Source organism: Autumnicola musiva (assembly GCF_031846585.1).
Classification (GTDB): domain Bacteria; phylum Bacteroidota; class Bacteroidia; order Flavobacteriales; family Flavobacteriaceae; genus Autumnicola; species Autumnicola musiva.
In genome coordinates, this window is record NZ_JAVRHK010000003.1 from 1 (window position 1) to 115343 (window position 115343).

Consider the following 115343-nt stretch of genomic DNA (forward strand, 5'->3'; position numbering starts at 1 on the left):
AATTCTGCACATTCGTAATTCTCTTTTGAAGTTCACAATGATCCATAGTTAAGTTTTATTCATTTGGCGACGGTTTGTACTTTTTCTTCTTCTCTTTTTCACAGGAATATACAGTAGTTTTTAGTAATAAATTTTTCTAAAGCTGGAGCAAGTTTGAGACCTAGTTTAGAGTATAAACATTTCCTAACAACTTGTAAAATTTGTCTTGCACTAAGTATGTCTTCAATCTTAAAAAGCGAAAATTTCTTCAGAAGTATAGGATAAGAAGCTTTATTTAGAAAAATATTAACGCCAATTCCGCAATATAATTTGGATATTACCTGATATACTAATTAGAAAAATTATTTGTAATGGATAAGCAAGACTTAAAGAAGACAACTAAAAATGCCGGAAAGTTATGGCTCACTAAAAAGGGCTTTCAATGGACAGGAGGACTAATTAAAGTCGGGGTAATAGCCGGGCTGGGTTACCTGGGTTATAAGTATTACAGGGATAATCAGGAAGAGATAGAAGACAAGGTTTCGTCTCTTTTTTAACTGATGTATAGAATTAATAATTAGACCTAGAGAATTATAGAACAGGTTGCTTGATGTTCATTTTTTCCATTGATTCCAGAGTTAGAAGGAATGTTCAAGCAAGCTGTTCTAATTTTGTGATTTCTTCGGAAAATCATTATGCAGACCTGCCAGGGTTTCAAAGTATCTGAAATGTTTTTTATCCTGTAAATGAACTATTGATAAAACAGAGAGTGTAAAATTGCCGGTCTCAGTTCTGATTTTAGCGTATTCTTTTTACCCTTTCGTCTTCATCAGTTGTGCTGAATCCATTTACCCTTAAAAAGGAAAGAAGCATCTTATTATTATATTTGAATTGATTTGAAAATTTCAGCTCCTGGTTTGTAAGGCTTTTAGATCGTGCTAAGTTTTAAGGAGTAAACAAAAATTTGTAGTTAATCTATATGGAAAAATTTAATATTTTCAATCTTTCGATAGCAATAGGAAGGCGCCATCATGGCCTTTTTAATGCTGTTTACAATGGCAATTTCTAATAAAGCGCACATAGATACGTTAAAAAATGCTAGCTCTAAATGGCAAATCCTGCCAGTTGTATTTTATCAAAGTGAGGTTATGGTTTCATTTTAATTCCCTATCCTTCAATACTTAATTTCCTGTTAGAGTTCGTATTAATCTTTCTTTTTTTCTTACAGCTACAGGTACAGTAGAACCATCTTTGAGTTCTATATAACCGCCTTTTCCTTTATAGTATCGTGAAGCATATTGAAGGTTTATAAGAAAAGACTGATGCACTCTAAAGAAGAAAGGCTGATCTGTTAATAACTTTTCTATATGCTTCAACGTCTTTGTTGTTATAATTTTATATCCATTGGAAAAGTAGATGTGGGTATAGTTGGAATCGGATTCGCATTTAGTTATTTCATTGATTTCGGCTAATAGGAAACCGTCTGTAGTTGGTACTGCCAATTTTTGACGGATCAGGTTTTCACCAAAAAAGTTTGTTTTAAGTGTATTGAGTTTCTGTAAAAAGAACTTAAGGCTGTCTTGATGGCGGCTGGTCCTTGAAAATGATTCACTTAATTGTTCCCTGTCTATTGGCTTCAGGAGGTAATCTATAGCGTTATAGCGAAAGGCTTTCACGGCATGCTCTGAATGTTTATGATAGCCTGTCGTAAATATGATGTCGAAATTAATTTCCTTAATTCGGTCTAGCAATTCAAAGCTACTTTGCTCATTTAGTTGAACATCCAGAAGAACTATATCGGGTTGATGTTCTTTTATTGCTATAAAAGCTTCATCTAAGGTCTGGGCTGTGGCGCAAACCTTAAAACCTTTGTACTCTTTAAGAAGGTTTTGCAGGACCCCGATTGATTGCATTTCATCGTCAATAAGAATAATCTTTTTCATACACCTTGAATTAAGCTGTTCTTATCCTCAATATTAGACATCCCCGTCTATCTATTTATGGTTCATTTTAATTTCTCATTTTTTTTATAGCAGTTGCTTCACGCTTAGTTGTTGAATAACCACGGAATCCGGGGATAGGACCACACTTACTCAATCATCTTATGATGATTGTTTCTTTGGAGTTAACTTGTTGATATGCAAGGTATAGTTAAATGTACAAAAGAAATTTAAGCAAAGTTTAAAAATTTCAAATTTTTCGTGATAGGAAATTTTGGGTGATGCGGAGTGTAGCAATATTAACTTATCAAATATAATTTTATGAAACTATTTAAATTATTAGTCCTCTTTTCGGTGTTATGTCTTAGTGTTCAGCTTAATGCTCAAAAGGAGCCAAAGGTTACCATGGAAGAGATTGAAGAACAATGCCAGGGAATAGATTTAGGTCAGAAGATTACACTTAGCGTTTCCAGTTTTAATGTGGCCACACCAACAGCATATGCTAAATTTGGAGATGAATTATCACAAATGCTTACAAGCGCACTTCAAAATGTAAATTGTTTTAATGTCTTATTGAGTGTAAAGGATAAAGATGAAATTTTGGACGAAATTGCCTTTGGTGAAAGCGGGAATGTGAAAGCAGGAAGTGCCGTGGCACGCGGAAGCATGAAGGGTGCACAGGTTGTAGTGATGGGAAAGGTTACTGAGTATGCAGCCGGAGAGAGTAGTGGAGGAGCATTTGGTATAAAAATGAGTTCTAACAAAGCACACATAGGATTCATTATTCAACTTATAAACCCGACCACCCGCGAAATTATTGATTCAGAATCTTTTAATGTGGACGGGAGAGCCGGAGGCTTTAAAGGTTTAAGTGTTCTTGGTATCCAGACGGTCGGGGGCACCGCAAATAACAAAGCCCTGGCAGATGCCTGCGAAAAAGGGATTATACAGGCCGTGGAGTACATTGTTTCAGAACGGGATAAAATGCCTTTGCCTGATCTTAACCCTGTAAATGCGGCTAATGGGACTTATATCACAATCCTTAACAGCGATTATGGAAAGTTTAAAACCATAACCGATGCACTTGCAGTAAAAGGTGATATACTGGAAAAGAATATTACAGATGGCACAGGTTCTTGTTTTGTGGCTCATGCACAATCTTCTTATGATATAGCTGATTATTTAAGCACCACGTTAGGAAGCACATGTAGTATTCAATCGGTTTCCGAGGATGAAATAACTATTGATGCCAGTCCTGAAAGGTGATAGGGGTGAAATAATAGTAGTACTCTTGCGCTGATTAATCCACTTTCCCTTGAAAAAAGGAGTAGTCTGTTGTAGTTCAGTTTAAGTTGGAATAGGCAAACTCCCGCATGAGGGATAGGAGGCGGCTACCCTGGCTTACCGGCACGCAGCCATGTAGCGCGAATAGCCCAACCCGAAGGGTACGCCATAAAAATTAATTGATAAGGCTACCCAAACAGTGCTTTTATAAGTGTCATTATCCCCTTGAAAATAAAGAAAATTGCGGCAATAGAAATAATAATTCCACCAGCCAGAACTGGAATATAAAACGGGTTGTCCTGGTTGTTAAATGCACTGAAGATTACCGAAGGGCCAACAACAATTAGTGGCATAGCAATAAGTAAAAACTTTATTCCTTTTCCCAGCTTGTCTCTGTTGGTGTGCATTTTTTGAAAACTTTTTCAGGTTTTAATCTACTGTAAAATCTGCCTCTACCACCTGCGAGAGGCGAAAATAACCCAAAGCATAATTGTTCCTGTTAGTTTGATTAATAATATTCCCTTTAACGGTGGCAGGTTTTGTTTCAAAGGGACCACCGGCATTAGTTCCTATCTGGGAACGCAGGATAAATAAATAATCATAATAAGAGCGGGAAATCCCTGCCAACTCTATATATAACTCGTCACCAGTTTCAATATCTTCATTTGAAAAGTAACCAAAAATTTGGTTACCATCGGTAAATTCATCTTCATAAATTTCAAATGTTGCTCTTTCATTTCGGAAGGTAAACATATAGTAATTAGGTTCATTTGCCGGATCGGTATAGTAGGCTTTAATTTCAATTTCGTCACCTTCTAATCCGCCACCGTTTGTTTGTTCTATATAATCCAGATCTACAACAGGAATAAAGGTTTCATTGGCAGTATAGAACTCCTCCTGGTATTCTATCTGCAATTGATACTCCATGTTCAAATGCGGGCGGAAATAGCTATTACGATAAATCCCCTCACTTATATGATCAAAAATAAAAACATTTCCTTCGGTATCAACAATCCTTACCCGGGCATTGGTAATCACAGGGGCATCTTCTTCATAATAACCGCTGGTGGAACTCAATTTAATGGACTGAAAGTTACCCTCTGTATCTTTGAGCCATTCAATGGAAGCTTCTACAACCAGGCGGGGTTCACTTTCTTCCAGTTCAATTTCTACAACATCTTCACAGCCTGTTATAAGAACAGATACTATAAAAATCAGTAAGATGTTCGTTAGTTTTCTCATATTAAAAGCTGAAGTTGTAAGTAATTGAAGGTATAATCCCAAATAGGGAAAGCCTGGTGGCTTCATTTCTTTGCTCATCTATGTTTTGCCTAAAGGTAATGGAATAGGCATTTTTACGATTATACAGATTATAAATACCAAAATTCCATGAGGACTTTAATTTCCTGTCACCTTTGGGGTGCGGAGTATAAGTGGCAGCCATATCCAGGCGGTGATAAGCAGGTAACCGGTTGCTGTTTCGCGATGAATATACGGGAATACTGATATTGGCATATTGATACTGACCAACAGGATAAGTTGTGGCTAATCCGGATTGATAAATAAAATTCGCATTTAATTGCCATTTTTCATTTAACTGGTAAGAAGAAGTGAGGCTGAAATCATGTGTTCTGTCAAAATTTGCATTATACCAGGCTCCATTGTTGATTCCACTTTCTGTAGCAGTCCGTCCAGGAGTTTGTTGCTCAGAACGGGAGAGGGTGTAGGAGAGCCAACCGGTTAATCTTCCTTCATTTTTTTTTAGCAGGAGTTCCAGTCCATAAGCTCTTGCCCTGCCATTTAAAATTGCTGTTTCAATGGCATTGTTTGCGATAAGATTTGCACCATCTACATAATCTATCCTGTTTTGTATCTTTTTATAAAAAGCCTCCGTTTCAAGTGAAAAATCACCATCTCTGAGATTTCGGAAATATCCCACAGCCACCTGATCCAGAAGTTGGGGTTTAATATAAGGGCCACTTGGTGCCCAAACATCAATTGGAGTAGGGGAGCTTGTGTTTGAAATTAGATGCAGGTATTGCGTCATCCGGTTATAACTGGCTTTAAAGGACTGATCTTCATTTAGGGTATAAGCCACTGCCAGACGTGGTTCTATATTAAAAAAAGATTTTATTACTTTGCTGCGATTGCCGGTTTCAGTATTTACCGGCGTGGCTTCCTGGTAAATATCCCTTTCCTCATTATAAATAACCGGCTGATCGTTGTTATAAAAATTCATATTTTCCTGTCCAAGCCTAAAGAAGCCACTCACCCTCGCCCCATATTCTACGGAAAAATTTTCTGAAATTTCCTGTTCTGCAGAAATATAAGCTGCACTTTCAACGGCGTATTTATTATCCAGTTTGTAATAATTTATACCTGAAGTTTCCGTAGTTGGAGTGATTTCTCCCGGGGCGAACCTATAATAGGTATTTTGAAGGCCATATTCTAATTTGAACCGATCGCTTAGGTAGTGGTTAAAATCATACTTAATGTTGAAATTTTTAATCCCGCTATCCCAGTTAAACTCCACAAAATCTAATGTAAGGCCGTAATAATAGTCACTGTAAATAAGAGAAAGATTACTAAAAATGTTATCGGAAAATATATGATTCCATCTAAAGTTAAAAACTGAATTACCATAGATATTTTTAAAATTTTCATTGATATTGAATACATCCCTCCCAAAATATCCGGAAAAAAGAATTTTATTGTTACTGTCTATTTTATGGTTCAATTTGGTATTCAAGTCATAGAAGTAAGCTGAATTTGGATTATCGGTGAGTTTTAAAAATAAATGGGCATAAGAACTTCTGCCACCAACGAGAAAAGAGCTTTTATCTTTTACAATAGGACCTTCGGCAAGTAAGCGGCTTGAAATTATCCCTATTCCACCCTGGGCTTTAAACTCCCGGCTATTCCCATCCCGCTGGTAAATATCCAATACAGAAGAGACCCTTCCTCCAAATTTAGCAGGGATTCCGCCTTTATAAAGTGTAAGATCTTTTATAGCATCAGGATTAAAAATAGAAAAGAGGCCAAATAAGTGAGAAGCATTAAAAATAGTTGCTTCATCCAATAGGATTAAGTTCTGATCTACCGCCCCACCCCGTACATTAAATCCTGAGGAACCTTCTCCCGCATTAGATACTCCAGGGAGCAGCAGTAAAGAGCGCACCACATCTACCTCTCCAAATACGGCGGGCAGCTTTTGTATAGTATTAATGGAAAGTTTGTTAACACTCATCTCGGGGCTACGAATATCAATTTGTTCTATGTCTTCAGTAATAACCACTTCATCAAGGTTTTCTGAAGATTCTGCCAGTTGTAGATTCAATTTTGTGTCCTCATGAATATCCAGTTGCCTTGAAATTGTTTTGTATCCCAGGTAGGAAACCTGAAGCAGGTAAGAGCCTTCAGGAAGTTTTAAAGAAAAAAATCCGTATTCATTGGTTACCACACCAGTATTTTCTTCAGGAATAAGAATATTTACCCCAATTAAAGTTTCGTTGCTGGCTTCAGCGGTTACTGTTCCGCTTAATGTAAACGTTTCCTGGGCAGTAATGGGGAGCGTTAGGGAAAGGCATAACCAACAAATTAGTAACTGGTGGATAGTCAATGTTTTTTGTGTAAATATAAGGTACTCAGGTAAAACTAAAAAGTGTTTAGGATTTGTTGAACTATACTTCTCCCAATGCCAGTTTTCTTTTTTCTTTACCGGAGAAGCGTAGTAATAGAACAGAGCTTACTATAAGGCAGGCTAGCAGGATAACTGCCAACGGAATAATCCCACCGCTATGGAACAGGCTTATAACAAAAGAAGCCAATGCCCCAAGCACCATTTTAAGGCTGCCTATAAGGGCGGAGGCTCTTCCTGCCTTTGTGGCAAATGGTTCCAGGGAAAGAGCTGTTGTATTTGGATTCTGAAATCCCAGTAAAAAAAGAATACAAAAAAGGAGTCCAACAGTAAGATAAAAATCAGGTCCTGCCAATGCGTTAATTAAAAAAACTGAAGCTAAAACCACTAAAGCAATGCTGTTGAAAAGTGTAATCTGAAAGGTGGTGAATTTCTTAAGGAAAAGTCTGTTAACCTGGCTTCCCAATATCAATCCCGCAGCATTCATCCCAAAGAGAATACCAAATTCTTTTTGGGTTAGGTTGAAATTATCCATAAAAAGACGGGGAGCATCAGAGATGTAAGCAAACATTGCACCTATAGTAAAACTTCCTGCCATAGAAAAACTCCAGAACTTTTCATGAGTAAGTATTCCAAAATATTTTTTCATCACAATATTTGGTTTTAGATCCACTTTTTTATCCGGAATAACACTTTCTGGTAGGAAACGATAAACGCTCAGGATCATTAGGAAAGAGAAGCTGGCGAGAAATAAGAATATGCTTTTCCAGCCAAGGCTTTCAATTATGAAACTTCCCACGGTAGGTGCAATTATTGGTGCTCCTCCCATAATTAACATTAAGACTGAAATGGCTCCGGCAACTTCATTAACCGGAAAAATATCCCGTACTACCGCTTTTGCTGCCACCATTCCTGCTGCAGCACCTACAGCGAGAAAAAATCGGCTAATGATGAGCCAGGTGAGATTAGGGGAGTAATAGCAACTAAGGGCTGCCACCAAATAGATTACTAAACCAATAAGTAAAGGTTTTTTTCTGCCGAATTTGTCCATTATCGGCCCATAAGCCAATTGCCCCAGGGAAATTCCAATAAAATAACTGGTGAGGGTAAGTCCAACCTGTGCAATGGAAATATTAAAGTCCTGTGCAATTCTTTGAAAGCCGGGAAGATAAGCGTCTATGGAAAACGGTCCAAGAGCGATAAGGGTTCCGAGTACAAACAGAATGATAGCTTCCCTTTTTTTATTTCTTTCGTTTTTCACTTCAGTCATTTTGCAAATTTCGTGAAAAACCCTACTGCGTGGAAAGCATGTAATATGTTTAACGTTATCTTAGTATGGAAATATGATTTTCGCTGATATTGGAATGAATCCTTTTCATAATGAAAAATGCGAAGTGAAAAATTTAAACATTTCACATATTACTTTTTGCTGCTGAATTTTGAAAATAAAAAAACCGTCCTGAATATTAATTAATCTCACATTAATAGCAAGAATTAAAGAATATTCTGAACGGCTTCCTTTTTGTCTGATTTTTATTTCTATCCCAGAATAGAATTCAGGATCTCACTAGGACGCATTGCGCTGGTTACCTTATTTTCTTCCGGTTTGTAATAGCCTCCAATATCAACAGGTGAACCCTGTGCACCATTTAGTTCTTTCAAAATTTGATCTTCTTTGGTCTCCATTGCTTTGGCAACTTTGCTGAAGTATTCCTTCATTTCAGCATCTTTATCCTGGTTAGCCAATGCCTGTGCCCAATATAAACCGAGGTAAAAATGACTTCCCCTGTTATCCAGCTCATTTACTTTTCTGGAAGGTGATTTTCCGTTATCAAGGAATTTACCTGTTGCTTCATCCAAAGCTTCAGCCAATATCAGGGCTTTTTCATTGTTGTATTTTTGTCCTGCATGTTCCAAAGAGACTGCAAGGGCCAGGAATTCTCCTAAAGAATCCCACCTTAAATGTCCTTCTTTTACAAATTGCTGTACGTGCTTTGGAGCTGAGCCTCCGGCACCGGTTTCGAATAATCCCCCACCATTCATTAGAGGAACAATGGATAGCATTTTAGCACTTGTACCGAGTTCCAGGATAGGAAAAAGATCGGTTAAGTAATCCCTTAAGACATTACCGGTTACCGAAATTGTATCTTTTCCTTCTTTAACCCTGCGAAGCGTATATTCTGTAGCTTCTACGGGGGACATAATTTTTATATCAAGTCCTTCAGTATCATGTTCAGGTAAATATTTTTGAACTTTCTCTATTAGTTGTGCATCGTGTGCTCTTTCGTTGTCCAGCCAGAATACAGCAGGGCTTCCTGTAGCACGGGCACGGCCTACAGCCAGTTTAATCCAGTCTTTCACCGGAGCGTCTTTTACCTGGCACATTCTCCAGATATCTCCCTCTTCTACAGCATGTTCAATAAGTACTTCTCCTGCGGTGTTTATAACCTGGACAGTACCATCAGCCGGAATTTCGAAAGTTTTGTCATGGGAGCCATATTCTTCTGCTTTTTGAGCCATTAATCCAACATTAGGCACAGTACCCATTGTAGTAGGATCAAATGCTCCGTTTTTCTTACAGAAATCTATTGTAGCCTGATATAAACCCGCATAGCTGCTATCTGGAATTATGGCTTTAGCGTCTTGTTGTTTTCCTTCAGCATTCCACATTTGGCCGGAAGTTCTTATCATTGCCGGCATAGAAGCATCAATAATTACATCACTGGGTACATGAAGGTTTGTAATCCCGTTGTCTGAATTAACCATAGCCAGATCTGGACCTTCTTTTAAATCAGCCTTAATAGCTTTGTCTATTTCTTTTGCTTTATCTTCAGGTAATTTGTCCAGAGCACTTAATATGTCTCCAAGGCCACTATTGGGATTGGCTCCTACCTGTTTCAGGTCATTGCCGTATTTATCAAAAACATCCTGAAAAAATACCTTTACCGCATGGCCAAATATGATAGGGTCTGAAACCTTCATCATAGTTGCCTTCATATGGAGGGAAAAGAGAATGTTTTTCTCTCTGGCGTCTTTCACCTGTTCTTTTAAAAATTCAACAAGAGCTCTTTTATTCATTACCGCTCCGTCTATTATTTCTCCGGTTAGCAGATGAATATCATTTTTTAGATTTTTCTTATCTCCGGAAGCAGATGTAAACTCTATACTTACGTCTCCTTCTTTTGAAATGGTAACCGATTTTTCCGTATGTCTGAAATCACCGTTATCCATAGTTGCCACATGGGTTTTGGAATCAGCACTCCATTCCCCCATGCTGTGCGGATTTTTTTTAGCAAAATTCTTTACTGCCCTGGGAGCACGCCTGTCTGAATTTCCTTCGCGCAGCACCGGGTTTACGGCACTACCTTTAACTTTATCATATTTGGCCTTTATTTGCTTTTCTTTATCTGAAGAAGCTTCGTCCGGATAATCTGGAATATTAAATCCTTTTTCCTGAAGTTCCTTTACTGCCGCCTTCAACTGGGGAATAGAAGCACTGATATTTGGTAACTTAATAATATTCGCTTCAGGTTTCTTAGCCAGCTCACCAAGTTCAGCCAGGGCATCGCTTACTTTTTGATCTTCATTAAGTATTTCAGGAAACTGGGACAGAATTCTTCCTGCAAGGGAAATATCTTTGGTTTCCAGATCAATATTTGCAGTTTTTGTAAAATTTTGCACTATAGGTAAGAAAGAATAAGTGGCCAGTGCAGGGGCCTCATCAGTTTTTGTATAGACAATCCTTGATTTCTGTGTCATTTTTTATAATTTTTTGATTGCAATAGGATTCAATAAGCGCCCTAGTATTTTCTAGAGCGCACGGACCCCTGCAATATAACATTTTTCAGTCTTTTATCATAGCTGAAAAGCTTTAAAAGCTATTGATTTGGAAAGAGAAATAAAAAAAGCCATTTCATTTTATTATCTAAAATGAAATGGCTTCTGCTGAAATAATACGTTATCACCGGATTTTTTTATTTCCTTAAAAGCAGATGTTGCTTAAGGTGTGTATTATTTCATATGAAATATTTCTAATCGGTGAGATAGGAAATACTTCAAAAAGGTTTTTACCTTTCAAACTGTTTTTGCCAGCGCAAAAAATGAGCGTTATATAGAAGATAAAAACCGTATGTAAAGAGCTTTATTCTTTACGCAAATGCAATTCGGCAGAAATCCTTGTGTCAAACTTTCGAAATAGCATTTTGCTTACTATAAAGCTACTTAAATTTCCCGGTAGCTTAAAATATTTTATATTTTATTTAACTAATTTACGTTCAGCTGTTTTATAAATAATATCTTTATACTTTCTTCATAAAAAAAAGCCTTCGAAACTCGAAGGCTTATATACGTAGATAAGAGAAAAATGTTTATCTCTTTGCTTCTTTAATACGGGCTTTCTTACCGGTAAGACCTCTAAAATAGTAGATTCTGGCTCTTCTTACTTTACCTCTCTTATTAATTTCTATTTTTTGAATAGCAGGGAGATTTATCGGGAAAATACGTTCCACACCCACAGTACCACTCATCTTTCTAATTGTAAAAGTTTGAGATGCTCCGGTTCCTCTTTTCTGGATTACAACCCCTCTAAAGAACTGGGTACGGGTTTTTTGACCTTCCGTAATTTCGTAATAAACAGTGATAGTATCTCCAGCTGAAAATTCCGGTGTTTCCTTTTTACTAACGAATTCGTCCTGAACGTATTTAATTAACGATTCCATAATATTTTATTTTTAGATAAATTCTGAAACAACATTCACGGATCTCGCCAGAGGTTATTTTAGAACGCGTGCAAAATTAAAAATTAAAAATTAATTACAAGTACTTGTAGCCTTTTATTTTTCATCTTCCTTCAGCAGGTCGGGTCGAAGGTTTCTGGTACGTAAGTATGCCTGTTCTTCCCGCCATTCTTCTATTTTTGGAAAATTTCCTGAAGTAAGTATCCCGGGGACTTCCCAGCCATTATATTCGGCAGGGCGGGTATATACCGGAGGAGCAAGCAGGTTGTCCTGAAATGAATCTGTTAAGGCTGAAGTTTCGTTTCCTAAAACTCCGGGAATAAGCCTAATAACCGCATCGCATAGTACAGCTGCCCCCAATTCCCCTCCTGAAAGCACGTAATCTCCTATGGAAATTTCCCTGGTGATAAAATGATCCCTAGCCCTTTGGTCAACACCTTTATAATGACCGCAAAGAATAATAATATTTTCATACATGGAGATTTGATTGGCCATTTTTTGCTGTAGCCGTTCTCCATCTGGCGTCATATAAATTACCTCATCATAATCCCGTTCAGCTTTTAGGCGGGAAATACATTTGTCTATAGGTTCTACCATCATCACCATACCTGCCCCGCCACCAAACTGATAATCATCAATTTGCTTATAATTATCTGTAACATAATCCCGAAGATTATGAAGATGTATTTCAACATGTCCTTTCTCAATGGCGCGTTTTAATATAGAAGCTTCAAACGGACTCTTAAGTAGATCTGGAACCACGGTAATAATGTCTATACGCATAGCTTTAATTTTCAGAAGTCAAACGCTGTTTGTGGGTATAACTTCACCTATGTATTTGAAGATTTATTACGTTCGTCCTGCAATAGTCTTCCCAGTCTTTGTTCTTTTTCCAATGATTTTGCCCGAAATATATCAAATTCTTTTTCGGTTTCATCAAGCCTTTTTCTTGCTTCCCTGGTTGTAGCGTGTGAACTTCTGTATTTATAAATAAAGAAAAGCAGGGCCAGCACCAATAACCCAACCAGACCCCACATAATTGCTTTATAGGTGCCTTTGCTAAAGGGCATGCCTAAAAAGGTAATAGCATCCTTTTCATTATTCACCCGTTCCAGTTCTGCTTCTGTATTTGCTAACCTGGATTCAAGATCTTCAATTTCCTGGTTTTGACGATCCATGGTGTTTTCCTGGGTAGTGATTTCATTTCTTAGTTCTTCAATGTGAGCTGAAGTGGTATTCCGCAGTTCAATTATACGGTCATAATCTATTACCTTATATCCCTGGTAATCATTGGAAGTTTCAATAAGCTCATCAAATTCTGAGCGTACAGGTTGATTATTTTTCAGGCTATCCTGAGCTTTTGCCTGCGTAAATACAGCAGCAAAAAGCAGTAATGTAAATAATGTCTTGTTCATTCCTTGCTTAGTTTCTTTTTCTGATTTATCACACAACGGCTCTTCAAAAAAGATATTGCCGTAGCTGAAATTTTTGGCTGCAAATGTCAGCAAAAAATGGGATTAAGCAATGACATGCCACCTTCAGTTTAAATTATTCTTTATTACGCGCGGCATCTTCAAAATTAATGTTTTCATCCACACTTCCCGAAAAGGCATTTATCCATGCGTTTTCGAAGATATTTATAATGGTAGTGAGAATTCCCGTTTTTACCTGGTTAAGGTCTCCTTCCAAAGGAACTCTGGTGGCAAGGGTGTCAGTTCCCTGGTTTTTTAAAATGAATTTAAATATCCCCACAAATCCTTCCCAAATTTTATTGAAAAACCCTCCATCTTCTTCTTTTCCCAGCAGTCTTGTATTAATAAACATAGGTTTAATGTATCCTTTAAGATAGGCATCGGCAATGGCAACCTCACTGTAAAGTTCAAAAATCCCTTTTTCAAAATCAACTCCGGCATATCGGTTTGCAAGATCATTTAGTGCTGTGACATCAGCCTGTTTTAAGGAAAATTCCAAATCTACATCCGGAATTTCTTTCAGTACATTAAGATTCCCCTCCAGGAGAACTTCACCTCCTCCAAAAGAAATAGCGGTTGCTCTCAGGTTGGAGGGCAGGGTCTCTTTTTCATTTACCACATTTCCAAGATTAGTGGCCTGCAGGTTAATTTGCTGCAGAAAAATTGTAATTTCAGGGTTTGAAGATAATTGGGCAAAATTGGCTTCCCCATTATGAACGTTAAGATGGTTAATACTTATTGGAACAAGTTTTTTGAGGGCATCAGTCCAATCTCCTGCATCTGGTTCCCTGCCGGTTGTTTCCTGTTTTTGTACTTCAAATATATAGTTGAAGCCAGGACTATGCATCTCAATTTCACTTACTATTTTACCATTTAAGAGCGACCTCCAATCAATAGAAATGTCAGTTTCAGGAAAATCAAGTAATGGTGGCTGATTATCAGCAGCTTCTTTCCTTAAGATTAAACCTTCAATTACATAAGCTCCGCGCCATAAAGCAACATCAATATCTTCTACATGTCCTTCATACCCGGGTATATTATTCAGAGTTTTATTTACCGAACGTTTTAGAAAATAGGGAAGTAAAATGCGGCCTAATACTAGCAGGCCAATTATGATAAGGGGCAGGAGGTAGCGTTTCCTTCGGAAACCATTTCTCTTCTTTGATGTGCGCATAACCAGGAGTTTAGACAAAAATGCTTCTTCCTGCTCTCTTTTGAAGTTAACATATAGCCAAAATTATACTGCCCTTTCTTTTGATTAAAGATTGAAAAATTGTAGATCAATAGTAAGTATATCTCCTTACTTTGGCGATATATTTTGCCAGCCTTATTACCTGCTGACTATAACCAAACTCATTGTCATACCAGACGTACAGAATGACATTTTTTCCATCTTCAGAAACAATTGTGGCTTTACTGTCATAAATTGCGGGTGCTGAAGACCCGATGATATCAGTAGAAACAAGTTCATTATCAATAGAATATTTAATTTGTTCAACCAGGTCTCCTTCGAGGGCATATTTTTTTAGAATAGAATTAACGCCATTTACCGAAGTTTCATTCTGCACTTCAAGATTTAGAATGGCAAGAGAACCATTAGGAACCGGAACACGTATGGCGTTTGAGGTAATTTTTCCTTCAAGTACTGGTAAAGCCCTGGCAACGGCTTTTCCGGCACCGGTTTCAGTTATTACCATATTTAAGCCTGCAGCACGGCCCCTTCTATACTTACTGTGCATGTTGTCTACTAAATTCTGGTCATTGGTATAAGCATGGATAGTTTCCAGATGGCCGTGCACCACTCCCAGAGAGTCTTCAATGGCTTTAAGCACAGGTGTAATGGCATTTGTAGTACAGGAAGCAGCGGAAAAAATGGAAATTTCATCAGGATTATATTCTTTATGATTTACTCCGTGTACAATGTTAGGAATGCCTTTGCCGGGCGCTGTTAGCAAAACTTTCGCGGCTCCTTTTGCGTGCAAATGCCTTTCCAAAGATTCTTTATCACGAAAAGCGCCCGTATTGTCTATTATGAGTGCCTTATTAATTCCATAGCTTGTATAGTCTATGTCTTCAGGTTGTTCTGCTGAAATCATATGAACGGTGGTGCCATTTATAACCAAAGCTGAATTTTCTACATCTGCTCTTACGGTTCCTGAAAAATCTCCATGTATGGAATCATTTTTTAAGAGGGAAGCTCTTTTTTCCAGTATATCTGCTGTTATAGTACCCCGTGTAACAATTGCCCTTAATCTTAGCTGATTGCCTTTTCCTGTTCTGGCCATTAATTCCCTGGCAAGCAGGCGGCCAATCCTTCCGAAGCCATAAAGCACCACATCTTTGGGTACCACTGCTTCAACATCTTTTAAAACTTTTAGTTGCCTGGAGACAAATGCCATTGCATTGGTATATTCTTCTCCTTCCAAATGATACTCATAAGTTAATTTTCCAATATCCAGCTTGGCCGGCGGAAGATTCAAATCTTGTATGGTTTTCGCAATTTCAACAGAATCAAAAATGGATATTGGTTTCTCAACAAATTTGCCCGCATATTCATGAAGATTTAAAATATCACTAACATTCCTGTTGATGAGTTGATTTCTGAAGAGCACGAGCTCAATAGCCCGGTCGTACCATAAGTCGCTAATAATGTTAATAAATTGTACAGTTGCTTTCCGGCGATCTGCCTGGAAAGCAAGCTCTTTTTCGTAGACTTTGTTAAAGCTCATGTGTGGTGTGGTTGTTTTCAAGCTGCAAAAATATATATTTCAATCGTTTTCGTAAAACCTATTTGAATAAAAAAAGGCTGCCTTTTTAGACAGCCTTAATCCTTTTCCTGGATGCATTATCTCCATACAACCCTTTGTTTTTCGCCTTTTTTATCAATGAAGGATACTACAATAGGATCTGAATCCCTCTTGTTTTCAATTACTCTTTCCACTTCATTAATATCTGAAACTTTTTGATTATTTATTTCAGTAATAATGGCACCTACAAATTCTTCAGCAGGAAGGTCATTTCTTAGTATGCGGTTAATTTTTACTCCGTAATCTGTATTGTACTTACGTAATTCCTGTTTTGTAGCATTGGCCACTTCAAGTCCTATGGGACTTATACTATATGCTTCATATTTTGTAAGAGTAACTTTTACTTCGCGCTCTTTGCCGTCTCTTAATATTGTTACCATCACAACATCATCGGGTCGTTTGGAATTTATATATCCTGTAAGGTCAGAAAATTTGTTAATCCTGATGTTATCAATTTGTTTGATAATATCATTTTTTTCAATACCTGCGTTTTCAGCTCCGCTCCCGGGGCTAACGCTGGCCACATAAACACCCTGGGTTGTGCTAAGGCCTAAATCTTCAACTGCGGTGGGATTAATGCTTCCGCCCCGTATTCCTAAAATTCCCTGTTGTACATCACCATATTCCATTATGTCTTCCACAATTTTTCTGGCATTGTTAGAAGGTACGGCAAAAGCATATCCTATATAGCTTCCGGTCCTGGAAGTAATGGCAGTGTTAATGCCAATAAGTTCACCATTAATATTTACAAGGGCTCCCCCGCTGTTACCGGGATTAATGGCCGCATCTGTCTGGATAAAGGACTGCGGCATGGCATCGGAGGTGTTTAAATCTCTTGCTTTGGCACTAACTATCCCTGCGGTAACAGTAGACTTAAGGTTAAATGGGTTACCTACGGCTAATACCCATTCGCCCAGTTTTATATTATTAGAATTTCCGAAAGGAATATAATCAAGTTCTTCCGCATCAATTTTTAAAAGGGCGATATCAGATTTTTTATCGCTTCCTATTACTTCGGCAGTATAGGTTTGATTATTATTAAGAGTAACTTCCAGTTCACTTGCTCCTTCAATCACGTGATTATTGGTTACAATATAGCCATCGGGAGTAATAATAACGCCGGAACCTGCACCCTGAACAGCTTTCCCTTCGCTGCGGTTTCCGTAGTAAAATTCAAAAGGATTGCGCGGGCCGTTAAATACAGCCACATTTTTTACGTGCACAACGGCATGAACCGTATTTTCGGCAGCTTCTGTAAAATCGGCATTTGTTCCATATATCCTATTGGTATAGCTGGCAGGAATAAATGAATTATTTTCCTGTGCTGAAGAAGCTACTGGAAGCGAACTTCCGGATTCTTCTTCTAAAAACAGCTTGTAGCCTCCAAGGGAAAGTACGCCTCCCAAAATAGCTACAATGAGTAAGCTTGCTAGTTTTTTCATATTATTAATTTGTTTTTAGAATTAAACTTTAAGTAATCTCTTTTAGTATTATGTTCCTGAATTTTAACGACCATTTAATCATCTCTCAAATCTTATGCTTTATTGTATATTTGTGCCTTCTAAAATACGAATTATGAAGATTCCGTTTTTTAAATATCAGGGCACAGGCAATGATTTTGTGATGCTTGATAATCGTCAACATTTATTATCCAAAAACGATACCAAAATAATAAAGAAACTTTGTGATCGCAAATTTGGCATAGGGGCAGATGGATTAATTTTACTGGAAGAGCCTGAGGTTAATGGCGATGATTTTAAGATGATATATTTCAATGCAGACGGTAATGAGAGCAGCATGTGCGGCAATGGTGGCCGTTGCCTGGTGGCTTTTGCAAAATATCTTAATATTATTGAAGATAAAGCAGCTTTTACTGCTGTAGACGGCCCTCATAAAGCAAGCATAAAAGAAGGACTGATTAGCCTGCAAATGCAGAATGTGAATAAAATCAGCCAGAAAGGGAATATTTCTTTTCTTGATACCGGTTCTCCTCATCACATTGTTTTTACCAGCAATGTAAAAGATATAAATATAAAGGAAGAAGGGGCTGCTATCAGGTATTCTGAGCCTTATGTGGAGAGGGGAGGAGCAAATGTGAATTTTGTGGAGGCTGAAGGTGAAAATACTTTTCTTGTGCGTACCTATGAGCGGGGAGTAGAAGACGAAACCCTTTCCTGCGGAACCGGAGTTACTGCCGTGGCTATAGCTGCAAATGCTTCGGAAAGGGCTAACGCAAATAAAATAAAATTAAAAGTGCCGGGAGGTGAACTCTCTGTATCCTTCAGCAAAAAAGGCGCGGAAAATTATACCGATATATGGCTAACAGGACCGGCAGAGCAGGTTTTTAAAGGTGAAATAACATGCTAACGCTCAAGGGCGAAAAAGTGAAACTAAGGGCCCTGGAGCCAGAAGATCTGGATTTTGTACATCAATTGGAGAATACAGAGGATTTTTGGGAGGTAAGCGCAACGCAGGTGCCTTACTCCAGGTTTATGATAAGGAAATATCTGGAAAATGCCCATCGCGATATTTATGATTACAAGCAATTGCGGCTCGTAATTTGCAATAATGAGGACAAAAATATTGGCCTGATAGATATTTTTGATCTTGAACCTAAAAATCGCCGGGCTGCTTTGGGAATTTTAATTTCAGAGGCCGGTGAACGTAGAAAAGGTTACGGTGCAGAAAGTCTTTCCCTAATATGCAATTATTGCTTTAAACATCTTGCGCTGCATCAGGTTTATGCAAATGTAACTGAAGGCAATACAGCAAGTATTAAACTTTTTGAAGGGAAAGGTTTTAGGAAATCAGGAATAAAAAAAGAATGGAATTTCATGAACGGATCTTTTAGAGATGAAATCCTATATCAACTTATAAACGATGTACATTAAAAAAATTATAGCCGTGGTTGCTATTCTGGGTGTTATTGCGCTTTCCATTTTCAGTTATCACATTTATAACAGTATATTTTCTCCAAATACAGGATTTGCCGAAGAAAAAGCCGTGGTTTATATTCCTACGGGGGCAAATTACAATATGGTATTGGATTCCCTCAGGACAGTACTCAAAGATGTTAATTCTTTTGATCTTGTTGCAGGAAAAAAAGGATACAAAAATAATATTAGTCCCGGGAGGTATGTGTTGAATAAAGACATGAATAATAATGAAATTGTAAATGTTCTCCGCAGTAGCAATAATCCGGTAAACGTTAGTTTTAATAATCAGGAGCGGCTGGAAAATTTAGCAGGCAGGATTGCCGAGCAAATTGAAGCCGATAGTGTAAGCCTGCTCAAAATTTTTAGAGATAGTACATTTTTAGCTGAAAATGATTTTTCTGAAGAAGAGGCGCTTTCTTTGTATATCCCCAATAAATATGAATTTTACTGGAATACTTCCGCTGAGGAATTTCGTGAAAGAATGCAGAAGGAGTATAACAGGTTCTGGACCGAAGATCGCCTGAACAAAGCTGAAGAAATTGGCCTGAAACCCATTGAAGTTATTGTACTGGCTTCTATTGTTCAAAAAGAAACGGCCAAAGTAGACGAGCGTCCCAAAGTTGCCGGAGTTTATATGAACAGGTACAAAAACGGATGGAAACTTGATGCCGATCCAACCGTAATTTATGCTATTAAAGAAAGTACAAAGAATTTTGATACAATCATAAAAAGGGTTCTTTATAAAGATCTTACCTTAGATTCCCCATATAATACCTATTTATATAAGGAACTTCCTCCGGGGCCTATTACCATGCCCGACATTTCTTCCATAGATGCAGTACTTAATTATCAGGATCATGATTTCTTCTATTTTGTAGCCGATGTGGAGAATTTTGGCTATCACAAATTTGCAGAAAATCTCTCACAGCACAATCGTAATAAGCAGGAGTATGTTCGCTGGATAAATAAACAGGGGATTAAAAGATAAAAATTGTTTTTCCTGTCTTCCTTTAACGCTGTTATAAGACTTTGAACCGCTGATTCTTATGGAAATGTTAAGCCCTTAACAAGGAATGCACTTTAATTAACATGCTGTGTATCAAATTATTAAAATTTATTGTATCTTTGCCCGGCAAAATTGAAGGGGGATTTTTATTCTTTTTTGAATAGAATCCGTTAACTCTTCAAAAACAAAATGTAATGCAAAAAAGAAAGAAAATTGCAAAATTCTCTATTTTACCGGCCATTGCAGGTACGATGTTTTTCAGTTTTTCTACTAAAGATGCTGCAAAAGTGGATCTGGAAAGCTTTTCAACCGCAAACCTGGATCTGGATTACACCGTGGAACCCCTTTTAGAAGAGGATATAGTTAAAGAGGTTCATCTAAGCAATTTACCCAAGCTTGGGAAATCTTATCTTGGATTTAAAGAGGCTGTAGGCTTTAAGGAATCCCGCGGAAACTATAAAACAGTGAATGAGTATGGCTATATGGGCAAATACCAGTTTGGAAAAGGTACGCTTGCTCTTATAGGTATTTACAACACTCAGGAATTTATTAATTCTCCTGCGTTACAGGAAGCTGCTTTTTATGCAAATTCGTCCCGTAATAAGTGGATTCTTATACGTGATATTAAACGTTTTGTGGGTAAAACAATAAATGGGGTGGAAGTAACTGAATCTGGTATTCTGGCTGCCGCTCATCTTGCAGGACCGGGAAGTGTAAAAAAATATCTTAGAAGCTGGGGAGCACAGGCATTTAGCGATGCTTTTGGAACCAGTATCAAAAATTACATGCAAAAATTTTCCGGTTATGATACTTCTTTTATTCAGCCGGAAAAAAGAGCAAAGGCAGTTTTGCCAAATGCTTAAAAATCTTTTTGAAGAATAAAAATTGTGGGCCTTTTATGAAGGTCCACTTTTGTTTTAGACCAATCTTCAACAGTTTTGGTAAGAATCATCTCGGTATTAAGGGTGAGATCGCAGGCAACGCAAAGATTAGTGCCGGAATGGAGATTCTGCAGTATATCTTCCAGTAATTTATTATTGCGATATGGAGTTTCTATGAAAATCTGCGCCTGATTTCTTTCCGAAGAAATCCGCTCCAGGTTTTTTAATTCGCGCTTGCGTTCTTTTTTGTCTATAGGAAGGTAGCCGTGAAATGTAAAGCCCTGGCCGTTCATTCCGCTGCCCATCATAGCAAGTAAAATAGAAGAAGGTCCTACCAGCGGTACTACCTGTATGTTGTCCTGATGAGCAAGTTGTACAATTTCAGCCCCGGGATCGGCAACTCCGGGACATCCTGCCTCACTCATTAAACCTACGTTTTTCCCTTCTTTACAGGCTTTTAAATAGGAGGGAAGTTCTCCTGCTTGCGTAAATTTATTCAGCAAATGCAGTTTTAGCGATTGCTGAGGTTTTTCCGGAAAAATTTTCTTAATTGCTTTTCGGGCTGTTTTTTCATTTTCAACAATATATTCGTCTGTTTCTTCAATGATCTTTTTAATATGCACTGGAAGCACCTCCATGGGATCGGAATCTCCAAGGGTTGTGGGAATCATAAAAAGCTTTCCCTGATATTTAAAAGAAGAATCAGCCATAATTATTTCAGGTGAAGCCGTTGCGCAATTTTTTCACAGGCTTCCTCCAGCATCTGGTAAACATTTTCAAAGCCTTGTTCTCCCCCGTGATATGGATCGGGAACATCTACATTTTCTTTCGGAAAAATCTCGTTCAGGATTAAGTTAACTTTTTTCTTATCATCTTCATTTTCAGTAAGAGATAGGATATCACGATAATTAGAATTATCCATAACGAAAATGTGGTCAAATTCTTCAAAATTTGATACATCAAACTGCCGGCATTGCTGCGTGCTAATATCAAGGTTATTCCTTCTTGCAACGGCAATAGATCTTTCATCAGGAGCACAACCCGCATGATAGCCACCTGTTCCCGCAGAATCTATATATACCTTTTCCGGATTTACTTTAGATTTCAGAATTCCTTCAGCAAGTGGTGATCTGCAAATGTTGCCAAGGCAAACCATTAGAATTTTGGTTTTCATCTAAAATATTTTTTAAGCCTTTTCTATGTACGATAGAAGGCAGTTAGAATTATTTTCTTTTTTCCGAGAATACAGGCTCTCTTGCAGAAGTTAAATAGTAAGTTTCTTATTAAGATCTTCCACAAACTTTTTAAACTGCTTATCTGTAGCAGCCAGATTATCTACCGTTTTACAGGCATGAAGTACAGTAGCGTGATCCCTGCTTCCAATTTGGGAGCCAATGCTTGCAAGCGAGGCTTTCGTGAATTTTTTGGCAAAAAACATGGCCAGCTGTCTTGCCTGTACAATATGCCTTTTCCTGGTTTTAGACTTTAAAGTATCCACGTCCATCTGGAAATAATCACTTACTACCTTTTGTATATAATCTATACTGACTTCCCGTTTGGTATTCTTAACGTAATTGTCAACAATTTTTTTGGCCAGTTCAAGAGTAATATCCTTTTTATTAAAAGAAGAATGGGCAATAAGGGAAATAATGGCACCTTCCAGTTCACGAATATTGGATTTAATATTGTTTGCCAGAAATTCCACAATATCTTCAGGCATTTCCACACCGTCGCGATATAGTTTATTTTTTATAATAGATATACGGGTTTCAAAATCTGGATGTTGCAGCTCTGCTGACAGTCCCCATTTAAATCGCGATAGTAATCTTTGCTCAATATCCTGCATATCTACAGGAGCCTTATCACTGGTTAAAATCACCTGTTTCCCATTTTGGTGCAAGTGGTTGAAAATGTGAAAAAATACATCCTGGGTTCCTGCTTTTCCAGATAACAGCTGAATATCATCTACAATCAATACATCAATAATCTGGTAGAAGTGAATAAAGTCATTCCTGTTATTCTTCTTAACAGATTCAATATATTGTTGTGTAAATTTTTCTGCAGAAATATATAAAACTGTCTTTTCGGGATACTTATCTTTTATTTCAACTCCTATGGCATGTGCCAGGTGTGTCTTTCCAAGGCCAACCCCGCCAAAAATAAGCAAAGGATTGAATGATGTGCCGCCGGGCTTGTTGGCAACCGCCATTCCTGCAGAACGTGCCAGCCTGTTGGAATCTCCTTCCAGAAAATTTTCGAAGCTGTAACTTGGGTTAAGCTGAGATTCAATTTTTACATTTCTAATCCCGGGTATAATGAAAGGATTTTTTAGTTCAGGGTTTTTGTTCTTAATGGGAACGTCTACTTCCTGGGAAGAAACATTGCTGCGCTGGCTGCTGGGGATTTTCTCGGTAAACGGAAGCTTATTGCCGTACGTGTTCTCCATTTTGATCACATACACCAATTTCGCTTTCTCTCCAAGTTCACGAGTAAGGGAAACCTTTAGTAGCTTTACATAATGCTCTTCAAGCCATTCATAAAAAAACTTGGAAGGTACCTGGATGCTCAGTGCACAGTCTGTAAGTTTTACTGCCTGAATCGGTTCAAACCACGTTTTATAGGCTTGAGGTGTAATATTATCCTTGATAAAAGCTAGACAGCTATTCCAAACTGATTGCGCAGTTTCCGACATGCTTAATTCGACTTATTAATAGGTTAGTAGAAAGTTCAAATTTGCGTATAGAAAAGAATTATTTTCTGTACTTAGGCAGAACAAATATGTGAACAAATTATCTGAAAAAAAAACGCAATTGCTGTTGAATTTTAATAAAAATTTACGCATACTTAATTCCGCCTTTGAAATTACAAAACCTCTCTTAATTAAACTATTTATAAGCGTATGAAAACCCATACAAGCCATGTTAAAGTTCGTTATGCCGAGACCGACCAGATGGGGGTTGTGTACCACGGGAATTATGCACAATACCTCGAAATAGCCCGTATAGACTGGCTTGAAGCTTTAGGAGTTTCTTATAAGGAAATGGAAAAGAATGGCATTATGCTACCTGTTTTTGAACTGAATTGTAAATTTTTAAAGCCGGCCACTTTTGATGATATTCTCAAAATTGAAGTAGTACTAAAAGATAAACCGGGCGTGAAAATCGCTTTTGATTATTCTATTTTTAATGCCGCGGAAGACTTGCTAACAACAGCAAGAACAGTGCTTGTTTTTATGGATGCAAAGACCAAAAGACCCATTAGATGTCCGCAAATTATTCTTGAAAAACTCGGCTTTTAAATATCCAGTTCATTTATATCTATTTTATAGATAGAATTGAATTTTTTTAGAATTTCATCAGCATCTGCTTTTCTAACTGAAAGAAAAACCCTACAATCTAATTCCAATTTCTGCTCGATCACGTTTAGGTTGTTTTCCTTAATCATGCGCATTACCGTATTCATTTCTGGATAATTAAATTTAACCACAAAAACACGGTCAATGCTGCGGGTGATCATTTTTGAATTTTCAAGGGCCATTTGTGCCGCCGTCTTGTACGCATTAATCAGTCCGCCTACACCAAGTTTTACTCCGCCAAAATACCGTACTACAACAATGAGGATGTTTGTAACTTCAAAAGACTGAATTTGACCATAGATTGGCATTCCGGCAGAATTTGAGGGTTCGCCATCATCATTGGCCCTGTACTTAAATTCTTCTTTGCCTAACTGCCACGCATAGCACCAATGGCTGGCTTTGTGATGCCTACTGCGTAATTCTTCAAGGTGGGTATTAATTTCTTCTTCGGTTTTCACCGGGAACGCATAGCCATAGAATTTTGAATTCCTGTCTTTATAAAGCACTTCTTCTGAAGCTGACGTTATACTTTTATAGGTGTCTTTCATTCGGTTAAAATTAATGCTGAAAGCGTTAAAAATTAAACTGTTCTCTTAGCCTAACTTCTCGCAACAAGTAAAATACTTATAATTGCCAACAAAATACCAATCCAGTTTTTGCGGAGGAGACGTTCTCCAAAAAAGGAAATTCCCAGCAGAGTAGAAATAGTAACAATTCCAACATGATTAATGGTGAATATCGCTGAACTTTCAAAACCAGGACTGCGTAGCGCCATTACAAGGAAATATATCGAAAAATAGTTTGGTATACCCAGCGCAATACCTCCTATGATATTTTTCCAGGTAATTTTTAATTTTCCTCTGATAGCCTGTAATATCAGGATCAAGGCCAATGCTTCCCGCAATAGCAAAAATTGTAGAAGAGAATAGGCCAACATCTGCCTGAGCAACATAAGAATTTTCGAGAAAATTAATCGTGGTATCTATTATTCCGCTGCCGAGAAATACCAGTAACGGGAAGATGAGATTCTTCTTTTGAATATGAATTCTGTTTTTTGTTTTTATGGAGGTGAGGTAAACTGCAGCCAGGGCCAGCAAAATGCCGAGGAGTTTTAAAATTCCTGTACTTTCATTATAAAGAATAATTCCGGCAAAAACGGGAATGGCAACCGACATTTTAGTGGCTACGGAAACTACCGATAATCCGCTTTTTTGTGTAGTGATGGCGGCGAGATAAAATACGCTAATAAATAATGCCCCCAAAGTAAGCGTACCGGGAAACCACTCCTTTGAAGGAATTCCTGAAACATCAAAATTTTCAATATATCCACAAAAGCCTACCGTACAGGCGATATAATAATTTATAATAATTGCCTGCAGTGTGTTCACTCCAAATTTGTTGTAGAGTTTAAAAACAACAAATATGATACTTGAGGAAAGGATGCTAAGCACGAGGTAAATCAAAATAAATCCTGTTTGGCAATAAACAAATCAATAATATCTTCACGGGTAGGCTCAATATTCCAGGTATGTATGCCCAACGTGGCCGCGGCATTGGTGTTTTCTTTAGTGTCGTCTATAAAAAGGCACTCATCCGGCTTAAGCTGATGTTTTTCCAGGACAAACTTATAAATCTCAGTATCAGGCTTCCGGAAATTGATTTCATGTGACAAATAAAAAGCATCGAAACACTTCTGGAAATCTTCAAAAAACGGTACGTTTTCCTTTACCCAGTCAATATGAATTTCATTGGTATTGCTTAGAAGGATTAGCTTGTAATCTTTTTCTTCGGAGAGCTTTTTCAGAAATTCATAGCGGTACTTCGGAAAATCTACCAGGATTGCGTTCCATGATTTGAGCACCTGTTCTTTCTCCAGATGCTCAAATTCTGAACAATAAGCGCCTACAAATTCTTCTGAAGAGATCAGGCCTTTTTCATATTGAAGATTTTTATCTAGAAGCCCCGTCGTTAATTCCGGAACTCGGCAGTTATTAAACTCCCTGGACGTAGCGGCTTTATCCAGATTGATAAAAACGTCACCAAAGTCAAAAATTATTGTTTTAATCATTCATAAATATTTTCAAATTATCACCTGTAAAGGCAGTTTCTTCCTTTAACCTTCCGAAAAATTGTGGTGCTTTTATGCCTGTTCCAAATTCCCTTTTTCCGGTAAATATCCTGGCTTCATCCCATAGGTCGGCATCGATAAATGTTTGCAGGGTTTGCGTTCCGCCTTCAATTATCACCGATTGAAGTTCGTGTTTGAAGAGAATTTTACAAATCTGTAGAGCTAAATCTTCTTCAAAGTCCAGGGGTTCAAAAAATAAATTTTCAGCAGATTTTTTTCCGGCAGACTCAGCCCTGTCAGGATCTGTTAAAACAACCGTTTTGATGCTTCGGTCCAGTACAAAAGATTTCTGCGGAATACGCAAATTTCTGTCAATAATAATCCGAACGGGATTGGGCCCGCTCCACAGCCTTGTGTTCAGTTTTGGATTATCGGCAACAACAGTATTGGTGCCTGCTAAAATTGCCTGCTCTTCTGCGCGCCATTTGTGCACCAGTTGTTTTGAAACCTGATTAGTAATCCAAACCGGTTCCCTTTTGATTTTATCAGCAGGAGCAATAAAACAATCTGCAGTTTGTGCCCACTTCAGGATAATATATGGCCGTTGTTTTTGATGAAAAGTGAAAAAGCGCCTGTTAAGTTCCTGGCATTCCTGCTCCAGGATTCCAACCAGAACTTCGCAACCGGCATCCATCAGCTTTTTAATACCTCTCCCGGCAACTTCAGCAAAGGGATCAACACTGCCAATCACTACTTTTTTAATGCCTTTGGCGATTATGAGATCACTGCAGGGAGGAGTTTTCCCATAATGGCTGCAAGGCTCAAGACTAACGTAAATAGTTGAGGCAGATAAAAGTGCCGGATCTTTAACCGAATTTATGGCATTTACCTCGGCGTGGGGTAAGCCTGCTTTTTGATGCCAGCCTTCACCAATAATCTTGTTTTTATGAACAACCACGCTGCCTACCATGGGATTGGGATAGGTTCTGCCAAGCCCGTTTCGGGCCAGGCTGATACATCTTTTTATATATTTTTCGTGTATCTTCACGCCTCAAAAATAAGATTAATTAACAAGAATGAGTAGTTACAAAATTCGCAAAATTCAACCGGAAGATAATCAGCAGGTTGCTGAGGTGGTAAGAACAGTTTTAGTGGAAATGGGCGTGCCGAAAGTAGGAACGGCCTATGAAGATAAAGCTTTGGACGATATGCATGCGACTTACGATTTCCCCCGGATGGAATATTTTGTAGTGGAAAATGAAGAAAAGGTGATTGGTTGCGCTGGAATAGCTCCGCTGAAGGGTTTAGATGAAGAAATCTGTGAACTACAAAAAATGTATTTTCTTCCGGAAGCCCGGGGCAAAGGTATGGGAACGCAAATGATGGATACCTGTTTAAAATTCGCAAAAGCTGAAGGTTTCAAAAAATGCTATATAGAAACCTTACCTTATATGCAGGATGCCAGGAAATTATATGTAAAAACAGGTTTTGAAAGCCTGGAAAAACCTTTAGGTGATACAGGACACTACAATTGTACAGTTTGGATGATAAAGGATATTTGAGGTACGAAGTTAGAAGTGAGAATTTATGAAATGACACCCGGGACTCACAACATTAGACTTACGAATTTAAAATTTCACATTTAAAATAGATAAAAAGGTCCCATCCATTTTTAAAGAGGGGTGGCCGCAGGCCGGGGTGGTTTCAGACAACGGAAAACAAAATATCTCATTCAAAAATAACCAAAAGAATTGCTACTAAAAGATTTAAAAATAAAATTTCAGCAAGAGCTAAAGGGGGAATATCCGCAGGAGGAAACAGGATCATTTTTTAATCTTCTTGCGGAAAAATACTTCGGAATGAACAGACTGCAAATGGCGCTTGAACCGGAAAGGAAAATTTCTGCAGCTGAGATTGAAAATTTTGAAACTGCTCTCCAAAAACTTAAAAATCATCATCCCGTTCAATATATTATTGGAGAGACAGAATTCTTCGGCTTAAGTTTTAAAGTCAATGAGGCAGTTCTTATTCCGCGGCCGGAAACTGAAGAACTGGTACAATGGATTTTGAATAATATTTCTTCCGAAGAAAATTTAAAGATTCTGGATATTGGTACGGGCAGCGGTTGTATTGGGATTAGCCTGGCTAAAAATTTACCTCAGGCTGAAGTTTTGGCAATGGATGTTTCAGAAAAAGCTTTAGAAACAGCCAAATTTAATGCTGCTTTTAATGAAGTAAAGGTGAATTTTATGGAACAGAATATTCTGGAATTGGATAAATTAGATGAGCAATTTGATGTTATCGTATCCAATCCGCCGTATGTGCGGGAACTGGAAAAAAATGGGATGCAGCGCAATGTTCTGGATTATGAGCCGGAACTGGCCCTTTATGTAGAAGATAAAAATCCGCTGATTTTTTATAAAAAAATTACAAAACTGGCAAAAGAAAGCCTGCGTCAAAATGGAAAATTGTATTTTGAAATCAATCAGTATTTAGCCAAAGAAACTGAAATTTTACTGAAGGATTGCGGTTATAAAGCCTGTCTGAAAAAAGATATATTTGGCAATTACAGAATGCTGAGAGGAACTTTCTAAAAATTAAAAATGAATAGTATAGCGGTTTTTTGTGGCAGTAGTGAGGGGAATGATGAGATGATTTTAAAGGATTCCTATAATCTTGGAAAAATTCTGGCAGAGAGAAATATAAATCTGGTTTATGGTGGCAGCAAACTGGGCCTAATGGGACAAGTCGCCAGAGGTGCATTGGACCACGGTGGTAAAGTAACCGGTGTGATTCCTGATTTTTTAAAGACAAAAGAAGTAGTGCATCCAGGTTTAACCGGCCTCATCACTACAAAAGACATGCATGAGCGCAAGATGAAAATGCATGAACTTAGTGAAGGTTTTATCGCGTTGCCGGGTGGTTTTGGAACTTTAGAGGAACTTTTTGAAATTGTTACCTGGGGACAGCTGGGTCTTCATGCAAATCCCATTGGCCTGCTGAACAGCAACGGCTATTATGATGAACTTATCGCCATGCTAAAAACTATGGTTCGTAAGGGGCTGCTTAAAAAAGCAAATTTTGACTTGCTGCTTATCGCTGAAAATATTGAGGAATTACTGGAGAAAATGGCCAATTTTAAACCTATGCCAACTCCAAAGTGGATGAATAAAGATCAGACTTAATTTTTGCTGAACATGAAGATAGAGGAACTACAGGTATTTACATCTAATTTAGAGGAGCAAAAAATATTCTATCGTGAAACGCTGGGATTAAAGATTGAAGCTGAAGGAGAGGATAGCTTTAAACTTCAGCTGGGTTATTCTGTATTAAGGTTTGTGAAAAAACCGGGAGCCACACCATATCATATTGCATTTCATATCCAGGATAAGCAGGAAAATGAGGCGTTGGAATGGTTGAGGGAAAGAGTGGAAATTCAGAAAAGCGGGGAGGATGAAATTGTAGATTTTAGCAACTGGGATGCAAAATCAGTTTATTTCTATGATAAAGATTCTAACATCCTGGAATTTATTTCAAGAAGAAGCCTGAATTCTTCCATAGACGCTCCATTTTCCGCTGAAAAAATCACAGGAATAAGCGAAATAGGGCTGGCGACTACAAACATTAAAGAAAAATACCATTTTCTTCAGCGCAACTGCGGACTTGAAATTTTTGACGGGAGCCTGGAAAAGTTTTGTGCCATTGGTGAGCCACAAGGGTTAATCATTACTATAGATGAAAATCAAAAAGACTGGTTTCCGGTAGATGATAAGGCCTACAGCTCCAATTTCCGCATTAAATTCACTCATCAAAACCAGCAATTTCATCTGGAATATCAGAATGATAACCTGAAAATTTTAAAATAAAATGTTTCTATAAATATGGATGTAGAAAAGAAAATAAACCGGCTCCGCCAGGAACTGCAAGAGCACAATTATAATTATTACGTGCTTGATAAGCCTGAAATCAGCGATTATATTTTTGATATGAAGCTGAAAGAGTTGCAGGAGCTGGAAGAAAAACATCCGGAATTTTATGATGAAAATTCGCCCACGCAGCGGGTTGGTGGTGCCGTAACCAAAAGTTTTGCAACTGTGGAGCTCGACTACCGAATGTATTCGCTTTCAAATTCCTATTCAAAAGAGGAGCTGGAAGATTGGGAAAAACGGGTAAAAAAATTGGTGGACGGTAAGGTGGAGTACGTATGTGAGCTTAAATATGACGGGGCGTCCATCAGTTTAACTTATGAAAATGGAGAACTGGTACGTGCGGTAACCCGTGGGGATGGTTTCCAGGGTGATGATGTTACCAATAATGTGCGAACTATACGTTCAGTCCCATTGAAACTGAAGGGGGATTATCCTGAGAAGTTTGATATTCGGGGAGAGATTGTGCTGCCTTATGAAGGATTTGCCAAGATGAATGCAGAAAGAGTGGAAGCAGGGGAAGAACCTTATGCCAATCCGCGCAACACAGCTTCGGGAAGTTTAAAGCTTCAGGATAGTGCTGAAGTTGCCAAACGTCCGCTGGATTGTTTACTTTACAATATAATCGGTAAGAATTTAAATATTAGGTCCCAGTTTGAAAGTCTGCAAAAAGCAAGGGAATGGGGATTTAAAGTTCCCGATGAGTCGGAATTAAAAGCCAGTACTTCCGCGGTGATGGATTATGTAAATTACTGGGATATACATCGCCATGATTTACCTTATGAAACCGATGGAGTGGTAGTAAAAGTCAATGCTTTCCATCAGCAGGATGAACTCGGCTATACGGCTAAATCTCCGCGCTGGGCAATGGCATATAAGTTTAAAGCAGAACAGGAAAGTACACAACTAAATAAAATAACTTATCAGGTAGGACGTACCGGGGCGATTACTCCCGTGGCTAATCTGGAGCCTGTAAAACTGGCGGGAACAGTGGTGAAAAGAGCTTCTTTGCATAATGCCGATCAAATTGAGAAGCTGGATGTAAGAGAAGGAGATACTGTTTTTGTGGAAAAGGGAGGTGAGATTATACCAAAAATTGTGGGTGTGGATTTTACTAAAAGAGATCCAAATTCCAAACCTACTCAATACACCCAAAAATGTCCTGAATGTGATGCTGAATTGATACGCAATGAAGGAGAAGCGCTGCATTACTGCCCTAATACCAATGGCTGCGCACCACAAATAATTGGTCGCATCCAACATTTTATTTCTAGGAAAGCCATGGATATTGAAGGCCTTGGCGGGGAAACAGTTACCTTGTTTGTTAACAATGGCCTTATAGGGACTTATGCCGATTTATATGAATTGAAAAAAGAACAAATTCTGCCTTTGGAGCGTATGGCAGAAAAATCGGCAGATAATCTTATTAACGGAATAGAAAGATCGAAAGAAATACCATTTGAGCGGGTACTTTTCGCACTGGGGATTCGCTATGTGGGTGAAACTGTAGCAAAAAAACTGGCCCGTCATTATAAAAGCATAGATGCGCTGGAGGAGGCTTCCGAAGAAGATCTGGTGGCTGTAGAGGAAATTGGTGAACGAATAGCCTGGAGCGTGGCCGATTTCTTTTCTAATGAAGAAAACAAGGAAATTGTGGAACGTTTAAAGAATTACGGTGTCCAAATGGAAATTTCTGCCGAAAAACTGGCGAACCAGACCAATAAATTAGAAGGCAATACTTTTGTTATTTCCGGTACGTTTGAACTTTCCCGCACCGAATTAAAGAAATTAATTGAAGATAACGGCGGCAAAGTTTCCAGCTCCATTTCCTCAAAAACCAACTTTTTGGTTGCAGGAGAAAGTATGGGGCCGAGTAAACTTGCCAAAGCAGAAAAACTCGGCACAACCATGTTGAGTGAAGAGGAGTTTTTAAAGATGGTGCAATAATTCGATTATTTTTTAAAGTTATGGGATAAACTGCTAAATGAAATTTCTTAGAATACTCCTGCTACTTCCAAAAGGAATTTTAGAATAGCGAAAACAATAAAAAAAAGGTCAGACTTATAACAATCTGACCTTTTGATAAATCCAATTAGAGGATTCGTTTTAACTGGAGAAAATTACTTCACCATATCAAAACTTCTATTTATAAATGCAGTGAGTTCTTCTCCTTTCAAAAGGTTTTGAGACAGTCTTGCCAAATCCAGCGATTGCTTAATAAGGCGTTCCTGTTTTTTCTCAGTTTTGGTGTTTAAAATTTCGGAAACCAGTGGATGGTTTGTATTCACCACCAGGTTATACATTTCCGGCATATTGCCCATTCCAAACATTCCACCGCCACCGGTTTGCTGCATTTCCTTCATTCGGCGCATAAATTCCGGCTGGGTGATAATCAGCGGTGCGGCATCACTGTCCATAGCCTCAAGCTGTACAGTATATTTTTCCTTCGGAACAACTTTTTCAAAATCAGCTTTCAGCTTTTCTTTTTCTTCATCTGAAAGTTTAGAGATATTTTCATCGTCTTTTTTGATGAGGTTATTTACATGATCTGAATCTACCCTTACAAAAGAAAGTTTTTCCTTAGAAGTTTCAAGTTTCTGCAGTAAATGGGAAACAATTGGTGAATCCAGAAGCAATACCTGGTAACCTTTATCTTTGGCTGCTTTAATGTAACTATGCTGCTCGTTTTGATTGGAAGCATAAAGCACCACCACATTTCCTTCCTTATCTGTCTGGTTCTCCTTAATTTTTGCCTCTAGTTCTTCAAAAGTATAATAATCACCATCTACAGTTGGATAAAGGGCGAATTTCTGTGCCTTTTCAAAGAATTTTTCTTCGGAAAGCATTCCGTATTCAATAACGATTTTTATATCGTTCCATTTCTTCTCGAAATCTTCCCGATTGTTATTGAAAAGAGTTTTCAGCTTATCGGCTACTTTTCTGGTAATGTAGCTGGCAATTTTCTTCACTGAAGAATCTGCCTGAAGGTAAGAACGGGAAACGTTCAGCGGAATATCGGGTGAATCAATAACTCCGCGAAGCATAGTCAAAAATTCAGGTACAATTCCTTCCACATTATCGGTTACAAAAACCTGATTTTGGTAAAGCTGAATTTTATCTTTCTGGATGTTCATATCCTGATTCATCTTAGGGAAATAAAGGATCCCGGTAAGATTAAATGGATAATCCACATTAAGATGGATATGAAACAAAGGTTCCTCGAACTGCATGGGATATAGTTCGCGGTAAAATTCGTTATAATCTTTCTCCTCAAGATCGGTTGGTTGCTTTGTCCAGGCCGGCTCCGGATTATTGATAATATTATCAACTGTTTTCTTTTCCGGCTCGGCATCTTCCGGTGCATCTTCAGGAAGGGGAAGTGATTCTTCTTTAGTACCGAATTTAATTGGGATAGGCATAAATTTGTTATACTTCACCAATAACTCTTCAATTCTGTTTTCTTCAAGGAATTCTTCGTCATCCTCATTTATATGAAGAATAATTTCTGTGCCACGCTCCTGCTTATCTGCTTCTTCTAAAGTGAATTTTGTAGTTCCCTCACAGGTCCAGTGAGCTGCTGGCTCATCTTTATAAGATTTAGTTATAATTTCAACCTGATGAGCCACCATAAAGGCAGAATAAAATCCAAGTCCAAAATGGCCGATTATTCCGCTGTCTTTAGCTGAATCTTTATATTTTTCAAGAAATTCTTCTGCGCCAGAGAAAGCCACTTCATTGATGTATTTTTCAACCTCTTCTTTGGTCATCCCGATTCCCTGGTCAATAACGTGGATTTTTTTACCTTCCTTATCTACTTTTACTTCTATAACGGGATTGCCGTATTCTACAGAAGCTTCTCCAATATTGGTGAGATGTTTTAATTTAAGGGTCGCATCGGTCGCGTTTGAAATTAATTCCCTTAGAAAAATTTCGTGATCGCTGTATAAGAACTTTTTTATCAAAGGGAAAATGTTCTCTACAGATACATTAATATTTCCGGTTGCCATATATAATTTTTTAAATGTTAATCAATTGGTTTGAAATAAGTCAAAAAAAGTACCATTGAAAAGCTGCTGACAAACTGGCACAATAATTTAGTTGTAATGTTCTAAAGAGCTAAACGTCTAAATGTTCACGAATTCATTAGGAATGAATTTTAACAATTTTTTGTTTAATGTTTATTAATTCGTCTTAAACAAAAAGTTACTTTTGAAAAAGATATCATTGTTATGGCCAAAGTAAAAGATACTGCTGCAAAGAAAAAACTTGATAAAGACCGTTTAATCTCTTTATATATGGACTACATCCTGGAGGAGGAAACTACACCAGGTACGGTTTATAAATTCTGCAAGCACAACAAAATAAAAGAAGAGGAATTTTATAACTTCTTCGGAAGTTTTGAAGGATTGGAAAAGGGGATTTGGATACGCTTTTATGAGCATGCCCTGAATGTAATTAGTAAGAGTGCGGAATATGAGACTTTTTCCAACAGGGAAAAAATGCTCACCTTTTATTATACATTTTTTGAAATTCTTACCGCCAACAGAAGTTATGTATTGTTTACGCTGAATAAGAATGATGTTCCCCTTAAAAACCTGGAGCAATTAACAGGCTTAAGGAGAAGGGTAAAAGCCTTTGCTAAAGACCTTATCAGGAATGCAAATGAGGGAAAAGCTGTAACTGTACTGAAGCAGTCGGAAACAGTATTTTCAGAAGCTGCATGGGTTCAACTTATGTTCCTTATGAAATTCTGGATGGAAGACAATTCTCCGCAATTTGAAAGTACAGATGTAGCCATTGAAAAATCTGTGAATACAGCATCTGATGTTTTTGACAATTCACCGTTGGAGCGGGTTTTGGACTTTGGAAAATTTCTCTGGAAGGAAAAAATGTCATAACACGTAAGGAATAGAAATGAAAACAATAGATAAAATACCCACTGGAAAAATTGGCCGGACCTCTAAAATGGTTCAGACCGGTGTAAAAATTAGTGGGAACTATTTGAAGTATTACGGCAAACGTGCATTAAATCCTGAAGTTACCAGAGATGAACTGGATGAAAGCAATGCCAGTGATATTTATGACGGACTTAAAAGCCTTAAAGGAAGTGCCCTGAAAGTTGCACAAATGCTTTCAATGGAAAAGAGTTTGTTGCCGAATGCTTATGTGGAAAAATTTAGTCTGGCGCAGTTTAGCGTTCCGCCATTATCTGCACCACTTGTAAGAAAAACATTTAAGAAATATCAGGGAGCATACCCTGAAGAATTATTTGATACGTTTGCAACCCAATCCGTTAATGCCGCCAGCATCGGCCAGGTGCATCAGGCTACAAAAGATGGGAGAAAACTTGCTGTGAAAATCCAATATCCGGGGGTTGCAGACAGTATCAGTTCAGATCTTGCCATGGTAAAACCTATTGCCACCAGGATGTTTAACCTTCAGGGAAAGGATTCTGAAAAATATTTCAGAGAAGTTGAAGGAAAATTAATGGAAGAGACCGACTATATACTGGAGGTAAAGCAAAGTAAGGCAATTTCTGAAGCCTGCGCACATATTCCCAATCTGGAATTTCCGCAGTATTACGAAAAGCTCTCCAGTGAGCGAATTATTACGATGGATTGGATGGAGGGAAAACACCTTAGCGAATTTGCAAAGGAAAATAAAGATCAAAAGAAAGCGAATGAAATTGGGCAGGCATTATGGGATTTTTACATGTTTCAGATGCATGAATTAAAGGAGGTGCATGCCGATCCACATCCGGGAAATTTTTTGGTTAGTGCGCAGGGAAGGTTAATAGCTATAGACTTTGGATGTATCAAAAAGGTGCCTGAAGAGTTTTATGTTCCATATTTTCAACTGGCAAAAGCAGAGAATATTAATAATCCTGAATTTTTCCGGAGTAAACTTTATGAATTGGAAATTCTCAGGGAAGATGATTCTTCGCATGAAATTGAATATTTCTCAGAGCTCTTTTTTAATATGTTGAATTTGTTCACCAGTCCTTTCCATCAGGAAATTTTTGATTTTTCAGATGAAGGTTTCTGGAATTCAATTACAGAACTCAGCGAAAAATATAGTAAGGATACGGAATTACGAAAAATGAACGGTAACAGGGGGAGTAAACATTTTCTATACATAAACCGTACATTTTTTGGATTATATAATCTACTTCACGATTTGAAGGCAGAGATTAAAATTAACAGATTTCATGAATATCTGTAAAAGTTGATTTATTGGTTAGGTTGTGAAAAGCGCACTTCTTTTTTAAGAAATGCGCTTTTTTATTTAACCTAATTTTATTGCTTATAACAGCTATTCGGCGGTAAGTGTTACGGTTCTTACAAAAGCCATGTGTCTACTGTTAAACACTGATAAAGTGCTTTTTATGGGCTCTGCTATGTTATAAATTGCATACTTATTAACCATTTAAATATATTATTATGAAAACGAGAAATTTAAGCATAATGGGAGTATTCCTTTTCTTTTGCGCAATAGCAACCTCTCAGGAGTATGGTAATTATGATACCAATAGTGATGGTACCATGGATCGTAAGGAATTTGATAATCAGTATAACAACCAATATTCCAACTGGGATAGTAACAGCGATCAACAGGTAGATGATAGGGAATTCTATGATGCAACCTATAGCAGGGCAGATCAGGATGGGGATAACCGCCTCTCTGAAGAAGAATGGAATAAAGGCTATGACGATTTGTATGGAAATTATATGGATACAAATCAATACGATCAATTTGATGCTGATTCAGACGGTTATATAAATAATGACGAGTATTACAATGGATTCAGAAATACTGATTTTTATAGTAGTTACGATGCCGACCAAAGTGGAAGCCTTAACCAACAGGAGCTAAACGACGGAGTCTATAATAGTATGGATGCCAACAGGGATGGTTCTTTGGATGAGAAGGAATTTAATGCCACTGGTTCCTACTATAATACTACTGGAAACAATACCAGAGGCAGAAACAATGGAAACACCACTGGAGGCATGAATAATGGCAACAGGAACTAGGAATCATATTTTAAAAATTTTAAGGCCCGTAACAGCGGGCCTTTTTTTATTTTTCTATTGGAGCTTACCTTTAATAATAATTGGAAGAGAAATTTAGCGATTTAAATACTTCTATGAAAACAAAATGAAGTTATCCATTGGGTAATAATAGGTGATCCGCTTTATGGTGATAAAATTTTTGGCGTTATTCTCAAAATTCCGATCTTGATGATAATGGATTAATTCCAGTATATTTTACATAATCCTAATCTTTGCTATATTGCAACAATGGTATTTGCCGGAATTGCTGAAATCCATTAATCCTAATTCTAAACTTTAATTTAAAGAATATGTACCAATCCAAAATTGCCGGTTTGGGAACTTACCTTCCTGATAATGTCGTTACTAATGATGATCTTTCAAAGGTTATGGATACCAATGATGAATGGATCCAGGAAAGAACAGGCATAAAAAAAAGAAGGCATATCAAAAAAGGTGACGGAAATTCTACTGCTAAGATGGGAGTAAAGGCTTCTAAAATAGCAATTGAACGTTCAGGTATTTCTAAGGATGAGATAGAACTTATTGTTTTTGCTACTCTTAGCCCCGATTATTATTTTCCCGGCTGCGGAGTACAGGTACAGGAGATGCTGGATATAAAAACCTGTCCTGCCCTGGATGTGAGAAATCAGTGTAGCGGATTTATTTATGCTCTTTCTGTGGCAGATCAATTTATTAAGACAGGAATGTATAAAAATGTTCTTGTGATAGGAAGCGAGAACCATAGTGGAGGATTGGATATGTCCACCAGAGGGCGATCGGTTTCTGTTATTTTTGGAGACGGGGCAGGAGCAGCTGTACTTACCAGAAGTGACCATAATGGGGAAGGCATACTTTCAACTCATTTACATTCTGAAGGGAAACATGCCATGGAACTCTCTCTAAGAGGCCCAAGTACCAATCACTGGGTACCTGAAATTATAGCTGAAAATCCGCAAGGGGATGATATCCCATATTATCCATATATGAATGGCCAGTTTGTCTTTAAGAACGCGGTGGTTCGCTTTTCAGAAGTTATTCTGGAAGGTTTACATGCCAACGGTCTTGAAGTAGAAGATATTGATATGTTGATTCCTCATCAGGCAAATCTCAGGATTTCACAGTTTATTCAGCAGAAATTTAAGCTTAATGATGATCAGGTGCACAACAATATTCAGAAATATGGTAATACTACCGCAGCATCTATTCCTATAGCCTTAACAGAAGCCTGGGAAGAAGGAAAAATTAAAGAAGGAGATGTAGTGGTGTTGGCCGCTTTTGGAAGCGGATTTACCTGGGCCAGCGCGGTAATTCAGTGGTAATATAAGATTTTGAAGTAATCATTAAAAGATGAATTTTTTTAGAAGATACATATATGAAGATGTCTATAGAAGTTTAGCGGGTTTTATTGGTGCAGATTAAACTCCTTTGGAATACCGGTTTAAATCATAAATACCAAAAATTATGAATCCAACTGCCAGGACAATTCCGAATACATCTTTTTCCACCTCAAGCAGGCGATAATAAAGCCTGTAGCTCCCATATCCTATAAAAAGGATACCCAGCACCAGGTGCCAGATATTCCGGGACCTTCTTTGAGAATGATCATCCATTTTTAAAATCTTCAGGAAATGTGGTTCGGGCAATCTTATCAGCTTCCGGAAAATGATTTTTATCTACAAAAAGTAATATTTGTCCCCGTAATCCTCCCCCAAAACCGGCTCTTAAGCCTGAATCAAAATCATTCCTCACGCGGGAAGAAATACCCTGTTCTTTATATAATTCCTGCAAGTATTGCACATTGGTTTCAGAACCTGTATAAACATGTTCGTAAGTCTCGTCTGTACTCATTATTTTAGATGTTTTGTAACTAAAATACGAAGAAGAGGAATTACGGGCAGGAGTTTTATATAGAGTTTAACGTTCTATGCGTTATAATATTTACTGTTCCAGATTTCTGTGCTAAAATTTTTCCCTTTTTTAAAACCATAAAATAATGCAAGACCTGCAACCCACTTAAACATAAAGAAAAATATCATAAAAAATTCTGTAGTACTTGGTTCCGGAGTAAACAATCCGTCCGGTACCATCATGGTCAGTAAAAAACTTCCCAGCAGAAGTATGATTACAAAATTCTCCAGGGTTTTAAAAGGCCACATTAAGATTTTGCGAAAAGGATTAAGATCATTACCCCACTTATGGATTAAATAAAAATAATCGTTTCCAATAGGAGCCATTAGAAGCGGATCATCAGCATTTTCCAATTTAAAAAGTTTGGAGGGGGCTATAATTTTAAAACCTTTCAATGTAGTGTCTTGTTCCTTTTCCAGCCTCTTGATCTCCATCAAAGCTTCATAGGGAATTTCTCCCTTAAAATATTTCGTACTAAGAAACCTTAAGCGATAGAGCACACATATTTTTTCAATATCTGAAATATGAAATATACGGTTGGTTTCCAGTAGATCAATATTAAAATCATTTCCTTCAGCAACATTTCCATTATTCAAATTTTGAATAATTTCATGTTCTTTGGCTGTATCTGAATTAAATATTTCCTGAACCTGTTCCAGAATTTTCTCTTCCGGGATTCTTTTATTCCGGATTTTTAAAAGTTGATTTTCAAGATTGGTGCGAGGGAGCTTCAGCTTCATGTTCTTTTTCTTTAACATCCAGTACTAAATTAAGTATTAAGTTGAATATTCCAAATGTAAATTTTGCAGAAAAGGAAGATAACATTCTTGAAATGTGTTAATTGTGTGGTATGAGTCAGAATTAAGTCCTCCTGAATCATTTGCTAAATATTCATAATAAAAAAACCGCACACATAGGCACGGTTCTCTACATTATCTTAAGTAATTAGAATATTATCTAAGTTCAGCGTTTAGCTCTTTCTCAAAACGCTGCTGTAATTTATTCATCATCTTATCCACCTGCTTATCGGTGAGGGTTTTATTTTCATCCTGGAAAAGGAAGCTTACCGCATAACTCTTTTTTCCTTCCGGGAGACTGCTGCCCTGATAAACATCAAAAAGATTTACGGTTTTTAGCAATTTCTTTTCAGTTTGATAGGCAATATTTTCTATGTCTTCATATTTAACGCCGTTATCCAGCAGCAGTGCGAAATCTCTTCTTACCGCCGGATGTTTCGGAATACTACTGAATCTGGAATTTTGTGCTTTTACCAATTCCAGGATCGCATCCCAGTTAAAATCGGCATAAAGCACTTCCTGCCCGATATCAAAATGTTTAAGGACCGTTTTCTTCACTACGCCAAATTCTACCAGTTTAGATTTGCTGGAACTTAAAGCCATTCCTTCTGAAAGAATATCGGTTTTAGAAGAAGAAGGTTTTAATGAGTCAATCCCAAGTCTGCTGAAAACGCCCTGAACAATTCCTTTTAAATAGAAGAAATTACCAGTGCTTTCGGCAATGCTCCAGGATTCAGGATTTCTGTTGCCCGACACAAACAGGGAAAGATGTTTGTCTTCAACTCTTCCGCTCATATAGCTGTGATAAGTTTTTCCGAATTCAAAAAACTTCAGGTTGTTCTGCTTTCTGTTAATATTATAACTAACCGCCTCCAGGCCGGAAAAGAGCAAAGATTGCCGCATCACGCTTAGATCCTGGCTCAACGGGTTTAACATGGTTACGCTATGCTCTTCTTTTAGCTGTTCACTAAGGCTGAGGTATTCGGGAGAGGTTAGCGAATTGGCCATGGTTTCATGAAATCCCTGCCCCGCCAGTTGATTAGCAATAATGTTCTGCAATTTATAATCATCAAATTTGGAAGAATTGGAAACCGAAATCTTCAGTTTCTCGCCAAATTTGATATTGTTATAGCCGTACACCCTTAAAATCTCTTCAATAACATCAGATTCCCGCTGTACATCTACACGATAAGAAGGGATGGTTAGGCCCATTCCGGTTTCGGTAACATTATTTACCCTTATTTCCAAAGAAGCTAAAATAGATTTTATGGTCTCTTCCTGGAGGTTCTCCCCAATAAGTTTATTTACCTTTTCAAAGGTAAGGAATACCTGAAAATCTTCTATTTTCCTGGAGTAGATATCGCTTATATCACTGGTAATTTCCCCGCCGGCAATTTCCTGTATAAGGAGTGCAGCACGTTTTAGTGCATATTCTGTAATCCCGGGATCAATTCCTCTTTCAAATCTAAAAGAGGCATCGGTGTTCAATCCATGTCTTTTGGCTGTTTTTCGAACACTAACGGAATTAAAATAAGCACTTTCAAGGAAGATTTTTGTTGTAGTTTCAGAAACTCCACTATGTAAACCTCCAAAAACCCCGGCAATAGCCAGGGGTTTTTCATTATCACAAATCATTAAGTCTTCTTCATGAAGTTCTCTTTCCTCTTCATCTAAAGTGGTAAATTTTGTGCCTGCCGGAAGTGTCTTTACATGAATTTCATTTCCGCTAATTTTTGCAGCATCAAAAGCATGCAGGGGTTGGCCAAGTTCATGGAGAACATAATTGGTAGCATCTACTACATTATTTTTTGGAGTAATGCCAATAGCTTTAAGCCGGTTTTTTAACCATTCTGGGGAAGGCTGAATTTTTATGTCTGATATAGTTACTCCGCAATATCTTGGTGCAAGGCTGGAATTCTCTACATAAACAGGAATTTTAAGGCTGCGGCTGTCTACATGAAAGCTGCTAACTGAAGGAGTGATTAATTCCAGACTTTTGGTTTTCTGCTGATAACCGGCTTTTAGATCCCTGGCCACTCCCCAGTGACTCATGGCATCGGCACGGTTGGGGGTTAAGCCAATCTCAAAAACATAATCATTTTCAACTTCGAAAATTTCTGCAACGGGAGTTCCCGGCACCAGTTCATTATCCATTACCATTATGCCCTCGTGGCTGCCTCCGAGACCAATTTCTTTTTCTGAACAAATCATTCCGTAACTGAATTCACCCCGAATTTTTCCTTTTTTGATGGTCCATTCTTCGCCTGCTTCATCATAAAGAACAGTGCCTATGGTGGCAACAGGTACTTTTTGTCCGGCGGCAATATTTGGAGCCCCACATACAATTTGTACGTTTTCTCCGTTGCCCAGGTCCACATTGGTAAGATTCAGCCTGTCGGCATTCGGATGGGAATCACAACTTAAAACATGGCCTACAACTATACCTTCCAATCCTCCTTTAACGCTCTGGAATTTGCTTATGCCTTCTACTTCAAGTCCCAGGTCTGTAAGTAATTCTCCTGTTTCTTCAGGGTTTTCAGGAAGTTTGATAAATTGTTTCAGCCAGTTATATGAAATTTTCATCAGATTATTTTTTCAGTAGGCAAAGATAATATTACGAATGGTTTTGGCATAATCTGGTATCTGAATTTAAGAAGTACTTTTAAGCCGCTTATAATATTAAAAATCAGCTAATATAATTCCAGATATTTTTATGCTTTATCACCTGTGAATAGGTGTACTTAAGCACCTTATTTTTCTCCAGGGCAAGTTCCGGATCTTCTTTTAAAACCTTCATGGCATGATATCGTGCAACTTTTAGGATTTCGTTATCTTTAACAATATCTGCAATTTTCAGGTTCAAAACTCCGCTTTGCTGGGTGCCCATTAAATCACCCGGCCCACGCAGCTTTAAATCTACTTCAGCAATTTCGAACCCATCATTGGTTTGTACCATAGTTTGCAACCTGGTTTTGGAATCACTGGAAAGTTTATGGCCGGTCATCAAAATGCAAAAACTCTGTTCTGCACCACGGCCCACTCTTCCACGAAGCTGGTGCAGCTGGGATAAGCCAAAACGCTCTGCGCTTTCAATAATCATAACGCTGGCATTAGGCACATTTACGCCCACTTCAATTACAGTGGTAGCAACCATAATCTGGGTTTCGGCGCGTACAAACCGGTCCATTTCATAATCTTTATCGGCTGGTTTCATCTGCCCGTGCACTATAGAAATCTGATTATTCGGAAACTCCCTGGCAATACTTTCATAGCCATCCATCAGGTCCTTATAATCCATTTTTTCAGATTCCTGGATTAGCGGATAAACAATATAAACCTGCCTGCCTTTTTCAATTTCTTCCCTTATAAACCTGAAAACTTTTAGGCGGTTACTGTCGTAGCGGTGCACTGTTTTTATGGGTTTTCTTCCCGGAGGCAGCTCGTCTATAACCGAAATATCCAAATCTCCATACAGGCTCATGGCTAAAGTACGGGGGATGGGAGTGGCGGTCATTACCAGGATGTGCGGCGGGATATGGTTCTTTTTCCACAATTTTGATCTTTGTGCAACCCCAAAACGATGTTGTTCATCTATAATGGCAAGTCCCAGATTTTTAAATTTCACCTTGTCTTCCAACAGCGCATGAGTGCCTATTAAAATGTCAATTTCCCCGTTCTCCAGTTTTTCATGAATTTCTCTTCTTTCTGAAGTTTTGGAGGAACCGGTAAGCAGGTAAATACTGGTGTTTAAATCTTTACATAATTCAACTAACCCGTTGTAGTGCTGAACCGACAGAATTTCAGTGGGGGCCATTAAACAGGCCTGGAAGCCATTGTCCAGCGCGATGAACATAGACATCAATGCAACAATGGTTTTTCCTGAACCTACATCTCCCTGTAACAGGCGGTTCATTTGTGCTCCACTTCCCAGGTCACTTCGTATTTCCTTGATTACCCTTTTTTGAGCATTAGTCAGTTCAAAAGGTAAATGTTCTTTATAAAACTTTCCGAAATTTTTCCCAATCTGGTCAAATACAAATCCTTTTATTTTTTTCTTCTGAAGCAGGTTTTTGATGAGCAACTGCAACTGAATGTAAAAAAGTTCTTCAAACTTTAGTCGGAATTGAGCTTTTGCCAGCAGCTCCTGGCTCTTCGGAAAATGAACATTAAAAAGAGCTTCCTCTTTGGGAATAAGTTTTAATTCTTCCCTGATTTCATCGGTGAGTGTATCATAAAACCTTCCTTTGGTTTCCAGAAAAAGCTGTTGCATGACCTTATTGATCACCCGGTTGCTAACACCCCTTTTAGCCAGCATTTCAGTTGAAGGATACACCGGTTGCATGGCAGTGCGCAGTTGCTTTTTATATTCTTCCACCGGTTCCATCTCAGGATGCGGCATACTGAACATGCCGTTAAACCAGTTGGTTTTACCAAAAATCACATAAGGAGTGTTTAGTTTAAGGTTTTCCCTAATCCATTTTTGGCCTCTAAACCAAACCAGTTCCATTTTCCCGGTATCATCAACAAAATCGGCCACCAGCCTTTTGCCTCGTTTTTGTTCCACAGTTTTAATGTGAGTGATTTTTCCAACCACCTGTACTTCTGCAGAAGTCCTCTCCAGTTGACTGATCTTATAAAACCGGGTTTTATCCAGGTAGCGGTTTGGGAAAAAATTCAGCAAATCCTGATAGGTGTGGATGCCAAGTTCTTTACGTAGTAATCCTGCCCGGTTTGGGCCCACTCCTTTCAGGTAATCAATTGGCGTTTGCAGGATATTGGGATTCATGAAAACGAAGATATTAAATCCCTTTAAAACTGAAGGAAACTATATTTCTATTAATGCGGGTTTAGATTAAGAAAACTCTTTAAACATCACATATTTTGTATTTTAGCCTTCCATTACCAATTTTTAGAATGAAGAGATTTTTTTCAATCCTGACCTTGTTTTTTTTCCTGACAGGATTTTCCCAGAACAATGGTATTACAAATCAGCGGGAGCTGGTGGATTTCAAAAATGTGAATGCTACCATCAGTATTTTTCCTGAAGATAAAGAAGTAAAGGGCGAAGTAGAGTACATTTTTAGTATGCTTTCCCCTGCGGATTCTATTTTTATAGATGCTCAAAATATGGATTTTCAGCAGGTTATGCTTAACGGCAGCAAAGCTGGAATAAGAAATGACGGGAGTCGGCTTTGGATAAAATCTTCTTTTTCTCCTTCCGAAGAAAATAAAATAGAACTCCAGTACACTGCGCAGCCGTCACAAACCATGTATTTTATTAACTGGGACGAACCGGCAGGCGTGCAATCGCCCCGGCAGGTGTGGACGCAGGGGCAGGGAAGGTACACTTCGCACTGGCTCCCCAGTTTTGACGACCTGCAGGAAAAGGCAATTTTCGATATTAGTGTTCGTTTTCGGCGAGGTTATGAAGTGATGGCGAACGGGGTGCTTCAGGAAAAACAAATCTTAGGTGATTCTTTAACCGAATGGAAATTCGATATGGAGAAGCCTATGAGCAGTTACCTTGTTGCCATTGCTGCGGGAGATTATCGTAAAGAAGAATTAATTACAGCTTCCGGCATAAAGATGCAGCTTTTTTATCAGCCTGAAGATTCGTTGAAGGTGGAGCCTACATATCGCTATTCCAAAGAAATTTTTGATTTTCTGGAAAGGGAAATCGGCGTAGCTTATCCCTGGCAAAATTACAAGCAAATCCCGGTTCAGGATTTTCTCTATGCCGGAATGGAAAATACCGGTACCACAATTTTTTCAAATATCCTTGTGGTGGATTCCATTGGCTTTAAAGATCGCAATTACGTAAATGTAAATGCCCATGAACTGGCGCACCAGTGGTTTGGCAACCTGGTAACCGAAAAAGAAAGCCGGGATCACTGGCTGCATGAAGGTTTTGCTACTTTTTATGCCCTGTTAGCTGAAAAGGAAATCTTTGGAGAAGACTATTATTACTGGAAATTATATGAATCTGCCGAGCAATTAAAACAAATGAGTGACAGCGGAGAAGGTGAGGCGGTAATGAATCCCAGAGCCAGCTCGCTTACCTTTTATCAGAAAGGAGCCTGGGCTTTGCATATTTTAAGGGAAAAAGTAGGGGATGAGGCATTTCGCCAGGCGGTACAGAATTATCTTGAATTATATAAATTCCAAACCGTTGCTACCGAGAATTTTATTGCTGAAGTGGAAAAGACTTCCGGGCAGGACCTTTCCGATTTTATCGATAACTGGTTGAAACAATCTGCTTTCAAAGCCAATGCCGCACTTAATTCTTTAAAGGAATCTGAGTTTATCAGGAATTATCTTGAAATTGCGGGTTTAAGGGAAGTGACTTTGGAGCAAAAATACAGTCAGTTGGACCAGGCACTTAGTTTTCCGGTTAATGATTACATAGGCCAGGAAGTGGTTTATCAGTTAGCAGGAAATAATTCACCTGAAGCACTACGGCTTTACAAGAAAGCTTTTGAAACCAATAATCTTTATGTTCGACAGGCTATTGCCACGAGTTTGCAAAAAATTCCTTCAGAATTAAAAGACAGGTATGAATCCCTTCTTAAGGATAATTCTTATGTCACTATAGAAACCGCGCTTTACAATCTCTGGATGCAGTTTCCTGAAGATCGTAAATCTTACCTGGAAGCCACAGAGGGGATTACCGGATTTATGGATAAAAATGTGGAAACGCTTTGGCTGGCTTTAAATCTGGCAACTCCCAATTTCAGGCCGAAAAACAAACAGGAGGTTTTAGATAAATTAACCGGTTATACTGCTCCCCACCATCATTTTCAAACCCGGCAAAACGCTTTTGGTTATCTGTACCAACTCAACACATTTACCCCTGAAAATTTAAAGGATCTCATGGCAGGAACACAGCATCAAACTTATAGTTTCCGCAATTACTGCCGGGAATTGCTGGAGGAGCTTCTAAATAAAGAGCAATTCAAAAATATGCTCCTGGATTTGCAGGAAAGCCTTCCGCAGAAGCAGCAGGAATTTCTTCAAAATAAGCTGGCGCAGTAGTTGTGGTATTTCGTAAACGAAATAAAGGTGAACAATTAACAGGAAAGTACGCGGCAGTAATAAGCAGGATATTATTAATTTCTATTATACTCCTGCAGTTATAACTACGAATTCCTTTATTTTTGATGAGCAGAAGATGAAAATGTTGGAAGAAAAGTGCTTACAACTTTGCTAAACTTATGAATGAAGAACTTAATCAAATAGAACCTTAATGCGGGCATTGGTAATTTCAGGAGGAGGCAGTAAGGGAGCTTTTGCCGGAGGAGTGGCGCAGTATTTAATTGAAGAGGAAAAGAAGAAATACGACCTGTTTCTGGGAACATCAACAGGAAGTTTGCTGATTCCTCACCTGGCCAGTGGGAATGTTGAAAAAGTTCATGATATTTACACTAACGTAAACCAGAATAAAATTTTCAGTGTAAATCCATTTATAGTGAAAAAAAAGGATGGCCGGGAGTATGTGACCATCAATTACTTCAATATGTTCTGGCAGTTTATAAAGCGAAAACGCACCTTTGGAGAGAGTAAAAATTTAAAGAAACATATTCGGCTTCATTTTTCCGAAGAAGATTTTGCAGGGCTTAAGGCAAAAGTGAAAGATGTTGTGGTTACCGTTTCCAATCTTTCCAAAAACCGGGTGGAATATAAATCTATCCATGATTTTTCTTACAATGATTTTTGTGATTGGATCTGGATAAGCTGCAATTATATTCCTTTTATGAGCCTTGCTGAAAAAGATGGTTATGAATATGCCGATGGGGGGCTGGGTTGTGTGGTACCCATAAGGGAAGCCATTAAACGTGGCGCAAAAGAAGTAGATGCTATTATTCTTGAGGCTGAAAATATGGAATATAACAAGGTGCTTGGGAAAAACCCTTTTTCTTTAATGCTCAATCTCTTTGGATTTTTACTGGACCAGGTGGAATATCATGATATTGTTGAAGGAAAACTGGCAGCCCTTAATAAGCAGGTGAAACTGAATATTTATTACACACCCACAAAACTCACTGAAAATTCTTTGGTTTTCAATAAAAAAGCAATGACTGAGTGGTGGCAGGAAGGTTTTGAATATGCCAAAAAACGTGATGAGCAAAACCGGAAAAAATCAAGGGGATTCTTCAGGTTATTTTCCTTTTAAATAATATTTCTTACCTCCCGTTTAATAAAAGCAAGAGCAGCGTCTGTAGGCGCAGGTTTTTCCATTAATGCCGTGAGAATAACTTCTTTGAGTTTATCGGGATTATCTACTTTTTCCTGTGTACTGGCTTTTCTAATAAGGCCTATAGTGGCATTTTTAGCGGTTTTAATATAGTCCCAGCAATCGGCACTTAGGTAAATCTGCTGCGCGAGATTATGATCAAATTCCTGTTCAATAGTATTAATAACAAGGCTGGCGTAGGATTTGGCATCTTCACTCACCGGTGTTACCCTGAACAGGATTTTTCCGGGGGAAATGCGTTCCAAAAAGAGAGTCATTCGCTCGTAAGCCTGAAGTTTTAACGGTAGAGCGGTTTTTTGATTTTCCCGTTGAATAAGAAACCTTCTTCTTAGATCTTCATTTTTGGAATTGGTATGAAAAAAATAAAAAGCAAGCCCGCCAACTACAAGGGCGGGAAGTATGCTGAAAAGTAAAAAAGTAAATTCTGATTCTATCATTTCTCCTTATGGTAAACTGCAGTGTCTTCTGTTTCTGCTTCTTTAGTTTCTACATTTTTGGAATTATGAAATCCGCCAAGGTAAGGCGATTCAAGGTGTTCCTTAACAGAGGTGAAAGGTACTTCTTCTTTATGGTATGTAAAAGTGGCTGCTAAAGATTTTGCCAGATTCCTGTCACTCAGGTTAATTTCAACGTCATCCATAGTAAACTGGCATGGATGTTCGTAACCACAGGCGTGGCATAATTCCAGTAATTCCTTCCGAAATTTTACAAAATAATAGTTTACTCTCTTTGCTTTATCTTTTATGTTAATGCCGGATTGCAGCCATTTATTCTGAGTGGCAATTCCGGTTGGGCAGGTATTATTGTGGCAGGATTGCGCTTGTATACAGCCAATACTCATCATAGCTTCCCTGGCAACATTCACACAATCTGCACCCATGGCGAAGGCCATTGCGGCTTTTGCCGGAAAACCCAGTTTACCACTTGCAATAAAAACAATCCTGTTGGTGATCCCCTGGTCCAGAAAGATCTTATACACCTTTGTAAATGCATAAATCCAGGGCAGGGAAACATGATCGGCAAAGCTTGGAGGAGCCGCTCCCGTACCACCTTCACCACCATCAATACTGATAAAATCGGGACCTTTTCCCGAAGCCTGCATTTTTTCAGCTAATTCTTCCCATTGTTCAAGTTTTCCCACTGCCGATTTAATTCCAACCGGCAGACCGGTTTCTTCAGCAATATCTTCTATAAATTGTAGCAGCCCGTCCAGTCCCTCAAAAGCAGAGTGGAAAGGAGGGGAAAGCACATCTTTTCCTAAAGGAATATTACGGATATTTGCGATTTCCTTACTTATTTTTGAAGCAGGTAAAACTCCTCCCTTTCCTGGTTTTGCCCCCTGCGATAATTTTATTTCTATTGCCCTTATCTGCGGATTTTCTTCTACCATTTTTACAAGGTTTTCCATGCTGAAGTTCCCTTCATCGTCTCTAACTCCAAAATAGGCTGTGCCAATTTGGAAGACCACATCTGCTCCTTTTTTATGATAAGGTGATAATCCGCCTTCTCCGGTGTTATGGTAAGCGCCGGCTTCCTTACAGCCTTCATTCAGGCTCTCTATAGCCCGGGCAGATAAGGACCCAAAGCTCATCGCGGAAACATTAATAATCGAGGCCGGGCGAAAAGGTCTTCTCCTTTTATTAAAAGATCCCATTACCTTGGCACAGGCAATAAAATTGGGGTCTTCATGATTGGGATGATCCTTTTTCATTTTGAAAGGCATCATGGCATTATTCACGAAAATGTACTGATTTTCATATATATCCTGATCGGTTCCAAAACCCTCGTAATTGTTTTCATTCTTGGACGAAGCATAAATCCAGCCCCTTTCGCTCCGGTTAAAAGGCCTTTCTTCCCGGTTGCTTGCCACAATATACTGCCTAAGCTCGGGGCCTACACTCTCAAGAAAATACCGCAGATTCCCAATCACGGGAAAATTATGTTTGATTATATGGGATTTATTAAAAAGTATATCTTTAATTCCTACCAGTGCGATAAATATTAAAATCCATCCCCACCAGCTTATTGCTCCCAAAAGAGAAAAAACTGTATCCATTTTATTGCTGATTTAAATAATCTATAGCTAATTGCGACATCGCTTTTAATCCTAAAACAAGTCCGCTTTCATCAATATAAAAATCAGGAGTATGATGCGGTGCAGCTTCTGTAGAATTTAAGGGTTTTCCGCCAAGAAAAAAATATAATCCCGGAACTTTTTCCTGAAAAAATGAAAAATCTTCGCCTCCGGTAGTGGCTTTGACTAATTTTACATTTTCGTTACCCGCAACTTTTTTAAGGCTTGGCAGCATTTTTTCAGTTAGTTCAATATCATTGTAGGTAATGGATGTTTTATTTTCAATTTCTATGCTTGCCTTAGCTCCGTAAGCTTCAGCAAGGGCCGGTACCATTTCCTTCATTCTTCTTAAAATAAGTTCTTTCATAGCGGGATCTAAAGTCCTGATTGTTCCAATCATTTCCACTGTTTCAGGTATAATATTGAAACGCACACCACCGGAAATTTTTCCTACTGTAATTACGGCAGCGGCATCTGTAAGTTTGCTTTCCCGGCTAATGATGGTTTGGAGACCGTCTGTAATTTTTGCTGAAATCATTACCGGGTCCACTCCGGACCACGGTTGTGAACCGTGTGTTTGCTTACCCTGTACATTTATTACGAAGCGTTCAACTGCAGCCATAATGCCTTCAGGTTTGTAGGTAATGGTTCCCACGGGAACTTCAGAATCTATATGAAGGCCAAAAATGGCATCTACATCTGGATTTTTAAGGACGCCTTCCTTAATCATTAAAGCTGCACCACCTTCTTCTCCCGGAGGCGCTCCCTCTTCCGCAGGCTGAAAAATAAATTTAACCGTGCCGTTAATTTTATCTTTGTGTTTCGAGAGTACTTCGGCTACCCCCATTAAAATTGCCGTATGCGTATCGTGGCCGCAGGCATGCATTACCCCTGTTTCCGAACCCAGGAATTGTGTAGTCACTTCAGATTTAAATGGCAGGTTATTCCTTTCAGTTACCGGCAAGGCATCAATATCGGCACGAAGCCCTACTGTTTTTCCTTCATTTTTACCTTTCAGAATTCCCACCACTCCGGTTTTGCCAACCTTGGTTTCCACTTCCAGTCCCAGCCGGTTGAGGTGCGCCGAGATTTTTTCCGCAGTTTTGAATTCCCGGTTAGAAAGTTCAGGGTGTTCGTGAATGTCCCGGCGCCATTCAATAACTTTATCTTCAATGGCCTCTATATCATTGTTAAAGTCAGTTTGGGAATGTGCTGTTAATTGCATGCAAAGGCAAAAAAACAACAAGATGTATTTGTATTTCATATTATAATATTTATTGATGGGAAAGATTTTACTAATGATTAAATATGGTCGTTCCAAAGTGCAAAAGCAGAAAAAATGCACTTTGTCCAAGATATTTAAAAAATAAGCTAATTCATAATTCCGGCTTTAGGTTTTGTTGGTAAGAAGCTCATGCAGGTTTTTTATAACCATGTTTTTTTAAGTAAATTCACGCCTTAAAACAGGAGGAAATTTGGAATCATATTTAGCTGAATTAAACGATGCGCAGCGGGAGCCGGTGCTGCAAAAAGACGGTGCAATGATTGTGATTGCCGGGGCCGGCTCGGGTAAAACCAGGGTGCTTACATACCGTATCGCTTACCTGATGAGCAAGGGAGTAGACCCTTTTAATATTCTTTCGCTCACTTTTACCAATAAGGCAGCCCGTGAAATGAAAAACAGGATTTCTAAAATTGTAGGCAGCAGCGAAGCTAAAAATTTGTGGATGGGAACATTCCATTCCATATTTGCAAAAATTTTACGGTTTGAAGCCGAAAAACTTGGTTACCCTTCAAATTTTACCATTTACGATACACAGGATTCGCAGAGTGTCATTAGGGCAGTTATAAAAGATATGCGTCTGGACAAGGATGTTTATAAATATAAGCAGGTTTATAATCGTATTTCTTCTTTTAAAAACAGCCTTATAACGGTAAAAGCATATTTCCAGAATGGTGAACTACAGGAAGCGGATGCGATGTCTAAAAAACCCAGAATGGGAGAAATTTATCAGGCTTATGTAGACAGGTGTTTTAAGGCAGGTGCGATGGATTTTGACGATTTACTGCTGAAGACTAATGAGCTTTTAAATCGTTTTCCTGAAGTACTTCAGAAATATCAGAACAGGTTCAGGTATATTCTGGTAGATGAGTATCAGGATACCAACCACTCGCAATATCTTATCGTGAAGGCACTTTCAGATAAATTTCAGAATATATGCGTTGTGGGTGATGATGCTCAGAGTATTTATGCCTTCCGCGGGGCGAATATCAATAACATTCTGAATTTTCAAAAAGATTATGACGATGTGCAAATGTACCGCCTGGAACAGAATTATCGTTCCACTAAAAATATTGTGAATGCGGCAAATTCCATAATTGATAAAAATAAGACCAAGCTTGAGAAAGTGGTTTGGACCGATAATGACGAAGGTCCAAAAATTGTGGTTAACAGGTTGCTCACCGATGGTGAGGAAGGAAGGTTTGTGGCCAGCTCTATTTTTGAAACCAAAATGCAGAATCAATTATCCAATAGTGATTTTGCTATTTTATACCGAACCAATGCACAGAGCCGGGCGATGGAGGATGCACTTCGGAAAAAAGAAATTCCCTACAGAATTTATGGCGGACTTTCATTTTATCAACGCAAGGAAATAAAGGATGTTCTATCATATCTACGATTATTAATGAATCCTAAGGATGAAGAAGCATTAAAGCGGGTAATTAATTACCCTGCCCGTGGTATTGGTCAAACTACTATGGATAGATTGAATATTGCTGCAAACCAATACGAAAAGTCGCTTTTTGAGGTAATTGAAAATCTGGACCATCTGGACCTGAAGATTAACAGCAGTACGCGCAGTAAGCTTCAGAATTTTGTAAACATGATCAAAAGTTTCACTATCCTCAGCCAGAATGCCGATGCTTTTGTGGTGGCCGATACCGTAACAAAAAAAACGGGGCTTGTTCAGGAAATGAAAAAGGATGGGACACCGGAGGGAATAGCCAGAATTGAAAATATTGAAGAGCTGTTAAATGGTATCAGGGATTTTGTGGAAGGGCAGAAGGAGCTGGCAGATTCTACAGGCTCCCTTGCCGAATTTCTTGAAGACGTAGCCCTGGCTACCGATATGGATAAAGATACTTCAGATGAAGACCGGGTGGCGTTAATGACCATTCATCTCGCTAAAGGTTTGGAGTTTCCTTATGTATATATAGTTGGCCTTGAAGAAGATCTTTTCCCTTCAGCAATGAGCATGAATACCCGAAGCGAACTGGAGGAAGAGCGCCGTCTTTTTTATGTGGCCTTAACAAGAGCCGAAAATCAGGCTTATCTTACCTATACGCAATCACGCTACCGCTGGGGTAAACTGGTAGATGCGGAGCCAAGCCGGTTTATAGAAGAAATAGACGATAAATTTTTAGATTATATGATTCCGCAGGATGATTATAAATATAAGCCGCTGATCGATACCGATATTTTTGGGGAAGTAGATAAAAGTAAATTACGGCAAAACAAACCTAAAAATGGTACTCCGCCTCCTGCCCATAAACCTACTGAACAACAACTTAGAAAACTTCGGAAATTAAAACCTGCCTCGCCCGAACCTGTAAAAGCAACAAAATCGGTAAATTTATCTGCCGGGAATGAGGTGGAGCACATGCGCTTCGGAAAAGGTAAAGTACTGAAGATTGAAGGAATAGGACAGGACCAGAAAGCGGAAATAGATTTTGAGAACGGTGGAATAAAAAAACTACTGCTTAGATTTGCAAAGTTAAAGGTGTTATCTTAAACTTATCTTCAGTTAAACTTCTGTTAGAGAGTATTTTTATCTCTTTCATTATTTTTACCTTCAAAAGAAAAAATGATTAGGGAAGGAAGTACAGTTTCCTGGAAATGGGGTAACGGGACAGCCAAAGGTAAAGTGAAAACCACTTTTACAGGTGAAATTACCAAAACCATTGAGGGGAGTAAAATTACCAGAAAAGGGGAAGAAGGGAATAAAGCACTCTTTATAGAACAGGAGGACGGAAGTAAAGTTTTAAAGCTGGAAAGTGAGGTAGAGAAAGAGTGATTTCTACTTAACAGCCGGAAAGATAAACCTTAATATAAATATTTGATCTATGGCGGAATTACTGAAGATCTATAATGAAAATCCTGAACAAAATAAGATTAAAAAGGTAGTTGATACATTGAGGAACGGCGGGCTGGTAATCTATCCAACAGATACGGTGTACGGTTTGGGATGTGATATTACTAACACTGCAGCCCTTGAGAAGATTGCCCGTATAAAAGGGATTAAATTAGATAAAGCTAACTTCTCTTTTATTTGTGAAGATTTAAGCAACCTTTCCGATTACGTAAAACAAATAGATACCACTACTTTCAAAATTTTAAAAAGATGCCTGCCAGGGCCTTATACATTTGTTCTACCTGGAAATAACAATCTACCTAATGTTTTTAAGAAAAAGAAAACAGTAGGGATCAGGGTTCCGGATAATAATATTTGCAAGTCTCTGGTAAACGGTTTAGGCAATCCAATTGTATCCACTTCTATAAAAGATGATGATGAGGTACTAGAATATACCACAGATCCTGAACTTATAAAGGAGAAGTGGGATAATCTGGTGGATATTGTAATAGATGGGGGGTATGGTGATAATATTCCTTCTACAGTAATAGATCTTACAACACCTTCTCCTGAAGTGATTCGTGAAGGTAAAGGCAGCATTGAGATTATGTAAAAAGTATACGTGATTATAATAAATAAAGCCTTCTGAATTTTTTCCGAAGGCTTTTTTAATGAAAGGATTATGTATGATCTATAATGATCAACAGGAACAAAGCTCTATGAAATTATTCCGGGCTGAACTATGTCTTGATTATGTGCGTTTTGAGCTAGCGTAGAACCTAAACGTCTTTTTAAGCGGCAGGCTCAGGTTCATCATTATCATCCTTTCAATAAAAAACCCCGCGAAAGCGAGGTTTTTTTATAAACAAAAATTATAAGGCTTAGTTCTGTGAAGCTTGATTAGCTTCTTCCATTCCTTCTTCAATCATTCCGTAGAACTGATCAAGTTTAGGAAGAACTACGATGCGCGTTCTTCTATTCTTGGCACGGCCTTCAGCAGTTTCGTTAGTTGCAACAGGTACGTAATAACTTCTACCTGCAGCAGTCATACGTGCTGGCTCAACTCCAAATTCATCCTGAAGAACCCGGACTACAGAAGTAGCTCTTTTTACACTAAGATCCCAGTTGTCTTCAATAACTCCGCTACTAATTGGCTTGTCGTCAGTATGGCCTTCAACCATAAACTCGATGTCCGGCTTGTTCTTCACAACAGTAGCAACTTTTCCAAGAACCTCTTTCGCTCTGCTGGTAACGTTGTAACGCCCACTCTCAAATAACAATTTATCTGAAATGGATACATAAACAACGCCTTTTTCAACGTTAATTTCTATGTCCTCATCACTTATATTACCTAAAGCACCTTTAAGGCTGGTAACCAAAGCAAGAGTAACAGAATCCTTCTTGTTTATGGCATCACGCATACTGCTGATGGCCATGTCCTTTTCTTTAATACTCTCTAAAGAACGCTCAAGGTTTTCAGCTTCTTTCTTAGACAATGTAGCAAGATCGCCCACATTGTTAAGTAAGGCAGCATTGGTATTATTTAAAGTAGTAATCCGGCTGTTAAGGCTTTCTTTGTCTTCAAGACAGGAATTTAATTTAACGGTGGCCGTATTTAACTGGTCCTGGGTTTCTTGTTGCTTGGCTTCCAGTTCAGCGTATTTTTTCTGAGATACGCATGAAGAAAGCACAATAGCGGCGGTTGCCGACATAAGCATGATTTTTTTCATAATTTGAAAATATTATTAATGTTAGATGATGTCAAAAGTATCAAAAAAAAGCTAAGCTAAAAAGTAGAATTAACAATTCTTTGGCTTTAATTTTTTAAATCCGAAAACTTTCTTTTACCTGCTAAGAAATAGGAAGATACAATGGAAGTAATCTTAAAATAATTGTTTTTTTGCTGTAGGTTTTTTCTCTTTTTTCGCATAGAGAAAAAGTTACTGTAAAAATTAATATGTGCCCTGAAAACTGCAAAAAAATGCCTGACTTTTCCCTTACTTAAAAACCGAAATGCGGCAATTCCATCGAGCACCATCCTCATAAGTAAAACGGATGCCAGTTGTGAAGAAGGTAAATTCTTTAGAAGAAGATAAAGGCTGTTTCTGAAGTTAAAAAAAGTTTTTCTGGGATTGATGCTGCTTAGGGTAGCTCCTCCAACATGGTAAATAATCGATTTTCCGGCACATTTAATCTTGTATCCGGAATTGTTAAGCCTCCAGCAGAGATCAATTTCTTCCTGATGGGCGAAAAAATCTTCATCAAATCCTCCGGCTTCTTTAAAGAGGTGGTTTCTAACAGCAAGGCATGCACCACTCGCCCAAAAAAGAATAGCATCATCATTATACTGGCCATGATCTTCTTCTATATCGTCAAAAATTCTTCCGCGGCAAAAAGCATAGCCGTACTTATCTATATATCCGCCGGCTGCCCCTGCATATTCAAAATAATTCTTGTTGTTATAATCTAAAATTTTAGGTTGCACTGCGGCAACTCCCTGCTCTTGTTTAAAGATGTGAAGTATCGGTTTTAGCCAGTGAGGAGTAACTTCTATATCGCTGTTTAACAGGATGAGTATATCTTCTTTTAGATCTTTTAAAGCATCATTATATCCCTTGGCATAACCGCCATTCTTCTTGTTTTGAATAAGCTTTATCTGCGGAAAATTTTGCCTGAGAAAAGATACAGAATCATCTGTGGAGGCGTTATCGGCAACATAAACAGTGGCCTGTTCCGAATTCGAAAGAACTGAAGGAAGGAACTTCCTGAGAAGGGATTTTCCATTCCAGTTTAAAATTACCACAGCTGTTGTCATCTGTTTGTGTTCCGTTTTCTGAGTTTTAACTATTAGTTGGGCAGTTCCGTTTTAGCGTAATTATAATTTTTATTGTCTTGCCGTTATTACTTAAAAGCATAATACTCATGCTTCACTGTTTCCATAATCAGGAATCCCGGTTAGAAAATTATATTTTTCATTTTCGTAATCCATCTGACAAAAATAATGGCTGAGTCCGTTTGTCACCATTAAATAACTGGCATTTAAGCTCATGTTGTACCTGGCGATCTGGTCAAAAGTGGCCTGTGTAATCTTAATCTTTGGAGCTTTGCACTCAACAATGAGATGAATACTTCCGTCTTTTTTAAAAATCACAATATCGTAACGTTTGGTAATATCTCCTATTTTCAGTTGTTTTTCAACATTTATAAAGCTTTCGGGATAAAGTTTTTCTTCAGTGAGAAAGCGTACACAATTTTGCCTTACCCATTCTTCAGGAGTAAGGATTACAAACTTTTTCCGCAGTTTGTCAAAAACAGCTGTTTTATTTTGATTATTTTTGAACCGGAAGTTATAATGCGGGAAATTTAGTGCTTGCATGCGCCAAAAATAACAAAGAATAGAAAATCTGGCTTGAAAAATTTAAAAATTGAGCCTGAAATCTTAGATCTCGAGCGAATTAATGGAAGAAGCAAGGCAGATTGTAAACAATATTAAAAATGGCAAAATTGATCCTATTTATTTTTTGATGGGGGAGGAGCCTTATTATATAGACAAAATTGCCGATTTTATTGCTGATAATATTTTGAAAGAGGAGGAGAAAGGCTTTAACCAAATGACGCTGTACGGCCGCGATGTATCGGTAGACGATATTATTAGCAATGCCAAAAGATATCCTATGATGGCCGAGCGGCAGGTGATAATTGTAAAGGAAGCCCAGGATCTTTCCCGAACAATTGAAAACCTTGTTGATTATGCCGAAAAACCTCAGCATACCACTACGCTGGTAATTTGCTATAAGTACAAGAAGATAGATAAACGTAAGAAATTATTTAAGGCAGTTAAAAAATCGGGAGTAATTTTTGAAAGTAAAAGGCTTTATGAAAATCAGGTTTCGGGATGGATCCAGGATACCTTAAAATCCAGGGAGTACAGTATTTCGCCTAAAGCAGCCCAAATGCTTGTTGAATTTTTAGGAATTGATTTAGGGAAAATTGATAATGAACTTCAAAAATTGCAATTGATCTCCCCGGCAGGAACTTTAATTACTCCGGAATTAATTGAAGAGAATATAGGGATTAGCAAAGATTTCAACAATTTTGAATTGAGAAAGGCTATAGGAATGAAGGATAGCCTGAAGGCGCACCGCATTATCAATTACTTTGCTCAAAATCCCAAGGACAATCCAATTGTGGTGACCGTTTCTTTACTCTTTTCTTATTTTTCGCAATTGCTGCAGTATCATGGCCTTCCTGATAAATCCAAAGCAAATGTCGCGAAGCAGTTAAAAGTCAATCCCTATTTTGTTAGCGACTATGTTACAGGGGCAAAAAACTATCCCATGAAGAAAGTGAGTTCTGTAATTTCATTATTACATGAAACCGATGTAAAAAGTAAAGGAGTAGGAGCTTTAAGTATATCCCAGGGCGATTTATTAAAGGAATTACTGGTAAAAATAATGCATTGATCCATGAAAAAAATTAACTCCTGGGTAAGTGCCGCAAGGTTAAGAACATTGCCTTTATCGCTTTCCGGAATTTTAGCCGGTACAGCCATAGCTGTAGAAAAAGGTTCTTTTAATATTGCTGTTTTTTGTCTTGCGCTTGGTACCACCCTTGGGCTGCAGGTGCTGTCCAATTTTGCCAACGATTATGGAGATGGTGTAAAAGGAACCGATAATGAAGAACGCATAGGCCCTGTGAGGGCACTGCAAAGTGGGATTATTAGTGACAAAGAAATGCTTGTGGGGATTGTAATCACCGCAATAATCACTTTAGTTCTTGCTATTTTACTAATTTATGCCGCTTTCGGGAAAGAAGATCTCATCTTCACTATAATTTTCCTTTTTCTTGGAGTAGGTGCCATTGCGGCTGCTATAAAATATACAGTTGGAAATTCAGCCTATGGCTACCGCGGCCTGGGAGATGTATTTGTTTTTATCTTTTTTGGTCTGGTTTCCGTATATGGGTCTTTCTTTCTTTATTCACAGCAGCTGGAGTGGAATGTATTCCTGCCTGCAGCAGCTTTCGGCTTTTTGAGTGCAGGTGTTCTCAACTTAAACAATATGAGAGACAGGATTTCTGATGGTAAGTCTGGTAAGAATACTCTGGTTGTAAAAATAGGAGGAGCTAAGGCAAAAAATTATCATTATTTTCTTATCCTCGCCGCCTTTGTTTGTTTAACCCTGTATGCTATCCTGAATTTTAAAAATTTTTATGATTTATTATATATGCTGGCCTTTATTCCGCTGATTTTTCACTTAAAACGTGTTTATCAAAATACCACGCCCATGATGTTGGATCCGGAGCTTAAAATATTGTCTTTATCCACATTTGGAGCTGCCCTGCTCTTCGGAATAGGCCAGATCCTGTAATGTAATCTCAAGTTTAACAAAATTATATATCCAACCAATCTCTGCTTCTTTTTCATATAATTATTTTTATAGCATAACCTGAAAAATTTAATTATGAAAATTACTTTTTATGGGCAGAATGCCCTGGGCCTTAAGATAGGAAATGTAGATGTTTTAGTAGACCCTTTTATTACGGGCAATGATCTCGCCAAAGATAAAATTGATATTAAGTCTTTAAAGGCAGATTTTATTCTTCTTACGCATGCCCATCAGGATCATATTTTAGATGCGGAAGAAATTGCTAAAAATACAGGTGCAGTAATCGTGGCTAATTTTGAGGTTGCCAATCATTACGAAGAGAAAGGAATAGAAGTTCACCCGATGAACCACGGCGGCAGCTGGGATTTTGAATTTGGGAAAGTGAAATATGTAAACGCTATCCACACCAGTTCATTCCCGGATGGAAAGTATGGTGGCCAGCCCGGTGGTTTTGTGATAGAAAGTGAGCATAAGAATATATATATTGCCGGCGATACCGCTCTCACTATGGATATGAAACTTATTCCAATGAAAACAAACCTTGATCTTGCCGTTCTGCCTATTGGAGATAATTTCACAATGGGTATAGACGATGCCATTGTTGCCAGCGATTTTGTTGAATGTGATAAAGTATTAGGTTGCCATTATGATACTTTTGGCTACATTGAAATTGACCATGAAGAAGCAAAGAAGAAATTTTATGAAAAAGGTAAAGATCTTATGCTTCTTGAAATTGGCGAAAGCATAGAGTTATAAGCAGCTACCTGGAATTTTAGCTTATTAGATACTTAATCTGAAGAAAATGAATGCATAGGTTCAGGGAGTTAGAAATTTGGAAACAAAGTCGGAGCTTTTGTAGGGTATTTATAAATTTACCGCAGGCTTTCCTGAAGGGAAGAAATTTGGCCTTGTTAAGCAGTTAAGAAGAGCAAGTATTTCCATACCTTCAAACATCGCAGAAGGAGCTTCACGGGAATGGGCAAAGAATTTTAGCAGGTTTTTAGAAATTGCAATGAGTTCCTGTTATGAGATTGAAACACAAATTCTTATTGCAAATGATTTAGGTTTTTTAAATGAAAAGAATCTTAACGAACTACAGTTAACATTAGAAGCCATAATTAAAATGACTTTAAAATTTCGCTTCACATTGAAAAAAGCTGTGTAGAACTATTTTTAAAGTACCTCCAGAACTCATAAGATCTAAAAATCTGAATATCCAGCTAAATGAATGCAAAATATAAAAAGTACACTCTAAACTTTAAGCGCCCCAGCGGAACTTCGCGGGGCGTTCTTATTAATAAGGAGACCTGGTTTATTATAATTTCCGAAAACGGTAAAAAAGGTATCGGGGAATGTGGGATTCTCCGGGGCCTTAGTGTAGATGATCGGCCGGATTATGAAGAAAAGTTAAAATGGGTTTGTGAAAACATTCATCTGGAAGAGAAGAAGCTTTTGGAAGAATTAAAAGAATTTCCAAGTATTCACTTTGGCTTGGAGACGGCCTTCAGGTCTTTTAATGCAGAACATCCTTTTGAACTTTTTCCTTCTGACTTTACGCAGGGGCAAGATGCAATTCCTATTAACGGATTAATCTGGATGGGAGAGAAAAGCTTCATGAAATCTCAAATTGAAGAAAAAATTAAAGCAGGTTTCAACTGTATAAAGCTGAAAATAGGAGCCATTGATTTTGAAGCAGAATTAGATCTTCTGAAATATATCCGGCGCGAATTTTCTTCAGAAGAAATAGAACTGAGGGTTGATGCAAATGGGGCTTTTTCTCCTTCCGAAGCATTGGAAAAACTGAAAAAGCTGAGCGATTTTGAACTTCATAGCATAGAGCAGCCAATAAAACAGGGACAATTAGAGGAAATGGCTAATCTTTGCAGCAAAACACCTGTGCCCATAGCCCTGGATGAAGAATTGATTGGCGTGTTTGGTGTAACAAAAAAGAAAAGTTTACTACAAATGATACAGCCGCAGTACGTGATCTTTAAACCCAGCTTAATAGGGGGTTTTAAAGGAACTCAGGATTGGCTGGAACTGGCAGAGGAAAATAATGCCGGCTGGTGGGTTACCAGTGCTTTGGAAAGCAACATAGGGTTGAATGCAATTTCCCAATGGACCTATTTAAAGGATAATGCAATGCCGCAGGGCCTGGGTACCGGTAGTCTTTATACCAACAATTTTGATTCTCCGCTGCAGGTTAATAATGGGAAAATTCAATACAATCCGGGGCAATCCTGGAAGGTTAATTTATTTTAAAATATGTTTATAGCTCAGGCTTTTAAGTACTCTCATTCCTTTTGGAAATATCTGGTTATTCCCATTCTTTTTTTCGGATTAATGGCACTTAATTATGTGGCCGTGGAATTTCTGGAAATTGATGTAAACCAGTTTATGCAGGAAGAAATTGCCCGTAAGGGAGCAAACCGTGTGCTGGCAGAAAACCTTAGTGCATTTGTACTATTTCTTGGCGGACTGCTTTTTTGGGTAAAATATATTCACCGCCAGCCAATAAAGGCTCTTACCACTGCACGAAAGAAGGTGGACTGGAGCAGGTTTGGTTTTGCATTCCTTCTTGTTGCGGTGGTGAATACCATTATTATAGTTGTAGATTACTACACTAATCCCAATGATTACCTTTTTAATTTCAGGCCGGAGCCATTTATTTATCTCGTGATCATTTCGGTTTTGCTTATCCCTTTGCAAACGAGTTTTGAAGAATACTTTTTTCGTGGTTACCTTATGCAGGGGCTTGGCCTTTTGGCAAGAAACCGATGGGTGCCACTTATTTTAACTTCAGTAATTTTTGGAGGTTTGCACTATTTTAATCCTGAAGTATCAAAACTGGGCAATATTATAATGATTTACTATATAGGTACAGGCTTTATGTTAGGGATTATTACCCTAATGGATGAAGGCCTTGAACTTGCCCTGGGATTCCATGCTGCCAATAATCTTATTACAGCCTTACTTGTTACTGCCGACTGGACCGCCTTTCAAACTGATTCTGTATTAAAAGACATTTCTGAACCTTCCGCAGGATGGGATATTCTTATTCCCATATTCGTTGTTTATCCGGTTTTTCTTTTTATACTGGCAAAAAAATATGGCTGGAAAAACTGGAACGAAAAATTATTCGGAAAAGTCTTACCACCAAACTCTTAAAAGTTTCCAAAAGATCTTAAAATAAACATAGCAATTTGTTAACTTCCGGTAATCGAAAGAATTTTATTTTGGTTATAGCTATGATGGAAAATTATAAAGTACCCGAAACCCATCCGGATTTCAGGCTTAATAAAAAGCATTTTACCAATGCCGAACTGCGGCAGGTGGCGTATAGTTATATAAAGGAAGGAGAAGTTTTTGAAGAAAAAGTGGGAAGTTTTTTATTAGAATGGCTTAAACCTTCTGCTCACATTAAAAGTCGTACTTCCGGTTCTACCGGAAAACCCAAGGAAATTAAGTTGAAAAAGGAGCACATGATCAATTCAGCCATGGCTACTTCAAAATTTTTTGATCTTCCGGAAAAAACTACTGCCCTGCTTTGTTTACCTGCAAATTACATTGCCGGAAAAATGATGCTGGTAAGAGCGATGGTTTTGGGTTGGCAACTTGATATGATTCCCCCTTCATCTACTCCTTTAGACCATGTTTTTAAGCGTTATGATTTTTGTGCCATGACGCCTTTTCAACTGGATAATTCTGTAGGTCGGCTCCATCTTATAAAAAAGCTGATTGTTGGTGGGGGAGCGGTTTCTTATCGAATAAAAGATATGGTAAGAGATCTTGAAACAAAGGTTTATGAGACTTACGGAATGACGGAAACCGTTACGCATATAGCTGCGCGAAGGCTTAATCCTGTAAAGAGAAAAGATGAAGAACGATCCTTTAAGGTACTGCCGAATATCAATATCTCTAAAAATGAAAGAGGATGTCTGGTTATAAAAGCTCCTAAAATTTCAGATGTAGTGGTGGTCACTAATGATATTGTAGATATTATTACTTACAAAAAATTTGAATGGAAGGGAAGGATTGACAATGTGATTAATAGCGGCGGGATTAAAATTTATCCTGAAGAGGTTGAGAAGAAAATCAGTCCTGTAATTCATCAGCGATTTTTTATTACTTCTCTTCCGGATGATTCTTTAGGCAATAAGCTGGTTCTTTTTGTAGAAAGCGATTTTTCCGAAGAAACCCTTGAATTGCTGAAGAAGAATATTGCTGAGCTCGACACTTTAGATAAATATGAAATCCCGAAGAAAATTTATCTTATTGAGAAATTTGAAGAAACTTCTTCAGGAAAAATTCATAGGGAAAATACGGTAAAAAGTAAAGTCGGATGAAGGTAAGGCATGTCCTATCATTGTACTATAACCTCTTATAATCTCAGTGAGATGATTTCACTACATTGATAAACATAAACCAATAATTATGAAAAAACTTTTACTTGTAATTTTAATTATTGTAGGTGGATTATATTTTTTAGGTTCTCTGTCAGAAGGTGAAAACGTGATTAATGATGAAGATACATATAATTCTTCTTGGTACGAACCATCTCTTTCTGAAACAGGAAAAATAGGTATGATACTCGCAGCTAATGGCATCAGAAACTGTGGAGAATTTCAAATCAAAGAAACACATCCAGATGAATATGTTTTAGCTTGTACTGCTGATGGTTCTAATTGGACTTATTATGTAGTATATATTGGCAATGAAAAGGTTTATAGGGCAAATGAAAAAATGGAAAAGAAACTGACTCCACCAAGATAGCCTCAACAAAGCATTTTTTATATCTGCACCGGCTTGATGTGTCCAGATTTATTGCCCTGCCCATTCTTAAGGCGTTCACCTACTTCCTTATGTGTCTAAGTTTTCCGGCTTCGATTTGGTCAATGGATGCATCAACTTCTTTATTGTATTGTTCTACACCAATGCGTTCTGATGTTTCACATCTCCGATACTTCAACATGCTCTTAATTGTATTTAATAAAGTAGGATCTTTAACCTGCTCCCACTCGTTATGGATCCATTTTAATTATGCTTTAATATTCATGATACCTGATTTTTGCTATCGTAAATACACAATTTTCGCTTCATTTTTTAATGATCTTCCCGGGCTACCGGAAAAGAGCTCCCGGGATGACTGCTGAATCTTATTTCCGCTTTTCCGCAGAAATTATTACAGGGATAATCTTCGGGATAACCTCCTCCGCTGAATCTTTTTGTTGTTCTATTTCACAAAAGAAGAATTAATATAAAACTCAAGATCATTTACCTTAATATCTTCTTTGTTTAAAGGCTGCTGCAGTTTTTGCCAGTTTTCGGTTGGCGTTAATCTTTTTTCTTCTCCATTTAGAAATACATCAACAGGCATTTCAAAATTCTGCACATCGGCCTTCCAGCGGTAAGAGAAGGTGTTCCCATCTTTTTTAAACTGAAGTTCCGGAATTTTTTTCTCTCTCAGATACTGGTCAAATACTGGTTGAAGATTTGTAGCAACAGGTTCATTAAAAAAATCTTCCACCTGTTGTGTGGTAACTGTCTTATGCCTGAATTCTTTAGTATAATCCCTTAAAGTATTCCACCAGAGTTCATCATTTTTGTAAATACTACGGATGGTATTTAAAAGATTAGCACCTTTAGCGTACATATCACCCGAACCTTCTGCATTTACTCCATAATCACCAATTATAGGGTTTTGGTTCCCGATATTTTTTCTAAGGCCTTTAATGTATTCCAGCCCTGCTTCCTTTCCCTTTCGGCACTCTACAAAAATCCCTTCCGTATAAGTGGTAAAGCCTTCATGAATCCACATATCGGCAATGTCTTTTGCGGTAATGCTGTTCCCATACCACTCATGTCCCGATTCGTGGATGATGATATAATCCCAGGTAAGACCAAGACCAGTTCCGGAAAGGTCATTCCCCAGGTAGCCCTTCATATATTTGTTCCCGTAAGCAACGGCACTTTGATGTTCCATACCCAAATAAGGAGTTTCCACTAATTTATAACCATCTTCAGGAAAAGGATAAGGCCCCATTTTTTCATAAAAACAATCCATCATAGGCTGTACTTCCTCAAACTGTTTTTTTGCCTTTTCGAGGTTATATTCAAGCACGTAATAATCCAGGTCAAGATCCTGATACTCATCATGGAAATGGGCATAATTCCCAATATTCAGAACCACGTTGTAGTTATTTATAGGATTTGAAACTTTCCATTTCCAACGGGTATAGCCATCACCTAATTTCTCACTGCCCAGCAGCCTGCCATTAGAAACATTGGTAAGCCCGGTAGGGACTTCAATTTCACTTAAAACTTCTTCAGGTTCATCACTTTGATGATCTTTGTTGGGATACCATAAACTGGCGCCGGTTCCCTGTACGGCTACTGCAATCCAGGGATTGCCTTTTTCGTCTTCTGTCCATACAAATCCGCCGTCCCAGGGTGCACGCTCTGCTACTATTGGGTTCCCGGAATAGTAAAACTGAATAGAATCTTTTTTCCCTTTTCTAAGCGGTTTGGCAAAATTGACAAAAACAGCATTGTATTTTCTTTCATACGGCAACTGTTTTCCCTTATGAACAATAGAATCAATCTTCATATTATCGAAAAGGTCTACCTGCATTACCGGTAGTTTTTCTTCAGCTCTGAAGGTGATGGTATTTGAACCTGAAATATATTTTTCTTCAGGAACCACCCTTAGCTGAAGGTGATATTTTAGGGCATCATAAGCTCTTTCCGGCCTAAGGGATCCTCTTAAAGTATCAGCTTCAGTATATTTTCCTTCTTTGTTGCTTAGAACCTGAGAAAAACTGTGCAGGCTAAGCATTATCAAAATGAAGCTAATAATGGTTCTCATTTTTTCTATTTTATTATTCATTGTGTACTACATAAATTTGGGCATTAGGATGTTCTTTTAAAAGAGCTTTGTTCCTGGCATGTAATTCTTCAAAATCTTTAAGATTCACTCCTTTACAGATACCGTAAGAATAGTGATATTTTAAAATTTCCTGGTCTATGGTTGTTAGTTTTCTTATGGTTTTGCAGTTAGAGAGATAACTTTTGCAGTCTAAGTTAGACGAGCTGTAGAAACGTCCTAAAATTTTGAAAAACTGGAATTTTAAATGCGCTATTTGATACTTTTCGTTTTTTAACTTCTTCGGATCAATTTTAATAAATCCCTTATTTAATTGCTGTTTACCGTTCCAGTAAACATAATAGGCAGAGGATTGGTCTGCCATCCTAGGTTCAAATTGCTCATCACTGTTGCTGCCGTTCAGATAATAAACCTGTAAATTGGAGTCTTCTTTTGAAGCAGCTTTGCGGATGTTCAAAGAATCAATACCTGTTGAAAGTTCTGCTGAAAAGTTTATTAAAATTGCCTGATGAGAAACAGGTACTGAAGAATCGAAATAGATTTTGATGTCATCCTTCCAAATTTTCATGGTTTCATTGCTGCTGTTTTTGGACTGATTATAAACTACATTTTTGTAGATTTTCAGAAAAGTTGAATCCTTAAACTCATATTTTACCCTTTTTCCATCACGTTTGCTTCCTATATTATTAAAAAAATTCTCTGATACTTCTACAAGAGTATCATTATTGCGATACATAAAATTCGCTGAATCCTGTGCTGTTAATTCGTTTCCGGCCTGCACATATTGTTTTAACGGAATATAATATCTCTTGTTCTGGCTCTTAGATTTTGTTATACTATCCTGGGCTAAGGCAGAAAAATTGATAATCAGGAGGAAATAAATAAGATGTTTCATTAATTTATGTCTGGATTACACCCATATTAAAATCTTTCTGAATGGGAGCATGGTTAGCGGCTTCAATTCCCATGGAAATCCATTTGCGCGTTTCCAACGGATTTATAACCGCATCTGTCCATAACCTGGCAGCGGCATAATAGGCTGAAGTTTGTTCGTCATATTTCGCCTTCAGTTTCTCGAAAACTTCTTTTTCCTTTTCTTCATCTACTTTTTCTCCTTTTTTCTCCATCGCTGCAGTTTCAATTTGAGCAAGCACTTTAGCGGCCTGGGTACCACCCATTACCGCAAGTTCTGCACTGGGCCAGGCGAAGATAAGCCTCGGGTCGTAAGCTTTCCCGCACATGGCATAATTTCCCGCACCATAAGAATTGCCAATTATTATCGTAAACTTTGGTACAACCGAGTTACTTACTGCATTTACCATTTTGGCACCATCTTTAATAATTCCCCCGTGTTCACTTTTGCTGCCCACCATAAACCCGGTCACATCCTGAAGGAAAACCAACGGAATTTTCTTCTGATTGCAATTTGCGATAAAGCGGGTTGCTTTATCGGCAGAATCGGAATAGATCACGCCGCCAAACTGCATTTCCCCTTTTTTTGTTTTTACAATTTTGCGCTGGTTAGCTACAATGCCTACTGCCCAGCCATCAATCCTGGCATAACCGGTAATAATGGTCTGGCCGTAACCTTCTTTATATTCTTCAAATTCTGAATTATCAACCAGGCGCTTTATTATTTCCATGGCATCATACTGGTCGCTACGCTTTTTAGGCAAAATTCCGAAAATTTCATTTTCATCTTCTTTAGGTTTTGCTACCTTTTTTCTGCTAAAACCTGCCTTATCAAAATCACCAATTTTATCCATAATGTTCTGGATTTTCTCAAGAGCATCTGCATCATCTTTAGCTTTATAATCGGTTACCCCACTAATTTCTGAATGAGTGGTGGCCCCGCCAAGAGTTTCATTATCTACGGTTTCTCCAATTGCTGCTTTTACGAGGTAGCTTCCTGCCAGGAAAATACTGCCGGTTTTTTCAACAATAATGGCTTCATCACTCATAATTGGTAAATATGCTCCACCGGCCACACAACTACCCATAACAGCGGCAATTTGAGTAATTCCCATGCTGCTCATAACCGCATTGTTTCTGAATATCCTTCCAAAGTGTTCTTTATCCGGGAATATTTCGTCCTGCATGGGCAAAAATACCCCGGCGCTATCTACAAGATATATTATAGGCAACCTGTTTTCAATTGCAATTTCCTGAGCCCGGAGATTCTTTTTTCCGGTTATGGGGAACCATGCACCCGCTTTTACAGTAGCATCATTGGCAACAACAATACATTGCTTTCCGGAGACATAGCCAATTTTTACAATTACTCCCCCGCTGGGGCAGCCACCATGTTCTTTATACATCCCTTCGCCGGCAAAGGCACCAATTTCTATACTTTCTTTGTTTTTATCCAACAGGAAATCAATCCTTTCCCGGGCTGTCATTTTGCCTTTGTCATGATGCTTTTCTATTCTTTTTTCCCCGCCACCTAGCTTGATTTCTTTTAGTTTATGGTTCAGGTCTGAAACAAGAAGTTTATTATGATCTTCATTTTTATTGAAGTTGATACTCATATCCATTTGTTTTTTATCAGCAGCTTTTAAAAGAATTGGTGAAAAGCTGAATAATTGTTGTCATATTAGCAAAAGGCAATCTTCCCTTAGAAGGAGTTTTGGCTAAAATACAAAATAGGCTTTAGGAAAAAATCGAAAATTTAATTTAAAAATATCTAGCCGAAAACTATCTCTTTACTCTAACAACTTTTTGTAGATTTGATTAAAGTACATCATTTATAGTTAAATTTCTATGGCCGAAAATGAGAATTTACCATGGTCGCTGGTGGTAACTCCAAAATCCAGATGGTTTCATCTTAATCTAAAAGAAATCTGGCGATACCGGGACCTGTTAGTTCTGTTTTTAAGGAGAGATGTAGTAACCGTTTATAAACAGACCATTCTTGGTCCGTTATGGTTTATTATTCAGCCGATATTAACCACGGTCATTTTCACAATTATCTTTGGTAATATTGCTGAAATATCAACAGATGGGCTCCCCCATGTTCTTTTCTACCTTAGCGGTATCATTCTCTGGAATTATTTTGCCGATTGTCTAAAAGCCACTGCAGATGCTTTTAAAAGCAATGAAAATATTTTCGGAAAGGTATATTTTCCAAGAGTTATTGTTCCATTATCAACAATACTATCCAATCTTATAAAATTTGGAATTCAGTTTTTACTTTTTATAGGAGTACTAATTTATTTTTCTTTTAAGATGGATTTACATGATATTGGGCCGGACATCATTCTTTTCCCGTTTCTGCTAGTGATGGTGGCAGGATTAAGTTTGGGTTTCGGGATGATTATCTCATCGCTTACCACAAAATACAGGGATCTTAGTTTTCTTATTTCCTTTGGGATTCAATTGGTAATGTATGCCACTCCTGTAATTTATCCACTTTCTGAAGCACCCGAAAAATATAAAATTTTCATACTTGCTAACCCTATAAGTTCACTAATTGAAGCTTTTAGATATATTTTCCTGGGAAGTGGTGCAATAGACTTTTATTATTTGCTATATAGTTTAATATTTACAATTGTAATACTATTTTTAGGTCTGGTAGTTTTTAACAAAACCGAAAAAACTTTTATGGATACGGTATGAGTTATGTAACAATTCAGGTAGAAGATTTAAGTAAGCAATACAGGCTTGGAGTGGTGGGTACCGGCACACTCTCACACGACCTTAACAGGTGGTGGTATAAGGTACGGGGAAAGCCTGATCCTTATCTGAAATTAACCGAAATTAATAGGCATTCCCAAAAGGCCGGAGGAAATTATGTATGGGCATTAAAAGATATTAATTTTCAGGTAGAGCAGGGGGAAGTCTTGGGAATAATAGGCAGCAATGGTGCCGGTAAATCTACACTTCTAAAAATATTGTCCCAGGTTACGGCTCCTACCACCGGAATGTTTAAAGCCAGAGGAAGAATTGCCAGTTTGCTTGAAGTGGGAACAGGTTTTCATCATGAGCTAACAGGAAGGGAAAATATATTTTTAAACGGTGCCATACTTGGGATGACCAAGAGTGAAATTAAATCTAAATTAGACGAAATTGTTTCTTTTTCCGGGGTAGAACGATATGTGGATACCCCTGTTAAACGCTACTCATCTGGAATGAAGGTACGCTTGGCGTTTGCTGTGGCAGCCCATCTTGAACCTGAAATTCTTATTGTAGATGAAGTACTGGCAGTGGGAGATGCCGCTTTTCAGAAAAAAGCTATAGGTAAAATGCAGCAGGTAAGCCATAATAGTGGAAGAACGGTACTTTTTGTTAGTCATAATATGGGAGCAGTTTCCAGGTTGTGTACCAGGGGGCTGGTACTTAAGGAAGGTAGTCATTATTTTGATGGTTCAGCAGATGAAGCTGTACAGGAATATGCCAATATTAACCTAAACTCCAGTGAACCAGAAATTTCCCTGCGAAATGACAGGCAGGGGATGGGGGATTTTAGGTTTACCAGCGTGCGTGTTGAAAATGAAGCTTTAAGGCCGGCAGAAGAAATAAGGACCGGTTCCAGGGTTTTTATTCATACTACCTTAAAAAGTCGTCAGGGGGGTGAACCAAAAAAAGTTTATGCAGCTGTATGTTTTAGGGATGCACTCGATAACAGGTTATTTACACTTTCTTCTTCCCTGTTCGGGAAGCGGATTAGCCTGGAGGAAGAAACACTTCTGACTTTTGAAATTCCCCGCATGCCTCTTTCGGAAGGATTGTATTTATGTGATTTATATATCGCTGAAGGCAGGGGAGATACATTGGTACAGGATTATGTTCGAAATGCATTTAAACTTAAGGTTTTTGGTAATGATTTTTTTGATTCCGGGGATCCCCAGCCGGTTGGTTTGGATAAGTTTTATACAGATTTTAGGATAGTGAAAAACCAGGAGAAGGAAATAATAAGTTCAAAAATTTAAAGATGGATCGTATAAAATTCGCAGTAGTAGGATGCGGACACATTGGAAAACGGCATATAAATGTAGTTCTGGAAGAAGAAAATGCCAAACTTACAGCAATATGTGATATCGATCCAAAACAGTTACAGCTTGTTCAAAATTTGGAAGATAGCGTAAAATGCTTTCAGGATTTTGAAAAAATGCTGAAAGAAGGGGATATCGATATTGTTTGTATTTGTACTCCTCACGGGCTGCATGCAGAAATGAGCATGATGGCTGCAGAATATAAAAAACATATTTTGGTCGAAAAGCCGATGGCATTAAGCAGCTCCGAAGGAATGAAAATGATAGAATGTGCTGAAAAAAATAAGGTAAAACTTTATGTTGTAAAGCAAAACCGGTACAACACGCCAATTTATCTTACTAATGAAGCTTTAAAAAAGCGAAGGCTGGGGAAAGTTTTTATGGTACAATGCAATGTGATGTGGAACCGTAATCAGGATTATTATGAGCAATCGTCCTGGAGGGGCAAAAAAAGTTCTGAAGGCGGAGCATTATTTACCCAGGTAAGTCATTTTTTAGATTTACTGGTTTGGTGGTTTGGGGAGATTGAGGAAGCAAGAACTTTGGTTGAGACACTTAATCACGAGATAGAAATAGAGGATTGCGGAGTTTCGGCTTTAAAGTTCAAAAATGGCTCTTTAGGATCCATATTCTGGACAAATTGTGTTTACAATTCCAATTTTGAGGGCAGCATAACTATTTTGGGAGAAAAAGGTACTATAAAAATAGGCGGACAATACTTAAATGAAATTGAATTCTGGGATGTACAATCCTATCCTTTACCCCTTGATATTGATTTTGAAGATAAACCAAATTCTTATGGAAGTTACCAGGGTTCAAGCTCCAATCACAATAAGTTGGTGCACGATTTGGCGCTTCAAATAATTCAGGATCGAAAAGGGGTTGTTGAGGGAGAAGAAGGCCTTAGAAGCATTGAGGCTATAGAAAAAATTTATATGCATACCAGGATGCAATGAGTCAGATAACTACCTATAAATATCCGGATTTTCCCCCGGGGTTCAGAAAAAAAGGAACAAATCTCCTCTTTCATTCAAGTTACTGGATAGAAGTTTTACGGCTTACCTATAAAATGGATTTTGTACTGGGTCTGGATGATTATTCCGAACAGTTCCTGATATTTGGCATAGTAGATAACCCATTTGAAAAGAAACTTATCAGTCTTCCTTTTTCTGATTATTCCGGAGAAGATAATTTATCGCCGGAAACGGCATCATTAATTATTAAGAGTATTCAAAAAGAATTTCCGCTATATAATATAGTTTTTAAGAGCCGGTTTCCATCTGGTTCTGTTTTGAAATATGGAACTCATGAAAAATCTGCAGTTTATCATCGAATAGAATTTTATGATAAAGATTTAAAGCAGGTAGAGGAGAGCCAATCTTCATCATTTAAAAGAGGAGTCAGGAAGGCAGTAAAGAAAGAAGTATTTGTAGAAAGAACCCGTTCAGAAAATGACCTTAAGGAATTTTATGGCTTATATGGAGCCCTGCGGATGAAGAAATTTCAAATAATTCCCCAGCCATTTACCTTTTTCGAAAATATTCAAAAAAGTTTTTTTGATCGAAATAAAGGGTTCATGCTTAAAGCAGTTTTCAGTAATAAACATATTGCCTCCATAATTGTTTTAGAGCATAACAATGCATGGTATTATAAATTTGGTGCTTCTGCAAAAGAACACCTTGATAAAAGACCGAACAATCTTCTTTTTGATGAACTTATACATTTGGCCATAGAGAAAGGAATAGATTTTATTGATTTGGGAATGAGTGGTGCAGGCGAGGATTATAAAGGTTTACGAAAGTTTAAGGAAGATATGGGAGGGAAAGAATATCCCATAAGCCTTTTTAATTTTGAAGCTTTGCAATTAGAAGATAAAGAAAAAGAGGATAAAAAAATTTTAAATGAATTTACAAAACTAATTGTTTCGCAGAAACCACCAATTAAGCAGGTAAGTGAACTCAGCGAATTTTTATATCCATTTTTTGTATGAATTGGGCTTTGGTTGGCAATAATGACGGACCCCTGAGGATTCTGAAATCTCTTGGGGAACCGCAAAATTTCCCGCTTCTAATTGGGCTTCAAAAACCGGTTTCTGCCGGGTTGCAGCGTGAATATCTTAAATATATAGATAAAGATCATTTCTTCAGCGGCTTTGAGGAAGACAGGCTACTGCAAATTCTTGAAAACTATAAGGTGAATTTTATAGTAAATTGTTTTTGTAACTTCAGGTTTATAAAATTACTTGAATATTATAAAGTATTAAACATTCATCTTTCAGCTTTACCAAAATATCGTGGCCGGCATCCGCTGCACTGGGCATTAATTAACGGAGAAGATAAAATTGGAATTACTATCCATGAAATGACCCCAGGGTTTGACGAAGGGCCTATTTGTTGGCAGGAAATGATAAAAGCGGAAGATAAAATTTCAGTTGCTTCTGCCAGAGAAAATCTTCTTACTGTTTTAGAAAATAACTTCAGCGATTTTCTGATTAATTTTAAAAAAGCTGAAATTAAGAATATCAAAAATTTAAATGAAGAAGCTACATATATTAAAAGGAGAATTCCAGCAGACAGTCGCTTAGTTGAATGGAAGAATCGGGACCTGGTATATAGAAAAGTATGGGCTTTAAGTTCAGAAAGAAATCCTGCATATATTATGATAAATAATAAGAAAATTATAGTCAGGGAAGCTGAAAAAATAGCATTAACAGGAAAGTTTAAGGAAGGAAGCATTATTTATTTTCGAAAAGATTCTTTAGAAGTTAGTTGTGAAGAGAATAAAGGAATTATATTAAAGTTAGCAGAGGATATTCTCGACTTAAACCGGCATCAGAGTTATAAATTATGACCATAGATTTTTTAGATTTACACAAACAATATTTATCAATAAAAGATGAAGTAGATGTAGCAATGACTAAAGTTATTGCTTCTTCCGCTTTTATTAAAAGTTCCCCTGTCACCACTTTTGAAAATGAATTCGCAGCTTATCTTAAAGCAGAACATGTGGTTAGTTGTGGGAATGGCACCGATGCTTTAGAAATATGCCTTACTGCATTTGGAATAGGTGAAGGAGATGAAGTTTTAGTCCCGGCAATGTCCTGGATTTCTACTTCTGAAGTGGTCGCTACAAGGAAAGCCACACCTGTATTTGTTGATATTGATGCTGAGACTTATTGTATAGATGTTTCAAAAATTGAAGATAAAATTACAGAAAAAACCAAAGCAATCATTCCGGTTCACCTTTATGGCCATCCCGCCGATATGATGGGAATTATTGAGTTAGCAAAAAAATACAATCTTAAAGTCATTGAAGATTGCGCCCAGGCCCATGGCACTGAAATAAACGGAAAAAAGGTTGGTACATTTGGAGATGCTGCCACTTATAGTTTTTTCCCCACTAAGAATCTGGGCGCTTTTGGAGATGCGGGCGCCATAGTTGTAAAAGATACCAATCTAAAATTGAAAATTTTAGCAATAGCCAATCATGGTCAGGAAGAACGGCATAAACATATTACACATGGCAGGAATAGCAGGATGGATGGAATTCAGGCTGCTGTTCTTTCCGTAAAATTGAAATACCTGGAAAAATGGATTAATTTACGCCGCAAAATAGCAAATCAGTACAAAGAGGAGCTAACAGGAATGGAAAACATAAAATTACCTGTGGAGGCTTCTGCTGCTAAACATGCGTATCATTTATATGTTATTAGGGCAGAAAACAGGGACGGCTTAAAAAAGAACCTGCAGGAAAAGGGAATAGCAACTATGATCCATTATCCAAAGGCACTGCCATTTCAATTATGTTATCAGGATTATGATTTTGAGGAGGTGCATTTTCCTGTGGCCTCAAAAGTGCAAAATGAAATTCTTTCTCTGCCTTTCTATCCGGAATTTTCAACGGAAGCTTTAAAATATGTTGCAATGAATATTAAAGATTTCTATTTTGAAAAAGCTTAAATTACTGAAATTCGATATTATCCATCCGGCAGAATATTTGTCTGAAAAAAAGAAAGAATGGGGTGATGTAGACAAGATTTCTCTGGCAGAATATAGAAACAGGCTAATTAGTTTAAGGAGTAATTATTCAGATTTCTATACATATCATTTAAACCAGCAGGGAGATTGGGAAGCTGAAGAATTTTTTCTTCTTGATGATGATTTTATAGAAAAAGCAGGTAAGGAAGTTTTAGGTAAAAGTTATTATTATAAACGTTTTTTGTATGGCAGGGGTAGGACTAAATTAAATTTCCAGAAAAGGAAGTGGAGAAATTATGTAGTACATAACTACATAAAGCATTTTAAACCCGATGTTATTTTTGCCCGATCTCAACCAATACCCAGCGCCTTCTGGCGACGCTATAGAAAAGATACGCTTTTGGTGGCAAGGTTATCAGCACGTTTGCCATATAGCTGGCATCCTAATGACTGGGACTTGATATATACCGATCAACCGGATTTTAAAACCTTTTTTGAACTACACGGAGTTGAGACAATTCTAAATGACCAGGGGTTTGATTGTAGAATTAATGAGGAGTTGAGAGCAGGAGGCAGTAATGAAGATGTTGTTTTTGTAGGAGGATTGGGTACTGAGAATTTTTTGAAAAGAACCTTGTTTTTTAACGAGGTAGCACAGCATATTCAAAGTTTTAGATGGTGGGGATACTGGTGGAAATATGGTGGAGACGGCCGGAGAATACAAGATTTTCCAATGTTGGAAAAATGCTTTCAGGGTGCTACATCCGGGCTTGAGATGTTACAGATATATAAAGATAGTTTTGCAGTAGTAAATGACTATGTAGATACAGCAAATAGCATAGGCTTTAACCAGCGTATTTTTGAAGTAATGGGAGTGGGAGGATTTTTAGTTACCCGTGATGCTCCAAACTTCAGAGAACATTTTCCAGAAGATGTTTTTGTGACATATAAAGACTTGGTGGATCTTCAGCAAAAACTGGATTATTACAAGTCTAATCCTGGTGAAAGATTAAAAATAACTAATAATGCAAAAGCATATATCAAGGAAAATTACGATTATGAGCGTATTTGCCACTATTTCAGTAAAGATTTAAAAAAATCACTTCGTGCGAAGAACTGATTTCCGAAGCTTTTTATATACCAGTTTTGGGAAAAATAGAAAGGAGAGATCTGTAAGGGAATAAGGTAACGTTTTTTTTAGAATAAAATAATGTTGTTTTTCGTGATGTAGCTTTGCAAGATGATAATACTTTATATAAGCAATTCTGCGCTGTATTGCACTGGATTTTTTTAAATATTTTAGAAAGTTTTCATGAAAGGAATAAGGGATAAATACTTTTCGATATAATCGAAGTTCATTTATTTTTAATGCTAAATTTTCAACAGTAAAAAAATGATTTACCATAAAGCTATCCCCATGCCGGCGATATCCCGAATAAATATCTTTGGAAAATTTTAAATCGCCCTTTTGTGTGAGTAAAAGCATTAAGGCAAAATCAGCACTGATAATTTCCCAAAACCATCCCGGGAATTCTCCAAGAGCATTATTTCTGAACATGAAAGTAGAAGTAGAAATAAAGGCATAAGGAGTTTTAAATAAATCTACCATTTTGAGTCTGGCACTGTCAAATTTTTCCTCATGATGAGTTTTAGAAATTGCAGTAATTTTACTGTCTTTTTCTGCTATTTTTGCCTGATGGCCGAAAATTGAATAGTCTGGATTTGCTTCTAAAAAATCTACCTGTTTTTGAAGCTTGTCCTTACTTATCCAGAAATCATCTCCATCCAGTAAAGCTATATATTTTCCCCTGCAGGCGTATATATTAGTAATATTGTTTGTTCTGCCAGGTATTTCACTATAACGTCTGGGATGAAGAATGAGTTGAATTATAGCAGGATATTTTGCCTCATATTCCTTGAGGATTTCCTGCGTACCATCTGAAGAGCAATCATCTCCAATAATTATCTCATAGTTAAAATCGACCTCCTGCATCAAAACAGAATCTATAGCTTCACCTATAAATTCTTTTTGATTGTAAGTAATAATGGATACGCTAACCAGTATTTCTTTAGATTCTTTATCCATTAGCTACAGAAAGCAAAATTATGGGCATTATTAAAAAGAGGATTTTCTTTATCTTTTTCTTCCCAATTAGTGGTGTCTTTTACTTCCTCAGGCATATCAGACTGTTGAATAATCCGGAAGTCGAAGGAGATTCGGGTTTTTCCGGTAGTATTATTTTTGGCGCCATGCATAAGATTTACACCTTTAAACCGGGCAAATTCTCCGGGTTTAAGATTAAGTGCATTAAAATCCTCCTTACCTTCTTCAGACTCTATCCACAAACTGTTCGTATCGAACGCGTTGGTTAGCGGAACAAAATAATTAATTTCCACTTCATTATGGCCGTAATCTTTGTCCCGGTGAAATCGCGAAACCCCTTCGGCATTACGGTAAAGGAAACGATGTGAAGGTTTTTCCTGATAATAAATCCCTTCTTTATATTGGGGGCGTATTACATGCTTTATGAACCGGTGAAAGGTCTGGTAAAATTTTTCACCTTCTTCAGAATTCAATTTATCATAGAGGCGCCTGTATAACAGAGTTTGTTCCATATTCTTGTAAAGCGAATTATTGTTTTCTGAAGTTTGTTCTTTGGCTTCGGCCTTTATTTGTGAAAGTTCTTCAATCTCAAGGAGGTTTCTCATTATTTGAGGAAAATTATATTCCTCTATATTATATTTAAAAATTTCTGTCTGCATATTTCAATTTTTATCTACTGCGTATCCTATTCCTGTTTCACCAAATCCATTTCCATTGTAGAATAAATATTTACGCGAATTATGAACAATAACATTCGGGTAGGTTTGCATTTTTGAGTCCCAGCCATTTTCAGAAAATGAAATTCCTGCTTTATGATCCATACGCTCCCAATTTACAGCATCCCAGGATTCGGCATAGCCAATTCTATAACTGTCTTTGCCATTTCGAAAATCGAAACTACCCCTGTAAGCAAACCACATTTTATAAACCCCGTCCTCTTTAATAACTGAAGCACGGGCATTCGCTTCAAATTTATCTTTGGGTTTTATGCAGGTAAGATTTTCCCGTTTCCATGTAATACCATCTTCAGAAGAAGCGTATTTAATTATATATAGAGGTTCGGGCTTGCCATTTACTTTTACAAATCCTGTGCTGGAGGCATACCACATATGCCAGATATTGTTTTCCTGCATAACATACGGCGAGGCTGTGAAATAGGGTTCCAGAGGGTTCCGGTCTACTATTGGGCCTTCAAACATACGATGAAAACTTTCGCCATTGTTTTTACTCACCGCCAGGCCTATGGAGTTTCTATAGGGAACTGAGCCGCTGGGATTCCACCCCACATAGTAAAGGTAAAGTCCGTCTTTAGTAGGAACAACAGAGCATGGCATAATTCCTCCGTCATCAAAAGCCCCTAGTTTACCTAAAGGCATTATAGGTTTTTCCGGGTAACCAAGGATATTTTTAGGATTTGAAGAATCAACATCAACATAAGTTAATTCGCTTTGACCCTTTTTATTTCTTGGGGCAAAAAAAATCCTGAAAACATTTTTATTTAGCACATGAACTGTTGGAACACATGCATGGGAAATCATCCAGTCAAAATTATGATCTGTATTAAAGAACATACCTTTCTTAATCCATTCCATCATCCTTTACTTTTATGTGAAATACTATCCAGATCCATACTTTTTTTTGCCATTATCTTTGAACTTTGCCCTAAGTGTATGTCGCCAGGTTTGGTATCCTTTGTGATAATAGCTCCCATTCCTACCAGTGTGGCTTCGGCTATGGTAGTTTCGTCCCTTATTGTTGCATTTACCCCAAAAAAACAATGCTCTTCAATGGTGCATGCTCCGGAAATTACTACATGAGAAGTAATAAATACGTGATCTTTAATGGTAGTATGGTGGCCAATGTGATTACCACTCCACAACACGCAGTTATTTCCTATTTTTACAAATGGCTGAATGGTGTTGTCTTCAAAGATAAAGCAGTTATCGCCAATGTCCAGATCCGGCCAGGTGGTGGCTTTTGAACTAACATAGCTTGCCAGATGGTAACCTTTGGCTTTTGCAGCCTCATATTTATCACGCCTTAAATGGCTCATTTTCTTAAAGCTGATAGGTAAAAACATGCTGTACTCCGATGGAGGAAAATGATCTTCTACCTCTTCGAATGCTACAATAGGTAAACCTTCATGTTCTTTTGAATTGAGATAGTCGCGATCTACTGTAAACGCTACTACTTCGTGCGGGCTATCATGTTTAAAATAGAAATGGGCAAGGCTTGCAAGCTGGCTTTCTCCAAAAATGACTATTTTCTTTACTTCTTGTTTCATTCTGTTATAGTATAATTTGAAAGCATATTTGTGATTGCTGGAATATCGTTGAACATAAGAACATCTATAATAGATAAATTTGCTTCAAAACCTTTCCTTTGCTGCGGATATTTAGAGCCTTTATCTTTCATGAATTTTAATGAGATATTTTTCTTTTTAAAATTTTTTCCTTCATATAGATGTTTCCCCCCGGATAGATTATAATATTCAGAGGATTTCAGGAGATGATTTATTTCTAAAATTTTTTCTTCTGCATTTTGATTTCTGTTATAATCCAGCGTGGAAGAAGTTAAAAACATGCGTTTAATATTCAGATAAGAGCAGACGGCTTTAACACTTTCCATGCTTAACTCTGAAATAGAAGTAAAATTTTTACTGAAAAACGAATTAATCAGCTCCCATATTTCTTCAAAATGCGGACTGCATTTATAATTCTGAAAAATACTTTTTAAAAATTTTTTCTTCCAGATTTCAAAATTTTCCTGGTGTATTAAAATTTCATCAATTTTTTTATTTTGACTGGGTTTTTTCAGTGGAATACTTACAAGCGACCTGCTTTGGTTAAACAGAAAGTTATTGCGATGGATCCATCCTTTTTTTATGAAATTAACATCATCATAAAATACAAAAACATCTGTAGCTGCTATTAATTGAAAATAACCTATATACGGGAAAAAATAAGGTTGCATAATGGCTACTTTCATTTTTCAAAAGACTTTTGAACTGCTTTAATTATTCGTTTGGTTTCTTCTTCAGTCAGCTGTGGATAGAATGGCAGACATAAGACCTTTTGACTTATTTCTTCGGAAACCGGGCAATTTTGGTCCGGCATATAATTTATTGTATTTAGTGAGGGGAAAAAATAACGTCTCGGGAAAATATTCCTTGCCTCAAGAAATTCCTGCGTCTTTGTTCTTGCCGCTGCACTTTCAAATATTACAGGAAAATACCCATAATTATATTGTACATTTTCAGGAATGTTTAGAAATATTAAAGGTAACTCTTCAAATGCGTTTGTATATCTATAGAATAGCTTTTTTCGGGACTTAATTATAGAATCTATTTGAGTTAGATTACATAGGCCCATTGCAGCATGAAATTCTGAATTTTTGCCATTTATTCCAAGGAAAAGATGATTGTCTCCCTGGTGTCCAAAAGATTTGCTATGCCTTATTTTTTCAGAAAGTAATTCGTCTTTTAAAAAGACTGCTCCGCCTTCAATAGTGTGAAAAATCTTTGTGGCGTGAAAGCTTGTAGTAGAGAGATCCCCGTAATTAAAAATGGATATGTTATTCAGTTTAACACCAAAGCCATGGGCTCCATCATAAATAACCTTCAGGTTATGTTTTTTTGCAATTTTTTTAATTTTCTCAACCTGGCATGGTATCCCATATACATGGGTAGCCAAAATAGCACTTGTAGCAGGGGTTATTTTTTCTTCAATAAGGTCCGGATCAATACATAAATCCTTTTTAGAAATATCACAGAAAACTGGTTTGCAAGCCTCCCAAATTATAGAAGAAGCGGTAGCTACATATGAATATGATGTGGTAATAATTTCGCCCTGAATTTCAAGGGCTCTAATGGCAAGCTGTAAAGCAATTGTGCCATTGGTTGTATATTGAACATAAGGAACTTTCAGAAAATCCTGAAGTTTTGCCTGGAGTTGTTTAACCAAAGGCCCTTCATTAGTTACCCATCCATTTTCCCAAATTTTATCCAGATAAGTATTATAAGCTTCTTTTTTAGGTAAGCTTGTTTTGGTGACATAAATCGGTTTAGACAAGATGCTTTCAATTTAGTTGGTTAGGTTTAGTTAGGTCTAAATTTGATGGGGCCGTCAATTTAAATATATACAAAATTTATTGTTTTCCGGGCTATCTGTATAAAAAGTAGAAATAATATTTTATTATACTACATGGCAGATATTATGACCATTATTTGGGTTAGAAGTAAAATAAATGAATGGTGAATTTGCACTTTTAAAATAGAAAATAAAGCAGATTTTAGAAAAGCTTATAAATATTGGTATATTTTTAAGACAGGTTCAGGGAAAACTCCCTTAATTTGGTTTTTAGCTAAAGTACAAATCTGATTTATTGTATAATTGTAAAGCAGGAAATACTTATCTGCACATTATTTCTTAAAAGAATTTCTATGGGAATGAATAAAAATTCCATATTTGGTTGGGCTTCATTCGTACTGTTTTTAATTGGGGCAACAGTGATATTGCTGGGACTTTTAAAGTACCTTGATTATGCCATAGGATTTTCGGTAGTAGGTATAGGATTTTTTGCAATTTCATGGGCGTTTAATGCATTAAAAGGAAGAGTATAACATGAATTCAGAAAAAGAAATAAAAAAGCAGTTAATTAAGCAGCTTCAGGGTGGAGAAGCATATTTGTCAATTGCCAAATTTGTGGATGAGATACCTTTTGAGGAAATTGGGAAAAGACCGCAATCTTTACCTTATTCTTTTTATGAGCTGTTTTACCATATTCATTATGCTCAAAAAGATATTATTGAATATTGTTCTGCGGAAGAATACCAGAACGCAAATTGGCCGGATGATTACTGGCCGAAGAAAGTTTCTCCTGAGAATGAAGAAGAATGGGAAGATTTAAAAGCCGATTATTTTGAATGCAGGAAAGATTTTGAAGATTTTATTCTTGACCCAAAGAACAAACTAATGGAACCTGTAGAAAATAGTGAAAATCATACTCTTCTCCGGGAGCTGATGCTGGTGATTGAACATACTTCCTATCACACGGGGCAGTTAATTGTAATTCTTAGATTACTGGGGCTGCACAAAAGCTGATTTTGCCATTACAATAATATTTTCTGATATAATTTTAGGATATTTGCACTACTTCTGAAGAAGATATTGCAGCTTTTTCAGAACTTTTATATCCTTAAATTTTAATAATATGGCAGATGATAAAAAGGTGATTTTCTCTATGTCCGGAGTCACTAAAACCTATAAAAATGCAAATACGCCTGTTCTTAAGAATATTTACCTGAGTTTTTTCTACGGAGCAAAAATTGGAATCCTTGGTCTTAATGGTTCAGGTAAATCCACACTGTTAAGAATTATTGCCGGAGAAGACAGTAATTACCAGGGAGATGTGGTTTTTTCATCAGGTTACAGTGTTGGCTATCTGGAACAGGAGCCAAAGCTGGATGATGATAAGACCGTTCTGGAGGTTGTAAAGGAAGGTGTTGCAGAAACTGTAGATGTTTTAGATGAGTACAACAAGATTAACGATATGTTCGGTTTGCCTGAAGTTTATGAAGATGCAGATAAGATGCAAAAGCTAATGGATAAGCAGGCGGAACTTCAGGATAAGATTGATGCCACGAATGCGTGGGAACTGGATACAAAACTGGAAATAGCGATGGATGCTTTACGTACCCCTGATGCCGATAAAAAAGTGGGAGTACTTTCCGGAGGGGAAAGGCGTCGCGTTGCCCTTTGCCGATTGCTCCTGCAGGAACCTGATATTTTACTTCTGGATGAGCCTACCAATCACCTTGATGCGGAATCTGTGCATTGGCTGGAACATCATTTGGCACAATATAAAGGAACAGTAATCGCTGTTACTCACGACCGTTATTTTCTTGATAATGTTGCCGGTTGGATCTTAGAACTGGACCGGGGAGAAGGAATTCCATGGAAAGGAAATTATTCTTCATGGCTGGATCAAAAATCCAAACGACTGGCCCAGGAACAAAAACAGGCCAGCAAGCGTCAAAAAACACTGGAACGGGAGCTGGAATGGGCTAAAATGAATCCCAAAGGAAGGCAGGCAAAGCAAAAAGCTCGTTTGAATAATTACGACAAATTGCTCAGCCAGGACCAGAAGCAGGTTGATGAAAAGCTTGAAATTTATATCCCTAACGGACCGCGTTTGGGAACTAATGTAATTGAAGCCAATGGAGTAAGTAAGGCTTTTGGCGACAAACTACTTTATGAAGATTTAAATTTCAAACTTCCGCAGGCTGGAATTGTTGGGGTTATTGGTCCAAACGGTGCCGGTAAAACTACAATTTTTAAGATGATAATGGGAGAGGAACAACCTGATAAAGGCAATTTTGAAGTAGGAGAAACTGCAAAAATCGCTTATGTAGATCAAAGCCACTCTGATATTGATCCTGAAAAAACTATCTGGCAAAATTTTAGTGATGAACAGGAACTGGTGATGATGGGAGGTCGCCAAGTGAATTCCCGTGCTTATCTTAGCAGGTTTAACTTTAGTGGAAGTGAACAGAACAAAAAGGTAAACATGCTTTCTGGTGGAGAACGTAACAGGCTGCACCTGGCCATGACTTTAAAGGAAGAAGGAAACGTGTTGCTTCTGGATGAGCCATCGAACGATTTAGATGTTAACACATTGCGTGCCCTGGAAGAAGGTTTAGAAAATTTCGCAGGTTGTGCTGTGGTAATCTCACACGACCGTTGGTTCCTGGATAGGGTTTGTACCCATATTCTTGCTTTTGAAGGAGACTCGCAGGTTTATTTCTTTGAAGGAGGCTTTTCAGATTATGAAGAAAATAAGAAGAAACGTCTCGGCGGCGATGTAATGCCCAAAAGAATTAAATACAAGAAGCTGGTTAGATAATATTTCAGCAGAAAAAGCAAAGGAGTTGAATAAAAGATCAACTCCTTTTTATTTTGTCTACAGTCTCACTTCTTTTCCGGCATTGGCCCGCGAAGATGAATAATGAGTCCATTTAGAAAATTCCGCAGGAATTGATCCCCGCATTCCACATACTTCGGGTGATTCTCACTTCTAAAAATTGCTCCCAGTTCGCTTTTAGTAACTTTAAAATCAACCAGGGCGCAAATTTGCACAATATCATCATCCCGCAGTTTATGTGCTACCCTTAGTTTTTTGAAAATGTCATTGTTTGTTAGTGCCATAGGACAAAGGTAATCTATTCCTTTTCAAAAGTTTCAGGATTAAGACCAAGTTTTTCTGCTAAGCCCTTTATTACTTCACAATCTCTTTTATTGGAAATAATATTTTTAGCATCGGAAAGCAAGGTTGCCGCTTCCTGGTCTATAACGTCATAATAGCACGAAAAGCTTGCTTTTTGCCTTTTGAGATACATAAACATAACCGCCAGCTTTTGAACCAGGATTATATCATGTTTGCTGTAAGTACGAATGGAAGCCAAAACATTAAATAAAAGGGTTTCAAAGTTAATAGTAGAGAGTTTAATTAAACTTTTATCCTCACTTATAATTACACTCTGATCCCGTTTTTGCATTCTTAGTGCGAAAAGTTCAGTTAAATAATCTATTCCGTTAAGCGCAGTGCCGGGGTCATTAATTCCTGGGGACATAGCTTTTACAATAATTTCGGTAATTTGTTTAAAAGCCAGGGCGTAATTGTCTTCTATCAGTTCTCCCCTGGAAAAATTGAATTCGGAAAGAATTGCATCAATGGTGTTTTTATCCAGTTCTTCTTTGGATTTAAAAACCGGAATTCCGCGTAAAACAAAAATACCTTTTACGGGTAAAATATGAAGTTGTATATTTTTTTTCTCACAGATATCTAATATGTTCTGTAAAGCTATATTTTGAAAATAGCCCGTCTGTTCTGTATGGTATTCATGCCAATCGGAAGTATCAGGAAATTCAACTGCTTCCCTGTCTTCAGATTCTAATATATATTTCAGCCGTTTCTCAGATAATCTAAAAATATTCTCCAAGATATTGTTAATCTGTATCTTCTGTGAGATGTTATGGATAAAATAGATAAAAGCGCAAATACAGATTACGGTAAATAAAATTCCAAGCAGGACTGAAAAACCCGGGATTTGGTATTTATCCCCTGTAGGTTGTATTGAAAAAAGAATAAAAATACAGTAGAGGATGGTAAAGAGATAAATTCCCAATATGATCTGATGGTTTTTATCTGATATAAGTCCGGGTAATAATCGTGGACTATAGTTGCTCGAAGCCTGGTTTAATAAAACCATAACCATTGAGAAACTGAAAACCATCATAGAAATTAATCCGGTAATAAATGAACTTAACAAGGTAAGCGCTGTGTTACCATTATCTACCACCAGAACTGGCACAGTTTCCAGAAGATATTTGGAAATACCTCTTTCCTCAAGATACATCATGAAAAATGCAAAGCTGAATCCCAGTGCCGCCAGTACCGTGGGATAAAAAGCGATTTGACTTTGAATGGAATTAAAGAATGTAAAAATCTTATTGAGCAAATGCTTCATCCGGTATTTTTGGGTAAATATAATTAATCTTAAGATCTAACAATTAAAAATTAAAAGGTGTCAATATGGCATTATTATTTCATAAAATACCGACACTATGTCGCTATTTTTAATTTGGAATTTGAATTGCTATAAACCTTCTGAAATTAATAATCATTAACCTTAAAATATTTGAATTATGAGTCTAATTAAAAGAAATGAGGCCAATTGGCTGCCATCGGTTTTCGACGATATGTTTAAAACCGATTGGTTAGGAGGAACTACAAATGTTAATAGTATTGGTACTACAATTCCGGCTGTTAATATTCAGGAAACCGAAGAGGAATTTTCTGTAGAAGTAGCTGCTCCTGGCAAAAAGAAGGAAGATTTTAATATAGAACTGGAAAATGATGTTCTTACTATTTCTTCCCAGGAGAAAAAAGAAAATGAAACTTCTGATAAAGATGGAAAGTTTACCAGGAAAGAGTTTAGCTATTCCAACTTCAAGAGAGCCTTTAGTCTACCTGAATCTGTAAACAGCGAAGCAATTTCTGCAAGTTATAATGATGGTGTGCTTCATATAGCATTACCTAAGCGGGAAGAAGCTAAAGTTCAGCCTAAACGGCTGATTGAAATTTCATAAAATAGATTTAATGAGTTAACTAAAGCACCCCTCTTCCGGGTGCTTTTTTATTGCCTGAATTCAGCTTTTGAATAGAATTATCCAACGATTTCCGGCGCTTTGTATCTGGTAGTTTTGGCCGCCTTTTATAGTTGTAATCTGGGTATTGGTAGCAATATCAAGCAAATTATCGCTTCCTGAAAAAATGAGGTTCTTAGTGCCGGTTGCCGGCCAGCCTACAAGCGTGATTATTCTGCCTTTATTATCCGAAGCTTTCGGAATAATCAATCCGCTAACCTGATTATTGATCCTAAGAGTGCCCACCTCTTCTCCTATTACATAATCTCCCGTTAACGCTTCCGTAGAAATATAATTTACTGTTCCGGGATGTTTCCAGCTAACTTTACCAACCTTATCGGTTACCAGCACCTGATTTTCTGAACCGCGGCTATCAGGAAGCACATATTCTACGTCAGGCGTGGCTCCAATACCTACTCTTCCTGCAAAATATCCCGCAAATACATTTGAATTGCTGTCACCGGAAGCTGCACTGTAGATCCCATAAATATCACCAACCCCCTGTACAGAACCTATTTCTGAATAAATACCGTAGTTTTTACTTCTTGCACCAAATGTGCGCCCAACACGGTTAAAAATTCCATAGATATCATTAGTGCCGTTATTTTGATAAGCTTCATTAAAAATTCCGTAATGAATTCCGGTTCCATTTCCCCCTACATTGGTTTTTATGCCGTACTTAGTCCCGTTTGTGGCGCTGCGATTGTCATTCACAATTCCATAAGTGGTAAGATTATCGCTAGCCGAATTGTTATTATCTACCTCCAGGGTTTTCTTGATATTCAGGTCTTTTCCTGCCGGAATAGCAATTTGAAGTTTGGAGGTAATCAGATCAGTCCCTATTCCCACATTGCCTTCCCGGTAAGCGACATCTGTAATATTATTGGGACTCATACTTGTGCCGGGTTTATAAAAATTGGAAGATGCAGAATTTGCCGCCATAGCTTTCCAATTATTCTCGGAAGCTAACCAGTAATAAAAACCGGAGGTGAAACCATTGACGTCTTTCGACAGGAAAACCAACATTCCGTTTTGCTCTGTTCCGGGATTGGTTAAAGGAAATTTTTCAATTCTGGGAATAAGGATTCCGTCAATTTGTGCAGGATTAGCTTTATCTGCAGCTACAATATCCAATTGTGCTCTGGGATTTGTAGTGCCAATGCCAACCTGTGCCTGGAGCAAAAGTGGAAAAAATAAAAATGTAAATATGACAGATTTCATAAGTGATGATCAAACCATTCACTTTAGGTCATAGGTAGTCTGGGATAAAACTAATGTAATTTAATTAATTGAAATTAAGAGGATTATATTAAATTTTTTACGCCTTATCCTTAACCTTTTCCTGTAGCATTTTTATTTCATCTCTAAGCCTTGCAGCTTCCATAAAATCCAGTTCTTTTGCTGCTGTTTCCATAGTTTTTCTTTTTTCACGAATAGCTTTTTCCAGCTGTCCTTTGCTGAAGTATTCCACTTCTTCTTCTGCAGCTTTTAATGTTTGAGGACGCTCATGGTCATAAACATCCAGTTTTTGTTTTACCAGTACACTGTCCAGTTTTTTGACCAGTGGGGTAGGAGTGATATTGTTCTCTTCATTATGAGCTATTTGCTTTTGCCGACGATATTCTGTTTCGTCTATGGTTTTTTGCATACTGTCGGTAATTTTATCGGCATATAAAATCGCTTTACCTTCCACGTGCCTTGCGGCCCTTCCAATAGTTTGGGTTAAGGAACGATTGCTCCTCAGGAATCCTTCCTTATCGGCATCAATAATTGCTACCAGTGAAACTTCAGGTAAATCAAGTCCTTCTCTTAAAAGATTTACACCAATCAGCACATCAAACAAGCCTTTTCTAAGATCCTGCATGATTTCAACGCGTTCAAGAGTATCTACATCAGAATGTATATATCTGCACCTAATATCTATTCTGGTGAGGTATTTTGTTAATTCCTCGGCCATTCTTTTGGTAAGCGTGGTAACCAGGATACGTTCATCTTTTTCTATTCTTACCTGAATTTGCTCAATAAGATCATCAATCTGGTTCTTGCTTGGGCGCACTTCAATAACAGGATCAAGTAAGCCGGTAGGACGAATAACCTGTTCCACATATACCCCTTCACTATTCTGAAGTTCATAATCGGCAGGGGTAGCACTTACATAGATCACCTGGTTTTGCAGGGCTTCAAATTCCTCAAATTTGAGCGGACGGTTATCCATGGCTGCAGGTAAACGAAAACCGTAGTCCACAAGTGTTTCTTTTCGTGATCTGTCACCACCGTACATGGCGTGCACCTGCGGAATGGTAACGTGGCTTTCGTCAACTATCATCAGGTAATCATCAGGAAAGTAATCCAGTAGGCAGAAAGGCCTGGTACCAGGTTTTCTGCCGTCCAGATAACGGGAATAATTTTCAATTCCGGAGCAATAACCAAGTTCCCGGATCATTTCAAGGTCAAAATTGGTTCTTTCATCCAACCGTTTAGCCTCGAGATGCTTGCCAATATCCCTGAAATAATCTACTTGTTTAACCAGGTCATCCTGAATATTTCTTATCGCTCCCTGAAGTACATCGGGAGAAGTAACAAACATATTAGCCGGATAAATATTCAGGCGGTCATATTTCTCGATTACATCATTGGTTCCGGGATCAAAAGCTTCAATTTCTTCAATTTCATCTCCAAAAAAATGAATTCTGAAGGCATTATCAGCATAACTAGGAAAAATATCCACGGTGTCACCTTTAATTCTGAAATTCCCGTGGGTGAATTCAGCCTCTGTCCTGGAATAAAGGCTTTGCACCAGTTTATGCAGTAATTTTGTACGGGAAATATTCATATCCCTTTCTATAGAAACAACATTTTTTTTGAATTCCACCGGATTACCAATACCATAAAGACAGGAAACCGAAGCAACAACCAATACATCCCGGCGGCCACTAAGAAGGGAAGAAGTGGTGCTTAATCTAAGTTTTTCAATCTCTTCGTTTATAGATAAATCTTTTTCTATATATGTTCCTGAAGTGGGAATAAAAGCCTCCGGTTGATAATAGTCATAATAACTCACAAAATATTCCACGGCATTATCAGGAAAAAAATGCTTGAATTCAGAGTACAGTTGTGCCGCCAGTGTTTTATTATGTGCCAGCACCAAAGTTGGTTTTTGTACTTCCTGTATAACATTTGCAACGGAAAAAGTTTTCCCGGATCCGGTTACTCCCAATAAAGTCTGGTATTGGTCATGTCTCTGGATTCCTTTTACCAGCTGATTTATTGCCTGTGGCTGGTCCCCGGTAGGTTTATATTCAGATTCAATTTTGAATTTCATAGTTTCTTTTTCTAAGCCCCACAAAAATAAGCAATTCTAATGCTTATTAAAACTGTAGAAGCTCAGTTTGCCCTTTTAAGACTGAAATGGCCTCTAATTTCCCTTCCGTTTATAAAGCTTATAGTGAACCAGTAATCATCAGAGGGCATAGGATTGCCGTTGAAGTTGCCGTTCTAAACCTTGCCATAAATATCAAAGAGAATGTTTAACATACAAGCAGCAAGTAATTTTTCAATTCGGTGAAAATGTTTTAACGCCCGATAAAAAATCGGGCATAATTGCTGCAGCAGTAATAGTGGGAAATTATAAATCCCTCTTTTTAAGCAACCAGTAAGAAAGATAAACAAATACAAGAGTCCAAACGATTACAATAACAAGCTGGTACCAGTGTATGCCGTAATCCTTTTCAAAGCCGTAACCCGTTTGGTTTGCGGCAGCCTGAAATGCATTTAGCCTGGTAAATGGTTCTTTTATTAAATTGCCTATACTTTCCAGCGGGAAAAATCTTGTAATCTGATCTGCGGTATCGCTGTCGCGGAAAATTTTCCACTTAAGAATTCCATAAACTATACTTTCCAGTATCCACCAGATAAAAAGAAAGCCCAGTGCGAAAGCAGAGCGCTTTACAAGAATTCCCAGAAACATGCAAAAAGCGAAGAATGCCGTTAATTTTATAAAGTATCCTATTAAATACTCCATATCTGAAAAGATGATGGATAATTCGGTAAAATCTGAAAAAGAAAGCCCCAGCAACAGGGAGACTATAAACAGAAATACCGTTGAAACTGCCGAAAATACAAGAACTGTTAGAAATTTAGAAAGTACAAATTCCTTCTTGCTCAGCCCGTCAATCAGATTTTGTTTTAGAGTGCGGTTACTGTATTCGTTGGACATCATGGAAACAATTACGATGGCAAGGAATAATTTTAACAGGGCAGCAATGTAACTGTTGAAATGCCAGATGTAGGGAAAATTAAATATGCCCTGATCTGCCACCCGAAACTGAATATCTCCAAAATTAAATTCAATGGAAGCGATTAGTGCAATAAAAGTGATAAGAATGAAGTAGGTGAGGGTAAGGATTTTTGCAGACCTACTGTAACGCAATTTATGAAATTCTATATTCAGGAGTCGTAACATCAGGCTTTATTTGTTTGGTTAGTTAATTGCAGGAATTGTTCTTCCAGGCTTTCTTTCCTTTTTACCAGATAGGATAAAAAGAGTCCTTTTTCAAACAAATATTTATTGATTTCTTCGGCATCTACAGGCTCTTTTAAAATTGCAGTCACACAATCATCTTTAGTTGATACCTTGCCGATTTTTGGATGAGCCTTCAGTAGTTCAGAAAGTTGGGCAGTGTCTTTTGCTCTCATTTCAAGGAATCCGTGGCTGGCGTTTATACCATCCACAGGGCCGGTGTAAAGCTTTACTCCTTTTCTGATAATAACTACATGAGAACAAACTTTCTCTACTTCATCCAGAAGGTGGGATGCCAAAAGGATGGTAGTGCCCATGGAAGCAATTTTCCTTATAATTTCCCTTATCTGGTGAATTCCCTGCGGATCCAGACCATTAGTGGGTTCATCCAGAATAAGAATTTCAGGATCGTTAAGAAGGGCAGAAGCAATTGCCAACCGCTGCTTCATTCCCAGGGAAAAGGTGCGGAATTTACTGTTTTTTCTATCCAGTAGGCCTACTATCTCAAGCTTTTCATCAATTTTTGAGCTGGATATATCTTTTATCTTACATACAAGCTTCAGGTTTTGTGTAGCCGTCATATAAGGATAAAAATTAGGGTGTTCAATAATAGCCCCCACCTTTTTAAGCGCTTCGTGTGTAGATTCTTTTCCGTTGAACCAGGCAAAATCGCCGCTGGTTTTATTTACCACGTTAAGAACCATGCCGAGGGTTGTGGATTTTCCACTTCCGTTAGGTCCTAAAATACCATATATGTTGCCTTTTTCTATGGTAAAAGATAAATTATTTACCGCAGTGAGGGAACCATACTTTTTGGTAAGGTTGTTTATACTGAGAATTGTTTCCAAAATTGAAGAAATGTTTTAAATATGACGACTAAAGCACTTCTTTGTTACAATTTTAGCCCCAGAAACTGTATTTTTGGGCAAAACCGAAAGAAAATGCAGCAGAAATTAATGTCGAAGAAGAAACCTTCGTTTCCTATAAATGAACGCTTCAACAGGTATCTGGCCAAATATAACCGTAATACAATGATTCCTGTTTTCTATGATGATTTACTTCGATTTTCAGGTTCTATTGTGGTTTATGATCAGCATGAAGAAGATACATTTTGGGTGCGCTGTTATTATTCCGATAGTGAACGTATGGAAATTGATAATAGCCTGAAAAAAGTTTATACCATTTTACATTCAGATGGAAGTGATGACTCCCTGGAATTTCTTAATATCGATGCGATTGATTACTGTACGTTTGGAAATTCAAAGCCTTTCCGGGTAAAGGTGCGGAATATCCTGAATGACAGTTTCACCTACTTTTATGTAAAAAAAGCTGATGCTTCCCGTGTATACGGGCTTGAATTTGAGCATCTGCTTTCCCCGCACCGTATTAATTTTTTAGTATATAAAGACACTTTAATTGAGGAACATATTGCAGGCATACCCGGAGATGTTTTTATAGATGATCACCTGCCCACTTGTGATAACCGGGCTCAAACACAAATTGCCAAACAGTTTGTAAAATTTAACGAACGTTGTACTGTGCGTTTATTGGGAGATATGCGTTCTTATAATTACGTGGTGATTCCTACCCATGATTTTGATCATGTGGAATACCAGATAAGAGCTATAGACTTTGATCAGCAGTGTTTTGAAGGGGATTTAAAGGTGTATCGACCACAGTTCTTTAAAGAAAATTACAACATGGTAAAGCTGGTTTCAGAGAAACTTCAGGAATCATCCATTGAGCAATACCGGAAGGAAGAAAGATCTTTGTTGGCCAAGCGTATTATCAATACTAAGAGCAGGTATAAAGAATTGATAAGGTGTATGATTAATGATAATGTTTCAACTGGGGATAATGTGAAAAAATTAAGGCAGGATCTTTATAAATATACTGCCGATATGAAATTTAAAAGAGCCAGTACCATGGGACAGATTTTAAGAACCGCCCTGGATTTTGTGAAGCGGAATTACGAAGATATAAATATGAAAAGACTGTTGAGCTGATTTATTAGTAGCTAATCATTAAAAGAATTTGTGGAAAAACAACCACCACGGCCTTCGCCCACCTCTCCTAAAATAAGGAGGAGAGCTATTATCTCATTTTTAAATCATGGATTTTGAATTAAAACCCACAACCGATAATTTTTTTCAACTCTGTACTTTTCAATCTTAACTAAAATCAGCTTTTCTCCTCCTTATTAAAGTAAACCAGGTAATAATACATCTGCTTTTCTTCGTCCCATCCTTTTTCCACAAATTTTTCAGCAGATTCTGCATTTACAAAATCCAGTTTTATCTGGATATTGGTGTCCAGGTTTATCACATTTTTTATCTTCTTCCTGGCTGCTGTAACCGCAGTATTTGCTATAGGAAAGTCTGATAAATCTTCAATTTTGTACTTCGGTGCTTTTTCAACCTTATAATTCTGAAATTCCGGCACCAGCTGCGGATTGTCTATTACAGAATTAAGGAAATTGCTTTCTTCAAATTTGTCATTTTTTGCAAAGTAATCCATGCTTCTGTTCATGAACATAACTTCTTCCTTTTTATCTTCCGCAGGTAAAACCACGTCCTTTGCGAAATTTTTACAGAAGTTGAGGTAGTTTTTGGTGTTGTAATTTTCATCAGCCAAAACATCTACACCCAGAAAATTTTCCAGCCAGTATTTGGTATCATAACGGTTGGAATCTACCGAAAGGATCTTGTAACCTTCAGCCCTGTTTTTATTGAAAATAAGCGCACCTTTATCAAGTTTATTAAGGTTAATCCCTTGCTGCACGATCATATCCAACACGCTTCCTTTTTCTTCAAACTGAAGGAAATCGTGCTTTAACTCAGATTTAAAAATGCCAATAGCCGTCATTTTTTCATTATCCAGCTGCATATTTTCAAAATAAACCACATAAACTTCCCCGCTTTTTATATGTGGGTGAGAGGATTGTTCAAACAGCAGCGTGCTTATTTTTTTTGAAACTTCATGAATTTGGTCCGGATTATCAAAAGCGGCATTGGCAAGATTATAAAGTTCATTAAACTCCAAATCAGCTTCATGGGCAAAATGATAATAGTTTTCTTCCTTTTCACGAAAGGGTTTCAGGAAAAACTCCTTGATAAGAGGTTTAATTTCATCTTCCAGGTTATAAGGATTGGCAGAGAGAAAAATTCCTTCATTCCTGCTCTTGTTCCCTACGCGGTGAATGGAAAGCGATTCAATTTGGGCATTAAAAAGGTTGATCATCTAATTTTAAAAATGATAAAGATGTTAGAAATAGGTACAATTAAGATTAAGCCGAATTAATTCCAGTTTTCATCAAAAGAAAGATTATCATAATCATCAATGTCAAAATCATCATCAAATTCGGCACTTCCTTCTTCCTCTTCAGCTATAAACTCTTTTTCAGGCGCATTGGCAGGAATCTGGCCATGTACAAACATGAGATTTGGATAATCTATGGTGTCTTCCGGTTCGGCAATTTCAGCAAGCTCTACTAAAAAGGTCCACATATTCAGGAAATCATAAACATAAATCATCCTTGTGTTATCTTCTGATAGTATGCTATCCAGGCTGGTTTCATTCATAAGACGTACTTCCCCGCCCATATCAAACTGTGAAAATTCCTCTCCCTGATTCCAATTTTCATCACTGGTATAAAAAGAAGCCATTTCTGTCCCGTCAAAACCAAATGACTGTACAATAGTATTGTGAAGGTCTTCCAGGGTGCTATCCTGTAACAGCTCAATATCTCTAAACACGTCTTCCTCTGTATCCAGAATCACTCTAAATCTATAAACCATAGCTGTAAATTTTAGACTGCAAAGTTACGAACTTTTGTATTTTTTGGGGCATTAAGGCACTCCATTAACATATAGAACTGTACGCCGAAAAACAGTGATGCAATAACCAGGTGTAAAGGCTGGCTGAGGTACGGAAAATCGAAATTGTACATCGCTATACCGGTTGCTATTTCACATATTACAAGAAAAACGATCCAGTTTACCTTGGAAAAATTGAGCTGAAATTTCCTGTTTTGCCACCAAAGCAGCAGGTTAATCACTAATACGAGCATTGAGAAGGAGCGGTGAAAATAGAAGGTGAAATCTGGATTTTGCAGCCATAAGTCTTCAACACCATACCCCAGAGTTTTTACCTGTTCATCTATAAAATGACGCACCTGTGTTCCTATTGCCACCTGGACAAGGGTGAGAATAACTGCTATAATAAGCAATTTCTGAAAGCTTTCTTTGCTGAAATGTTCCCGTTTCCTTTCAGAAGAAATATAGATAAGGTAAAGGAGAATGGCTACAATCACCAAAGCCATTAACATATGAATGGTAATTTTAGCAGGCGCAAGCACTGAATATACCACCGTTGCGCCAAGCCATGCCTGGAATCCCATAAGAAAAACGCTAAGCCAGGAAAGAAGCGTAATGCGTTTCCTGGACTTCCACTTTTTAAAAGACAGAACAGCCATTATTAAAACTGCAAAACCTGCCAAAGCACCGCAAAGCCTGTTGATATATTCCACCCAGGTGTGGGTTGGGTTAAAAATAGCATAATTATGTTTAGTATAATTTTTCCAGTTATCGGGACTATATTCTGCGGAAGAAGTAAAGTTTGATGCAGCCACTTTAAGACTTTCCTCTATAATAATTACCTGGCCTTCTTTATACATTTTATTTGGCTGAAAGAGGAGTTCAGATTCCTGAGTTGGCGGGATGTAATATCCAAAGCATTTTGGCCAATCGGGGCAACCCATTCCGGAGCCTGTCATTCTTACTACAGCCCCCGCTATTATTACCAGGTAAACCAAAACGAGGGATATTTTTACTGCTTTTCGATACACTTATAAAAGATATTGAATTTAAGACCGCTTAGCTATTCGGCTTCATATTTGCTTTTGCCGTTCAGGAATTTATGTTTTTCTCCGGCAGAACCTGTTTACTTTTTATTCACTTTCCTGTTCACTACTCACCGGTTTTAAACCGAGTTTTTCACCTCTTTTAATCATAAAATCTCTGGCGGCATCATAATCATTTGGGATTTCCCCTTCCAGAATAGCTTCTTTAATTGCGTCTTTAATAAGGCCAACTTCCCTTGAAGGCTTTAAATTAAAAGTTTCCATTACTTCTTCTCCACTAACCGGAGGTTGGAAATTACGAATATGATCCCGTTCTTCAACCTCCTTTATTTTTTGCCTCACGATTTTAAAATTATTGTGGTAGCGGTTAAAGCGTTTCGGATTTTTGGTGGTAATATCAGCTTCGCACAAAGTCATTAAATTTTCAATATTATCACCGGCATCAAATATAAGCCTGCGTACAGCTGAATCGGTGGTGTGATCGTCTACTATGGCGATGGGACGTGAACTCATCAAGACCATTTTTTGAACAAATTTCATCTTATCATTTAAAGGCAATCGCATGCGCTTAAATAATTGAAAAACCATTTTGGCTCCCACAAATTCATGCCCGTGAAATGTCCATCCAATTTTCTTATGGAACTTTTTAGTTGGTGCTTTACCAATATCGTGTAACAGTGCGGCCCAGCGCAGCCAAAGATCGTCAGTATTTTTAGCAATATTATCTACAACCTCCAATGTATGCCAGAAATTGTCTTTATGGCGCTGCCCTTCAATTTCATCAATTCCTTCCAGGGCGGTGAGTTCAGGTAGAATGAGCTTTAAAAGCTTTGTCTTATGAAGCAGCCCAAAACCTATGGAAGGCTTGTTTGAAAGAAGTATTTTATTTAGCTCTTCCACAATCCGTTCTTTGGAAATTATTTTTATCCTGGACCTGTTTTCCCGAATGGCATTGAGGGATTCTTTTTCAATCTTAAAATTTAGCTGGGCAGCAAAGCGAATAGCTCTAAGCATGCGAAGGGGATCGTCAGAATAAGTTATGTCAGGATCAAGCGGAGTCCTGATAATTTCAGATTCTAAATCCTGAAGCCCGCCAAAAGGATCTAAAAGGTCGCCAAAATTCTCTTTGTTCAGACTAAGGGCAAGGGCGTTAATTGTAAAATCCCGCCGGTTTTGGTCATCTTCCAGGCTGCCGTTCTCTACAATCGGATTCCTACTGTCTTCGAGGTAACTTTCCTTCCTGGCACCCACAAATTCAATCTCCATGTTGAAGGCGCGAAGCATGGCAGTCCCAAAATTTTTAAAAACCTGCACTTTTGGTTTGTGGGGTAAAATTTCAGAAACCTTTTTGGCAAGTTCAATACCACTTCCCACAGCAACCACATCAATATCTTTGGGATTTCCCCGATGTAATAAATGGTCCCGGACAAATCCGCCAATTACATAGGACTCCAGAGAGAGCTTCTGTGCAGCCAGGGAAATTATGCTGAATATTTTATGATCTAACGCCTCTTTATAATTTTGCACAGTTTTTCTTTTTCATTTATTGCGATATCTGTTTTTCAGATTTTTACCAACTAATACACTAATGTTTATTATTGGTAAAATGTGTAATCTGGATTGAAATTAATTACTTTCTTCATTGGGATCAGCGTTACAAGCTACTTCAGAGAACAATTCTTCTATGGTCCAGTAAATTTTTATGAAAATTCGCCAATCGGCATCTGGACACTTTGAGATAATTGATGCACTGAGCTACATGTTTATCATTAATCGCTTCTACAGACTTCATTTCCAGGATTATTTTGTTGTAGATCACAAAATCTGCATAAAATTTATGATTTAAAGCCTGCCCCTTGTACACTACAGCATATTGTTTTTCCCTTTGAAAAGGGATTCCTTTTGATTTCAATTCCAGTTGAAGTGCATCTTTATAGACAATTTCCGAAAAGCCACTTCCAATATGATTCTAAACATCAAATAAGCATTCTACTATACTATAACTTTCTTCTTTATATAGAATATCTGCCATAATTCGTGAATTCGTGGTAAAAAATTACTTTCTTACAACTTTAACTTTACCATCATTGCTTAACTTGATAATAGCCGATGGTTTGGCCGATTTTTTAGATTGGTGCAAATTTACTACATAGTCCACACCTTTTAAAATTTCAGGGCTAATTTGGGAATAGGATTCCGGAGTTTTTTCTCCGCTGATGTTTGCCGATGTAGAAACCAGCGGTCTTCTGAATCTTCTGATTAATTCCTTGCAAAATTTATCTTTGGTCACCCTTATGGCAAGAGAATTATCTTCAGCTATTAAATTTTCGGCCACCCGAATCGCATCATCATAAATAACAGTGGTGGGCTTACTGGCATATTTCAGAATATCATAAGCCACTTCAGGAACATTTTCTACATATTCGTTCAGCATCTTAAAATCAGAAACCAGGCAGATCAGCGACTTCGATTCTCTTCTTTTTTTAAGTGCAAAAACCTTATCTATGGCATCGGGATTTGTGGCGTCACAACCAATTCCCCAAACGGTATCTGTAGGATAAAGTATTGTGCCGCCACGTTTTAAAATTGCTATGGTTTCCTGTATTTCAGTTTTAAAATCATCTTTCATTTAATACTTTTTTATATTCTGAATATGTCTTTTCAGCCATTAAAGTAGAGGTAAAATTTTTAGTCAGCTTTTTATAAGAAAGAACTGTGAATTCTTCTCTCCATTGCCGGTTATTTGCCAAAGATAGCACATGTTTTGCCAATTCCCGGCAATCTCCCGCAGGAGCAAGCAATCCATTTACCCGGTGCGTAATAACTTCAGGAATGCCACCCACATTTGTACTTATCACCGGTACACCGTGATAAAAAGATTCATAAATAAACTGCGGGACTCCTTCGCTTTTGGAGGTCATAACACTAATGTCAAACTGCGGAATAAAATTGGAGGCATTTTCCATGGAGCCTAAAAAGCTTATATGGCTTTCTAATTTGTTCTTTTTGATGAGGTTTAGTAATGATGGGGTTTCGGCTGTAAAAGCACCAATCTGAACAAAATGCATATCTTTTTTCTGAACATGTATTAATTCATTGGCCACATTTATAAAAGTTTCCAAATCCTTGGGCCAGATATGGTGAGCGATATTCCCAACAATCACAGTTTCATTATTCAATTTTAAATGCTTGCGTAATTTAAAAGGTGTTGTTCCGGATTTATCTTTTAAGCTCGTACCGTGGTAGATACAGGTAAGTATGTTACTGTTTTCTACATTTTTTGAAGCAATGCATTTTGTTGTTTCTGAAACGCATAAAACTCGTTTTATCTTGTAGTAATTGTATTTATAGAGCGTAAGTCTTTTTAAACGGATGGGAAATGAAGTCTTTTTGCTGAAAATAAAGGGAGGTAATTCTGCCAGATGATTGGCGGTCACAGCAATGGCCAATGCAGAGCTATCATGAATATGGATTAAATCTATATGATGTTTTTTGCAGGTTTTTATAAGTCTGAGGATATATCTCGGATCCAACTTAAAACCCAATGGTGCGGGAATAATTTCTAATTGTTCTATGGTTGATAGCCTGTAATAATCGGCTTTGTCATTACAAATTAGTTTATTTGTAATGGAAGGGTTTAAAATGGCCAGTTCCCGGCACAGGTTTTCAAGGTGCTTTTCCCCACCACCCCAATTTTTAACTGCTGAAAGGTGGAGGATGTTCATATATTCTTAATTCCCTTTTTATTTAACGTAAGATTATAAAGGCGAATTTACATTTTTTAGCTGTTTCTATTGGCCTAGGCATTATATTTACATTCATTTTATGAATATGTATGTTTATTTTCTGGGTGGTTTTTGGTTTAATGTACTGATAGAGATTTAAGTGACTACTAAGTATTGGAAGATAAATTTCCATATTTATTAGTTATAGAAATCTGAATAAAAACAGGCAGTTATTCCAGGAATTGGCTTTTTCCGCCCATATTTGCATTTTCTAACACCTGATTTTTAATGAAAGTTGCCCTCCTGATTTCCACATACAATTGGCCTGAAGCCTTAAGTCTTGTTCTAAAAAGTGTGACACATCAGAATTTATTTCCAGATGAAATTTTGATTGCAGATGATGGTTCTACTGAGGAAACCGCAAATGTAATAAGAAAGTATTCCGAAAAGATTAATCTTCCCATACAGCATGTGTGGCAAAAAGATGAAGGATTTAGGAAAGCTGTAATTTTAAATAAAACTATCGCTAAAAGTAATGCAGATTATGTTATACAAATAGATGGTGACTGCGTCATGCATAAAAACTTTATTAGGGATCATTTAAAAAATTCCAGATCAGGAGTTTATCTTTTTGGAAGCCGTGTAAATATTCAGGAGAATTATTTAACAACAATGTTTTCCAAACAGAAGATCGATTATAAGTGGTTTTCCAAGGGGATATCAAAGAGAACAAGAAGTATTTATCTTCCATATCTCTCGGGATTCTACAAAGAAAAAAATCAACTTTCAGGGAAGCTTAGGGGATGTAATTTTTCTTTTTGGAAACAGGATTTTCTAGATATAAACGGCTACAATGAAGATATTACCGGTTGGGGCAAAGAAGACTCAGAATTAGCGGTTCGACTTTTAAATTCTGGTGTGAAAGCAAAACGGCTTCGGTACGCAGGAATTATTTATCATATCTGGCATCAGGAAAAATCACGCGAAAAGCGTATTCTAAATGAAGGTATTCAGAATACAGCTATAGACAAAAAGTTAATTCGCTGTAGCAATGGAGTAGATCAATACCTAAAATGAAATTAGGATATATTTCAAGTGTTTGCAGACAGATATTCATCAATTGCTTTTGCTGCTCTTTCTGAGGCTGTAGATCCTTCTTCCGTATAGTAGTTTTCTGCCGTTATTTGTTCCTGAATAGTTCGATATTTTCCAAAATCAGCAATTGACTTTGCCAGAGCTTCACCAAGTTTCTTTGCTGAAGGAATAACCTCGCCACATTTCCAAAACCGGTAAAATACGTCCCCTGAAAAATTAATATTTTTAGGATTAAGGAAAATGCAAGGGCGGGGAGAAATGATAAATTCGTATATCTGGCTGGAAACATCACCAAGGTAAATATCGGCAGCACATAAATAAGACATATCCACACTTTTGATACTTCCCAAATCAATACGGATATTTTCTGAATTCTGATATTTTTCAGGGATTTCTGAAACAGAATAACCGCCCTTATTCCTTTGAAAAAGGTGTATATGCGGAGCGAAAATAAGGTTGTAGTCCTGATGATTGTAAAAAAAATCCAGTACTTGAATTCCTTCTTGCTTCCAGGAAGAGAATTCGGGATCAAAATGAGGATTGTATAATATTGTAGGTTTCTTATTTTTAAAAAAGCTCTTCTTTTTCTTATTTTTTACGGCATCTATTTTAGGATAACCAACAATAACGGGATGTGGTCCCAAAAGTCCCATATTCTTATATTGTTCATAAAGAAAGCTTCCGGAAAGCAGCTGAAAATCAAAATCCAATTGGCTTTTGTTAAAGGCATAAGCCCGGCCCGGGGTTCCATGCTGAAACTTTATCAATTTCGGTTTTCCTTCTTTTTTGGCTTTTAGAAGATATTTGTGAAAATAATCGGTGAATACAACTGCATCAAAATTTTTGATGATATAGTTTTTATTTTTCTTAAGCCAAAAACCCTTTCGAGGGAGGTCTCTACCCTTAATTTTATCGGTCAGAGCCCTAAAAGCATAAGTGGACAATTCTTCAATTTTAAGATTCTCCCCGCCTAACTCAGCAATGCTGTTGCGTAGTAATTCATGTTTTGCAGGATGAGTAAGAATGCTCACCTCATGATTTCGGGAAAGTTCTACAGCAACACTTATAAAATGATAAATATGATGGAGTTCATCCAAAAATATAAAGGCTATCCTCTTTCTACTTGGGTTATCTGTTTCCATTTGCCGGTTGCAATTTTTGTTTGTGTTTTAAAGATTGGGTAAGTGAAACACCATTTATTATTAACGATAAATATTTTCGGTTTTTCTTGTTGAAAGGTGCTTTCAAAAGAAATTTCAAAAAATTGAAAGAATAAAAAAGAAGATATTTAAAGAGGCCAAGATTTTTCCTGACACTGTAAAATTGAGATATTTTAAGTTCTTTCTTTATAGCATAGGAAGAGGGAGTACTTTTGCCTTTAAGATGGATATATTCCGCATCAGGCAAAATGTAAATATCTTTATTCAGAAATTTGCGAATTCTAAAAGCAAGATCTTTTTCTTCATAATATAAAAAGAGATTGGTATCAAAGCCGCCCACGTAATCAAAGTCTTCGGCTTTACATACTAAAAAAGAGCCTGGAACGGCATCCACTTTTGTTGCTGTAGTAATTGTTTTTCTTCTGGAAGGATATTTCTTTGGGCTTACAAAAGTAAGAAAGCCTTCAGATAGAATTTCACTCCTCAATCCCAGGCCATACAGAAATGTCTTAAAAACTTTACCATGTTCGTTTGAAGCAATACCACCAACCATAGCAGTATTTTTATTTTGCATTAAAAAATTTACGGAAACTGCAATAGTATCTTTTTGGAGAATAACATCGCTATTTGCAAATACATAAAATCTCCCTTTAGCTTGCTGTACCCCCATCATATTGCCACCACCAAATCCCGTATTGATCCTGCTCTTGATTAGTTTTACTTCGGCTGCTTCCAATGAAAAAATAAGCTCTTTTAAACGCTTAAAATCAGGAAGTTCACTTCCATTATCAACTACAATTATTTCATAAGAATATATTTGAGAATGTTGTAATATGGATTTTACTGCAGAGAAACAAAGGTCGGCATTATTGTAATTAATGGTAATAATTGAGCATTCCGGCTTTTGGTTCATTTTCTGCAATATAATACTTTAATAATGGGATGTCCTTAGCTGTGTTATTCCTGTTTTTACTTAACGGTTAAACAGGTTTGTCTATATTTCAAATCTAACACATTTTTTTACTATGTACTATTAGTCCACAGCTACTTTATTGTAGTTTTGTGTTATGAAGCTAGTTTTATCGGAATATTGCCATGAGAGCAAAAGTCATATTGAGGCTCTTATTTCTAACTTTCATAAAGAAGGTGAGATATTAAGTGCAGGCAAACGCAATAGCATTAAGATTTTTGATCTAAAGGGGAAAAAGATAAATATCAAATCTTTTAAAATTCCGAATTTAATAAATACAATCACTTATCGTTTTTTCAGAAAATCGAAAGCAGAACGTTCCTTTGTGTATGCAGAAACACTTCTTTCGAAAGGGATTGGCACTCCTTCTCCCATTGCTTTCGCAGAAAATACTTCGGCTTTTGCCTTTAGAGATAGTTACTATATAAGTGAGCATCTGGATTATGATCTTACTTACCGCGAGCTTGTCACTAATCCCGAATATCCCGATAATGAACAGATTTTAAGGGCTTTTACCCGTTTCACCCATAAATTACATGAAGAAGGGGTAGAATTTCTGGATCATTCCCCAGGTAATACTTTAATTCAGCTTGAAAATGGTAATTATAAATTCTTTCTTGTGGATCTCAACCGGATGAACTTCAGAAAACTTAATTTTGAAAAAAGGATGAAGAATTTTTCAAGATTAACGCCTAAGAAGAATATGGTGGAAGTAATGGCCGATGAGTATGCGAAATTGATTGACAGACCTAAAGAAGAGGTTTTTGAAAAAATGTGGTTTTTTACGCATCAGTTTCAGAAGAGATATAGAAGGAAACACGAATTTAAGAAGAAACTCAAGTTATAGAGGCTAGAATATTTAAAAAATTAAAATGAAAAAGCCTGACTTATCTGTTGTGCTAAGCACCTATAATGCCGTGGAGTGGCTGCAAAAAACGCTTACGGGATATATGGTGCAAACCTTCAAAGACTTTGAAATTGTTATTGCTGATGACGGTTCTACAGAAGAAACAGCTTTGGCTATAAAGGAGCTGGAAAAGAGAATGCCCGTGCCGCTAATTCATGTATGGCATAAAGATGAAGGATTCCAGAAGTCCCGTATTCTAAATAAGGCGCTACTGGCGTGCAATGGAGAATATATTATTATGAGCGACGGTGACTGCATTCCCCGCCAAGATTTTGTTGAAGTTCATAATAAAAACAAAGAGGAAGGTTTTTTTCTTTCCGGCGGTTATTTTATGCTTCCCATGAATATTTCAAAAGCGATTACAGAAGATGATATTGTAGAACAAAGATGTTTCAGGGAAACCTGGCTTAAAGAAAAGGGCCTGAAATCTTCTTTTAAAAACAGGAAGTTGAGCGCAGGAAAAATTGAGGGGGCACTTCTTAATCGTTTTACTCCTACAAATGCCAGCTGGAACGGCCATAATGCCAGTGGCTGGAAAAAGGATATTTTAGCCATAAACGGTTTTGATGAAAGAATGCAATATGGCGGGCAGGATCGTGAACTTGGAGAAAGGCTTATGAATTACGGCCTCAAATCAAAGCAAATAAGATATTCTGCCGTATGTGTGCACCTTGACCACCCAAGAGGTTACAAAACCAAAGAATCTATAAATTTTAATAAGAATATAAGGAAAGAGACAAGAAATAGTAGACGGAGTTTCACTCCTTACGGCATAAACAAAACCAGGGCTAAAGTTCTGTAATTACTTTCTGGCCTGGCGGAATTTCAGGTAGCCTGATAAGATCTCCGAATATCTTATTATACTTTTCAGGATGGAAAGGATGGCGTCCATCGGCAGGGTAGAAGGTCAATTCTCCAAAAAGAATTTTACCCTTTATGTTGTATAAATCAACACGAACAAAAGGGAATTTCTCTGAAAGTTTGCCGGCAATTTCAACCATCTGCTCCAGGTTAGGGGGCTTTGCCAGTTTCTTTTCATAAGCATCAATACCAATTCTTCCCATTTCTATTTTCTTCCATTGCAAATCGAAGTACATTCTATAGGGAGCGGAATCTATTTCCATAGTAACTTCAATAAATTCCGGTCTGCCGCTGAAACAGTAAAATTTAATATCGCTTAAACCCTTATTATCAATTTCTTCAAGATATTTTTCTGCTAAAATTCGTTTGGGAACATCTTTATAGGCCCATTCCATTCCGCCTCGATAAAATTGATTTCTGTTCTGCCATTTTTTTAATGTAAGCCTTGTTTTTAAAGTACTTAGCTTAGCTTTATCCCTTACAATTATATGAAAGTTGTAGCCGTGGGTGGCTTTAAGAACAAATTGCTCCGGAAGATCTTCAATAGGAACGTCTTTTCCTTTTTCATAAACGCCATAAACTTCGTTTAAATATTCCCCACCGATTTTATCTTTTACATATTCCCTTACTTCATATTTATCTACAAGTTTATTAAGAACAGGAACGTGATAATAAGCTTTTAGCCACTGAATTTTTTCATTAAAATCCACCGGGTTTTTAAGATCCAGTTTTTTTCCGTTATAATATTCATAGTAGTACTTAAGATATATATTAGCGGGTAAAAACTTGAACTTTTTTAAGAGCGCAAGAGAAATCTTTTGGATTCCATTCATGATGGTACCTTTAATTTTTTAAAGATAATTGAACAAGGTTCAAGATATCTTAAGATTACCTAAAAATTCAGCCAGTTTTGGTAGAATGTACCTAGGTTTAAACTGATTGTAAATATCGGAAGACTGTTTTTTAAGATCCTTCTTGCTAATATCGTAACTTGATAGGAAATCGTAGAAATGTACTGCCACATTCTGATCATTTTCATATAACGACCAGGCTTCCTTTGTAATTTGAGGGGAAAAAATAGAAAAGGTTGGCACATCTAAAGCTTTAGCCATATTTATACAGCCACCTTCATTTCCTATAACAGCATTGCATCTCTTGGTGAGAGCAAGAAATTTCCTTAAGTCCGGTGCAAAAGCTTCAGGAAAAATTTTGACTTTTGTACGTGCATTACAAAGTTCATAAAGTTTAAGAGCCTTTTCCTTTTGTCTGGGAATGTAATTAAAAAGTATCTGTGCCCCGGTAGTTTCAACAATAAAGTCCATTATTTGAGCCATGTATTCCAGCGGATAGGTTTTCTCATCAGAGCTGCCCAGGATGCTCATCATAATTACAGGCTTATCCCTTTTAAGCTGATGCTGGCGTAAAAAAGCTTCAGCTGCCTCCATTTCTTTTGAGGTAAGATAGATTTTTGGGTTAATCTCTACGGGAAAATCCTTTGAAATTGCCTTAAGCAGAAGCATCCGATTCTCAACAGCAAGACCGGCCTTTGTTTCCACCTTTTTTTTATATTTAAAATTATGGGTGTACAAAAACTTTGTATACTTCTTCCCGTATCCCGCACGTATTTTTGCTCCGGAAGCTTTTGCAATTACTGCCGTGCTAATCATGGAGTACACGTCTAATACAACATCGTAATTCTCACTTCTGATTTTTTTCTGAAAAAGAAGAAATTCCTGGGGAGTTTTGTCTTTTTCAGGATCAAAAAACACCACTTTATCTATGTATGGATTATTTTCAATAACCGGGAAAGTATGGGGGTAAATCAAATAATGTAATTCAGCCTCCGGAAATTTTTTCCGAAGTGCTTCAAACAAGATTGAGGATGTAAGTACATCCCCAATCATTTTTTGTTGAATTACCAGTATCTTCATTCCTACCTATATCCCTCCATAGGAGGAACTTTTTCTTCTTTAATAAATCATACGCGGTTGTTATACCGCTACATCATACTCTCTTAAAGCATCATTAAGAGAGGTTTTTTTATTGGTGCTATCTTTTCTTTTACCAATAATAAGCGCACAAGGAACCTGATATTCTCCTGCAGGAAATTTTTTGGTGTAGCTGCCCGGGATAACCACAGACCTCGCGGGAACATATCCATGAAATTGTTTTGGTTCATCACCAGTAACGTCTATAATTTTTGTAGAACCTGTTAGCACCACATTCGCACCAAGTACAGCTTCTTTTTCCACACGTATTCCTTCTACCACAATACTTCTGGACCCAAGAAAGGCATTATCTTCAATAATCACGGGAGCAGCCTGTAAAGGTTCCAGAACTCCGCCAATCCCAACACCACCGCTTAAATGTACATTTTTACCAATTTGAGCGCAACTTCCCACGGTTGCCCAGGTATCTACCATAGTGCCTTCATCTACGTAGGCTCCAATATTTACGTAACTCGGCATCATAATAACCCCGCTGGAAATGTATGCACCGTGGCGTGCAACAGCATTTGGAACCACCCGGATTCCTTTTTCCTTGTACCCTTTTTTTAGCGGCATTTTATCATGATATTCAAAAATTCCCGCTTCCAGTGTTTCCATTTTTTGAATAGGGAAATACAGTACTACGGCTTTTTTCACCCACTCATTAACCTGCCATCCTTCGGCAGTAGGTTCGGCTGTTCTTAGTTTTCCCTGGTCCAGAAGTTCTATTACTTCCCGGATGGCATCGGTAGTTTCTTTATTTTTAAGTAAATCCCGGTTGTTCCAGGCTTCTGTAATTTTGGCTTCTAATTGATCCATTCTGAAATATTTTTAGCAAATATAACAGCTTATAGCTAAATTTTGGGGGCATAGGGATATAAACCTTACCTTTGGGCAAATTTTTGATATGCCGAGAATTTTAGCTCTGGATTATGGGGTAAAACGTACCGGAATTGCGGTTACAGATGAAATGCAGATTATTGCTTCCGGACTCACTACTGTGGCCACCAGAGAATTGATGCCTTTTCTGGAAAAATATTTTCACGATGAAAGTGTAGAAATGGTTTTGGTGGGCGAGCCTAAACAAATGAATTATTCAGCTTCAGAAAGTGAGGTACTTATTCAGGAATTTCTAAAGAAATTTTCTGAAAAGTTTCCGCAGATGGAGTTAAAAAGAGTAGATGAACGCTTTACTTCAAAAATGGCATTTCAAAGTATGATAGACAGTGGCATGAAAAAGAATAAAAGGAAAGATAAAGCCCTGGTAGATGAAATAAGCGCCACCATTATTTTACAAACATATTTATATAAATAAGAGTTGAAAGTCAAAAACCAAAGGTGTAAGGGCATTGCCTTAAACTTTAAACTTTGAGCTTATACTTTAAATTTTGAAAAATGATTTTACCTATTGTAGCTTACGGAGATCCTGTTCTAAAGAAAAGAGCAAAAGATATTCCTGAAGATTATCCCAAACTGGATGAACTTGTAAATAATATGTGGGATACAATGTATAACGCTTACGGAGTAGGCCTGGCTGCGCCACAGGTAGGGCTTCCGCTAAGAATGTTTGTTATAGATCCTGCACCTTTTGCCGAAGATGAAGATTTAGATGAAGCCGAAAAAGAACAACTGAAAAATCTTCGTAAAGTCTTTATTAATCCAAAGATTATTGAAGAGGAAGGTGAAGATTGGAGTTTTGGCGAAGGCTGTCTTAGTATTCCTGAAATAAGGGAAGATGTTTTTAGAAAGCCTGATATCGTAATTGAGTATCAGGATGAAAAATTTAATACTTACAAAGAAAATTACACAGGATTAGCGGCGAGGGTTATTCAGCATGAGTATGATCATATAGAAGGAATCCTGTTTACCGATAAGCTTTCCAGCCTCAAAAAGAGACTTTTAAAAAGTAAATTAAACCAGATATCCAAAGGGAAAATTAAGATTGATTATAAGATGCGTTTTCCGGAGATGAAAAAAGGCAGATAATCATTTTGATAATTAAGGCAGGGGTGAGATATTTGCCAGCCAAATTTAAAAACTATGGGGTTAGAAAAAATATTAGCGATTTCGGGAAAGCCGGGATTATATGAAATGAATGCACAAACGCGTGGCGGATTTATTGCCACTTCTATCGTAGATGGGAAAAAGATTTCCGTAAATCTGCGACACAATGTGAGTGTGCTTAGCGAGATTGCAATTTACACCTATACTGAAGAAGTGCCACTTGGAGTGGTTTTTCAGAAGATAAAGGATAAAGAAAACGGGGGAGAGGCCATAGATCATAAATCTTCAAAAGCAGAACTTGAGGCTTATTTTTCTGAAGTTTTGCCCGATTATGATGCAGACCGTGTTTACACAAGTGATATCAAAAAAATTATCCAATGGTATAACCTGCTGGTTAAAAACGAAATGACTGATTTTTCAAAAGATACCAACGAAGAGAAAAGCAAGGACGAAGAGGAGTAGTCTTTATATATATTTCACCGGCCGGGCCTGAAATTTGAATTTCCGAAATTGATTCAAAGTTTTTTGCCCGGCTCTTTTTTAAAATTTTAAGCCAAAGATAAAAGCACCGTCTCTATTTCCATCCTGATTTGAAATTACATAATCCAGCCTCAAAAAACGGTATTTTCCAAACCCGAGATTATCAATTCCTATAGAATATTCTGAATACGGTTTATTTTCCTGGGTATATAGTGCGTGTGTTCCCAGGATCAGATTGTAGTTTAGTTTATTAAGAAAAGGAATTTTACCCAGTATCCAGCCCTGAAAATTATGTTCTATATGCCCTTCAGCATAAGTATCATTAGTGCTCAGAGCGTAGTAAGGGAGCAGATTGAAATTATTTAAATAACTCCCGAAACCAATCCTGCTTTGGTTGCCATAAAAGTGCTGATAATCTACCAAAGAGATTCCATCTGCATTTAGAAAAGTTCCTCCATGTAGATTATAACCGAAATTTCCTTTATTTCCAAGATTAACCTCCTGGCTAAGCATTAGTTTAAACTGGTCAAAATTGTAGTTTTTGACATCTGATGCGAAACCTCTTTCATAACCAAAAATCAGTTTGGGATATTTCTCGTTTTCGATAATAAATTTTCTGTCGGGATAACTCATATATTTCTGGCCGAAGTTAATTTGGCCCAGAAGCTGAAACTTGATAATATCATGTTGCTGAAATGGAAGAGAACCAAAATCTTCAGACTGTAATGGATTATTGGAGGTATAGCTTACATCATCATTATCTATAAAGACGTGGTTGGTATGGTTGGTTAACGGTTGCCGATTCTCGTAGGCAAGATTTCCGGAAAGGGTAAAACCATTTAATAATTCCTGGCGATAATTAACTTCTGCAAAATTTCTCTCATATAATTTAAGGTAATTGCGTTCAAAAAATATAGTGGTAAAATCATTTATGCGCCTGGAAATAGGCTGACGGTTATTAATTTGCGTCGCTTCCACGCCTCCGGAAATCCTGAGCTTTGCCTGGTTAAAATCATTAAATTTTTGCTCAAAACCACCTTTTACCCTTAGCCTTTCGTCAGCCAGACCATAATTTATTTCGGAGAAAAACTCCCAATATTTAGAATTGTAAATATCAGATTGATTTTGCCTGTAGGTGAGGTCTACCGCCGTATTCCATCCCTGCACAGTATTAAAATGTGTTCCGAATAGGGGTGAACTGATGCGAAAATTACTTTTTTCATATGTATTGCTGTAAGTATATCCCATCAAAAGGTTGGTAATTTGAAATTTGTTGTTACGATCGTCTATGGAATCCAGATATTTTTTAGAGGAACGTTTTTTCTGGATGCTGTCTTTCCTGGTATAATCGTTAACCTCTTCGCCGGTTAAAGGAACAGGACGCAATTTTTCCCAAAAGGTGGAATCTTTTTTATTTGCGGCTTTGGCAAAAGTGAGGATTTCCGGAGTAAAAGTTTTCCTGTCAAAATCCGGGTTAAAATCATAATTGCTGTACACTGCGGTAAATAATCCGTTTCCTGAAATGCCAAACATAGAGAACCTGAATTCAACGGTCTGGGAAATCTGAATGTAAAAGCCATTTTTTTCAGAATACTTATAGGTTTGCTTAAAAAGGAGTTTTTCAATTGGCTGTACCTGGATAGCCTGCCCTGTAACTTCCAGTTCCACACCATAAATCTGCCACAGATCTTCAACAATATAGATGTAACCTGAAAATATCCTGTCCTTAGGTCTTTTAGGAGTAACTTTAATTTTGTTGATTAAACGGCCATTATCGTCATAGAATGTTCCGGTAAGTTTATAATTGTAATAATTAAAGGCATAATCTGCAATTGGAGAAACAATTTCGCTGTTAATCTCGATAGTATTATTATAGAATGAATAGTAAGCTTCCTGAGCGGAGTTCAGGCTGAAACCATTATCGTTACCACTTACTTTAGAAGCGATTATTCTTTCCTTAAAATCGTCTGGTTTTCTATATGAAATTTCTGAAACAGTTTCGCTCAAATATACAATTCCACTGCGTGTAGAATCCAGGGCACCACCAAGATCGCCAACTTCCTGTCCTAATATTTTTTCAGGTGCATTTTCTATTTTCCATAAACCGCGTGAATAGAAATCGGCCGTATATTGCTCAACTTTTGCAGCATTGGCTTCCCGCGTTGCAATAGCTTTCCTAATAATGATATTTGCAGGATTTTCACTGGAATTTATAGTCACCTCATTCAGGCTGGTAGTTTCCTCAACCAGTTGAACGTCCAGTTCGTAAGGGAATTCCTTAATGGTTATTTCTTTCCGCAGACTCTTATATCCTAAATACCGAAAGACCAGATTATAGGTGCCTGGGGTGGTGATTTTTAATGAATAAAAGCCATTTTCGTTGGAAGTAGTGCCAAAATTACCGTCTTCTGTATAAATATTTACGTAAGGAAGAGATTTTGTTGTGGTGTCGGTCACTTTTCCCGTAAGTTGAGCTAAAACTGAATTACAAAAGAGAAATAGGGATAGTAGTAAAAATTGCCTGTACATATTAGAGTTTGAGAAAGGCAAAATAGTAAATTTTTACCGATGCTGTACATGAAGGAATTCATCTATGAATGGCAAAGCCATAATTAATATAGTCATTCCGCATTAATGCTGTAGAATTTTTTATCTAAAATTCTAAAGAAAAAGAAGTATTAAATCGGGTTTGGGGTCCGGTCTGGTTTAATGTTTTATCCAAAGCAGTTCTGGTGCCTACATCTATTTGGAACTTGTTAAAATTGCCTTTTATGCCTGCTCCAAGTTCGGTATTTAGAAAAAAAGGATCCAGGGAATAGGAATTCATGGAATTACCATTAATCGATCTGGAAAAATACCTGCCGAAAGCATATAAAGAAAAAGTTGAATTCAGGTAATATTCAAAAAAGGCATCTATGCCAACTTGTATATCCGGCTCCAAATTATTACGAAATGATTTTTGGGTAGCCAGTCCTGCACCTATTTGGAAATGAAAATCATCATATTTATAATCGACATAATTTCGAAAATACATGTTGTATCCAAATGATGAATTGTAGTCTGAAATAGTATTTTGGTTTAAAGAAAACCGTTCTAAAACTGGGAGGTCAGATTGCTTTTCTTCCTGTGGGTTGGTGGAGGAGGTTTGAATAAGATCTTTCTCACTTTGTGCCTGAAGAGAAACACCAATAAAAAGCAGTAAAGTTAAAAAGTGGTTTTTCAAAATGCGTTCATTAGATTAATTTCTGCGAAAAAATATCTGTTCTAAAGATTAGAATATACATTAAATAAATACAAACAATTTGATTTCGAATAATTTAGGATTAAATGTAAGCAAAATCGATTATTAAAGGAAAATTACTGTAAGTATTAGCGATCATCGGATGTGGATGCATCCAAAACATAGATGTAGTTCTTTTTGACTAAAATTAAATGCCCGTTCACAGAGAACTTCTGTTTTTTGAAATGATATACTTTACCGTATTAAAATTAAAAACGCCAGAAGATTATTAAAACTACCTGATTTAAGAGTTGAATTCATTTTTAATTCGGTCCAGTTTTCTCTTACTTTCACGGCTTTTAATAGTTTCCCGCTTATCATATAGTTTTTTACCCTTGGCCAGAGTAATTTGAAGTTTTGCCAGCCCACGATTGTTAATAAACAATCGCAATGGAATAATGGTTAATCCGGAATTTTTTACTTCTTTTTCCAGTTTGCGCAATTCCCTCCTTTGTAAAAGGAGTTTTCTTTCGCTCTTGGGGTTATGGTTAAAATGCGTGGCATGGGAATACTCTTCAACATGCATATTAATCACAAAGAGTTCGTGATTCTGAAATTCGCAGAAGCTTTCGGCAATAGATGCTTTACCCTGTCGAATAGCTTTAATCTCGGTACCTGCAAGTTTTATTCCTGCCACATACTTATCGAGAAATTCATACTCGAACTTCGCCTTTCGGTTTTTTATGTTGATGGTATTGGTATTCTTCATAGACCTACAAAAATAGTAAGCTTTATTCAGAATTGTGTATAATGTTTCTTTAAAATTAGATTACCGCCATATTCTATGGTTTAGCTATGTTACAGGAAATTTTATAGTAGTAAAATCTTATCTTTGCAGCATATTAAAGTTAGCTCATGAAGAATTTTATTTTCATCATCTCGATGTTGTTAATGTTGTGGAGTTGTAATAATTCTGCGGAAGATCCTAAGGCGGAGGAGATTGTAGATAAAGCTATTGAAATTGCAGGTGGGGAAAATTACGAAAGAGCCGGTATAAAATTTAATTTCAGGAATAAATCTTATAAAAGCACCCGTAATAACGGGGAATTTCAACTGGAGCGAATAGTAGTGGATTCTTTGGGTGCTGAAATACGGGATGTGCTTTCCAATCAAGGCCTGAAAAGATTCAGAAATGATTCTGCTGTTATGGTTGCAGACTCACTAATAAATTCAATCAGCAACAGCGTGAATTCAGTGCACTATTTTGTACAATTGCCTTTTGGGCTTAATGCTCCGGCAGCTAATAAAACCCTTGTGGGCCACGATACCATAAACAATGAAGGTTATTACGAAATTAAAGTTGTTTTTGAGGCTGATGGTGGAGGTATAGATCATGAGGATGAATATTTATACTGGATTAACGACGATACATTTACCGTAGACTATCTTGCCTATAATTTTGAAGTAAACGGCGGCGGTGTACGATTCCGGAAGGCTATTAATCCCAGAGTGATCAATGGAATTCGCTTTGTGGATTATGAAAATTTTAAATACGACGATGCAAATGTAGAGCTAAAAAAACTTGATAGCCTTTATACCGCCGGGGAACTTAGCCTGGTTTCAAAGATTTTCACTGAAGATATCGAGGTAAAACTCGCAGATTAGCTTTTAATTTATGTAGAGCACCTGCGAATTCCTGTTGCCCTGTTCATCTATAGTTACAATAAAAAGTGCTCCATTTTCATCATCAGGTAAATTCTCATATTTCTTTTTCCCAAGAATAGCATTTGCAAGTTGGGGCGTGGTATTAACATGCCCTACCACAAGTACCTTTTTCCCTCTTGTTTTTTTCTGAAAGTCTTCATCAAATAAACTGTTGTGATCATACAGGTTAATCTTCAGGTTTTGTGCTTTTGCCAGATCTTTTGCGGTCTCCCGGGTTCTCGTAAAATCTGTGCTGTAAATCATATCTAAAGGCACATCGGTTAAGACTTTAGCCCATTTTTGCGCCCTGGCTTTTCCTTCTCTATTTAGAGGTGGATTATCATTGGCGGGATTGCTTCGATCTTTTTCCGCATGACGAATAAGATAATAGGTAGTACCTTGATGAGACTGGGACAATGCTTTTTCAACAGCAAGATTTTCTTCGGCATGAGTATTCATATTAATAATATTAGTAAAGAGGAACAAACTGAGAATAATAAAATTTTTCATGGTTTTGAAGGTTTTTAAACTTTTCCAAGGTATGTTCGGGAACTTATTTAATGGTTTAATAAAAATAGAATTTACTGAAGAAATTTTATCTCCAGAAGAATAATCTGGGTTATTTGTTTACCCATACTGTTAAAGTTATTATCTGAAATTAGTATCAGTGATTGATTGCCATTTGGCAGGGTGGGGCCAAAAGTCATTCCCTCAATATTATCTATAATTCCTTCCTGTAGTTTGTCTTTAATAGATTTGAAATTAAAAATCAGCTTTTTTTCAGCAAAACGGTAATCTGCTTTTCGCAATTGTTGAATATCCAGTGTATTTGTAGCATTGGCAGCATCTGCAGAAAAAATTTTCACGGTGTTTCCGTTGGTTCCACGGCCTGCAGAGAACGCACGTTCCAGAATCAGGAATTTCTCATTTTCATATTCCAGAATTTCAGTAATCCCATTCACAGCAAAATATAAAAATGGTATTTTGGAGATGCCGTCCAGCTTATAGGCGAATTGCTTTACCGCTTGAATTTCTTCTGAATTAAAATAGGTGATT

At 37.4% G+C, this 115343-nt stretch carries 110 protein-coding genes and 2 pseudogenes (1 of these 112 running past the window's edge); 48 read left to right on the plus strand and 64 right to left on the minus strand.

All coding sequences use genetic code 11. The features are described from left to right. Window positions 1-350: 350 nt before the first annotated feature. Entirely contained in the window at window positions 351-536 is a 186-nt protein-coding gene (locus RM539_RS04750; RefSeq protein WP_311502287.1) for a hypothetical protein, read from the plus strand. A 624-nt stretch (window positions 537-1160) separates the two neighbouring features. Here RM539_RS04750 and RM539_RS04755 read toward each other — a convergent pair. Further along, window positions 1161-1922, minus strand: coding sequence for a LytR/AlgR family response regulator transcription factor (locus RM539_RS04755; protein ID WP_311502288.1), 762 nt, complete (start codon window positions 1920-1922; stop codon window positions 1161-1163). 318 nt (window positions 1923-2240) lie between these two features. On the opposite strand from RM539_RS04755, the gene RM539_RS04760 reads away from it, so the two are divergent. Next, on the plus strand, window positions 2241-3185 hold the full coding sequence (locus RM539_RS04760; RefSeq protein WP_311502289.1) for a CsgG/HfaB family protein: 945 nt from the start codon (window positions 2241-2243) through the stop codon (window positions 3183-3185). A 206-nt stretch (window positions 3186-3391) separates the two neighbouring features. Here the strand turns inward: RM539_RS04760 and RM539_RS04765 are convergent, their stop codons facing one another. The 11 genes from RM539_RS04765 to RM539_RS04815 all read right to left on the minus strand — a co-directional run bounded on the left by RM539_RS04765 (window position 3392) and on the right by RM539_RS04815 (window position 17297). Next, window positions 3392-3610, minus strand: a complete 219-nt coding sequence (locus tag RM539_RS04765; protein WP_311502290.1) for a DUF6095 family protein — start codon at window positions 3608-3610, stop codon at window positions 3392-3394. A 22-nt stretch (window positions 3611-3632) separates the two neighbouring features. Beyond that, window positions 3633-4445, minus strand: coding sequence for a DUF4249 family protein (locus RM539_RS04770; RefSeq protein ID WP_311502291.1), 813 nt, complete (start codon window positions 4443-4445; stop codon window positions 3633-3635). Between the two features lies 1 nt (window position 4446). Beyond that, a complete protein-coding gene (locus RM539_RS04775; RefSeq protein WP_311502664.1) occupies window positions 4447-6816 on the minus strand; it encodes a TonB-dependent receptor in 2370 nt (789 codons plus the stop codon). 67 nt (window positions 6817-6883) lie between these two features. Beyond that, a complete protein-coding gene (locus RM539_RS04780; RefSeq protein WP_311502292.1) occupies window positions 6884-8101 on the minus strand; it encodes a multidrug effflux MFS transporter in 1218 nt (405 codons plus the stop codon). A gap of 278 nt (window positions 8102-8379) precedes the next feature. Further along, window positions 8380-10599 (minus strand): NADP-dependent isocitrate dehydrogenase, encoded by a 2220-nt coding sequence (locus RM539_RS04785; RefSeq protein WP_311502293.1) that lies wholly within the window; start codon window positions 10597-10599, stop codon window positions 8380-8382. Between the two features lie 608 nt (window positions 10600-11207). Beyond that, a complete protein-coding gene (gene rplS / locus RM539_RS04790) occupies window positions 11208-11558 on the minus strand; it encodes a 50S ribosomal protein L19 (RefSeq protein WP_311502294.1) in 351 nt (116 codons plus the stop codon). Between the two features lie 114 nt (window positions 11559-11672). Beyond that, window positions 11673-12359 (minus strand): tRNA (guanosine(37)-N1)-methyltransferase TrmD, encoded by a 687-nt coding sequence (trmD, locus tag RM539_RS04795; protein WP_311502295.1) that lies wholly within the window; start codon window positions 12357-12359, stop codon window positions 11673-11675. 47 nt (window positions 12360-12406) lie between these two features. Next, window positions 12407-13084 carry a hypothetical protein gene (locus RM539_RS04800; RefSeq protein WP_311502296.1) on the minus strand — a complete coding sequence of 226 codons (678 nt, stop codon included), beginning with the start codon at window positions 13082-13084 and terminating at the stop codon, window positions 12407-12409. A gap of 40 nt (window positions 13085-13124) precedes the next feature. Then, entirely contained in the window at window positions 13125-14222 is a 1098-nt protein-coding gene (locus RM539_RS04805; protein ID WP_311502297.1) for a DUF748 domain-containing protein, read from the minus strand. 106 nt (window positions 14223-14328) lie between these two features. Beyond that, window positions 14329-15777 (minus strand): glyceraldehyde-3-phosphate dehydrogenase, encoded by a 1449-nt coding sequence (locus RM539_RS04810; protein ID WP_311502298.1) that lies wholly within the window; start codon window positions 15775-15777, stop codon window positions 14329-14331. Between the two features lie 116 nt (window positions 15778-15893). Next, window positions 15894-17297, minus strand: a complete 1404-nt coding sequence (locus RM539_RS04815; RefSeq protein ID WP_311502299.1) for a S1C family serine protease — start codon at window positions 17295-17297, stop codon at window positions 15894-15896. Between the two features lie 133 nt (window positions 17298-17430). Here RM539_RS04815 and dapF point away from each other — a divergent pair, with 133 nt between their 5' ends. From dapF to RM539_RS04835, 4 genes are all read left to right on the plus strand, one after another. Continuing rightward, window positions 17431-18222: a diaminopimelate epimerase gene (gene dapF, locus RM539_RS04820; RefSeq protein ID WP_311502300.1), complete on the plus strand. Its 792-nt coding sequence runs from the start codon at window positions 17431-17433 to the stop codon at window positions 18220-18222. Then, a complete protein-coding gene (locus tag RM539_RS04825) occupies window positions 18216-18746 on the plus strand; it encodes a GNAT family N-acetyltransferase (RefSeq protein ID WP_311502301.1) in 531 nt (176 codons plus the stop codon). Before dapF ends, RM539_RS04825 begins: the two co-directional genes overlap by 7 nt. Beyond that, window positions 18736-19779, plus strand: a complete 1044-nt coding sequence (gene mltG, locus RM539_RS04830; RefSeq protein WP_311502302.1) for an endolytic transglycosylase MltG — start codon at window positions 18736-18738, stop codon at window positions 19777-19779. The genes RM539_RS04825 and mltG overlap by 11 nt, the downstream gene beginning before the upstream one ends. A 212-nt stretch (window positions 19780-19991) precedes the next feature. Further along, window positions 19992-20660: a peptidoglycan-binding protein LysM gene (locus RM539_RS04835; RefSeq protein WP_311502303.1), complete on the plus strand. Its 669-nt coding sequence runs from the start codon at window positions 19992-19994 to the stop codon at window positions 20658-20660. On the opposite strand, the gene RM539_RS04840 is transcribed toward RM539_RS04835, so the two are convergent. The 3 genes from RM539_RS04840 to dnaA all read right to left on the minus strand — a co-directional run bounded on the left by RM539_RS04840 (window position 20657) and on the right by dnaA (window position 23370). Beyond that, window positions 20657-21388, minus strand: a complete 732-nt coding sequence (locus RM539_RS04840; RefSeq protein WP_311502304.1) for an SAM-dependent methyltransferase — start codon at window positions 21386-21388, stop codon at window positions 20657-20659. The two genes, RM539_RS04835 and RM539_RS04840, sit on opposite strands and share 4 nt — an antisense overlap. A gap of 2 nt (window positions 21389-21390) precedes the next feature. Next, on the minus strand, window positions 21391-21852 hold the full coding sequence (locus RM539_RS04845; protein WP_311502305.1) for a low molecular weight protein-tyrosine-phosphatase: 462 nt from the start codon (window positions 21850-21852) through the stop codon (window positions 21391-21393). 90 nt (window positions 21853-21942) lie between these two features. Then, the gene (gene dnaA / locus RM539_RS04850; RefSeq protein WP_311502306.1) at window positions 21943-23370 is read right to left on the minus strand and encodes a chromosomal replication initiator protein DnaA; all 1428 of its coding nucleotides are present in this window, start codon (window positions 23368-23370) and stop codon (window positions 21943-21945) included. Window positions 23371-23577: 207 nt separating this feature from the next. Here dnaA and RM539_RS04855 point away from each other — a divergent pair, with 207 nt between their 5' ends. After that, a complete protein-coding gene (locus tag RM539_RS04855) occupies window positions 23578-23976 on the plus strand; it encodes an acyl-CoA thioesterase (protein ID WP_311502307.1) in 399 nt (132 codons plus the stop codon). Here RM539_RS04855 and RM539_RS04860 read toward each other — a convergent pair. From RM539_RS04860 to ribD, 4 genes and pseudogenes are all read right to left on the minus strand, one after another. After that, a complete protein-coding gene (locus RM539_RS04860) occupies window positions 23973-24581 on the minus strand; it encodes an IMPACT family protein (protein ID WP_311502308.1) in 609 nt (202 codons plus the stop codon). The genes RM539_RS04855 and RM539_RS04860 overlap by 4 nt on opposite strands. Window positions 24582-24631: 50 nt before the next feature. Continuing rightward, window positions 24632-25496: pseudogene (locus RM539_RS04865) on the minus strand (EamA/RhaT family transporter). Next, entirely contained in the window at window positions 25493-26101 is a 609-nt protein-coding gene (locus tag RM539_RS04870; protein ID WP_311502310.1) for an HAD family hydrolase, read from the minus strand. Before RM539_RS04870 ends, RM539_RS04865 begins: the two are co-directional and overlap by 4 nt. Beyond that, window positions 26094-27149: a bifunctional diaminohydroxyphosphoribosylaminopyrimidine deaminase/5-amino-6-(5-phosphoribosylamino)uracil reductase RibD gene (gene ribD / locus RM539_RS04875; protein ID WP_311502311.1), complete on the minus strand. Its 1056-nt coding sequence runs from the start codon at window positions 27147-27149 to the stop codon at window positions 26094-26096. The genes RM539_RS04870 and ribD overlap by 8 nt, the downstream gene beginning before the upstream one ends. Window positions 27150-27177: 28 nt before the next feature. Between ribD and RM539_RS04880 the strand changes: the two genes are divergently transcribed. The 5 genes from RM539_RS04880 to ligA all read left to right on the plus strand — a co-directional run bounded on the left by RM539_RS04880 (window position 27178) and on the right by ligA (window position 31974). Next, window positions 27178-27663 (plus strand): GNAT family N-acetyltransferase, encoded by a 486-nt coding sequence (locus RM539_RS04880; protein ID WP_311502312.1) that lies wholly within the window; start codon window positions 27178-27180, stop codon window positions 27661-27663. 189 nt (window positions 27664-27852) lie between these two features. Then, window positions 27853-28695, plus strand: a complete 843-nt coding sequence (gene prmC, locus RM539_RS04885) for a peptide chain release factor N(5)-glutamine methyltransferase (RefSeq protein WP_311502313.1) — start codon at window positions 27853-27855, stop codon at window positions 28693-28695. A 9-nt stretch (window positions 28696-28704) separates the two neighbouring features. Next, complete coding sequence (locus tag RM539_RS04890; protein WP_311502314.1) at window positions 28705-29286, plus strand: LOG family protein; 582 nt, start codon at window positions 28705-28707, stop codon at window positions 29284-29286. A 12-nt stretch (window positions 29287-29298) separates the two neighbouring features. Continuing rightward, window positions 29299-29967: a VOC family protein gene (locus RM539_RS04895; protein WP_311502315.1), complete on the plus strand. Its 669-nt coding sequence runs from the start codon at window positions 29299-29301 to the stop codon at window positions 29965-29967. Window positions 29968-29982: 15 nt separating this feature from the next. Next, a complete protein-coding gene (gene ligA, locus RM539_RS04900; protein ID WP_311502316.1) occupies window positions 29983-31974 on the plus strand; it encodes an NAD-dependent DNA ligase LigA in 1992 nt (663 codons plus the stop codon). Between the two features lie 173 nt (window positions 31975-32147). Here the strand turns inward: ligA and htpG are convergent, their stop codons facing one another. Further along, entirely contained in the window at window positions 32148-34034 is a 1887-nt protein-coding gene (gene htpG, locus RM539_RS04905; protein WP_311502317.1) for a molecular chaperone HtpG, read from the minus strand. 222 nt (window positions 34035-34256) lie between these two features. On the opposite strand from htpG, the gene RM539_RS04910 reads away from it, so the two are divergent. The 4 genes from RM539_RS04910 to RM539_RS04925 all read left to right on the plus strand — a co-directional run bounded on the left by RM539_RS04910 (window position 34257) and on the right by RM539_RS04925 (window position 38401). Next, window positions 34257-34925 (plus strand): TetR family transcriptional regulator C-terminal domain-containing protein, encoded by a 669-nt coding sequence (locus RM539_RS04910; RefSeq protein ID WP_311502318.1) that lies wholly within the window; start codon window positions 34257-34259, stop codon window positions 34923-34925. A 16-nt stretch (window positions 34926-34941) separates the two neighbouring features. Then, complete coding sequence (locus RM539_RS04915) at window positions 34942-36249, plus strand: ABC1 kinase family protein (protein WP_311502319.1); 1308 nt, start codon at window positions 34942-34944, stop codon at window positions 36247-36249. Window positions 36250-36467: 218 nt separating this feature from the next. Then, window positions 36468-37061 carry an EF-hand domain-containing protein gene (locus RM539_RS04920; RefSeq protein ID WP_311502320.1) on the plus strand — a complete coding sequence of 198 codons (594 nt, stop codon included), beginning with the start codon at window positions 36468-36470 and terminating at the stop codon, window positions 37059-37061. A 329-nt stretch (window positions 37062-37390) separates the two neighbouring features. Next, a complete protein-coding gene (locus RM539_RS04925; RefSeq protein ID WP_311502321.1) occupies window positions 37391-38401 on the plus strand; it encodes a 3-oxoacyl-ACP synthase III family protein in 1011 nt (336 codons plus the stop codon). 96 nt (window positions 38402-38497) lie between these two features. Here the strand turns inward: RM539_RS04925 and RM539_RS04930 are convergent, their stop codons facing one another. The 5 genes from RM539_RS04930 to recG form a co-directional block, all read right to left on the minus strand. After that, entirely contained in the window at window positions 38498-38692 is a 195-nt protein-coding gene (locus tag RM539_RS04930; protein ID WP_311502322.1) for a hypothetical protein, read from the minus strand. After that, window positions 38685-38930 (minus strand): DUF2007 domain-containing protein, encoded by a 246-nt coding sequence (locus tag RM539_RS04935; RefSeq protein WP_311502323.1) that lies wholly within the window; start codon window positions 38928-38930, stop codon window positions 38685-38687. Before RM539_RS04935 ends, RM539_RS04930 begins: the two co-directional genes overlap by 8 nt. 74 nt (window positions 38931-39004) lie before the next feature. Next, on the minus strand, window positions 39005-39748 hold the full coding sequence (locus RM539_RS04940) for a hypothetical protein (RefSeq protein WP_311502324.1): 744 nt from the start codon (window positions 39746-39748) through the stop codon (window positions 39005-39007). A gap of 195 nt (window positions 39749-39943) precedes the next feature. Next, complete coding sequence (gene pheT, locus RM539_RS04945; RefSeq protein ID WP_311502325.1) at window positions 39944-42370, minus strand: phenylalanine--tRNA ligase subunit beta; 2427 nt, start codon at window positions 42368-42370, stop codon at window positions 39944-39946. A gap of 103 nt (window positions 42371-42473) precedes the next feature. Further along, window positions 42474-44573: an ATP-dependent DNA helicase RecG gene (gene recG / locus RM539_RS04950; protein WP_311502326.1), complete on the minus strand. Its 2100-nt coding sequence runs from the start codon at window positions 44571-44573 to the stop codon at window positions 42474-42476. A 128-nt stretch (window positions 44574-44701) separates the two neighbouring features. Here recG and RM539_RS04955 point away from each other — a divergent pair, with 128 nt between their 5' ends. Both RM539_RS04955 and RM539_RS04960 read left to right on the plus strand, forming a co-directional pair. Next, window positions 44702-46819, plus strand: coding sequence for a M1 family metallopeptidase (locus RM539_RS04955; protein ID WP_311502327.1), 2118 nt, complete (start codon window positions 44702-44704; stop codon window positions 46817-46819). A gap of 211 nt (window positions 46820-47030) precedes the next feature. After that, window positions 47031-47957, plus strand: coding sequence for a patatin-like phospholipase family protein (locus RM539_RS04960; RefSeq protein WP_311502328.1), 927 nt, complete (start codon window positions 47031-47033; stop codon window positions 47955-47957). Here the strand turns inward: RM539_RS04960 and RM539_RS04965 are convergent. The 3 genes from RM539_RS04965 to RM539_RS04975 are packed head-to-tail and all read right to left on the minus strand — an operon-like array spanning window position 47954 to window position 51376. Beyond that, complete coding sequence (locus RM539_RS04965) at window positions 47954-48475, minus strand: DUF7935 family protein (RefSeq protein WP_311502329.1); 522 nt, start codon at window positions 48473-48475, stop codon at window positions 47954-47956. The two genes, RM539_RS04960 and RM539_RS04965, sit on opposite strands and share 4 nt — an antisense overlap. Next, window positions 48472-50094, minus strand: a complete 1623-nt coding sequence (locus RM539_RS04970; RefSeq protein WP_311502330.1) for an FMN-binding glutamate synthase family protein — start codon at window positions 50092-50094, stop codon at window positions 48472-48474. Before RM539_RS04970 ends, RM539_RS04965 begins: the two co-directional genes overlap by 4 nt. A 1-nt stretch (window position 50095) precedes the next feature. Continuing rightward, window positions 50096-51376 (minus strand): amidohydrolase, encoded by a 1281-nt coding sequence (locus tag RM539_RS04975; RefSeq protein WP_432264610.1) that lies wholly within the window; start codon window positions 51374-51376, stop codon window positions 50096-50098. A 211-nt stretch (window positions 51377-51587) separates the two neighbouring features. Here RM539_RS04975 and RM539_RS04980 point away from each other — a divergent pair, with 211 nt between their 5' ends. From RM539_RS04980 to RM539_RS04990, 3 genes are all read left to right on the plus strand, one after another. Then, window positions 51588-53906 carry an ATP-dependent helicase gene (locus RM539_RS04980; RefSeq protein ID WP_311502331.1) on the plus strand — a complete coding sequence of 773 codons (2319 nt, stop codon included), beginning with the start codon at window positions 51588-51590 and terminating at the stop codon, window positions 53904-53906. Between the two features lie 72 nt (window positions 53907-53978). Continuing rightward, on the plus strand, window positions 53979-54188 hold the full coding sequence (locus RM539_RS04985; RefSeq protein WP_311502332.1) for a hypervirulence associated TUDOR domain-containing protein: 210 nt from the start codon (window positions 53979-53981) through the stop codon (window positions 54186-54188). Window positions 54189-54237: 49 nt separating this feature from the next. After that, window positions 54238-54858: an L-threonylcarbamoyladenylate synthase gene (locus RM539_RS04990; protein WP_311502333.1), complete on the plus strand. Its 621-nt coding sequence runs from the start codon at window positions 54238-54240 to the stop codon at window positions 54856-54858. Between the two features lie 268 nt (window positions 54859-55126). Here the strand turns inward: RM539_RS04990 and RM539_RS04995 are convergent, their stop codons facing one another. From RM539_RS04995 to RM539_RS05005, 3 genes are all read right to left on the minus strand, one after another. Beyond that, entirely contained in the window at window positions 55127-55975 is an 849-nt protein-coding gene (locus RM539_RS04995; RefSeq protein ID WP_311502334.1) for an OmpA/MotB family protein, read from the minus strand. Between the two features lie 86 nt (window positions 55976-56061). Next, window positions 56062-57060: a glycosyltransferase family 2 protein gene (locus RM539_RS05000; protein ID WP_311502335.1), complete on the minus strand. Its 999-nt coding sequence runs from the start codon at window positions 57058-57060 to the stop codon at window positions 56062-56064. A gap of 105 nt (window positions 57061-57165) precedes the next feature. Next, complete coding sequence (locus RM539_RS05005) at window positions 57166-57621, minus strand: type I restriction enzyme HsdR N-terminal domain-containing protein (RefSeq protein ID WP_311502336.1); 456 nt, start codon at window positions 57619-57621, stop codon at window positions 57166-57168. An 82-nt stretch (window positions 57622-57703) separates the two neighbouring features. On the opposite strand from RM539_RS05005, the gene holA reads away from it, so the two are divergent. The 8 genes from holA (at window position 57704) to RM539_RS05045 (ending at window position 64405) form a co-directional block, all read left to right on the plus strand. After that, window positions 57704-58708, plus strand: a complete 1005-nt coding sequence (gene holA, locus RM539_RS05010; protein ID WP_311502337.1) for a DNA polymerase III subunit delta — start codon at window positions 57704-57706, stop codon at window positions 58706-58708. 3 nt (window positions 58709-58711) lie between these two features. Then, window positions 58712-59614, plus strand: coding sequence for a 1,4-dihydroxy-2-naphthoate octaprenyltransferase (menA, locus tag RM539_RS05015; protein ID WP_311502338.1), 903 nt, complete (start codon window positions 58712-58714; stop codon window positions 59612-59614). Window positions 59615-59707: 93 nt separating this feature from the next. After that, complete coding sequence (locus RM539_RS05020; protein WP_311502339.1) at window positions 59708-60388, plus strand: metal-dependent hydrolase; 681 nt, start codon at window positions 59708-59710, stop codon at window positions 60386-60388. Window positions 60389-60494: 106 nt separating this feature from the next. Beyond that, the gene (locus RM539_RS05025; protein WP_311502666.1) at window positions 60495-60797 is read left to right on the plus strand and encodes a four helix bundle protein; all 303 of its coding nucleotides are present in this window, start codon (window positions 60495-60497) and stop codon (window positions 60795-60797) included. Window positions 60798-60856: 59 nt separating this feature from the next. Continuing rightward, window positions 60857-61894 carry an o-succinylbenzoate synthase gene (locus tag RM539_RS05030; RefSeq protein ID WP_311502340.1) on the plus strand — a complete coding sequence of 346 codons (1038 nt, stop codon included), beginning with the start codon at window positions 60857-60859 and terminating at the stop codon, window positions 61892-61894. A gap of 3 nt (window positions 61895-61897) precedes the next feature. Further along, window positions 61898-62800 (plus strand): CPBP family intramembrane glutamic endopeptidase, encoded by a 903-nt coding sequence (locus tag RM539_RS05035; RefSeq protein ID WP_311502341.1) that lies wholly within the window; start codon window positions 61898-61900, stop codon window positions 62798-62800. 80 nt (window positions 62801-62880) lie between these two features. Next, entirely contained in the window at window positions 62881-63978 is a 1098-nt protein-coding gene (locus RM539_RS05040; protein WP_311502342.1) for an AMP-binding protein, read from the plus strand. 88 nt (window positions 63979-64066) lie between these two features. Then, window positions 64067-64405, plus strand: a complete 339-nt coding sequence (locus RM539_RS05045; RefSeq protein ID WP_311502343.1) for a hypothetical protein — start codon at window positions 64067-64069, stop codon at window positions 64403-64405. A 460-nt stretch (window positions 64406-64865) separates the two neighbouring features. Here RM539_RS05045 and RM539_RS05050 read toward each other — a convergent pair whose 3' ends face one another. From RM539_RS05050 to RM539_RS05060, 3 genes are read right to left on the minus strand one after another with little or no spacing between them, the layout of a single operon-like run. Further along, on the minus strand, window positions 64866-66497 hold the full coding sequence (locus tag RM539_RS05050) for a M1 family metallopeptidase (RefSeq protein WP_311502344.1): 1632 nt from the start codon (window positions 66495-66497) through the stop codon (window positions 64866-64868). Window positions 66498-66510: 13 nt separating this feature from the next. Continuing rightward, window positions 66511-67410, minus strand: a complete 900-nt coding sequence (locus RM539_RS05055; RefSeq protein ID WP_311502345.1) for a hypothetical protein — start codon at window positions 67408-67410, stop codon at window positions 66511-66513. Between the two features lie 4 nt (window positions 67411-67414). Continuing rightward, a complete protein-coding gene (locus RM539_RS05060; protein ID WP_311502346.1) occupies window positions 67415-69043 on the minus strand; it encodes an acyl-CoA carboxylase subunit beta in 1629 nt (542 codons plus the stop codon). Between the two features lie 232 nt (window positions 69044-69275). On the opposite strand from RM539_RS05060, the gene RM539_RS05065 reads away from it, so the two are divergent. From RM539_RS05065 to RM539_RS05095, 7 genes are read left to right on the plus strand one after another with little or no spacing between them, the layout of a single operon-like run. Continuing rightward, a complete protein-coding gene (locus RM539_RS05065) occupies window positions 69276-70130 on the plus strand; it encodes an ABC transporter permease (RefSeq protein ID WP_311502347.1) in 855 nt (284 codons plus the stop codon). Then, window positions 70127-71443 (plus strand): ABC transporter ATP-binding protein, encoded by a 1317-nt coding sequence (locus tag RM539_RS05070; protein ID WP_311502348.1) that lies wholly within the window; start codon window positions 70127-70129, stop codon window positions 71441-71443. The genes RM539_RS05065 and RM539_RS05070 overlap by 4 nt, the downstream gene beginning before the upstream one ends. 2 nt (window positions 71444-71445) lie before the next feature. After that, window positions 71446-72462, plus strand: coding sequence for a Gfo/Idh/MocA family protein (locus tag RM539_RS05075; protein WP_311502349.1), 1017 nt, complete (start codon window positions 71446-71448; stop codon window positions 72460-72462). Further along, the gene (locus RM539_RS05080; protein ID WP_311502350.1) at window positions 72459-73496 is read left to right on the plus strand and encodes a GNAT family N-acetyltransferase; all 1038 of its coding nucleotides are present in this window, start codon (window positions 72459-72461) and stop codon (window positions 73494-73496) included. The genes RM539_RS05075 and RM539_RS05080 overlap by 4 nt, the downstream gene beginning before the upstream one ends. Next, window positions 73493-74356 carry a formyltransferase family protein gene (locus RM539_RS05085; protein ID WP_311502351.1) on the plus strand — a complete coding sequence of 288 codons (864 nt, stop codon included), beginning with the start codon at window positions 73493-73495 and terminating at the stop codon, window positions 74354-74356. Before RM539_RS05080 ends, RM539_RS05085 begins: the two co-directional genes overlap by 4 nt. Further along, window positions 74353-75465 (plus strand): DegT/DnrJ/EryC1/StrS family aminotransferase, encoded by a 1113-nt coding sequence (locus RM539_RS05090; RefSeq protein WP_311502352.1) that lies wholly within the window; start codon window positions 74353-74355, stop codon window positions 75463-75465. The genes RM539_RS05085 and RM539_RS05090 overlap by 4 nt, the downstream gene beginning before the upstream one ends. Beyond that, window positions 75452-76603, plus strand: coding sequence for a glycosyltransferase family protein (locus RM539_RS05095; protein ID WP_311502353.1), 1152 nt, complete (start codon window positions 75452-75454; stop codon window positions 76601-76603). Before RM539_RS05090 ends, RM539_RS05095 begins: the two co-directional genes overlap by 14 nt. Here the strand turns inward: RM539_RS05095 and RM539_RS05100 are convergent. The 6 genes from RM539_RS05100 to RM539_RS05125 are packed head-to-tail and all read right to left on the minus strand — an operon-like array spanning window position 76583 to window position 81657. Then, window positions 76583-77569: a glycosyltransferase family 2 protein gene (locus tag RM539_RS05100; RefSeq protein WP_311502354.1), complete on the minus strand. Its 987-nt coding sequence runs from the start codon at window positions 77567-77569 to the stop codon at window positions 76583-76585. The genes RM539_RS05095 and RM539_RS05100 overlap by 21 nt on opposite strands. Continuing rightward, entirely contained in the window at window positions 77569-78246 is a 678-nt protein-coding gene (locus RM539_RS05105; RefSeq protein WP_311502355.1) for a hypothetical protein, read from the minus strand. The genes RM539_RS05100 and RM539_RS05105 overlap by 1 nt, the downstream gene beginning before the upstream one ends. Window positions 78247-78249: 3 nt before the next feature. Then, window positions 78250-79182, minus strand: coding sequence for a glycoside hydrolase family protein (locus RM539_RS05110; protein ID WP_311502356.1), 933 nt, complete (start codon window positions 79180-79182; stop codon window positions 78250-78252). Next, window positions 79179-79871: an acetyltransferase gene (locus RM539_RS05115; protein WP_311502357.1), complete on the minus strand. Its 693-nt coding sequence runs from the start codon at window positions 79869-79871 to the stop codon at window positions 79179-79181. Before RM539_RS05115 ends, RM539_RS05110 begins: the two co-directional genes overlap by 4 nt. Next, window positions 79868-80575: a WbqC family protein gene (locus RM539_RS05120; RefSeq protein WP_311502358.1), complete on the minus strand. Its 708-nt coding sequence runs from the start codon at window positions 80573-80575 to the stop codon at window positions 79868-79870. The genes RM539_RS05115 and RM539_RS05120 overlap by 4 nt, the downstream gene beginning before the upstream one ends. Further along, complete coding sequence (locus RM539_RS05125) at window positions 80572-81657, minus strand: DegT/DnrJ/EryC1/StrS family aminotransferase (protein ID WP_311502359.1); 1086 nt, start codon at window positions 81655-81657, stop codon at window positions 80572-80574. The genes RM539_RS05120 and RM539_RS05125 overlap by 4 nt, the downstream gene beginning before the upstream one ends. 371 nt (window positions 81658-82028) lie before the next feature. Here RM539_RS05125 and RM539_RS05130 point away from each other — a divergent pair, with 371 nt between their 5' ends. From RM539_RS05130 to ettA, 3 genes are all read left to right on the plus strand, one after another. Further along, window positions 82029-82208 (plus strand): CAL67264 family membrane protein, encoded by a 180-nt coding sequence (locus tag RM539_RS05130; protein WP_311502360.1) that lies wholly within the window; start codon window positions 82029-82031, stop codon window positions 82206-82208. Between the two features lies 1 nt (window position 82209). Beyond that, a complete protein-coding gene (locus tag RM539_RS05135) occupies window positions 82210-82689 on the plus strand; it encodes a DinB family protein (protein WP_311502361.1) in 480 nt (159 codons plus the stop codon). 109 nt (window positions 82690-82798) lie between these two features. Beyond that, the gene (ettA, locus tag RM539_RS05140; protein ID WP_311502362.1) at window positions 82799-84490 is read left to right on the plus strand and encodes an energy-dependent translational throttle protein EttA; all 1692 of its coding nucleotides are present in this window, start codon (window positions 82799-82801) and stop codon (window positions 84488-84490) included. 65 nt (window positions 84491-84555) lie between these two features. Here ettA and RM539_RS05145 read toward each other — a convergent pair whose 3' ends face one another. Both RM539_RS05145 and RM539_RS05150 read right to left on the minus strand, forming a co-directional pair. Continuing rightward, window positions 84556-84792: a DUF1456 family protein gene (locus tag RM539_RS05145; RefSeq protein ID WP_311502363.1), complete on the minus strand. Its 237-nt coding sequence runs from the start codon at window positions 84790-84792 to the stop codon at window positions 84556-84558. Window positions 84793-84806: 14 nt separating this feature from the next. Beyond that, complete coding sequence (locus tag RM539_RS05150; RefSeq protein WP_311502364.1) at window positions 84807-86114, minus strand: DUF2254 domain-containing protein; 1308 nt, start codon at window positions 86112-86114, stop codon at window positions 84807-84809. Between the two features lie 178 nt (window positions 86115-86292). On the opposite strand from RM539_RS05150, the gene RM539_RS05155 reads away from it, so the two are divergent. Then, entirely contained in the window at window positions 86293-86736 is a 444-nt protein-coding gene (locus tag RM539_RS05155) for an Hsp20/alpha crystallin family protein (RefSeq protein WP_311502365.1), read from the plus strand. Between the two features lie 60 nt (window positions 86737-86796). Here the strand turns inward: RM539_RS05155 and RM539_RS05160 are convergent, their stop codons facing one another. From RM539_RS05160 to RM539_RS05180, 5 genes and pseudogenes are all read right to left on the minus strand, one after another. After that, on the minus strand, window positions 86797-88014 hold the full coding sequence (locus RM539_RS05160) for a phage tail-like protein (RefSeq protein WP_311502366.1): 1218 nt from the start codon (window positions 88012-88014) through the stop codon (window positions 86797-86799). Between the two features lie 97 nt (window positions 88015-88111). Next, on the minus strand, window positions 88112-90115 hold the full coding sequence (gene uvrB / locus RM539_RS05165; protein ID WP_311502367.1) for an excinuclease ABC subunit UvrB: 2004 nt from the start codon (window positions 90113-90115) through the stop codon (window positions 88112-88114). 62 nt (window positions 90116-90177) lie between these two features. Further along, window positions 90178-90276 (minus strand): annotated as a pseudogene (locus RM539_RS05170) (T9SS type B sorting domain-containing protein); the annotation flags it as partial. A gap of 142 nt (window positions 90277-90418) precedes the next feature. Continuing rightward, window positions 90419-91255 carry an ABC transporter permease gene (locus RM539_RS05175; RefSeq protein ID WP_311502368.1) on the minus strand — a complete coding sequence of 279 codons (837 nt, stop codon included), beginning with the start codon at window positions 91253-91255 and terminating at the stop codon, window positions 90419-90421. After that, on the minus strand, window positions 91255-92160 hold the full coding sequence (locus tag RM539_RS05180; RefSeq protein ID WP_311502369.1) for an ABC transporter ATP-binding protein: 906 nt from the start codon (window positions 92158-92160) through the stop codon (window positions 91255-91257). Before RM539_RS05180 ends, RM539_RS05175 begins: the two co-directional genes overlap by 1 nt. A 93-nt stretch (window positions 92161-92253) precedes the next feature. Here RM539_RS05180 and RM539_RS05185 point away from each other — a divergent pair, with 93 nt between their 5' ends. Further along, window positions 92254-93318 carry a hypothetical protein gene (locus tag RM539_RS05185; RefSeq protein WP_311502370.1) on the plus strand — a complete coding sequence of 355 codons (1065 nt, stop codon included), beginning with the start codon at window positions 92254-92256 and terminating at the stop codon, window positions 93316-93318. A gap of 175 nt (window positions 93319-93493) precedes the next feature. On the opposite strand, the gene RM539_RS05190 is transcribed toward RM539_RS05185, so the two are convergent. The 7 genes from RM539_RS05190 to RM539_RS05220 all read right to left on the minus strand — a co-directional run bounded on the left by RM539_RS05190 (window position 93494) and on the right by RM539_RS05220 (window position 99898). After that, the gene (locus RM539_RS05190; protein ID WP_311502371.1) at window positions 93494-94552 is read right to left on the minus strand and encodes a nucleoid-associated protein; all 1059 of its coding nucleotides are present in this window, start codon (window positions 94550-94552) and stop codon (window positions 93494-93496) included. A 56-nt stretch (window positions 94553-94608) separates the two neighbouring features. Continuing rightward, window positions 94609-95109 carry an IS1096 element passenger TnpR family protein gene (locus RM539_RS05195; RefSeq protein ID WP_311502372.1) on the minus strand — a complete coding sequence of 167 codons (501 nt, stop codon included), beginning with the start codon at window positions 95107-95109 and terminating at the stop codon, window positions 94609-94611. Window positions 95110-95120: 11 nt separating this feature from the next. Then, a complete protein-coding gene (locus RM539_RS05200; protein WP_311502373.1) occupies window positions 95121-96158 on the minus strand; it encodes a COX15/CtaA family protein in 1038 nt (345 codons plus the stop codon). 102 nt (window positions 96159-96260) lie between these two features. Continuing rightward, on the minus strand, window positions 96261-97700 hold the full coding sequence (locus RM539_RS05205; protein WP_311502374.1) for a CCA tRNA nucleotidyltransferase: 1440 nt from the start codon (window positions 97698-97700) through the stop codon (window positions 96261-96263). Between the two features lie 139 nt (window positions 97701-97839). Beyond that, entirely contained in the window at window positions 97840-98136 is a 297-nt protein-coding gene (locus tag RM539_RS05210) for a GxxExxY protein (RefSeq protein WP_311502667.1), read from the minus strand. A gap of 93 nt (window positions 98137-98229) precedes the next feature. Then, the gene (locus RM539_RS05215) at window positions 98230-98802 is read right to left on the minus strand and encodes an L-threonylcarbamoyladenylate synthase (protein ID WP_311502375.1); all 573 of its coding nucleotides are present in this window, start codon (window positions 98800-98802) and stop codon (window positions 98230-98232) included. After that, entirely contained in the window at window positions 98792-99898 is a 1107-nt protein-coding gene (locus RM539_RS05220; RefSeq protein WP_311502376.1) for a glycosyltransferase family 4 protein, read from the minus strand. The genes RM539_RS05215 and RM539_RS05220 overlap by 11 nt, the downstream gene beginning before the upstream one ends. 288 nt (window positions 99899-100186) lie before the next feature. Between RM539_RS05220 and RM539_RS05225 the strand changes: the two genes are divergently transcribed. Continuing rightward, window positions 100187-100975 carry a glycosyltransferase family 2 protein gene (locus RM539_RS05225; RefSeq protein ID WP_311502377.1) on the plus strand — a complete coding sequence of 263 codons (789 nt, stop codon included), beginning with the start codon at window positions 100187-100189 and terminating at the stop codon, window positions 100973-100975. 14 nt (window positions 100976-100989) lie between these two features. Here RM539_RS05225 and RM539_RS05230 read toward each other — a convergent pair whose 3' ends face one another. Next, window positions 100990-102135 (minus strand): CDP-glycerol glycerophosphotransferase family protein, encoded by a 1146-nt coding sequence (locus RM539_RS05230; RefSeq protein WP_311502378.1) that lies wholly within the window; start codon window positions 102133-102135, stop codon window positions 100990-100992. Next, the gene (locus tag RM539_RS05235; RefSeq protein WP_311502379.1) at window positions 102122-103066 is read right to left on the minus strand and encodes a glycosyltransferase family 2 protein; all 945 of its coding nucleotides are present in this window, start codon (window positions 103064-103066) and stop codon (window positions 102122-102124) included. Before RM539_RS05235 ends, RM539_RS05230 begins: the two co-directional genes overlap by 14 nt. 154 nt (window positions 103067-103220) lie before the next feature. Here RM539_RS05235 and RM539_RS05240 point away from each other — a divergent pair, with 154 nt between their 5' ends. Beyond that, entirely contained in the window at window positions 103221-103970 is a 750-nt protein-coding gene (locus RM539_RS05240; protein WP_311502380.1) for a lipopolysaccharide kinase InaA family protein, read from the plus strand. A 25-nt stretch (window positions 103971-103995) separates the two neighbouring features. Next, on the plus strand, window positions 103996-104832 hold the full coding sequence (locus tag RM539_RS05245; protein WP_311502381.1) for a glycosyltransferase family 2 protein: 837 nt from the start codon (window positions 103996-103998) through the stop codon (window positions 104830-104832). On the opposite strand, the gene RM539_RS05250 is transcribed toward RM539_RS05245, so the two are convergent. From RM539_RS05250 to RM539_RS05260, 3 genes are read right to left on the minus strand one after another with little or no spacing between them, the layout of a single operon-like run. Next, window positions 104819-105724 carry an ATP-grasp fold amidoligase family protein gene (locus RM539_RS05250; RefSeq protein ID WP_311502382.1) on the minus strand — a complete coding sequence of 302 codons (906 nt, stop codon included), beginning with the start codon at window positions 105722-105724 and terminating at the stop codon, window positions 104819-104821. The two genes, RM539_RS05245 and RM539_RS05250, sit on opposite strands and share 14 nt — an antisense overlap. Window positions 105725-105763: 39 nt before the next feature. Beyond that, window positions 105764-106822, minus strand: coding sequence for a glycosyltransferase family 9 protein (locus tag RM539_RS05255; RefSeq protein WP_311502383.1), 1059 nt, complete (start codon window positions 106820-106822; stop codon window positions 105764-105766). Window positions 106823-106882: 60 nt separating this feature from the next. After that, window positions 106883-107698, minus strand: coding sequence for a 2,3,4,5-tetrahydropyridine-2,6-dicarboxylate N-succinyltransferase (locus tag RM539_RS05260; RefSeq protein ID WP_311502384.1), 816 nt, complete (start codon window positions 107696-107698; stop codon window positions 106883-106885). A gap of 88 nt (window positions 107699-107786) precedes the next feature. On the opposite strand from RM539_RS05260, the gene ruvX reads away from it, so the two are divergent. The 3 genes from ruvX to RM539_RS05275 all read left to right on the plus strand — a co-directional run bounded on the left by ruvX (window position 107787) and on the right by RM539_RS05275 (window position 109345). After that, on the plus strand, window positions 107787-108194 hold the full coding sequence (ruvX, locus tag RM539_RS05265; protein ID WP_311502385.1) for a Holliday junction resolvase RuvX: 408 nt from the start codon (window positions 107787-107789) through the stop codon (window positions 108192-108194). A gap of 80 nt (window positions 108195-108274) precedes the next feature. Beyond that, entirely contained in the window at window positions 108275-108865 is a 591-nt protein-coding gene (gene def / locus RM539_RS05270) for a peptide deformylase (protein WP_311502386.1), read from the plus strand. Between the two features lie 54 nt (window positions 108866-108919). After that, window positions 108920-109345, plus strand: coding sequence for a DUF5606 family protein (locus tag RM539_RS05275; RefSeq protein ID WP_311502387.1), 426 nt, complete (start codon window positions 108920-108922; stop codon window positions 109343-109345). Between the two features lie 78 nt (window positions 109346-109423). Here RM539_RS05275 and RM539_RS05280 read toward each other — a convergent pair whose 3' ends face one another. The 3 genes from RM539_RS05280 to smpB all read right to left on the minus strand — a co-directional run bounded on the left by RM539_RS05280 (window position 109424) and on the right by smpB (window position 113352). Next, window positions 109424-111892, minus strand: coding sequence for a DUF5686 and carboxypeptidase regulatory-like domain-containing protein (locus RM539_RS05280; RefSeq protein WP_311502388.1), 2469 nt, complete (start codon window positions 111890-111892; stop codon window positions 109424-109426). Window positions 111893-112016: 124 nt separating this feature from the next. Next, window positions 112017-112586 carry a hypothetical protein gene (locus RM539_RS05285; RefSeq protein WP_311502389.1) on the minus strand — a complete coding sequence of 190 codons (570 nt, stop codon included), beginning with the start codon at window positions 112584-112586 and terminating at the stop codon, window positions 112017-112019. A 301-nt stretch (window positions 112587-112887) separates the two neighbouring features. Next, window positions 112888-113352, minus strand: coding sequence for an SsrA-binding protein SmpB (smpB, locus tag RM539_RS05290; protein ID WP_311502390.1), 465 nt, complete (start codon window positions 113350-113352; stop codon window positions 112888-112890). A gap of 146 nt (window positions 113353-113498) precedes the next feature. Between smpB and RM539_RS05295 the strand changes: the two genes are divergently transcribed. Continuing rightward, window positions 113499-114248 (plus strand): DUF6503 family protein, encoded by a 750-nt coding sequence (locus tag RM539_RS05295; RefSeq protein WP_311502391.1) that lies wholly within the window; start codon window positions 113499-113501, stop codon window positions 114246-114248. A gap of 3 nt (window positions 114249-114251) precedes the next feature. Here RM539_RS05295 and RM539_RS05300 read toward each other — a convergent pair whose 3' ends face one another. Then, window positions 114252-114797: a SixA phosphatase family protein gene (locus tag RM539_RS05300; protein WP_311502392.1), complete on the minus strand. Its 546-nt coding sequence runs from the start codon at window positions 114795-114797 to the stop codon at window positions 114252-114254. 71 nt (window positions 114798-114868) lie between these two features. Next, window positions 114869-115343, minus strand: partial view of an esterase-like activity of phytase family protein gene (locus RM539_RS05305; protein ID WP_311502393.1) — the 3' portion only. 617 nt of this gene lie beyond the right edge of the window; 475 of the gene's 1092 nt are visible here — the last part of the coding sequence; its start codon lies beyond the right edge, outside the window; it ends in the stop codon at window positions 114869-114871.

Excerpts from the sequence above, each read along its gene's own strand:
- RM539_RS04750 (WP_311502287.1), top strand. The coding sequence starts at position 351 with ATGGATAAGCAAGACTTAAAGAAGACAACTAAAAATGCCGGAAAGTTA.
- RM539_RS04755 (WP_311502288.1), bottom strand. The coding sequence starts at position 1,922 with ATGAAAAAGATTATTCTTATTGACGATGAAATGCAATCAATCGGGGTC.
- RM539_RS04760 (WP_311502289.1), top strand. The coding sequence starts at position 2,241 with ATGAAACTATTTAAATTATTAGTCCTCTTTTCGGTGTTATGTCTTAGT.
- RM539_RS04765 (WP_311502290.1), bottom strand. The coding sequence starts at position 3,610 with ATGCACACCAACAGAGACAAGCTGGGAAAAGGAATAAAGTTTTTACTT.
- RM539_RS04770 (WP_311502291.1), bottom strand. The coding sequence starts at position 4,445 with ATGAGAAAACTAACGAACATCTTACTGATTTTTATAGTATCTGTTCTT.
- RM539_RS04785 (WP_311502293.1), bottom strand. The coding sequence starts at position 10,599 with ATGACACAGAAATCAAGGATTGTCTATACAAAAACTGATGAGGCCCCT.
- rplS (WP_311502294.1), bottom strand. The coding sequence starts at position 11,558 with ATGGAATCGTTAATTAAATACGTTCAGGACGAATTCGTTAGTAAAAAG.
- trmD (WP_311502295.1), bottom strand. The coding sequence starts at position 12,359 with ATGCGTATAGACATTATTACCGTGGTTCCAGATCTACTTAAGAGTCCG.
- RM539_RS04805 (WP_311502297.1), bottom strand. The coding sequence starts at position 14,222 with ATGCGCACATCAAAGAAGAGAAATGGTTTCCGAAGGAAACGCTACCTC.
- RM539_RS04810 (WP_311502298.1), bottom strand. The coding sequence starts at position 15,777 with ATGAGCTTTAACAAAGTCTACGAAAAAGAGCTTGCTTTCCAGGCAGAT.
- RM539_RS04815 (WP_311502299.1), bottom strand. The coding sequence starts at position 17,297 with ATGAAAAAACTAGCAAGCTTACTCATTGTAGCTATTTTGGGAGGCGTA.
- dapF (WP_311502300.1), top strand. The coding sequence starts at position 17,431 with ATGAAGATTCCGTTTTTTAAATATCAGGGCACAGGCAATGATTTTGTG.
- RM539_RS04825 (WP_311502301.1), top strand. The coding sequence starts at position 18,216 with ATGCTAACGCTCAAGGGCGAAAAAGTGAAACTAAGGGCCCTGGAGCCA.
- mltG (WP_311502302.1), top strand. The coding sequence starts at position 18,736 with ATGTACATTAAAAAAATTATAGCCGTGGTTGCTATTCTGGGTGTTATT.
- RM539_RS04835 (WP_311502303.1), top strand. The coding sequence starts at position 19,992 with ATGCAAAAAAGAAAGAAAATTGCAAAATTCTCTATTTTACCGGCCATT.
- RM539_RS04840 (WP_311502304.1), bottom strand. The coding sequence starts at position 21,388 with ATGGCTGATTCTTCTTTTAAATATCAGGGAAAGCTTTTTATGATTCCC.
- RM539_RS04845 (WP_311502305.1), bottom strand. The coding sequence starts at position 21,852 with ATGAAAACCAAAATTCTAATGGTTTGCCTTGGCAACATTTGCAGATCA.
- dnaA (WP_311502306.1), bottom strand. The coding sequence starts at position 23,370 with ATGTCGGAAACTGCGCAATCAGTTTGGAATAGCTGTCTAGCTTTTATC.
- RM539_RS04855 (WP_311502307.1), top strand. The coding sequence starts at position 23,578 with ATGAAAACCCATACAAGCCATGTTAAAGTTCGTTATGCCGAGACCGAC.
- RM539_RS04860 (WP_311502308.1), bottom strand. The coding sequence starts at position 24,581 with ATGAAAGACACCTATAAAAGTATAACGTCAGCTTCAGAAGAAGTGCTT.
- RM539_RS04870 (WP_311502310.1), bottom strand. The coding sequence starts at position 26,101 with ATGATTAAAACAATAATTTTTGACTTTGGTGACGTTTTTATCAATCTG.
- RM539_RS04880 (WP_311502312.1), top strand. The coding sequence starts at position 27,178 with ATGAGTAGTTACAAAATTCGCAAAATTCAACCGGAAGATAATCAGCAG.
- RM539_RS04890 (WP_311502314.1), top strand. The coding sequence starts at position 28,705 with ATGAATAGTATAGCGGTTTTTTGTGGCAGTAGTGAGGGGAATGATGAG.
- RM539_RS04895 (WP_311502315.1), top strand. The coding sequence starts at position 29,299 with ATGAAGATAGAGGAACTACAGGTATTTACATCTAATTTAGAGGAGCAA.
- ligA (WP_311502316.1), top strand. The coding sequence starts at position 29,983 with ATGGATGTAGAAAAGAAAATAAACCGGCTCCGCCAGGAACTGCAAGAG.
- htpG (WP_311502317.1), bottom strand. The coding sequence starts at position 34,034 with ATGGCAACCGGAAATATTAATGTATCTGTAGAGAACATTTTCCCTTTG.
- RM539_RS04910 (WP_311502318.1), top strand. The coding sequence starts at position 34,257 with ATGGCCAAAGTAAAAGATACTGCTGCAAAGAAAAAACTTGATAAAGAC.
- RM539_RS04915 (WP_311502319.1), top strand. The coding sequence starts at position 34,942 with ATGAAAACAATAGATAAAATACCCACTGGAAAAATTGGCCGGACCTCT.
- RM539_RS04920 (WP_311502320.1), top strand. The coding sequence starts at position 36,468 with ATGAAAACGAGAAATTTAAGCATAATGGGAGTATTCCTTTTCTTTTGC.
- RM539_RS04925 (WP_311502321.1), top strand. The coding sequence starts at position 37,391 with ATGTACCAATCCAAAATTGCCGGTTTGGGAACTTACCTTCCTGATAAT.
- RM539_RS04930 (WP_311502322.1), bottom strand. The coding sequence starts at position 38,692 with ATGGATGATCATTCTCAAAGAAGGTCCCGGAATATCTGGCACCTGGTG.
- RM539_RS04935 (WP_311502323.1), bottom strand. The coding sequence starts at position 38,930 with ATGAGTACAGACGAGACTTACGAACATGTTTATACAGGTTCTGAAACC.
- RM539_RS04940 (WP_311502324.1), bottom strand. The coding sequence starts at position 39,748 with ATGTTAAAGAAAAAGAACATGAAGCTGAAGCTCCCTCGCACCAATCTT.
- pheT (WP_311502325.1), bottom strand. The coding sequence starts at position 42,370 with ATGAAAATTTCATATAACTGGCTGAAACAATTTATCAAACTTCCTGAA.
- recG (WP_311502326.1), bottom strand. The coding sequence starts at position 44,573 with ATGAATCCCAATATCCTGCAAACGCCAATTGATTACCTGAAAGGAGTG.
- RM539_RS04955 (WP_311502327.1), top strand. The coding sequence starts at position 44,702 with ATGAAGAGATTTTTTTCAATCCTGACCTTGTTTTTTTTCCTGACAGGA.
- RM539_RS04960 (WP_311502328.1), top strand. The coding sequence starts at position 47,031 with ATGCGGGCATTGGTAATTTCAGGAGGAGGCAGTAAGGGAGCTTTTGCC.
- RM539_RS04965 (WP_311502329.1), bottom strand. The coding sequence starts at position 48,475 with ATGATAGAATCAGAATTTACTTTTTTACTTTTCAGCATACTTCCCGCC.
- RM539_RS04970 (WP_311502330.1), bottom strand. The coding sequence starts at position 50,094 with ATGGATACAGTTTTTTCTCTTTTGGGAGCAATAAGCTGGTGGGGATGG.
- RM539_RS04975 (WP_432264610.1), bottom strand. The coding sequence starts at position 51,376 with ATGAAATACAAATACATCTTGTTGTTTTTTTGCCTTTGCATGCAATTA.
- RM539_RS04985 (WP_311502332.1), top strand. The coding sequence starts at position 53,979 with ATGATTAGGGAAGGAAGTACAGTTTCCTGGAAATGGGGTAACGGGACA.
- RM539_RS04990 (WP_311502333.1), top strand. The coding sequence starts at position 54,238 with ATGGCGGAATTACTGAAGATCTATAATGAAAATCCTGAACAAAATAAG.
- RM539_RS04995 (WP_311502334.1), bottom strand. The coding sequence starts at position 55,975 with ATGAAAAAAATCATGCTTATGTCGGCAACCGCCGCTATTGTGCTTTCT.
- RM539_RS05000 (WP_311502335.1), bottom strand. The coding sequence starts at position 57,060 with ATGACAACAGCTGTGGTAATTTTAAACTGGAATGGAAAATCCCTTCTC.
- RM539_RS05005 (WP_311502336.1), bottom strand. The coding sequence starts at position 57,621 with ATGCAAGCACTAAATTTCCCGCATTATAACTTCCGGTTCAAAAATAAT.
- holA (WP_311502337.1), top strand. The coding sequence starts at position 57,704 with ATGGAAGAAGCAAGGCAGATTGTAAACAATATTAAAAATGGCAAAATT.
- menA (WP_311502338.1), top strand. The coding sequence starts at position 58,712 with ATGAAAAAAATTAACTCCTGGGTAAGTGCCGCAAGGTTAAGAACATTG.
- RM539_RS05020 (WP_311502339.1), top strand. The coding sequence starts at position 59,708 with ATGAAAATTACTTTTTATGGGCAGAATGCCCTGGGCCTTAAGATAGGA.
- RM539_RS05030 (WP_311502340.1), top strand. The coding sequence starts at position 60,857 with ATGAATGCAAAATATAAAAAGTACACTCTAAACTTTAAGCGCCCCAGC.
- RM539_RS05035 (WP_311502341.1), top strand. The coding sequence starts at position 61,898 with ATGTTTATAGCTCAGGCTTTTAAGTACTCTCATTCCTTTTGGAAATAT.
- RM539_RS05040 (WP_311502342.1), top strand. The coding sequence starts at position 62,881 with ATGATGGAAAATTATAAAGTACCCGAAACCCATCCGGATTTCAGGCTT.
- RM539_RS05045 (WP_311502343.1), top strand. The coding sequence starts at position 64,067 with ATGAAAAAACTTTTACTTGTAATTTTAATTATTGTAGGTGGATTATAT.
- RM539_RS05050 (WP_311502344.1), bottom strand. The coding sequence starts at position 66,497 with ATGAGAACCATTATTAGCTTCATTTTGATAATGCTTAGCCTGCACAGT.
- RM539_RS05055 (WP_311502345.1), bottom strand. The coding sequence starts at position 67,410 with ATGAAACATCTTATTTATTTCCTCCTGATTATCAATTTTTCTGCCTTA.
- RM539_RS05060 (WP_311502346.1), bottom strand. The coding sequence starts at position 69,043 with ATGAGTATCAACTTCAATAAAAATGAAGATCATAATAAACTTCTTGTT.
- RM539_RS05065 (WP_311502347.1), top strand. The coding sequence starts at position 69,276 with ATGGCCGAAAATGAGAATTTACCATGGTCGCTGGTGGTAACTCCAAAA.
- RM539_RS05070 (WP_311502348.1), top strand. The coding sequence starts at position 70,127 with ATGAGTTATGTAACAATTCAGGTAGAAGATTTAAGTAAGCAATACAGG.
- RM539_RS05075 (WP_311502349.1), top strand. The coding sequence starts at position 71,446 with ATGGATCGTATAAAATTCGCAGTAGTAGGATGCGGACACATTGGAAAA.
- RM539_RS05080 (WP_311502350.1), top strand. The coding sequence starts at position 72,459 with ATGAGTCAGATAACTACCTATAAATATCCGGATTTTCCCCCGGGGTTC.
- RM539_RS05085 (WP_311502351.1), top strand. The coding sequence starts at position 73,493 with ATGAATTGGGCTTTGGTTGGCAATAATGACGGACCCCTGAGGATTCTG.
- RM539_RS05090 (WP_311502352.1), top strand. The coding sequence starts at position 74,353 with ATGACCATAGATTTTTTAGATTTACACAAACAATATTTATCAATAAAA.
- RM539_RS05100 (WP_311502354.1), bottom strand. The coding sequence starts at position 77,569 with ATGGATAAAGAATCTAAAGAAATACTGGTTAGCGTATCCATTATTACT.
- RM539_RS05105 (WP_311502355.1), bottom strand. The coding sequence starts at position 78,246 with ATGCAGACAGAAATTTTTAAATATAATATAGAGGAATATAATTTTCCT.
- RM539_RS05110 (WP_311502356.1), bottom strand. The coding sequence starts at position 79,182 with ATGATGGAATGGATTAAGAAAGGTATGTTCTTTAATACAGATCATAAT.
- RM539_RS05115 (WP_311502357.1), bottom strand. The coding sequence starts at position 79,871 with ATGAAACAAGAAGTAAAGAAAATAGTCATTTTTGGAGAAAGCCAGCTT.
- RM539_RS05120 (WP_311502358.1), bottom strand. The coding sequence starts at position 80,575 with ATGAAAGTAGCCATTATGCAACCTTATTTTTTCCCGTATATAGGTTAT.
- RM539_RS05130 (WP_311502360.1), top strand. The coding sequence starts at position 82,029 with ATGGGAATGAATAAAAATTCCATATTTGGTTGGGCTTCATTCGTACTG.
- RM539_RS05135 (WP_311502361.1), top strand. The coding sequence starts at position 82,210 with ATGAATTCAGAAAAAGAAATAAAAAAGCAGTTAATTAAGCAGCTTCAG.
- ettA (WP_311502362.1), top strand. The coding sequence starts at position 82,799 with ATGGCAGATGATAAAAAGGTGATTTTCTCTATGTCCGGAGTCACTAAA.
- RM539_RS05145 (WP_311502363.1), bottom strand. The coding sequence starts at position 84,792 with ATGGCACTAACAAACAATGACATTTTCAAAAAACTAAGGGTAGCACAT.
- RM539_RS05150 (WP_311502364.1), bottom strand. The coding sequence starts at position 86,114 with ATGAAGCATTTGCTCAATAAGATTTTTACATTCTTTAATTCCATTCAA.
- RM539_RS05155 (WP_311502365.1), top strand. The coding sequence starts at position 86,293 with ATGAGTCTAATTAAAAGAAATGAGGCCAATTGGCTGCCATCGGTTTTC.
- RM539_RS05160 (WP_311502366.1), bottom strand. The coding sequence starts at position 88,014 with ATGAAATCTGTCATATTTACATTTTTATTTTTTCCACTTTTGCTCCAG.
- uvrB (WP_311502367.1), bottom strand. The coding sequence starts at position 90,115 with ATGAAATTCAAAATTGAATCTGAATATAAACCTACCGGGGACCAGCCA.
- RM539_RS05175 (WP_311502368.1), bottom strand. The coding sequence starts at position 91,255 with ATGTTACGACTCCTGAATATAGAATTTCATAAATTGCGTTACAGTAGG.
- RM539_RS05185 (WP_311502370.1), top strand. The coding sequence starts at position 92,254 with ATGCAGCAGAAATTAATGTCGAAGAAGAAACCTTCGTTTCCTATAAAT.
- RM539_RS05190 (WP_311502371.1), bottom strand. The coding sequence starts at position 94,552 with ATGATCAACCTTTTTAATGCCCAAATTGAATCGCTTTCCATTCACCGC.
- RM539_RS05195 (WP_311502372.1), bottom strand. The coding sequence starts at position 95,109 with ATGGTTTATAGATTTAGAGTGATTCTGGATACAGAGGAAGACGTGTTT.
- RM539_RS05215 (WP_311502375.1), bottom strand. The coding sequence starts at position 98,802 with ATGAAAGATGATTTTAAAACTGAAATACAGGAAACCATAGCAATTTTA.
- RM539_RS05220 (WP_311502376.1), bottom strand. The coding sequence starts at position 99,898 with ATGAACATCCTCCACCTTTCAGCAGTTAAAAATTGGGGTGGTGGGGAA.
- RM539_RS05225 (WP_311502377.1), top strand. The coding sequence starts at position 100,187 with ATGAAAGTTGCCCTCCTGATTTCCACATACAATTGGCCTGAAGCCTTA.
- RM539_RS05230 (WP_311502378.1), bottom strand. The coding sequence starts at position 102,135 with ATGGAAACAGATAACCCAAGTAGAAAGAGGATAGCCTTTATATTTTTG.
- RM539_RS05235 (WP_311502379.1), bottom strand. The coding sequence starts at position 103,066 with ATGAACCAAAAGCCGGAATGCTCAATTATTACCATTAATTACAATAAT.
- RM539_RS05240 (WP_311502380.1), top strand. The coding sequence starts at position 103,221 with ATGAAGCTAGTTTTATCGGAATATTGCCATGAGAGCAAAAGTCATATT.
- RM539_RS05245 (WP_311502381.1), top strand. The coding sequence starts at position 103,996 with ATGAAAAAGCCTGACTTATCTGTTGTGCTAAGCACCTATAATGCCGTG.
- RM539_RS05250 (WP_311502382.1), bottom strand. The coding sequence starts at position 105,724 with ATGAATGGAATCCAAAAGATTTCTCTTGCGCTCTTAAAAAAGTTCAAG.
- RM539_RS05255 (WP_311502383.1), bottom strand. The coding sequence starts at position 106,822 with ATGAAGATACTGGTAATTCAACAAAAAATGATTGGGGATGTACTTACA.
- RM539_RS05260 (WP_311502384.1), bottom strand. The coding sequence starts at position 107,698 with ATGGATCAATTAGAAGCCAAAATTACAGAAGCCTGGAACAACCGGGAT.
- ruvX (WP_311502385.1), top strand. The coding sequence starts at position 107,787 with ATGCCGAGAATTTTAGCTCTGGATTATGGGGTAAAACGTACCGGAATT.
- def (WP_311502386.1), top strand. The coding sequence starts at position 108,275 with ATGATTTTACCTATTGTAGCTTACGGAGATCCTGTTCTAAAGAAAAGA.
- RM539_RS05275 (WP_311502387.1), top strand. The coding sequence starts at position 108,920 with ATGGGGTTAGAAAAAATATTAGCGATTTCGGGAAAGCCGGGATTATAT.
- RM539_RS05280 (WP_311502388.1), bottom strand. The coding sequence starts at position 111,892 with ATGTACAGGCAATTTTTACTACTATCCCTATTTCTCTTTTGTAATTCA.
- smpB (WP_311502390.1), bottom strand. The coding sequence starts at position 113,352 with ATGAAGAATACCAATACCATCAACATAAAAAACCGAAAGGCGAAGTTC.
- RM539_RS05295 (WP_311502391.1), top strand. The coding sequence starts at position 113,499 with ATGAAGAATTTTATTTTCATCATCTCGATGTTGTTAATGTTGTGGAGT.
- RM539_RS05300 (WP_311502392.1), bottom strand. The coding sequence starts at position 114,797 with ATGAAAAATTTTATTATTCTCAGTTTGTTCCTCTTTACTAATATTATT.